This window comes from Janthinobacterium sp. (genome assembly GCF_031995485.1).
Taxonomy (GTDB): Bacteria; Pseudomonadota; Gammaproteobacteria; order Burkholderiales; family Burkholderiaceae_D; genus Janthinobacterium.
In genome coordinates this window covers 111805-227147 of record NZ_DAMAGB010000001.1, presented here as the reverse complement: position 1 = coordinate 227147, position 115343 = coordinate 111805, and the positions used below count along the sequence as shown (strand labels likewise).

The window sequence follows — 115343 nt, the reverse complement described above, 5'->3', positions numbered from 1 at the left end:
CTGAAGGTCAAGACCGACAGCAGCGCCTTTGGCGTGCATGCGGAATATGTGTCGGAAATGGCGCGCCAGCTGGTCTACGAGCAATTCAAGGAAGATACCTACACGCGCGGCCTGAACGTCTACACGACGATTACCAAGGCCGACCAGGATGCCGCCTATCTCGCCTTGCGCAAGGGCGTGATGGATTACGAGAAACGCCACGGCTACCGCGGTCCGGAAGCATATATCGACATTCCGAAAACCAAGGCCGAAGCCGATGACGCGATCGAGACGGAGCTGGCCGACCATCCGGACAGCGACGACATCATCGCCGCCATGGTGCTGCAGGCCTCGCCCAAGTCCTTGCAGGCGGTCACCTCGGCCGGCGAGGAAATCAATATCACCGGTTCCGGCCTGACGTTTGGCGCGGCCTGGCTGTCGGAAAAAGCGGCAGCGAACCGCCGCATCCGCCGTGGTGCCGTGATCCGCGTCATGCGCGAAGGCGACACCTGGGTGCTGACGCAGATGCCGGAAGTGCAGTCGGCGTTTGTCTCGGCCAGCACCACCGACGGCGCCATCCGTGCCATGGTTGGCGGCTTCGACTACAACCGCAACAAGTTCAACCACGTGACGCAAGCCTGGCGCCAGCCCGGTTCGGCCTTCAAGCCCTTCATCTACTCGGCCTCGCTGGAACGCGGCCTGTCGCCGGCCACCATCATCAACGACGCGCCGATCTCGTTCGACGCGGGCCAGACGGGCGGCCAGGCGTGGGAACCGAAGAACTACGACAGCAAATACGACGGTCCGATGACCATGCGCAAGGGCCTGATGAAATCGAAAAACATGATTTCGATCCGCATCCTGCACAAGATCGGCGCCAAGTACGGCCAGGAATACGCGACGCGTTTCGGCTTTGACGCCGACAAGAACCCGCCCTACCTGACCCTGGCCCTCGGTGCCGGCAACGTCACGCCGCTGCAGATGGCCGGCGCCTACGCCGTGTTTGCCAATGGCGGCTACAAGATCAACCCTTACCTGATCGCCAAAGTCACCGACAGCGACGGCAAGGTGTTGTCGGAAGCGAACCCCGACAAGGCCGGCGACGACCGCAACCGCGTGATCGACGAGCGCAATGCCTTCATGATGAACAGCATGCTCAACGACGTGGTGCGCTTCGGCACGGCCAACAAGGCGATGGCCCTGAAACGTCCTGACCTGGCCGGCAAGACGGGCACCACCAACGATTCGATCGACGCCTGGTTCGCCGGCTACCAGGCCAAGCTGGTCGGCATCGCCTGGATCGGCTACGACCAGCCGCGCAACCTGGGCAACCGCGAAACGGGCGGCGGCCTGGCATTGCCGATCTGGATCAGCTACATGGCCAAAGCGCTGAAAAGCATCCCGGTCGAAGAACGCGCGGTACCGGAAGGCCTGATCCATGTGGGCGACGAGTACTACTATGCGGAAAATCCGCCGGGTACGGGCGTGGGCAGCCTGGAAGGCGCGGCAAGGGGGACGCCGGAGGAAGAGAAGGCGAAAGAAGCGGTGAAGAACGAGTTGTTTTAAACACGCAGGTCGGGTAGGTCGGATTAGCGCGCAGGCGCGTAATCCGACAACATTGTTGACATTGGCGCCGGTGGTGGTGTCGGGTTACGGCCTGCGGCCTAACCCGACCTACCCGACCTACCCGGCACCACAAAAAAAATGGGCAGCCCGCAAAGGCTGCCCATTTTTCATACGCGACTTCAAGCAGTTACTTCAACACCACCACCGCCCCCGCCTGCTCGCTGGCCATGGTGGACAGCGCCGCAAACAGCTCCGAGCCGTCGCGCGTATTGACCCACTGCCCGTCGACGCGCTTGTAGTGAAAGCCGCCCGAACGGGCCGCAACCCACATCTCGCGCATCGGCGCCTGGCTGTTGACGATGATTTTCGTGCCGTTGTCGATGAATTCGATTTCCAGCACGTTGCCGCTGCGGCTGCATTCGACGTCCAGCACGTCCTCGTCGTTCAAACGGTCCAGCGCCGCCTCGATCTGGTTCAGGGTGGCTTCGGCCAGGGCCAGGAATTCCGATTCGCTCATGCTACACTCCAAAGATCTTAATCAAACCGTGATTCTAATCGTGAAGTCATCCTCAGCGTTTTATATCGGCACTGCCATTGTGGTTTCCAGCATCCTGGCAGGCTGCGGCCAGCCCGGCGCCCTGTACCTGCCCAAGCCGCCGGCAGCCAAGCCGGCCCCCAAAGGCCCGCTTGAGCCGGCCCTGGTGCCGCCGCCACCGACCATCGTGCCGGCGACCTGATCAGCGAGCCAGCCTGGCGTCCTGGCGGCGCCTGTCCCAGGCGTAGTAGACGCGTATGGCCAGCAATAGCGCGACGATGCTGCCAAACAGGATGGGCTGGGCAAAGTTGTTCTTGCCCGCCTTCATCCACCAGTAGTGCAGGATGCCCAGTGGCGCGATCACATAGATCAGCCGGTGCAGCCACTGCCAGCGCTTGCCGCCGAGGCGCCTGACCATGCCGTTGGTGCTGGTCACGGCCAGCGGGATCAACAATACAAACGCGATGAAACCGACCGTAATGAACGGGCGCTTGAGCACATCCTTCCACATCTCGCCCAGATCGAAGAAATGATCGAACCATAAGAAGGTCGTGAAGTGCAGTGTTGCGTAGAAAAACGCGAACAGGCCCAGCATGCGGCGCAGCTTGAGCAGCCAGTTCCACTTCGTCAATCGCCGCACGGGCGTGACGGCCAGGCCGATGCACAGGAAATACAGGGTCCAGTCGCCGGTGCCGCGCGTGATGAATTCAAGCGGCTCGACCAGCTGGCCGCTATAGGTCAGCCACACCATGCGGCCGAACGGCACCAGCGCCAGCAGGAAGATGACGGCCTTGATCAGCGACAGCTGCTTCGGCGTGGGTTGAAAAGCCATGCTTGCCGTTCCTTAAAAGAACTTCTTCAGATCCATGCCCGCATACAGCGAGGCCACATCGTTATAACCGTTGTACATCAGCGTCTTGCGCTTGCGGGTCAGGAAGCCGTCTTCGCCGATGCGGCGCTCGCTGGCCTGCGACCAGCGCGGATGGTCGACATTCGGGTTCACGTTCGAATAAAAACCGTATTCGGACGGTGCCGACAGGTTCCACGAGGTACGCGGCTGCTCCTTGACGAAGCGGATCTTGACGATGGACTTGGCCGATTTGAAGCCGTATTTCCATGGCAACACCATGCGCACGGGCGCGCCATTCTGGTTCGGCAGGGTTTCGCCATACATGCCCAAGGTCAGCAGCGCCAGCGGGTGATTGGCTTCATCAATGCGCAGGCCTTCCGTGTACGGCCACTGCAGCACGCGGCTGCCCACGCCCGGCATCTGCTTGTTGTCGGCCAGCGAGATGAATTCCACGTATTTGGCGTTGCCGGTCGGCTCGACCTTCTTGATGATTTCCGAGAACGAATAACCGATCCATGGAATGACCATTGACCAGCCTTCCACGCAGCGCAGCCGGTACACGCGCTCTTCCAGCGGCGCGAGTTTGAGCAGCGCGTCGAGGTCCAGCGTCATCGGCTTCTTGACTTCGCCTTCGATCGTGACGGTCCACGGGCGCGTGCGCAGGGTGCCCGCGTTTTGCGCCGGATCGCTCTTGTCGGTGCCGAACTCGTAGAAATTGTTGTAGGTGGTGGCATCCTTGTACGCGGTCTGCTTGTCCAGCGCCGAGTAGGCGGGATTGAGCTTGGCGGCCAGCTTGGGATGGCTGCCTTGCGCGTGGGCTTCGCGGCCCAGCATTTCCAGCAGCGCCGCGCTGGAGACGGCGCCGACCGCCGCCTGGCGGATAAAGCTGCGGCGCGCTTCGAATACGGCGCGCGGCGTGATTTCGGATGAAAACGGCAGTTCAATGCCGTTGGGACTGCGCTTGATCAACATGGCGGCTCCGGAAAAGTGGTGGTTAGCTACACAGTACACCAGTTTCCGGAGCCGTTCATGACGCTTGCGTCATGTAGAGAACCGTTTATAACTTCCCGTACGAATGCAGTCCCGACAGGAACATATTGACACCTAAAAATGCAAACGTCGTCACCAGCAAGCCTACCAGCGCCCACCAGGCGGCGACACGGCCGCGCAGGCCCGTCATCAGGCGCATGTGCAGCCAGGCCGCATAGTTGAGCCAGACGATCAGCGCCCAGGTTTCCTTCGGATCCCACGACCAGTAGCCGCCCCACGCTTCGGCCGCCCACAGCGCGCCGAGGATGGTCGCTACCGTAAAGAAAGCAAAGCCGACGGAAATGGCCTTGTACATCACATCGTCCAGCACGTCCAGCGACGGCAGGCGGTCAACCAGGTAGCCGCTCGATTTGAGCAAATAGGCCGAGGCCACCATGGCCGACAGCGAGAAAGTGCCATAGCCGATGAAGTTGGCCGGCACGTGGATCTTCATCCACCAGCTCTGCAGGGCCGGCACCAGCGGCTGGATATCGGCCGCGTCGCGCGTCACCGTGTACCACAGCAAAAACACCACGGCAGCCGAGATCACCAGCATGACAAAGGCGCCCAGCTGGCGCGTCGCATAGTGCTGTTCGTAGTACAGGTAGAACATGGCCGTGATCAGCGAAAACAGGATGAACACTTCATACAGGTTCGACACGGGGATATGGCCCACGTCGGCGCCGATCAGGTAGGACTCGTACCAGCGCACCAGCATGCCCGTCAGGCCCAGCACCACGCCGGCCCAGCACAGCAGGGAGCCGACCGACGAGCCGAAGTCCGAGCGCGCCACCAGGCCGATCCAGTAGAACAGGGTCGACAGCACGAACAGCGTGCCCATCCACAAAATCGCGGACTGGCTCGACAGCATATATTTCAGGAAAAATTTCTTGTCCGCCAAGGCCAATTGGCCCGCGTACAGTTCGATGGCAAACAGCGCCAGCACGGCCGCCACCGGGATCAGCCAGCGCACTGGTTTCCAGTGCCAGCCCAGCCAGGCAAACACGGGAGCAGCCGCCAGCAGGATGACCTTTTCATAGATGTCCATGAAGGCGCCGAAGTGCACCAGGCCGTACAGCGAAGCGGCCAGCAGGCCCGCGCCATACAGCCAGTCGATCAGTCCCAGGCGCTTGAAAAAGCCCGGTTCCTGCGCGTAAATTTGTTTGTTTGCCAATTCCATATTTTCTCCATTCCCGGCTCAACCATGGTGCGCCGGACAAGCGCAGCTTACGCCGATTGCGGCAATTTTGCCTTCAGGTTGTCAAATTCTTTTTCAAAGTCCAGCGTCTTGCGCTGCGTGCTCATGGCCATCAGCGCGGTGCTGTCGCCCGGACGCTCGGCATCGTCCTTGATCCAGACCCACAGGCGGCGCTCGCGGATATAGAACATGGAAAACACGCCGATCACCAGGAACAGGCAGCCCAGGTAGACCACGCCCTTGCCGGGCGAACGCGTCACTTGCAGGACGGAAGCCTTGACCTCGGTGAATTCATCGAGCTGCAAATACACCGGCGCGCCATAGAAGAAACTGTCGGACAGCGCATTGGTGGCCAGTTGCAGGAAGCGGCCATGCTTCTCGTCCGCCTCGATGGGCGTCAAGCCGGCCTTGTTGCGCGCCGCCTGCCACAGGTCCCACAGGCTGCCGTTGAGAATCTTCATGAAGATATCGGCGGCCTTTTCCTGCTCGGCCTTCGGCACTTTTTCCAGGAAGCGCGAAATGGCCAGGAAACCGCCCTCCTGCCCGTTGCCGGCAAAGATGGCCAGGCTTTTCGCGGCCGACTCCTGCAGCTGGGCGCGCAAGGCTTCGGCGTTGTCGTTCGGCATGGCGCGCTGGGCGTAGCGGGCGGCGGCCTGCTCGCGCAGTTCCGGGTCCTGCAGCGCGGCGCGCAGGCGCATCCACTCTTTTACCGTGTAATTGTCGTCCGCCGGAATGCGCAGATAGCTGAAGGCGTCGCTCGGATTGACGCGCATGCCGGCCAAAAAGACCAGTGCGCCGTCGACCGTCACCGGCTGCATGTAGTTCTGGTACTCGCGCGCCTGGCCCGTCTTGTCGCGCAACTTGTACAGCACGCTCGGGCCGACGTTTTTCAGGTCCTTGTTATTGGCGTTCTTGCCGGCCGAACCCAGGCGCTTGTCGAGGCCGACGGCAAACTTCTCGTTGAAGCTCTCGGCCTTGCTCACCGCCCGCACATCCTGGCCCGAGCTCATGTTTTCCACATTGAACGGACGGAAACCCGACCATTCGACCGTATACGAGTTGCCGTCGCTGCGTTCGAGCGGGGTGCTGGCGCCCACTTCGCCGCCGATATCGAAGCGTTTGTCGGTCTTGCCGGCCATCGGGAAACCTGTCAGCTTGAGCTTGCTGCCGCCGTCTTCAAAGCTGGACTGGTACAGCGCCAGGCCCTTGTACAGCAGCGGCTGGTTGACCTTGATGGTGGCAGGGAAACTCTTGCCCGTTTCATGGTCGGTAATCACCACGTCGCTGGCGAACAGCTTGGGCATGCCGGTGCTGTAGAAATCGATATGGAATTTTTTCAGCAGGATGGTGATCGGCAGGTCCTGGATCAGCACGCCGTCGGCTTGCGGAATGATGGCCGTGCTGCTGGTCGAGCCTTCCGGAATCATGGTGTTGCCGCGGAAGGTCGGGTTCGCCAGGCTCAGGCGGTGCTGGGCGGGAATCTCGGCGATCACGCCGCTGCCGGCAAACGGCGTCTTGCCGAAAAACCATTGTTGCACGCGTATCGGCATTTCCGAATCGAGCAAGCCACCCACGCAAATAATGACGATGGCGCCGTGGGCGAAGATATAGCCCCATTTGTTGGCCGCGCCGCGCTTGGCCGCCACCAAGGTGGCGTTGTCCTTTTCCACCACCTTGGCCTGGTAGCCGGCGTCCTTCAGGCGCATCACCATCTGCTGCGCCAGCACGCCGCGCGGCAGCGGCGCCTGCCATTCGGCCTTGTGGTGGAAGTTGCGCAAGGACTGCTCGCGCACGGTTTCGCGCCAGCTGCGCATGTCCTTGAGCATTTTCGGCGCATTGCGCACGATGCACAGCGAGGTCGAGGCGACCAGGAAACCCATGATCAGCAAGAACCACCAGGCCGAGTAGACCGAATACAGGCTCAGCTTGTCGAACACGGAAAACCAGAACGGGCCGAACTGGTTGATATAGTTGGGCATCGGCTCGTTCTGCTTGAGCACGGTGCCGATCACGGACGCCACGGCGATCAGGGTCAAGAGGCTGATGGCAAAGCGCATCGACGAAATCAGCTCGACGAATTCGGCGACACTGCGGCGCTGGGTTTTCAGTTCGATTCCGGTGGTGCTGGTACTCATGCGTTGTTACTCATACTATATGGCAATCAAAAAAAGCGGGAAGGGTTTCATCTGCGCAAGGCGGCAGCATAACCCAGTTTGGCCGGGGCCATAAAAAAAGGGCAGCCCTTGCCGCGGCCGCCCTTCTTCATCCACACCACAGTGTCCGGCAAGTGATTGCCGCTATGGAAATTTATTTCAGGCCGGCGATGTAGTCGGCAACGGCCGCAATTTCATCGTCCGACATGCGGGCAGCGATGGTGTGCATCTCCGCGCTGTTCTTGCGCGCGTCGGCCTTGGTGCTGCGGAACTGGGTCAGCTGGGCGATCGTGTAATCCTGGTGCTGGCCGGCGATGCGCGGATACTGGACGGGAATGCCATTGCCCGCCGCGCCATGACAGCTGGCACAGGCCGCGACCTGCTTGCCGGCGATGCCGCCGCGGTAGATCTTCTTGCCCAGATCGATGGTGTCCTTGTTCTTGGCGGCGCCCGGCGCGGATTTCTGTGCGCCCAGGTAGGCGGCGACATTCTTCTTGTCGGCGTCGCTGAGCATCTTGGCGTAGGTCGTCATCACGGGCTGGTTGCGCTGCGGCGTGGTGAAATCGACCAGTTGCTTGTAGATATAGTTTTCATGCTGGCCGGCCAGCTTGGGATTGGCCGAAATGGTCGAATTGCCGGCCGCGCCGTGGCACGAGACGCAGGCAGGCAGGCCGCGCGCGGCGTCGCCATCGGCGTACAGGGTGGCGCCCTTGCTGGCGTCGGCTTTAACGGCTGCCTTCGGTGCTTCGACGGCCGACACGGTTGCCGAAAAGGCTAGCGCGGCGAGCAACATGGATTTGAACAACGGTGAAAAAGCACGATTCATTCAGGCACCCTGAGACAGTGAGAAATTAGTGGTGGACATTGCCGAACGCCTGGTATTTTTGCTTATTTTCAGGGCCGCAAGCCGCATCGCTGCTACGCCGGCAACAATTAACAACGCCTTATTGTACAATAGCTTCTTGGCGTTATTGCTCTCTTATCGCTCCCTCTTGCTCTCTTTTCTCGCTTTACTACTCCCATGTCAAAACTCTGGCAAGCCCGTTTCTTTACGACCGTCAATCAACTGCGCGACCTGCCCGATACCACGGTGCCGGAAATCGCTTTTGCCGGCCGCTCCAATGCCGGTAAATCGACCGCCATCAATATTTTGTGCAATCAGAAAGGCTTGGCGTTCGCCTCCAAGACGCCTGGCCGTACCCAGCACATCAATTATTTCTCGATCGGCGGCGCCCACGTGGGCCAGCACCGCAAGGATGCGACCATCGTCGAAGAAATCGAATGCCTGCTGGTCGACTTGCCCGGTTATGGCTATGCGGAAGTATCGGGCTCGGCAAAATTGCACTGGCAGCGTTTGCTGGGCGACTATGTGCAGCGCCGCGAACAGCTGGCCGGCCTGATCCTGATCATGGATTCGCGCCGTCCGTTTACCGACCTCGACATCCAGATGCTGGAATGGTTCGCGCCGACCGGCAAACCGATCCACTGCATCCTGACCAAGGTCGACAAGCTCAACCGCAACGAATCGGTCAACGCGCTGCGCCAGGCCAAGGCCAAGCTCGACAGCTACGTCGACGAAGATGGTGTCGGCTTCCCGTTCACGGTGCAGCTGTTCTCGGCCCTGAAACGCGTGGGCATCGACGAAGCCAATGACAAGATCATGGAACTGGCCGGCATCAGCGAAGACGGCGCCGCGCAGATGGTGGAACTGATCGAGATGGAAGACGACGTGGAACCGGAAACCGGCGCCGAAGGCGACAAACCGGCCTGATCGTTGCATCGGCGGCACATAAAAAAGGCGGCTCACTGTTCGGTGAGCCGCCTTTTTTTATGGCAGGAACTTAGCGCCGTCCGGGGCGCTGCTTCTCGGAAAAGAATTCCTGGCGCAAAAAGGCCGTCAGCTCGGCTGTATCCTCGACGCGGGCGCTGAGGTTGACGTTGCGGCCCAGGCGGCGCGATTCCCACACGAAGTCGCCCGGCTTTTCGGCACGGATCAGCTGGATCATCTTCTTGATGATGGCCGATTCGATATCGGGTTCATTGCCGATCTCGACTTTTTCCTGCTTCAGCCAGTTGCGCTTGAAGTTGCCGTTCCAGCCCTTGAACTTGACTTCGGCGCTGAACGAGGTCTGGTTAACGATGGAAAACACGCCGCCCGAATCCTCGCGGTCGCTGCCCGAGTTCTTGCCCTGGGCGCCGGCGATATTGGCCTTGGCCACGCGCATGGCGCGGTCGTTTTCGCTTTCCTCGGCCGGCTGCGCCGGCTGCTGCGCCTGGCGCTGCTGGCGGCGCTGCTCGACCATGGCGCCCATGTCTTCGGCTGGTGGCGGCGGCAACGGCACTTTCGACACCAGTGGCGGCGTAAACGTTTCCAGCTTCGGCTTCTCGGTCTGCGCGCCCTTGCTGACCTCCACCGGCTTTCTTGGCGTCGGCGGCGGCTTGACCTTGGCGACCTTGGTTTCCTTGGGCTTTGGCGTGGGCTTGGGCGTCGGCTTGGGCTGCGGCTTCGGCTGCGGCTTGTCCTTCATCGGCGCGATATACACCATCGCGCTTTCCTTCTTGACCGGCGGAATCTTCTGGATGGTTTCGGTATGCAGCAAGGCATACGCGGCAATCAGCACGTGCAGCAGGACAGACACGCCCAGCACCACCTTGCGGCGGTTGCTGGTCTTCGCGCCGTAGGCCAGTGGCGGCTGGATCAATTGCCCGCAGGTGGGGCAATAGCCGGTATCGGCAGCCATCGGGTGGGTCGTGTCATGCAAAATAAATCGTGCTTTCTTTATAGCAGTGATCTTACAGGCAGTCATAGTGCCAGAGCGGCGCGCGTTTGGGAACACTTGCAGCGTCATCCCACCCGAAGCCTACAGGATAGCGGCATTCCTTGCACCGCCATGCAGAGTAGCCGAAGCGGCTCTTGATGGTTGTTACCGTATGTATCACGGTTCTTACAGCCAGGTAATATAAAAACGGCGCGCCGTTCATGAAGAAAAGCGCGCCGGCTGACGGAAAGCCTCCGAGTCAGGCCTTGTTGTCGAGCGCTACCAGTTGTTCATCCGTCATCGGCCCCGTGCCGCTGTATTTATCGAGGAACAGGTAGATCACCGGCGTGATGAACAGCGTGATCACTTGCGAGAAGATCAGCCCGCCCACTACCGCCAGGCCCAGTGGCTGGCGCAGCTCGGCGCCGGCACCGAGGCCCAGCGCGATCGGCAAGGCGCCCATCAGCGCCGCCGCCGAGGTCATCATGATCGGGCGGAAGCGCAGGATGCAGGCCTGGCGGATCGCGTCAAACGGCGCCAGGCCTTCGTTGCGCTGCGCATGCAGGGCAAAGTCGATCATCATGATGGCGTTTTTCTTGACGATGCCGATCAGCATCAGGATACCGATAATCGCGATCATGGTCAGGTCCATGCCGAACAGGCGCAGGGTCAACAGCGCGCCGACCGCCGCCGATGGCAGGCCGGCCAGGATGGTCAGCGGGTGGATATAGCTTTCGTACAATACCCCCAGCAGCACATAGATGACGGCCAGCGCGGCGATGATCAGGATGATCTGGCTCGATTGCGAATCCTGGAACACGGCCGCATCGCCGCCATAGCGGGTGATGATGGAGGCCGGCAGGTTCATGTCCTTGCTCATCACGTCGATCTTGCCGGTGGCAATCCCCAGCGGCACATCTGGCGCCAGGTTGAAGGCAATGGTGACGGCCTGCAGCTGGCCCTGGTGGTTGACGGAAGTCGGGCCGATGGTGCGTTCGACGCGGGCAATGCTCGACAGTTTCACCAGTTCGCCCGTCTTGCTGCGCACCGACACGCGCGTGAGCGCATCGTCGTACTGGCGGTCCGGCGTGGCCGCTTCCAGGATCACATAGTAGCTGGCGGCCGAGGAATAGATGGTCGATACCTGGCGCTCGCCAAACGCGCTGTACAGCGCCGTGCGGATATCGGACATCTGCACGCCCAGCATATTGGCCTTGTCGCGGTCGATTTTCAGTGACGCCTGCAAGCCCTTGATCTGCGAGTCGCTGGTGACATCGCGGAAGGCCGGATCGGCGCGCATGCCGGCCAGGAATTTTTCGGCCCAGTCATTGAGGGCGTCGGGGCTGACGCTTTGCAGGGTGTATTGATAGCGGCTTTTACTTTGACGCCCGCCCAGCTGCAAGTTCTGCACGGGGCGGAAATACACGGCCATGCCGGGCACGGCGCTGGTCGCCCGGCGCAGGTTTTCCAGCACCACCGGCATTTTCGGCCGCTGGTCGCGCGGCTTCAGGACCATGAACATGCGGCCCGTATTGCCGCCGCCGACAAACGAGGTCACGTCCTGCACGCTGGGGTCGGCCTTGATCACGGCCGCCATGCGCGCCTGCAGGGCCTGCAAGGCTTCGGACGAGATATCTTCCGACGCTTCCGTATTGACCTGGATCTGGCCCAGGTCTTCTTCGGGGAAGAAACCCTTCGGTATGGTGGCATACAGCAGCACCGTCAGCGCGAACGTGCAGACGGCGATCAGCAGCACCACCGTGCGGTGCGCCAGCGCCTTGTCGAGCACATGCACATAGCCATTGCGCAGGCGCGTGAAACCGGCCTCGAAGTGGCGTCCGATAAAGGTTTTTTCCTGGGCGTGGTCATGCCCTTGCGCGCCGGCCGGCAGGAAGCGGCTGGCCAGCATCGGCACCAGCGTCAAGGATACGATGGCCGACACCAGGATCGACAGCGAGACCACCACGGCAAATTCATGGAACAGCAGGCCGATCACGCCCGGCATGAAGAAGATCGGAATGAACACGGCCACCAGCGAGACGGAAATCGAGATAATGGTAAAGCCCATCTCTTTCGCGCCTGTCAGCGCCGCCTGGATCGGCTTCTTGCCCATCTCGATATGGCGCACGATGTTTTCCAGCACCACGATGGCGTCATCGACCACCAGGCCGACAGCCAGCGTAATGCCCAGCAGCGAGATATTGTCCAGGCTGTAGCCGAGCCAGTACAGCAGAGCCAAGGCGCCCAGCAGCGAAATCGGCATGGTGACGGCGGGAATAAAGGTGGCGGCCGCGCGGTGCAGGAACAGGAAGATCACCAGCACCACCAGCACCACCGTCAAGGCCAGGGTCAGGTTGACGTCGTGGATCGCTTCGCGGATCGACAGCGAGCGGTCGTTGACCAGGCTGATCTGGATCGATTGGGGCAGCTGCTCCTTGAAACCCGGCAGCAGGCGGCGCACGCCATCGACCACCTGCACCGTGTTGGCGTCGGGCTGGCGCTGCACCATCAGGCTGATCGAGCGCTCGCCGTTGAAACTGCCGACCGCCTTGATCGACTGGAAGCTGTCCTCGACTTCGGCCACGTCCTTCAGGCGCACCGGCTGGCCATTGCGGCTGGCAACGATCAGCTCGGAAAAATCGGCCGCTTTCATCATCTGCGGATTGCCCTGGATGGTCAGGGTCTGGCTCGGACCATCGAGGATGCCCAGCGGCGAATTGGTGTTCGAGGTGCGCAGCGCCGTGGCCAGCTCGTCCATCGTCAGGTCGCGCGCATTCATCAGGTCGGCACGCGCCCGCACGCGCACGGCAAAGCGCTTCTGGCCGTTGACCACCACCTGCGCCACGCCCGGCAGGGTTGACAGGCTCGGCGCGATCAGGTTTTCCGCGTAGTCGTTCAGGTCCGACAGGTTCAGCGATGGCGAAGTCATCTGGATGAACAGCACCGGCGCGTCAGCCGGGTTGACCTTGCGGTAGGACGGCAGGTCCGTCATTTCGGTCGGCAACTGGCGCTGCGCGCGCAGCAGCGCCGCCTGCACGTCGACCGCCGCTTCATTGACGTTGATGCTGGAATCGAACTCCAGCGTCAGCGACGTATTGCCCAGCGTGCTGGTGGAGGTGATCAGGCTCAGGCCCGAAATCGTGGAAAACTGCTTTTCCAGCGGCAAGGCCACCGACGAGGCCATGGTCTCGGGACTGGCGCCGGCCAGGTCCGCGCTGACGTTGATGACGGGCGTGTTATAGCTCGGCAAGGCTGCCACGGGGATGTGCAGATAGGCCAGTACACCGGCCAGGATAATGCTGATGGACAACAGCACCACCATCACGGGGCGGCGAATGCTCAGTTCGGACAGGTTCATGCTGGCTTGTCCGACGGGGTGGCTGGCATGGCGGGCGCGGCGGCCGGCGCATCAGGGCGTTTTTCTGCCAGGCGCACCTTGCTGCCGGGCCGCAGGTTCTGCTTGCCATCGACAATCACCTGCTCATCGCCGTTGAGACCCGTCACCACGGCATTGAGGCCGAACGCATGCACGCGCGTGACCTTGTTGGCCTTGGCGGTATTGTCGGCCTGCATCGTATACACCAGCGTGCCGCTGGTGCTGGTGATGATGGCGTTTTGCGGAATCACCAGCGCATCCTTGAGCGTCCTGACGGTCAGCTGGGTGTTGATGTACTGGCCTGGCCACAGGTCAGTCTGCGTATTGCCGAAACGGGCCTTGACCTTGATCATGCCCGAGGTCGGATCGACCGCGTTGTCGATGAAGTTGAGCTTGCCGCTGACCTGTTTGCCGCCGGCATCTGCCAGCAGCGCCGTGACGGCCACCTCGCCCGCCTTTTGCGCCGACAGCAGGGACGACAAACTGCTTTCCGGCAAGGTGAACACCACGTCGATCGGATCGAGCTGGGTAATGCTGGTCAGCGACACGGTCGGCTGCACCAGGCTGCCCGGATACACGCCGATGGCGCCCACGCGTCCGCTCAAGGGCGCGCGCAACACGGTATAACTGGAATCGACCTGCGCCGCGCGCAAGGCGGCCTGGTCGGCGGCCAGCAAGGCGCGCGCCGCGTCGAGCTGGCTTTGCAGGGTATCGACGGCGCCCTGGGCGATGAAATTCTTGCTCAGCAAATCGTTGCTGCGCTTGAGCTGGCGCTCGAAATCCTGCACCGAGGCGCGGTCGCGCAGCACCTGCGCCTGGGCCTTGTCGACATTCGCGCTTTCGGTGCGCGCGTCGAGCGTGAACATCAGCTCGCCCTGCTTGACGTACTGGCCTTCCTTGATATGGACCTTGGCAATCGTGCTGGTGGTTTGCGGATGCAGTTCGACGCTGCTGATCGGCGTCACGCTGCCATTGGCCTGCAGCACGATGGGCACGTCCTGGCGCACGGGCTTGACCACGCTGACGCTGGTGGGCGCCTGGCCCCCGCTCTTGCCTGCCGCCCCCGCCCTGGCCTTGTCGGCAGGCTGATGATTGAAATACCAGATGCCGCCACCGATACACAGGGCGGCACCGACCAGGATTGCCAGGCTAGTTTTTTTCATTATTCGTCACGCTGTCTCGGCGCGGATTTGCAGGTTGAATTTAATTGCCTTAAGGCATTAAGGGCGATATTGTCTCATGAAAATGTCACGTAAAAACGCTCACTTTCCGGCGTAATATTGGGGCACCACCAGCGTCACTTCCAACCCGCCTTCCGCATGGTTGGACAACAAAACCGTGGCGCCGTGCTGCTCGGCGATATTGCGCGCGATCGTCAGGCCCAGGCCCGTGCCGCCCGATTCGCGCGAACGCGAGGTCTCGATGCGGTAGAACGGTTCGAACACCTTGGCCAGCTGGTCGGGAGCTATGCCGGGGCCGCCGTCGCGGATACGGATGCGCGCCGACCCCGTCAGCCGCTCGACCGTCACTTGCGCGTACTGGCCATATTTGACGGCGTTGTCGATCAGGTTGACCAGGCAGCGCCGCATGGCGATCGGCCGCCCCATCAGGGCCATGCCGGCATGGCCGTCCAGGGTCACGTTCTGGCCGGCGTCGGTGGCGTCCGACACCACGCTGTCGAGCAGCGAGTCGAGGTCGAGCGCCTGCATCGCTTCGGTGCTGTCCATCGAACGGGCCAGGTCCAGCCCTTCCTTGACCATGCTCTGCATGGCCGACAAATCCCCCACCAGGCGCTCGTACAGTTCCGAATCGGCCACTTTTTCCAGCCGCAGCCGCAATCGCGTGAGCGGCGTCTGCAGGTCATGCGTGATGGCGGCCAGCATCTGCGTGCGCTGGAAGATATGCTGGCGGATACGCGCCTGCATGGCGTTGAAAGCCGCGCTGGCCTGGCGGATTTCACTGGCGCCCGTCAGCGTCAACGGCGGATGGTTGATGTCGTTGCCCAGGTCCTTGGCCGCCTGCGCCAGCTGCTTCAGCGGCCGCATGGTCATGCGGGTGACGAGGAACGCGATGATGGCGATGCTGATCAGGAAAGGCAGCAGCGTCATCCAGTCGTTGTGTTCGTTGAATGGCGGCTGCTGGCGCGGCGGCAACACCAGCAGGCGCAGCATGTGGCCGTCCTGCATGCGCACGTCCAGGCTTTCGCAGGTGCCGCCCCACGGCTTGGGCGCAAACAGGCCGGGCGACGTGCGCGGCTTGACGCAGGCCTCGGGCAACTGCGCCAGCGCGGTCACCTTGAACGCCTCGCCCAGCTTGGCCTGCAGCGCGCTGGAAAACTCGGTCGGCGCACCGGCCCTGTGCTCGGCATCGGGGCGCAATTCGAGCCGCACGCTGCCCTTGTTGGCCACCTTCAAATAGGCCGCGCGCGAGGCCAGCGGCACCATGTCGGTCGACATCACCAGCTGCTCGGCCCGTTCGACGGCGTGATAGTCGCGGTACTGCTCGATGGCGCGCTGGCGTTCGCCCACGGCCAGCCACTGCGTCAGCGCGGCCGAGGCCACCACGCCCAGCAACAGGAACATGAAGACGCGCCCGGTCATCGAGCCGAGAAAGGCCTTCACGCGTGCGGCTCCACATTGACCTGGCCGGCCAGCACATAGCCGCCGTTGCGCACGGTCTTGATGATCTGAGGCAGGCGCGCGTCTTCGCCGAGTTTCTGGCGCAGGCGGCTGATCTGGATGTCGATCGAGCGGTCGAACGGATCGGCGTCGCGCCCCTGCGTCAGGTTCAGCAGCTGGTCGCGGTTGAGCACGCGGTTCGGATGCTCGAGGAACACGCGCAGCAAACGGAACTCGGCGCCCGACAGCATGATCACCACGCCGGTCGGATTGAGCAGGTGGCGCGCCGTCAGGTCCAGCGTCCAGCCGGAAAAACGGATCTGCTGGGCCTTGTCGGACGGCGCATTCGACGGCATCGCATGGCTGCGGCGCAGCACGCTGCGGATGCGCGCCAGCAGCTCGCGCGGCTCGAACGGTTTCGGCAGGTAATCGTCGGCGCCCATCTCCAGGCCCAGGATGCGGTCCAGCGGTTCGTTGCGGGCCGTCAGCATGATCACCGGCACGGTCGACTGTGCGCGCAGCTTGCGGCACAGGGTCAGGCCGTCGTCGCCGGGCAGGTTCAGGTCCAGCACGATCAGGTCGGGCCGGGTTTCGTCGAGCACCTTCCACATGGCCGTGCCATCGGCCGCGCCGAGCGTGCGGTAGGCATTGGTTTCCAGGTAATCCGCCAGCAGGCTGCGGATATCGCGGTCGTCGTCGACGATGAGTATTGTAGAAGTGGGTTCCATGACTGAATTATCCCCACTTCAGAGGGGTGTGCACAGCGTATTTGTATCGTCTTGTATATAGACCATGTGACGAAACATACGGATACAAACTGTCGGACAGCGGACACTTCGGAGAAACATGGCGCGCCCACACTGGATTCATGTGCACAGACATGTACATGTCCTCATCACTCATAAAGGAATCCAGATGAACACCTCATTTCACACCGTACGCAAACACCTGATCGTCGCCATGAGCGTACTCGGCATGGGTGCCGCCTCGCTGACCGTCCACGCCCAGCAAGCCGCCGCCAGCGCCCCGGCAGCGAGCACACCCGCCAACGCCAGGGTGGTGCCGGAAGGTCACCGCGGCGGCCCGCGTGGTGAACACCGCGGCGAGCGCGGCAATCATGGCGAACGCATGGCGAAATACCAGGCCCGCCTGCACGACAAGCTGAAGCTGACGGCCGCCCAGGAACCGGCCTGGACCGCTTTCAAGGCCGCCAATGCGCCGAAAAAGCCGAATGGCGACTGGAAGGCCAAGCGCGAGGCATTTGCCCGGCTGTCGGCGCCAGAGCGCATGGAGCAGTGGATCGCCATGTCGAAGGAACGCATCGCCGGCCAGGAAAGCCGCCTGGCATCGCTGAAGACGTTTTATGCGGTGCTGACGCCGGAGCAGAAGAAAGTGTTTGATGACAGCGTGCCGGGTGGCAAGCATGGTGGGATGCGCGGCCATCATGGCCACCGTGGCGGCCCGGACCACAAGCCGGCATAGGTCGGATTAGCGCGCAAGCGCGTAATCCGACAACCGCCGGTGCCAACAATGGTGTCGGATTACGGCCTGCGGCCTGATCCGACCTGCTTGTCCAGCTTGGAGAGCGACGCCAAAAACGTCTCCGCATTCTGGAACCCGATCACGCGCGAATGGGGGATCTCCCGGCCCTGCGGGTCGAACATGATGATGCCCGGCGGGCCGAACAGCTGGAAGCGTTTCAGCATGGCCTTGTCGTCCGCGTCATTGGCCGTGACATCGACCTGCAGCAGCACCGACATGCCCATCTTGTCGCGCACGGCAGGCGCGACGAACGTCAGCTTTTCCATTTCCTTGCACGACACGCACCAGTCGGCATAAAAATCGAGCAGCGCCGTCTTGCCGTTCAATTGCGCCAGCGCCGCGTCCAGCTGCGCCACGGTTTTCACGCGCACGAAGGGCTGTGCGTGAACCTGTCCGCCCCCGAGATGCGCCAAGGGTGCCAGCGGATCGCGGCCACCGCTGGCCACGCCCACCAGCTGCACCACGCCCAGCACGGCAAATACCAGGCCGAAGGCTTTCGCGATCCAGGCGTTTTTCGACGAACTTTTGCCCACCAGCAAATACATGCCGTAGCCGACGAACAGCGCCGTCCAGCCCAGCATCTGCAGCGCGCCCGGCAGCACCGGCGACACCAGCCACCAGGCCACGCCCAGCAGCAGGACGCCAAAGAAACGTTTCACGGCATCCATCCAGGCGCCGGCGCGCGGCAGCAAGGCGCCGGCCGAGACGCCGACCAGGATCAGCGGCACGCTCATGCCGACCGCCATCGCGAACAGCGCGCTGCCGCCGATGACCACATCGCGCGTCTGGCTGATGTACAGCAAGGCGCCGGCCAGCGGAGCGGCCACGCATGGCCCCACGATCAGGGCCGAAATCGCGCCCATCACGAACACGCCGGCCAGGCGGCCCGACGATTGCTGGTTCGACACGGACGTCAGCTTGCCCTGCAAGAAGGCCGGTACCTGCAGTTCATAAAAACCGAACATCGACAGCGACAGGCCCGCCATCAGCAGCGCAAAAAAACCCAGCACCCACGGGTTCTGCAGCTTGGCCGCCAGGCCTTCGCCGGCCAGGCCCGCCGCCACGCCCAGCGCCGTGTAGACAATCGCCATGCCCAGCGCATACGTCAGCGACAGCAGCAGGCCGCGCGAACGGCTGACCTTGCCGCCGTCGCCGACGATAATCGACGACAGGATCGGCACCATCGGCAGCACGCACGGGGTAAATGCCAGGCCCAGGCCCAGCAGCATGAACAGCGGCACGATCACCAGCAGCTTGCCGCCTTTCAGCGCCGATTCGATGCTGCCCATTTCCGTTGCCACGGGCGCCGCAGCGGTACTGGCCACCGGCGCGGCCGGAACGGCCACGGGATCGGGCGTACTGGTGATATCGGCCTGCGGAATGCTCATCACCGACACGCCCGGCGAGGCCTGCGCCTGCGGGCCGTTAATGGCCTTGGTATCCACGGCGGGCATGTCGACGGCGGGCGCGGACGGCAGCGCGAACTTCGAGGCGACGGCACCGGGCGCCATGCTCTGGCCGCCTGCGCCGACCAGCCTGATGGTGGCGTCCTGCGGCGCATAGCACAGGCCCTTGTCGGAACAGCCCTGGCCGGTCGACTTGAGCGTGAAGGCGCCGGCGGCCTGCACGGGGATCGTGATGGTCAGCGTATGGCGGAAGGTCTCGACGTTCTTCTGGAACGTTTCATCGAACTTGACCTTGCCTTTCGGGAAAACGGGCGTGCCCAAGGTGGCGCCGCTGGCCTCGAACTTGAAGCGCTCGTGGTACATATAGTAGCCATCGGCGATCACGTAGGTCACGGCAATGGTGGCCGGGTCCTGCATGCGCGCGGAAAACTTGAATGCCAGTTCGGGATCGAGGAATTCATCGTCGGCGCGCGCGTGGCTGGCGCCAAACACGGCGATCAGCAGCAGCAGGCATGCAGCAAACCAGTGGGACAAGGAGTAACGCGAGGGCAAGCGCGCAGCGGCGCTGTAGGAAAAACGAGACATGAACTACCTTTTTGACCATTCGACTGGGAGTCGCGCGGGGCATCGGGGCCGGCGCGAAAGAAGAATAGTACACCGCAGCAAGGATAGCTGCAGCAGAAAGCAAAAAAGCCAGGCTAGGCCTGGCTTTTTCAGATGCAGCAGCCGGGATTACTCGCCAGCGACTTCAACTGCTTCGGTCGTATCTGGACGATCCATCAGTTCAACGAATGCCATAGGAGCATTGTCGCCGACGCGGAAGCCCATTTTCAGGATACGCACGTAACCACCGTTACGGTTGGCAAAACGTGGGCCCAGTTCGGCGAACAGCTTGACGACCATTTCACGGTCGCGCAGGCGGTTGAAGGCCAGACGCTTGTTTGCCAGGGAATCGGTTTTGCCCAGGGTCAGAATTGGCTCGACAACGCGGCGCAGTTCTTTTGCTTTTGGCAGGGTGGTTTTGATCGCTTCGTGACGCAGCAGCGATACTGTCATGTTGCGCAGCATAGCCAGACGGTGGGACGAGGTACGATTCAGTTTACGGAGGCCGTGACCGTGACGCATGGTAAATCCTTTCGGTAGTGAGTTTAAATCCAGCTCTTCGATCGATGCTGCCTGAGGCGTCATCGCGGGCCGGTTTGGTACTTCAAAAATAAAAGCCTGGGACACCTGTCCCAGGCAGTTTGCTACAACTTCAAATTACTTTTCCAGGCCGGCAGGCGGCCAGTTTTCCAGCTTCATGCCCAAGGTCAGGCCGCGCGATGCCAGCACTTCCTTGATTTCGTTGAGCGATTTGCGGCCCAGGTTAGGCGTTTTCAGCAGCTCGTTTTCCGAACGCTGGATCAGGTCGCCGATGTAGTAGATGTTTTCCGCTTTCAGGCAGTTCGCCGAACGCACGGTCAACTCCAGGTCATCGACTGGACGCAACAGGATAGGATCGACCAGCGGAGCGCGCGATGGTGCTTCTGCGGCGGCTTCCGTGCCTTCCAGGGCAGCGAACACATTCAACTGGTCCACCAGGACGCGGGCCGACTGGCGGATCGCTTCTTCCGGCGAGATCACGCCGTTGGTTTCGATGTTGATGATCAGCTTGTCCAGGTCGGTACGCTGTTCGACGCGAGCCGATTCAACGAAGTACGACACGCGGCGCACTGGCGAGAACGACGCGTCCAGGATGATGCGGCCGATGGTCTTGTTGGTGTCTTCCGACAGGCGACGCACGTTGCCAGGAACGTAGCCGCGGCCTTTTTCAACCTTGATCTGCATGTCCAGCTTGCCACCGGCGGTCAGGTGGGCGATCACGTGGTCAGGGTTGATCAGTTCGACGTCATGCGGCAGGTCGATGTCGGAGGCCAGGATCGCGCCTTCGCCTTCTTTTTTCAGGGTCAGGGTTACCGAATCGCGGTTGTGGACTTTGAAAACCACACCCTTCAGGTTCAGCAACAGATCGACGACGTCTTCCTGCACGCCATCGAGGGAGGAATATTCGTGGACGACGCCGGCGATCGTCACTTCGGTCGGCGCGTAGCCCACCATCGACGACAGCAGAACGCGGCGCAACGCGTTACCCAATGTGTGGCCATAGCCGCGCTCGAACGGTTCCATCACGACCTTGGCGTGACCTGCACCGAGAGCTTCAACATCGATAATACGTGGCTTCAACAAACTGTTTTGCATGAAATGTCCTTTTCAATACCCTCGGCTCATTACACCGATAAGGCTGATGGCATATTGGTAAAACGCCCACTCAAATTGAGTGGGCGGTGGTGGTGCTAACTACAATTAACGCGAGTACAGCTCGACGATCAGCGATTCGTTGACGTCGTTGGCGATTTCGTTACGCTCTGGCAGGGACTTGAAGGTACCTTCCATTTTCTTGGCATCAACCGAAACCCAGCTAGGCATACCAACTTGTTCGGCCAGCGACAGTGCTTCAACGATACGCACTTGCTTTTTCGATTTTTCACGAACAGCGATGATGTCGCCGACTTTGACCGAGTACGAAGCGATGTTCACAACGATACCGTTCACGGTGAACGCTTTGTGGCTGACCAGTTGACGCGCTTCAGCGCGGGTCGAGCCAAAGCCCATGCGGTAGCAAACGTTGTCCAGACGCGTTTCCAGCAACTTCAACAGCGTTTCGCCGGTGTTGCCTTTACGACGGTCTGCTTCAGCGAAGTAGCGGCGGAATTGACGTTCCAGCACGCCGTACATGCGTTTGACTTTTTGCTTTTCGCGCAGTTGGTTACCGTAGTCCGAGGTGCGGGCGCCGGATTTGACACCGTGCTGGCCTGGCTTGACGTCCAGTTTGCACTTGCTGTCCAGCGAGCGGCGTGCGCTCTTCAGGAACAGGTCTGTACCTTCACGGCGGGAGAGTTTTGCTTTAGGTCCGATATAACGTGCCACGATACTTCCTTTTTTTAAATGATAACGCCCCAGCCACATGCATGATCAAACACACTGATGCGGTTAGGCGCTAGTCTGATTCACTTGCGATCAGACGGTGGCTGAAAACGAAAAACCCGTCAAATACAATTTGACAGGCAAGAACAGCCGGGCAGTATAACCGTTTCCGGCTCCCTGCTCCAGCGTTTTCACACAACTGTACTCAATACAACAGACGAGAGAGCAGCTGGCGCCGTAGCGCCTACTGCAATACTGTCTTAGATACGACGACGTTTCGGTGGACGGCAACCGTTGTGCGGTACCGGCGTCACGTCCTGGATCTCGGTGATCTTGATGCCCAGGTTGTTCAGCGCGCGAACGGCGGATTCACGACCAGGACCTGGGCCCTTGATACGTACTTCCAGGTTCTTTACGCCACACTCAACTGCCACTTTACCAGCGGCTTCCGCGGCGACCTGCGCTGCGAATGGGGTCGATTTACGCGAACCCTTGAAGCCTGCACCGCCGGAGGTAGCCCACGACAAGGCATTGCCTTGACGATCGGTGATGGTAATGATGGTGTTATTGAACGATGCGTGGACATGTGCGATGCCTTCAGCGACGTTCTTTTTAACTTTTTTACGCACGCGTGCTGATGCGGCGTTATTTTGCGACTTGGCCATAATTATTCCCTAGCGGATTATTTTTTCAGCGATTGAGCGGCTTTACGCGGTCCCTTGCGGGTACGTGCGTTCGTACGCGTACGCTGGCCACGGCAAGGCAGACCCTTGCGATGACGCATGCCGCGGTAGCAACCCAGATCCATCAAACGCTTGATGTTCATGGACAGTTCACGACGCAGATCGCCTTCGACGATGAATTTACCTACTTCATCGCGCAGTTTTTCCAGTTCGCTGTCATCCAGATCTTTGATCTTTTTGTTGGTTGCTACACCGGTCGATGCACAGATTTTCTCTGCGCGTGGACGGCCAACACCGTAGATGGCTGTCAGGCCGATAACGGTATGCTGATGATTTGGGATATTAACCCCTGCAATACGTGCCATTTGTTATTCCTCGATTAACCTTGACGCTGCTTGTGACGTGGTTCCACGCAGATTACGCGGACTACGCCTTTGCGCTTGATGATCTTGCAGTTGCGGCAGATCCGCTTGACTGATGCGAGAACTTTCATTTTTGGGCTCTTTCTTTCGCTTCTTTGGTTTGATTCAGTGTGTTACTTGGTACGGAACACAATGCGGGCTCGGCTCAGGTCGTACGGCGTCAACTCCACCGTCACCTTGTCTCCAGGGAGAATGCGAATATAGTTCATCCGCATTTTACCTGAAATATGCCCGAGCACCACGTGTCCGTTCTCCAGCTTCACTCGAAATGTTGCATTTGGGAGATTCTCAAGAATCTCGCCCTGCATCTGTATGACGTCGTCTTTTGCCATTCGGTATGTTTACCGCGCTTAACGCGTCGGAATTCCGCCCTTGAAATTTGCTTTGCGCAGCAGTGAATCATATTGCTGCGACATCACGTAGTTCTGTACTTGCGCCATGAAATCCATGGTGACAACTACAATAATCAATAAAGAAGTACCGCCGAAATAGAATGGTACCTTCCACTGGGCCTGCATAAATTCCGGCAATAAACACACCAGGGTGATGTAGACTGCGCCGGCAAGTGTCAAGCGTGTCAGGATCTTGTCGATATAACGGGCTGTCTGTTCGCCTGGACGGATCCCGGGAATGAACGCACCGCTCTTCTTCAAGTTATCCGCTGTTTCCTTGCTGTTAAACACCAGCGCGGTATAGAAGAAACAGAAAAACACGATCGCCACTGCGTACAACAGCGCATGGATAGGCTCACCAGGCCCCATCGATGCTGCCAAATCTTTCAAGAACCGCACCGCAGGGTTAGCGTTGTCGGCGCCCTTTGAAAACCAGTCCACGATAGTGGCCGGAAACAAGATGATCGAAGAAGCAAAGATCGGCGGGATCACGCCGGCCATGTTCAGCTTCAACGGCAAATGGCTGGTTTGACCGCCATAAATCTTGTTGCCTACCTGGCGCTTCGCGTAATTGACCAATATTTTGCGCTGACCGCGTTCGACAAACACCACGAAGAACGTGACCAGGGCTACCAGCAGCACGATAAAGATCGCGCCCAAGCTGCCGATCGAACCATTCGATACCAGGCTGAACAAACCACCCAGTGCGGAAGGCAGACCTGCTGCAATACCGGCAAAAATGATGATCGAGATGCCGTTACCCAAGCCACGCTCGGTAATCTGCTCACCCAACCACATCAAAAACATTGTTCCGGTCAACAAAGTGACGACCGTCACGAAGCGGAATGCAAGACCAGGTTCCAACACCAGACCAGCTTGCGACTCCAGTGCGACTGCAATACCCAACGCCTGAAACAGCGCCAGTGCAACCGTGAAATACCGGGTGTACTGGGTGATCTTGCGACGGCCTGCTTCGCCTTCTTTTTTCAACGCTTCCATCTGCGGTGACACGATCGACAGCAGTTGCATGATGATCGAGGCCGAGATATAAGGCATGATACCCAGCGCAAACACTGTAAAACGAGACAAGGCACCGCCCGAGAACATGTTGAACATGCCCAGGACGCCGCCTTCGTGCTCCTTGAACAGCGAGGCTAATTGTGTCGGGTCAATCCCGGGAACCGGGACGTGAGCACCGATACGATAAACCACCAATGCGCCAAGCAAAAACCAGAGCCGTCCCCAGGGGAAACCGGCCGCTGCACTTTTAGCAAGTTGTGGATTAGTCGCCAATTTTCGCTCCGATCAAGCTGTTAGCGGTCAACTCAGGCTACCGAGCCGCCGGCTGCTTCGATGGCGGCTTTCGCGCCAGCGGACACTTTCAAGCCCTTCAAATTCACCGCTTTGGTGATTTCGCCGGACAAGATCACGCGCACGTCACGGGCCAACACGCCCAGAACGCCAGCTTGCTTCAAGACCAGAATGTCGACATCGCCAACAGCCAGGTTGTTCAGATCGGACAGGCGCACTTCAGCTTTGAAGGTTGCGTGCATCGATTTGAAACCGCGCTTAGGCAGACGGCGTTGCAGAGGCATCTGACCGCCTTCGAAACCAACTTTATGAAAGCCGCCCGAACGCGATTTCTGACCCTTGTGACCACGACCCGAGGTTTTACCCAGGCCGGAGCCGATACCGCGACCGACGCGACGCTTGTAGTGCTTGGCGCCTTCGGCTGGTGCAATAGTATTCAATTCCATGATTTGCTCCGTTCGTGTAAGCCCGAAGGCTTACCCGACAACTTTAACGAGATACGATACTTTATTGATCATGCCGCGTACGGATGGGGTGTCTTGCAGTTCGGAAACCGAATTTACACGACGCAGACCCAGACCGCGCACGGTAGCGCGATGCGATTCGCGCGTACCGATCAAGCCCTTGACCAATTGCACTTTGACTGTGTTTGTCATTTTGTCCACCTTAAGCCAGAATGTCTTCAACCGACTTGCCGCGTTTGGCAGCGATATCGGATGCAGTGCTCATTTTCGACAGGCCGTCCAGCGTAGCGCGTACCAGGTTGTAAGGGTTGTTCGAACCGGTGGATTTCGCCACCACGTCCGTCACGCCCATTACTTCGAAGATAGCGCGCATTGCGCCACCAGCGATCACGCCGGTACCAGGCTTGGCCGGGTTCATCAGGACCTTGGAGGCGCCATGACGACCAACAACCGTGTGATGCAGAGTACCGTTTTTGAGTGGCACTTTGATCAGGTTGCGACGGGCTTCTTCCATTGCCTTCTGCACGCCCACTGGCACTTCTTTCGATTTGCCCTTGCCCATGCCGACGCGGCCATCGCCATCACCAACTACGGTCAGCGCGGCGAAACCCATGATACGACCACCCTTGACCACTTTGGTCACGCGGTTGATCGCGATCATTTTTTCGCGCATGCCATCATCCGGCTTGTCGCTTTGCATTTTTGCTTGCATTTTTGCCATGATTGATCCTTAGAACTTCAGACCGGCTTCGCGTGCGGCTTCTGCCAACGCTTTCACACGGCCGTGGTAACGGAAACCGGAGCGGTCAAACGCAACTTCGGTAATCCCTGCTTTCAACGCTTTTTCAGCGACGCGCTTGCCGATCAAGGCTGCAGCAGCGGCATTGCCGCCTTTGCCGGATTGGCCTGCCAGTTCAGCGCGAACTTCCGCTTCAGCCGTCGAGGCCGAAACCAGGACTTTAGCGTCCGGGCTGATCAGGTTGGCGTAAATGTGCAGGTTGGTGCGATGCACCGACAAGCGATTTACTTTCAATTCCGCAATCTTGATGCGGGTTTGGCGTCCGCGGCGAAGCCGTGATTCTTTCTTATCCATCGTCAGCCCCTAATTACTTCTTCTTGGTTTCTTTAAGCTTGACCACTTCGTCCGCATAGCGAACGCCCTTGCCTTTATAAGGCTCAGGGGAGCGGTAAGCACGAACTTCAGCGGCTACCTGGCCAACCTGTTGACGGTCGATACCCTTGATCAGGATCTCGGTCGGGGTTGGTGTTGCGCAGGTAACGCCGGCTGGCATGTCATGCACTACAGGGTGCGAGAAACCCAGGGACAGATTCAGCTTGTCGCCTTGAGCTTGCGCCTTGTAACCCACGCCAACCAGGTTCAGCTTTTTCTCGAAACCCTTGGTGACGCCGACGACCATGTTGTTGACCAGTGCGCGCAGCGTGCCGGACATGGCATTGGCTTCGCGGCTGTCGTTCGCCACGTCGAAACTCAGGGTTCCGTCATTGTTTTCCACTTTGACCTGGCCGGTGAGGACCTGGGAAAGTACGCCCAGCGGGCCTTTTACGGTGATCGCTTGTGCGGAGATGGCGACTTCGGCGCCAGCTGGCACTACGATAGGCATTTTAGCTACTCGAGACATGTGTAACTCCTTAAGCCACGTAGCAAATAACTTCGCCGCCGACACCGGTAGCGCGTGCTTTGCGGTCAGTCATGACGCCTTGCGGAGTCGACACGATCGCCACACCCAAGCCATTCATCACTACAGGGATGTCATCTTTGCCTTTGTAGACGCGCAGGCCCGGACGGGACACGCGCTCGAGGCGCTCGATGACGGGACGGCCAACATAATACTTCAAACCGATCTTCAGTTCCGCCTTGCCACCAGCTTCGGCAACAGCGAAATCTTCAATGTAACCCTCGTCCTTCAGGACGTTGGCAATCGCAATTTTGACTTTCGACGATGGCATGGCCACTGTCGTTTTTTGCACGCCCTGGGCGTTACGAATGCGGGTCAGCATATCGGCGATAGGATCGCTCATACTCATTGCATATTCTCCTATTACCAGCTTGCTTTAGTCATACCCGGAATTTCACCACGCATGGCGAATTCACGGAGCTTGATACGACCCAGACCGAATTTACGGAATGTGCCGCGCGGACGACCAGTGATGGCGCAACGGTTGCGTTGACGCGTCGGGTTCGAGTTACGTGGCAGCGCCTGCAGTTTCAGGCGAGCTTCGTAGCGCTCTTCTTCCGATTTCGATTGGTCATCGACGATGGCCTTGAGAGCTTCGCGCTTAGGGGCGAATTTCGCCACCAGGTCAGCACGCTTGATCTCACGATTAATCAGTGACAGTTTGGCCATGATCAGTTCCTGAAAGGGAATTTAAAGGCGGCGAGCAAAGCTTTGGCTTCGTCATCGGTCTTAGCAGTTGTCGTGATGCTGATATTCATACCGCGCAACGCGTCAATCTTGTCGTATTCGATTTCAGGGAAAATGATCTGTTCCTTGACACCGATGTTGTAGTTGCCACGACCGTCGAATGCACGACCGTTCACACCACGGAAATCGCGTACGCGCGGCAGAGCCACGGTAATGAAGCGATCCAGGAACTCGTACATGCGAGCGCCGCGCAGGGTGACCATCGTACCGATCGGGTAACCTTCACGGATTTTGAAGCCTGCGATCGCTTTGCGGGACTTGGTGGTCACTGGCTTCTGGCCGGCGATCTTGGTCAAGTCGGCAACTGCGTGCTCGAGAACTTTTTTATCCGCGATAGCCTCACCAACACCCATGTTCAGGGTGATCTTGGTCAGGCGTGGAACTTCCATCACCGACTTGTAACCAAACTTGCTGGTCAGGTCGGCAACGACTTTTTCTTTATAGAATTCTTGGAGACGTGCCATGATTTCTTAAGCCTTCACTACTTCGCCGGAGGATTTAAAGACGCGGACTTTTTTACCGTCCACTTCTTTGAAACCCACGCGATCTGCCTTGCCAGTCGCTGCATTGAACAATGCAACGTTGGACACGTGAATTGGCATGGTCTTATCGACGATACCACCAGTTACGCCAGTCATCGGGTTTGGCTTGGTCGCTTTTTTAGCGACGTTGATGCCATCAACCACGATATGTTCAGCATCGATACGCTGCTGCACCACACCACGTTTGCCCTTGTCTTTCCCGGTCAGAACGATGACTTCGTCGTTTTTACGAATCTTATCCATTACGACTCCTTACAGGACTTCCGGTGCCAGGGACACGATTTTCATGAACTTCTCAGTACGCAGTTCGCGTGTGACAGGTCCAAAAATACGGGTACCGATCGGTTCCAGCTTGGCGTTCAACAGAACGGCGGCGTTGCCGTCGAACTTCACCAGGGAACCGTCTTGGCGGCGAACACCTTTAGCGGTGCGCACAACCACGGCGTTATAAATTTCACCTTTTTTGACACGGCCACGTGGCGCAGCAACCTTGACGGTTACTTTGATCACATCGCCAATGCCAGCATAACGGCGCTTGGAGCCACCCAATACCTTGATGCACATAACTTCCTTGGCACCGGTATTGTCAGCCACTTCGAGCCGGCTTTCAGTTTGAATCATAGTATTCTCTTTCCCAACTTAAGCCGAAGAATCCACACAATGTAGACCCGCGGTCAGTCTTGGTCCCGCCAGAGCCGCCCTGCTGGGCTTCACTGTTTGGGTGCATGACCTTCATACATCAACTGACCGCGGAGCTATGTCTGTGGCCAGACACTTTGCGGCGTTACATGAACGAAGCCCGCAAGTATTACATACAATTTGCGGGCCTGCAAGTACTAATTAAAAGCCACCGCCGAAACGGTGGTTTTTATTTAAACGATGGGTGCGGCTTGAACCACACGTGTCACCGTCCATGCCTTCGTTTTGGAGATCGGACGACCTTCCTGGATCTCTACCGTGTCACCGGCTTTGACCTGGTTGGTCTCGTCATGCGCGTGATACTTGTTCGAACGCATGATGATCTTGCCATACAAAGGATGTTTTACGTGGCGCTCGATCAGAACGGTAACGGTCTTGTCCATCTTGTCGGATACCACTTTACCGATCAGCGTGCGCTTGAGCGACTGTTTCACTGGTTCGTTCATTTGGCTTCCTTCAGATTCATTACCGTCTTCACACGCGCGATATCGCGGCGTACCTTCTTGAGCTGCGAAGTGTTGCTCAGCTGTTGCGTAGCGATTTGCATACGCAGGCCGAACTGTGCCTTCAACAAGTCATTCAGCTCTTTTTGCAGAGCTGGCTGGTCTTTGCCGCGGAGTTCAGTTGCTTTCATATCCAACTCCAATTATTGGCCAACTTGGCGGATGACAAACGTCGTCGCCAGTGGCAGTTTAGCGGCGGCAAGACGGAAAGCTTCCCGTGCCAGCGCTTCATCAACGCCATCCATTTCGTACAGTACTTTACCTGGCTGAATTTCAGCGACGTAGTACTCAGGATTACCTTTACCGTTACCCATACGGACTTCAGCCGGTTTGTTCGAAATCGGTTTGTCCGGGAAAATACGGATCCAGATACGGCCACCGCGCTTGATGTGACGCGTCATTGCACGACGCGCCGCTTCAATTTGACGCGCAGTGATACGACCGCGCGCAACGGCTTTCAGACCGAATTCGCCAAACGACACGGCGGTGCCGCGGCTGTGCGAAATACCGGTGTTACGGCCTTTCTGCTCTTTACGATACTTTCTGCGTGCTGGTTGCAGCATGATTATTCTCCTGCTTTCTCAGCGGGTGCTGCTGCGGCGGCCGGTTTAGCGGCGGTACGCACACGTGCACCTGGTGCTGTGGATGGTTTCGCACCGGCACCGGCTGGACGCGGGCGGCCAGCTGGCTTGCCATCGTCACGGCGTGGACCGCGGCTCTTCTTCTCGTCAGCTGGGGTATCGATGACTGGTGCATCGCCGTTAGGCGCGCGGTCACCTTTGTATACCCACACCTTGACGCCGATAATGCCGTACGTGGTCGATGCTTCGCTGGTACCGTAGTCGATATCGGCGCGCAGGGTATGCAGAGGCACGCGGCCTTCGCGGTACCACTCTTTACGTGCGATTTCGATACCGTTCAGACGGCCGGACGACATGATCTTGATACCGAGTGCACCCAGGCGCATTGCATTTTGCATTGCACGCTTCATGGCGCGGCGGAACATGATCCGTTTTTCCAGCTGCTGCGAGATCGAATCGGCGATCAGTTGCGAATCGATTTCCGGCTTGCGGATTTCTTCGATGTTCACGTGAACAGGCACGCCCATGATCTTGGTCAGCGCCGACTTCAGTACTTCGATGTCTTCGCCTTTTTTACCAATGACCACGCCTGGACGCGAGCTGTAGATCGTGAAGCGCGCGTTCTTGGCAGGACGCTCGATAACGATGCGGCCAACCGAAGCGTTCTTCAGTTTCTTTTTCAGGTAAGCACGTGCTTTCAAGTCTTCGTTCAGCATGGCAGCGAAATTGCCGTTGCCTGCATACCAGCGCGAAGCCCAGTTACGGGTGACCGCCAGACGGAAACCGGTTGGATGAATTTTCTGACCCATCGTGGCTCCTTAGTTACCGACAGTCACGTAAACGTGACAGGATTGTTTCGAAATACGGTCGCCACGGCCTTTTGCACGCGCGGTGAAGCGCTTCAGGACCGGGCCCTTTTCGACGTAGATCGTTTTCACGAACAGTTCGTCGATGTCCGCGCCGTCATTGTGTTCCGCATTGGCGATTGCCGATTCCAGAACACGCTTGATGATCGCAGCACCTTTTTTCGGGCTGAATTGCAAGATGTTGAGTGCAGCGTCAACTTTCTTGCCACGGATCAGGTCAGCAACCAGGCGACCTTTTTGGTCGGACAGGCGCACACCTTTGAGGATAGCTTTGGTTTCCATTATTTCTTAGCCTTTTTGTCAGCTGCATGGCCCTTGAACGTACGGGTCAGTGCGAATTCGCCGAGCTTGTGACCAACCATGTTTTCGGAAACATAAACCGGCACGTGCAGCTTGCCGTTATGAACCGCGATCGTCAGGCCGATAAAGTCAGGCATGATTGTCGAACGACGCGACCAGGTTTTGATTGGCTTTTTGTCTTTGGCAGCTTGCGCGGCTTCAACTTTTTTCACCAGGTGGGCGTCACAGAACGGCCCTTTTTTCAATGAACGTGTCATGTGCTACCCCTTATTTCTTGCCGCGGCGCGAGACGATCATGGAAGTAGTACGCTTGTTGCTGCGTGTCTTCTTACCTTTAGTCTGTTGGCCCCAAGGCGAAACTGGATGACGACCAGCTGCTGTTTTACCTTCACCACCACCGTGCGGGTGATCGACCGGGTTCATGACCACACCGCGAACGGTAGGACGAACACCGCGCCAGCGCATCGCACCAGCTTTACCGATTTTACGCAGGCTGTGTTCGGCATTGCCGACTTCACCCACGGTTGCACGGCACTCGATGTGCACGCGACGGACTTCACCCGAGCGCAGGCGCACTTGAGCGTAGGTACCTTCACGGGCCATCAGCACGACGCCGGCGCCGGCGGTACGGGCCATCTGGGCACCTTTACCTGGCAGCATTTCGACGCAATGCATCACGGTACCGACTGGGATGTTACGGATTGGCAAGCAGTTACCCGATTTGATCGGTGCTTCCGAACCGTTCATCACGCTGTCGCCAACGGACATGCCTTTGGTTGCGATGATGTAGTGACGTTCGCCGTCGGCGTAGCACAGCAGAGCGATATTCGCGGTGCGGTTTGGATCGTATTCGATACGTTCCACTTTCGCTGGAATACCATCTTTGGTGCGCTTGAAGTCGATCAGGCGATAGTGTTGCTTGTGACCACCACCGATATGACGGGTGGTGATGTGACCGTTGTTGTTACGACCAGCGGTCTTGGATTTCTTTTCAACCAGGGCAGCGAACGGACGACCTTTGTACAGGTCCGGGTTCACCACCTTTACCATGCCGCGACGGCCTGGCGAGGTTGGTTTCATCTTAACGAGTGCCATTATGCAGCCTCCTCGGAGAAGTTGATTTCCTGGCCAGGTTTCAGGCACACGAAAGCACGCTTGGTATGGTTACGACGGCCGTTGAACTTGCCGGTGCGCTTCTGCTTGCCTTCGCGGTTTGCAGTTTGCACGGACAGGACTTCGACCTTGAACAGCAGTTCGACTGCTGCCTTGATTTCAGGCTTGGTTGCATCCGGCAGTACGCGGAATACAATTTGCTCGTTCTTTTCCGCGACCATGGTGGCCTTTTCGGAAATCACGGGCGCCAACAGCACCTTCATCAAGCGTTCTTCGCTATGTTTCAAAATCGCGCTCATGCCAGCATCTCCTCAATCTTGGCCAGTGCAGCTTTGGTGACCAGGATCTTCTTGTAGAACACCAGGGACATCGGGTCTGCGTGACGTGGCTCGACGACGAGTACGTTCGGCAGGTTGCGCGATGCCAGTTCCAGGTTTTCGTTCAGAACGTCGGTGATGATCAGAACCGAATCAAAGCCCAGGCCGTTCAATTTTTGCGACAGCAGCTTGGTTTTTGGCGCGTCGATCGTCAGATCGTCGATGACGACCAGGCGCTCTTCGCGAGCCAGCTGCGACAGGATCGAGCAGACACCTGCGCGATACATTTTTTTGTTCACTTTGTGGGTGAAGTTTTCGTCAGGCGAGTTCGGGAAAATCCGACCACCGCCGCGCCACAGTGGCGACGACGACATACCAGCACGAGCGCGGCCGGTACCTTTTTGGCGCCATGGCTTTTTGGTCGTGTGGTGAACTTCTTCACGGTCTTTTTGCTTGCGGTTACCGCTACGTGCATTCGCCTGATAAGCGATCACGACTTGGTGGATCAGCGCTTCATTGTAATCACGGCCGAAAATTTCATCAGCAGCGACGACGTTGGAGCCGGCTTGACCTTGCGCATTCAGAAGCTTGAGTTCCATCGTTTAAGCTCCCTTCTTGGCTTTGGTTTTGATGGCTGGCGAGACAACTACCTGGCCATTTTTCGCGCCTGGAATCGCGCCTTTGACCAGCAGCAGCTGACGGTCGGCATCGATACGGGCGATCACGAGGTTCTGGATCGTACGGTTAACGTCACCCAGATGACCGGTCATGCGCTTACCAGGGAAAACACGACCTGGATCTTGCGCCATACCGATGGAACCTGGAACGTTGTGCGAACGCGAGTTACCGTGCGTTGCACGGCCAGAAGCGAAGTGGTAACGTTTGATAACGCCTGCATAGCCTTTACCGATGGTAACGCCTTGCACGTCGATCTTTTGACCGACTTCGAACAGGGAAGCAGCGACAACATCGCCAGCTTTCAATTCGGCGGCTTTAGCAGCATCAACACGGAACTCTTTCAACAGAGTACCGGCTTCAACGCCAGCTTTAGCATGATGACCAGCAACAGCTTTGGTCACGCGGGAAGCGCGACGTTGACCGAATGCGACCTGAACAGCGGAGTAACCATCTGTTTCAGGGGTTTTGATTTGCGCAACACGGTTGTTCGATACGTCCAGCACGGTGACAGGAATCGAATCCCCTTCGTCCGTGAAAATGCGCATCATACCAACCTTGCGACCGAGAAGGCCTAGGCTCATTTTTTCTCCATTCCCACCTGCGATTGGGCGGGGCTTGTTTAACTACAAATAACGTAGGACTCAAAAAGGACGAATCCATACCGAAGCCGGCTAGTATATAGCACAAAAACCCTTGACGCAACAAGTTAACACGAGGTATGTCAAAGTGTTGTTGTGCGCCTCGCGGCAAGTTGCCGGCATTGCCGCGAGGGAGCGCTAAAGTACCATAAATCCTCTAGTCATGCGCCTTTGCGGGCGATACAGCAACACCTTTTCCCACCTGATACCAGTCGACCTTGCGCGTCACCACCATCACGGCGGCCAGCACGGCAAACAGCAGGATGCTGCCCATGATGAGCGCATTGTTTTCCGAGTTCAGCAGGCCATACAGCGCGCCGTACAACGCCGTCAGGGCCACGCCAAAGCCGATCGCCCGCCCCGCGCTGCGCAGCACGTAGGTCAGGTAAAAGCTGGTCAGCACGATACAGGCGGCACTGGCAATCACATATGCCATCCAGAAGGCGATATGTTCGGCCAGGCTGACCAGCAGCAGGAAGAAGATCACCAGTGCCAGGCCCACCAGCAGATACTGCACCGGGTGGATCGGCAGGCTTTTCAGGATTTCAAAGATGAAAAAGGCGGCAAATGTCAGCGCCACGAACAGCAGGCCGTATTTGGTGGCGCGGTCCGACTGCGAATACACGTTGACGGGCTCGATGAAGCCCACGCTGAAGCGGTCGACCTGGCCCAGCGGCGCGCTGTCGGGCACCTTGAATTCGCCTTCGATGCTCGAGAGCTGGGTTTGCGCATTCGAGGCCAGCGACGAGATGTCCCACTCGACCTGGAAACCCTGGGCATTGATCTGGCGATATTTCGGCGATGGCAGGAAGCGCCCGCCAAACTGCGGATGCGGCCAGTTCGACTTCATGCTGACCTGGTTGTTCTTGGCCACCGGCACGAAATGCTGGCGTTCGATACCGCTCAGGCCCAAGTCGAAGCTGAACTTGACCTGCTGCGCGGCCACCAGCGGCATGGCGCCTAGCGGCGCGTGCAGGCCGCTGCGGAAGGCAAACAGGTTGGTGCCCTGCTCGAATTCGATCTGGCGCCCGCCCCAGTCGATTTTCGGGATATTGCGGATGCCGCGCACGTCCTCGATCGACAGCGCAATGAAGGGCTGGCCGACGGCGATGCGCGCCTCCGGCGTCTTGCGCGGCAACTGCTCCAGGCCTGGCACCGTGAAGTCGCCCTTGAACGCATGCTGGCCGCTGTAGACCAGCACCTGGTGGATGCCGCGGTAGCGGCGGTCCGTGTCGATGGTGCCCGTCTGCAGCAGGTTGTTCGGGTACACCAGCAGGCGGCGCTGCATCACGCGCCGCTGCACTTCGGTGCGCGCCGGCACGCTGCTTTTCTGGTCCTTGTCGGCGGCGATCTCGACCCGCTCGTCATACTGTTCCACATAGGGAATCACGAGGATGGGGCCGATGATGGTTTGCTCGCGCACGGAATCGGCGGCAATGCTGTCGACCGCTTCCTGGCGGAACTGCATGCGTTCCTTGATGGTCTCCTGGATCATCAGCAGTGGCAGGCCGATCAGCAGCATCAGGCCGAACACGATCAGTGCCTTGATCAATAACGTTTTTTGCATGGCGCATTCCTTATGGGTAAGGCGGCCAGTCTAAAAAATCCATGTGCGCTGATGATGCGTTCTGTGTGAAGCCGGCAAATTTCAGGCGATGGGCAGGCGCAGGCGCGCCATGGCGCCGCCTTCCGCATGGTTGCCGACTGTCACCGTGCCGCCGTGCAAGGAGGCCACTTCGCGCACGAACGGCAGGCCCAGGCCCGTGCTCTTGCCGGCATGGGGGCGCGGCAGCGAATAGAAGCGCTCGAATACGCGCTCCCGGGCGTAGGCGGGAATGCCCTCGCCACGGTCGCGCACGCTGATCTCCACGCCCTCCCCCTGCTGGCGCGCCTGCAGGTCGATGCGGCTGCCCGGCGGCGCAAAGCCGATCGCGTTGTCGAGCAGATTGCCCAGCGCCTGGCGCAGCAGCAAGGCGTCGCCGGCGAGCGCCGCGTCGATGCACTGCACATCGAGCACAACGCCGCGCGCGGCCAGGCTGGCGGCCGCATCCTGCGCCACCTGTGCCAGCAGCGGCGCCAGCGCGATGCGTTCGGGCTGGTCGAGCCGCTGCTGCTTTTCCACCCGCACCAGGGCCAGCAGCTTGTCGATCAGCTGCCGCTGGCGCGCATTCTGCTCCAGGATATTGCCCAGAAAGCGTTCCCGCTCGTCGGCCGGCATGTCTTCCTGCAGCAGCTCGGCCGAGGCCTGGATGGCGGCGATCGGGCTTTTCAGTTCATGCGTCAGCGTATGCATCAGCTGCTCGACGTATTCCTTGCCCTCCAGGCGTGTGCGCATGGCGTCCAGCGCGCGGCCCAGGATGCCGATCTCGCTGTTGCCCAGGGCCGGCAGCGCCACCTTCCTGCCCGCCTCCACCGCGCTGATATAGTCCATCAGCTTGCCCAGCGCATGGTGCAGCCACCACGCAAACGCCAGCCCGATCAGGAGCGACAGCAGCAGCAGCACGGCGCCGCGCTGCAGGATGATGCGCTGGCTGCGCTCGACAAACGCCTGCACGCTGGCATTCGGCTTGGCCACCGTCAGCACGCCGATGATGGCGTCGCCGTCGCGGATCGGCGCGGCCACATGCATCACCGTCGACATATCCTCATCGGGAATCGAACGCGTGCTGCGCGCGCCGTATTTTCCCTGCAGGGTCAGGTACACATCGTTCCAGCGCGAGTAATCCTTGCCCACGTCGCGCCCGCTGGTATCGAACAGCACCATCCCATGGCGGTCGGTGATGTAGATGCGGTAGTCGAGCGTTTTCTTGCGCACGCCATTGATATTGACGTCGATGGCGCGCTGCGCGTAATGCTGCATGCGCTGCAGCACCACGGAATCGTCCAGCCTGCCGTCGCGCAGGTCGGCGGCCACCAGCGCGGCCAGCAGCTGCGAGGTGTCGACCAGCGTGTCTTCCAGCGTCGAGCGCACGCCGGGCTTGACCTGCTCCATGAAGACATTGAGCAGGAACCAGGCGGCCAGTCCCACCACCAGGAAGTAGCCGCACAGGATGCGCAGGCCGATCTTCATGCGTTCACGCGCCTGCCAGGCTGTAGCCGAGCCCGCGGTGCGTCTGGATCGGCTCCTCCTGCGCATCGATGGCGCGCAGCTTGGCGCGCAGGGACTTCACGTGCGCGTCCACCGTGCGTTCGAGCGTGTCGGACGCACCGCTCCAGACGCGCTCCATCAGCTGCGTGCGCGACAGCACGTGGCCGGGCGATTCCAGCAGGGTTTTCAGCAGCAGGTATTCGTAGCGCGTGAGGTCCAGCGGCTGGCCGTGGAACAGCACGCGCGCTTCCAGGGCGCGCAATTCAAACTTGGGGGTGCCGGCGACTATCGGCTTGCCAGCGTCGGCAGGCGGCTGGGGCGGCATGGTCGCCGCTCGGGCGCGGCGCAGGATGACGCGAATGCGGGCTACCAGCTCGCGCGGGGAGAACGGCTTGGTAACATAATCGTCGGCGCCGATTTCCAGGCCGACGATGCGGTCGATTTCATCGCTGCGGGCGGTCAGGAAAATCACCGGCACGTCCGAAAACTGGCGCAGCTGGCGGCACGCTTCCAGGCCGCTCATGTCGGGCAGGCCGATATCGAGCACCACCAGTTGCGGCGCAGCGCCCGCTTCGCTGCTGCGCATGACAGCCAGCGCCTGCTCGCCGAGCGTCACATGGCGCGGCACAAAGCCATCGGTGCGCAGGGCGTAGGCGATGCTGTCGGCAATCGCCTGTTCATCTTCGACGATCAGGATGGTTCTGGACATGACAAGGCCATAGCAAAGAATAAAGACGGAGTATCACTGACGCCGGCAGGCAGCGTCAATCTGGCAGCCGGTGGCGTACGTGCGATGGGCCGTGTGGGCCAGCTCGCACAAGCTTGCAAATAAATGCTCACAGTAAATTAGTTATAGTATATTCATCAGAGGCTTCCCAAGAGATACACCCTGTGTCCACCGCCCGTACGAGGAAATCATGAAGACAACCACCATCAGCCTGTTCTGCGCCGCCAGCCTGCTCGCCGCCTGCACCACCACCACTCCTGATCCATCGCCGGCGATTGCCGCATCCAGCGTGCAGCACGACGCCTGCAATGCCGCCGAACTGAAGGGCCAGCTGGCCGAAGCCGAACTGGCCTGCAAGCAGGCGCTCGACAGCGCCATCAAGGCTGGCGCGAAAGACGAGTTGTTGTCGCAGCGCCAGTACAACCTGGGCCGCATCAAGCGCCTGCAGGGCAAGCATGTGGAAGCCGAAGCACTGTACAAGCAGGCGCTGGCGACCGAAGAAGCGGCCCTGCCGCGCAGCGATGCGCGTATCGGCCGGCGCCTGGTGGAACTGGCCTCGGCCTTGTCGGCACAAGGCAAATGGCAGGAAGGTTCCGTCTACCTGGAACGCGCGCTGCCGCTGCTGCATAAATTGTCCGACACCTCGCGCACCTATTCGGCCGAAGTCTTGGGCCAGTATGCGAAACAGCTGCAGGGCGGCCCGCAGGCAGCGCTGGGCCGGCGCTTCCAGGAAACCATCGTTACACTGAAATAAGCAGCGGCAGCACGTCGCCGGCCTAGGCGCGGGCGACGTGGATGCTGTGCTTGATGTGTTTCAGCTGCGCGACGATGGTAAACGTCATCACCACCAGCAGCGACCACGAGCTCCATTTGCTGACATGCACGGCCGACCACGCACCGAGCTGGTTCGGATAGCGCCACACGCCCCAGAACGTGCTGATGTTCTCGGCCAGCCAGATAAAAAAACCGATCAGCACGAACGCCAGCAGCAACGGCATGCCGCGGTCGCGGTCGAGCGGACGGAACACCACCGTGGTGCGCGCATACAGTCCCAGCGCGCAGGCCGCCAGGTACCAGCGGTAGTCGCCGATGTAATGGTGCGTGAAGAAATTGGCATAGATCAGCACCGCAATCAGCACCCCCATCCAGTACGGCGGATGGTGGCGGACGCGCAGGTCGAACAGGCGCCAGGCCTGGATGATGTAGCTGCCGACGGCCGCGTACATGAAGCCGGAAAACAGCGGCACGCCGAACACCTTGGTGTAGGCAAAATCAGGATAGCTCCAGGACTGGATGCTGCCCGACACCTTGAACACTTCCAGCGCAAAGCCGACCAGATGGAACAGGCTGATTGCCTTGAGCTCATCCCAGGTTTCCAGCTTGCTCCAGACCATGGCAGCCTGGATCGCCAGCGCCGCCACCAGCAGCACGTCGTAGCGCGGCAGGCCCAGCAGCCCTGCGCGCGGCACTAGGAACACGGCGGAAAAGAACAGCGCGACGAACAGGCAGGCCCTGGCCTCCTTGACGCCGAAATACGCGAATTCGATAAGGAAACGCGGCCAGCCGCGCAGGCCGCCGCGTGGTGCCGCATTGAGCAGGTGGGTGTCGAGTGTGTTAAGCATGCGGCAACTTTAGCGTCCGTCCTGCGCACTGTACAGCGTTATTGCCATGAAAAGACGGCCATAAAAAAACCGGGCCAGTTCGATCACGAACAGGCCCGGCTCTTAGTCAGCTGGCGGCCCGGATACCCTGGCCACCGCTTTAAAATCGATTATTGCAGTTTGATTTCAACATCAACACCAGCTGGCAGGTCCAGCTTCATCAGTGCGTCAACGGTTTTGTCCGTTGGGTCAACGATGTCCATCAGGCGTTGGTGCGTACGGATCTCGAACTGATCGCGCGAAGTCTTGTTGACGTGCGGGGAACGCAGCACATCGAAACGCTGAATACGGGTAGGCAGTGGTACTGGGCCTTTGACGACAGCGCCGGTGCGCTTCGCGGTTTCAACGATTTCCAGAGCGGACTGGTCGATCAGTTTGTAATCGAAAGCCTTCAGGCGGATACGGATTTTCTGGTTTGGTGCCGACATGATATTTCCTTAAAAGAACGAACCGCACAATGTGCACGGCAATGAGGTAATACGGGAATTTTTGACATAACAACCGTCAGGGTCGACATGATAGCACCAAAATGCTTGCCTACCCCGGCAGTTGATTAAAAAGAAGGGCGCCGGGCGACGACGCGTCTTCTTCTTATATAGGCTTAAGAATTAAGCCAGGATTTTTGCAACAACACCAGCGCCGACGGTACGGCCGCCTTCGCGGATAGCGAAGCGCAGACCTTCTTCCATCGCGATCGGGTTGATCAGCTTGACGGTGATCGACACGTTATCGCCTGGCATAACCATTTCTTTGTCTGCTGGCAACTCGATCGAACCGGTCACGTCCGTGGTACGGAAGTAGAACTGTGGACGATAGTTGTTGAAGAATGGCGTGTGACGGCCGCCTTCGTCTTTCGACAGGACATAGATCTCGCCGGTGAAGTGGTTGTGCGGCTTGATCGAGCCTGGTTTTGCCAGAACTTGACCACGTTGCACGTCTTCACGCTTGGTGCCGCGCAGCAGCAGACCAACGTTGTCGCCTGCCTGACCTTGATCCAGCAGCTTGCGGAACATTTCCACGCCGGTGCAAGTCGTTTTGACGGTATCGGTGATGCCGACGATTTCGATCTCTTCGCCGACCTTGATGATGCCGCGTTCGATACGACCGGTCACAACGGTACCGCGACCCGAGATCGAGAACACGTCTTCCACTGGCATCAGGAATGCACCGTCAACAGCGCGCTCTGGCGTCGGGATGTAAGCATCGAGTGCATCGGCCAGACGCAGCACTGCGTCAACGCCCATTTCGCCTTCTTTGCCTTCCAGCGCCATACGTGCCGAACCTTTGATGATAGGCAGGTCGTCGCCTGGGAATTCGTACTTCGACAACAGCTCGCGCACTTCCATTTCGACCAGTTCCAGCAGTTCTGCGTCGTCGACCAGGTCGCACTTGTTCAGGAACACGATGATGTATGGAACGCCAACCTGGCGGGCCAGCAGGATGTGTTCGCGGGTCTGTGGCATTGGGCCATCAGCTGCCGAGCAAACCAGGATCGCGCCGTCCATCTGTGCTGCACCGGTAATCATGTTCTTGATGTAATCGGCGTGGCCTGGGCAGTCAACGTGAGCGTAGTGACGGGTAGCCGTTTCGTACTCGACGTGAGCGGTGTTGATGGTAATGCCGCGTGCTTTTTCTTCTGGAGCCGCATCGATCTGGTCGTATGCTTTGGCTTCGCCGCCGAATTTCTTCGACAGAACCGTTGCGATTGCAGCGGTCAGCGTGGTTTTACCGTGGTCGACGTGGCCGATGGTGCCGACGTTGACGTGCGGCTTGGTCCGTTCGAATTTACCTTTTGCCATTTTATTCTTCCTTAGAACAATGATTTAAATGTAGGGACCGGCATTCTCGTGAAAGCCGGTCCGGCACAACAATTACTTAGCTTTCGAGCTTACGATTGCTTCAGTCACGTGTTTCGGAGCTTCCGAATAGTGCTTGAATTCCATCGAGTAAGTCGCACGGCCTTGCGTTGCGGAGCGCAGCGAGGTCGAGTAACCGAACATTTCCGACAGTGGTACTTCGGCCTTGATGATCTTGCCGCCACCGCCAGCAATCTCGTCCATACCTTGCACCATGCCGCGACGCGACGACAGATCGCCCATCACGGTACCGGCGTAATCTTCCGGCGTTTCCACTTCCACCGACATCATCGGCTCCAGGATGACTGGCGATGCTTTGCGGCAGCCATCTTTGAATGCCATCGAAGCGGCCATGCGGAATGCATTTTCGTTCGAGTCGACATCATGGTAGGAACCGAAGAACAGCGTGACCTTGACGTCAACGACTGGGTAGCCAGCCATCACGCCCGAAGTCAGCGTGTCGCGCACACCTTTTTCAACTGCAGGGATGTATTCGCGAGGAACGGTACCGCCCTTGATCGCGTCAACGAATTCGAAACCCTTGCCTGGTTCTTGCGGTTCGATCTTCAGAACCACGTGACCGTATTGACCACGACCACCCGATTGCTTGACGAATTTGCCTTCCGACTCTTCGCAAGTTTTGCGGATCGTTTCGCGGTAAGCCACTTGTGGCTTGCCGACGGTCGCTTCAACGTTGAATTCACGTTTCATGCGGTCAACGATAATTTCCAGGTGCAACTCGCCCATACCACCGATGATGGTCTGGCCCGATTCTTCATCGGTTTTCACGCGGAACGAAGGATCTTCCTGTGCCAGGCGGTTCAGCGCCAGGCCCATTTTTTCCTGGTCAGCCTTGGTCTTAGGCTCGACAGCCTGCGAGATCACTGGCTCAGGGAAAACCATTTTTTCCAGGGTGATGATGGCCGAAGGATCGCACAGGGTTTCGCCCGTGGTGGCATCTTTCAGACCAACGGCAGCGGCGATATCGCCGGCGCGCACTTCCTTGATTTCTTCGCGCTGATTCGCGTGCATCTGCAGAATACGACCCAGGCGTTCTTTCTTGCCCTTGATCGGATTGTAGACGGTGTCGCCCGAATTGATCATGCCCGAATAGACGCGGAAGAAGATCAGCTGGCCCACGAATGGGTCGGTCATGATCTTGAATGCCAGCGCGGCGAATTTCTCGTCGTCCGACGCTTTACGCGACGTCGGCTGGTCATCTTCGTCCATGCCTTCGACCGGCTTGATGTCGATTGGCGATGGCAGGTATTCGATCACGCCGTCCAGCATGGCTTGAACGCCCTTGTTCTTGAACGCCGTACCGCACATCATCGGCACGATTTCCGATGCCAGCGTACGAGCGCGCAGAGCCGCCTTGATTTCAGCTTCCGTCAGGTCGCCTTCTTCCAGGTACTTGTTCATCAGCTCTTCCGACGCTTCGGCAGCCGCTTCGACCATCTTCTCGCGCCACTCGGCGGCTTGATCAGCCAGCTCTGCAGGGATATCACGGTAGTCGAACTTCATGCCTTGCGACGCGTCGTCCCAATACACGGCCTTCATCTTGACCAGATCGACCACGCCCAGGAAGTTCTCTTCGGCGCCGATAGGAATCTGCAGCGGAATCGGGTTCGCTTTCAGGCGAGCACGCATCTGCTCGTAGACCTTGAAGAAGTTGGCGCCGGTACGGTCCATCTTGTTCACGAAGGCCAGACGTGGCACTTTGTACTTGTTAGCCTGACGCCATACCGTTTCCGATTGTGGCTGCACGCCGCCGACTGCACAGTAAACCATGCAGGCGCCATCCAACACGCGCATCGAGCGTTCAACTTCAATGGTGAAGTCAACGTGGCCCGGGGTGTCGATGATGTTGATGTGGTGCTCAGGGAAGTTACCTGCCATGCCCTTCCAGAAGCATGTGGTCGCTGCCGAGGTAATCGTGATACCGCGTTCCTGCTCTTGCTCCATCCAGTCCATGGTGGCGGCGCCATCATGCACTTCACCAATCTTGTGATTGATACCGGTGTAGAACAGTACGCGTTCGGTGGTGGTCGTCTTACCTGCATCGATGTGAGCGGAGATACCGATATTGCGGTAGCGCTCAATGGGGGTCTTGCGGGCCATAATTAATCCTAAATGAATGGACAAAACCGAGCAGCATTTTTTTGCAAAAATGAGCCCGGCCTCGAACAACAGATACTTGACAGCCGCCTTGCGGAAGCTGGCTTTTTATTAGAAGCGGAAATGCGAGAACGCTTTGTTCGCTTCAGCCATGCGATGGACTTCGTCGCGTTTTTTCATCGCGCCGCCGCGGCTTTCAGCCGCTTCCATCAGCTCACCGCCGAGGCGTTGTGGCATCGATTTTTCGCTGCGCTTGTTAGCAGCTTCGCGCAACCAACGCATGGACAGGGCCATACGACGCACTGGGCGAACTTCGACCGGCACCTGGTAGTTTGCACCACCGACGCGACGGGATTTCACCTCAACGAGCGGCTTGGCGTTGTTGATTGCGGTAACAAAAACTTCGAGTGGATCTTTACCCGATTTCGCTGCGATGTGCTCGAAAGCACCGTAGATGATGTTTTCTGCAACCGATTTTTTACCGGACAGCATCAGCACGTTTACGAATTTGGCGACATCAGTGTTGCCGAATTTTGGATCTGGCAAAATTTCGCGCTTGGGTACTTCACGACGACGTGGCATATCAATTCCTTTCAATCTTCAGTTGAGCGCGCGTTCTTCGCACACTCGCGGACGACCATCATAGTCACCCACTTACTCGACCAGATGCGGTCGACTACATTCACTTAGTTAGTTGCCACTGAGCGAAACTTGGGTTTGCTGCTACAACTATTACTTCTTGCCTGCTTTAGCGCGCTTGGTACCGTATTTCGAACGCGATTGCTTACGGTCTTTGACGCCTTGGGTATCCAGAGCACCGCGAACCATGTGGTAACGAACACCTGGCAAATCTTTTACACGACCGCCGCGCAGCAGAACAACGCTGTGCTCTTGCAGGTTGTGGCCTTCACCGCCGATGTACGAAATGACTTCGAAACCGTTGGTCAGACGTACTTTGGCGACTTTACGCAGAGCCGAGTTAGGCTTCTTTGGAGTCGTGGTGTAAACACGTGTGCAAACGCCACGTTTTTGCGGGCTGTTTTCCAGCGCCGGCGATTTGCTCTTCACGGTCAAGGCGACGCGTGGATTGCGAATCAATTGATTGATGGTTGGCATCGTTATAAATCCAACAAAAAACTACGATTAATAACCCGGGCATGACTGCCCGGCGACTGAAACCTCGTCCCGTTTTATCGTTCCACACCGGAGGCGCCCGCAGCCACTCGACGAGGAGCGGCCAACAAATGCCAGGTAACACGTAAACGATGTGCAGAATAAAATCGAGAACTCGCTAGTTTAGACCTTGTGTTACAGGGGGTCAATCAGTTTACGGCTTTTTGCTATAAAAAAAGGCAAAGTAAACGCACGTTCGTGGCATTTACGCCAATCTTTCCCGCATGCGCACCGATCGAGCCACGCCCGAAGATGACAAAAGGAATGATAATGGCGGACGTTTTTTTGCGATCCTCCCTTATGCGCTCCCTGTTTCGCCCTGGCAGTACCAGTCTTGCCACCGCCTTCGTGCTGCTGACCTATATGCTGCTCACCGCCGTGCCGTTCCTGCCGGTGCTGCTGGGCCGCACCCCCGAGCATCCATGGCAACTGCTGACCTTTGAGCTGCTGGCCTGGCTGGCCGTGTGGAGCATTTTCCAGCGCCCCGCGTACTTCCACTGGCTGCTGCTGCCCGCCTTCCTGGCGCTGCCGACCGAGCTGTACCTGTTCGTCTTCTACGGCCAGGGCATCTCCACCCACCACCTGGGCATCATCTTCGAGACCAGCCCCAAGGAGGCGATGGAGTTCCTGGGCCAGAAAGTGTGGCTGATGGGCGCGGTGATGCTGGGCGTGCTCGCCTGGTGCGCCCTGAGCTGGTATGCGGCCACGCGCACGCGCAGCCTGGACTGGCGCGGCAGGACGCGGCCGATTGCCGTTGCCCTGTTGCTGCTGCTGGGCGCTTCCTGGTGGTATGGCCATGAATTCGGCGTGGCCGCCGGCGCGCCAGTCCCCCAGTCGTCCGCCAGCCATGACGACGCCAGCATCGAAGGTGCCGGCGACACCGAGCTGGACTGGCCCGCCCTGCCGCGCTGGCTGCGCCTGCCGTACGGCTTTGACACCGTCAGCGGCGCCTGGCCGTTCGGCCTGGTCGCGCGCGGCTACGATTTCTACAAGGAACGCCGCTACCTGGCCGAGCTGGGCGACAAGAGCAGCCGCTTTACCTTCGGCGCGCACCAGCAGGATCCCGACACGCAGCCCGAAGTGGTGGTGATGGTGATCGGCGAATCGTCGCGCTACGACCGCTGGAGCCTGAACGGCTATGCGCGCGACACCAATCCGCTGCTGAAACAGGAAGACAACCTGGTGCCGCTGGCCGACGTGATCACGGCCGTCTCGGCCACGCGATTGTCGGTGCCGGTCATTATTTCGCGCAAAAAGGCCACCGAAAGTCTGAAGGCCGGCTTTTCGGAAAAATCGTTCCTGTCGGCCTACAAGGAAGCGGGCTTCAAGACCTACTGGCTGTCGAACCAGATCTCGTTCGGCAAGTTCGACACGCCCGTGTCGGTGTTTGCCAAGGAAGCGGACGTGGTGCAGTTCCTGAACCTGGGCGGCTTTACCAACAGCTCGAACTTCGACCAGGTGCTGCTCGATCCGTTCAAGAACGCGCTGGCCGACCCGGCGCCGAAAAAGCTGATCGTGCTGCACACGCTGGGCAGCCACTGGAACTACAGCCAGCGCTACCCGAAGGAGTTCGACAAATGGCAGCCGTCGCTGTTCGGCGTCGACAAGCCGGTCTACACGGATACCGCCATCAAGCCGCAGCTGAGCAACAGCTATGACAGTTCGATCCTGTACACCGACTGGTTCTTGTCGCACGTAATCGGCACGCTGAAAGATGACGGCGAGCGCACGGCGCTGCGCAGCTCGCTCGTCTACGTGGCCGACCATGGCCAGACCCTGTACGACGGCAGCTGCCGCCTGGCCTTCCACGGCCACAATACGCAGTTCGAATTCCACGTGCCCGCCTTTGTCTGGTACTCGCCGCAATTCCAGCAGCGCTATCCCGACAAGGTGAAACAGGTGCTGCGCCATCGCAAGTCAAAACTGACGACCGAAAACATGTTTCATACCCTGCTCGACCTGGGCGACGTCCGCTATGCCGGCGAACAGCCCGAGTGGAGCATCGCCAGTCCCCGCTTCAAGCAGCACACGCGCTATGTCGACAGCTACGGCTGGGCCAACTACGACAACGCCACCCTGCGCGGCGACTGCCGCGAAGTGATCGACAAGGGTTCGACGAAGAAACAGGAAAAGTAGCGGCTGGAGAAACCGGCCGTTTTCAGGCGGTATGCAGCACGCCGCTGCAATCGCTCGGTTGCGCCATATGGCTGCTGAGCCAGTCGAACACCCTGCCCGCCTTGTCCTCGATCCGGCTGCCGAAGCCGCGCTCGGCCAGCAAGGCGATGCCGTTGGTGGCCTGCAGCACGCCGGGCGCCAGCAGCAGGCGCCCTTGCGCGTCGCGCTGCACGCACCACGGCGCCAGGCAGTCCGCCAGCAGTGGCGCCAGCACCAGGTTGTGCGAGGAGACGATCACCAGGTGGTGCTGGCACAGGGTATGGAGCACGGCGGCGGCGGCCGAAATCGATTCGAGGTGATTGGTGCCGCGAAAAATCTCGTCGATAATGAACAGCGCAGGCGCTTCGCTGCCGGCCAGCGCCAGCAGCTCGCGCGCGCGGCGCAGCTCGGCCAGGTACAGGCTTTCGCCGCCAGCGAGCGAGTCTTCGCTCTGCATGCTGGAATACACGGCCAGGCGCGGCACGCTGGCCGACTGCGCATGGCAGAAACCGAACGCGCGCGCGCAGACCAGGTTCAGGCCCACGCTGCGCAGCAGGGTGCTCTTGCCGATGCCGTTCTGGCCCGAGATAAAGCCGCCCTTGCCGTGCAAGTGGAACGACAGCGGCGCGGCCTGCGCCAGCAGCGGATGGGTCATGTCCTGCAGCGCCAGCGCGCGCGGGGCGGCATCGCCAGCCCAGCAGAATACCGACACCGTGCGCAGGTGGCGCGCCAGCGCCAGGTCCGCTTCCAGCGCCGCGATCGCGTCAAAGCTGTCGCGCAGGAAGTCCAGCTGCGCGGCCACCAGCTGGCGCGTGCGGAAGTAGCGCTTGATGTTTTTCAACAGCAGCCAGTCGCCGTATTCGGCCACCACCGTATCGACCATCGGCAGATAGCGCAGCAGCGAGCGTTCGATGCCGCGCACGATTTTTCTGGCCTGGCCAAGCGTGTCCTGGAAGGCTGCCGTTTGCGGCAGGTCGAGACGCGCCAGCGCGCCATGCGCCCTGAGCAGATGGCGCAGCGTGTCGAGCGAGCGCTCCCACTGCTTGCTGACCTCGTAATGGCGCGACTGGATCGCCATCAGCGCCACGCACGCGGCCAGCACGCCCAGCAGCGCCGGCCAGCCCACCAGCCAGGCGGCGGCGATCGACAGCAGCAGCGCCAGCGGCACCAGCCCCAGCCAGGCGCTCCACCATGGCGCAGGGGCGATTGGCGCGCCGTACAGCGTGTCGCTCACTTGCGTATCGGCCTGGCGCAAACCATGGCAGGCGCGCTGCAGGCTGGCCGCCAGCGGCGCGTCGTCCATCAGCAAGCTCACGCGTTCAATCGACGCCGCGCCGGCATGGCCGCTGCACAGGCGGCGATGCAGTTCCTGCTGGCCAAAGATGCTGGTGCCTTGCGCCAGCATATCGCCGTAGCGGTCGAGCAGCAGGTCGTCCCAGGTCTGCCGGTCGATCTGCGGCGTGCCGCCGGCCAGTGTCTGCAGCATGGCCACGTCGCTGCGCGCAAAGGGATAGTCGAGCACCGGCGCGAGCACGCCGGCCGGAAACAAACGCTGGAAAAAGCTGAACATGGCGCCTTGAGCAAGATGGAGGGATGAACGCCATCTACATGATTCCAATTAGTAACTTATCAAGTCCCCGCCAGAAAATTCAGGGCAGTGCCCGCAACGGACAGCGCGGACACGCGCGGACAGCGGACAGCGGCGCAACACCTTATATAAATCAATCACTTAGCGACTGGCACGGTTTGTGCAATGCCGTCATTATTCCATTCTCTGTGATTGCCATGATCCGCGACACTTCCCATCAAGATGCCGTTATCGCCGCCCCCAAAGGCCAGCTCGGCAAACGCCGCCTGTTCATCGCCGTGGGCGCCCTGGCCGTGCTCGCAGGCGCCTATGCCGTGTTCCACAGCTGGCGCGGCAGCGAACACTCCGTCAATGCCAGCCGGCTGCGCATTGCCGAAGTCACGCGCGGCACGCTGGTCCGCGACGCCGCCGTCACGGGGCGCGTGGTCGCCGCCATCAGCCCGACGCTGTATTCGACCACGGTGGCCACCGTTACCCTGAAAGCCAAGGCGGGCGACACGGTGAAAAAGGGCGACATCCTGGCCGTGCTCGAATCCCCGGACCTGTCCGACGCGCTCAAGCGCGAACAGTCGAGCGTGCAGCAGCTGGAAGCGGAAGTGGCGCGCCAGCAGATCCTGGCCAAGAAACAGAAGCTGCTGGCGCGGCGCGAAGCCGATACGGCCGAAATCGACCGGCTGTCGGCGCAGCGCACGCTGGAGCGCTATGAAAGCGTGGCGCAGGTGGGCATCATCGCCAAGATCGATTACCAGAAAGCCAAGGACGCCCTGAATTCGGCCGATATCCGCAGCCGCCACGCCTCGCAGGCGGCCGGGCTGGAAAGCGAAGACGTGACGCTGGCCCTGAAGACCAGGGTGAACGAACTGGAACGCCAGCGCCTGAGCCGCGACAACGCCCAGCGCCGCGTCGACGAGCTGACCGTGCGCGCGCCCGTCAACGGCTTTATCGGCACCCTGTCGGTGGCCAACCGCAGCGTGGTGCAGGCCAATACGGCGCTGATGACGCTGGTCGACCTGTCGCAGCTGGAAGTGGAACTCGAGGTGCCGGAAACCTATGTGGCCGACATGGGCCTGGGCATGCGCGCCGAAATCGAAACGGGCGTCATCAAGGCGACCGGCAAGCTGTCGGCGCTGTCGCCCGAGGTGGTGAAAAACCAGGTGCTGGCGCGCGTGCGTTTCGACGGTGCACAACCGGCCGGGCTGCGCCAGAACCAGCGCGTCTCGGCGCGCTTGCTGATCGACGAAAAACCGAACGTGCTGATGCTGGCGCGCGGCTCGTTCGTCGAAGCCGATGGCGGCCGCTTTGCCTATGTGGTGCGCGACGGCGTGGCGATCCGCACGCCGATCAAACTGGGCGCGACCAGCGTGTCGGCGGTGGAAATCAGGGATGGCCTGAAGCTGGGCGACAAGGTGGTGGTCGCCGGCACGGAAAACTTCGAGAACGCCGCGCGCGTCTCGCTCAACTGACACTTATTCATTTCACTTTTACCGGAGGTTCCCCATGCTGCGCATGCAAAACCTGAGCAAAGTCTATCGCACCCACATGATCGAAACGCATGCCCTGCGCGGCTTCGAAATCCACGTGCAGCAAGGCGAATTCGTCACCGTCACCGGCCCTTCCGGCTCGGGCAAGACGAGTTTTCTCAATATCGCCGGCCTGCTCGAAGAATTCACCGACGGCCAGTACATCCTTGACGGCGTCAACGTGAAGGGTATGGATGACAACGCCCGCTCGCGCCTGCGCAATGAAAAACTCGGTTTCATCTTCCAGGGCTTCAATCTGATTCCCGACCTGTCGCTGTTCGACAATGTCGACGTGCCGCTGCGCTACCGGGGCTTCAACCGCGCCGAACGCAAGGAACGCATCGAGGACGCGCTGGCCAAGGTGGGCCTGGCGTCGCGCATGAAACACTATCCGGCCGAACTGTCGGGCGGGCAGCAGCAGCGCGTGGCGATCGCGCGCGCACTGGCCGGCTCGCCCAAGCTGCTGCTGGCCGATGAACCGACCGGCAATCTCGACACGCAGATGGCACGCGGCGTGATGGAGCTGCTGGAAGACATCAACGCCCAGGGCACCACCATCCTGATGGTCACCCACGATCCGGAACTGGCGCTGCGCAGCCAGCGCAATGTGCACATCATCGACGGCCAGGTGTCGGACCTGGTGCAGCACGGCGCCTCGCTGGCCGGCGCACGCCAACCCGCCACCGCCTGAGGAGCCAGCATGTTCGACTACTATTTCAAGCTGGGCCTGCGCAGCCTGCTGCGCAACCGCGCGCTGACCGCGCTGATGATACTGACGCTGGCCGTCGGCGTGGCCGCCAGCGTGTCCACCGTCACCATCCTGCATGCCATGTCGGGCGATCCGCTGCCGCACAAGAGCGACCGCCTGTTTGTGCCGCTGATCGACATCCTGCCCGTGAAAGGCTATGTACCCGGTGAAAAGCCGGGCTTTTCGCAATCGCAGATGAGCTATATCGACGCGCAGAATTTCATGCGCAGCAAAATCGGCGTGCGCCGCACCGTGCTGTATGGCGTGGCCGGCCAGGTGGAACCGGCGCGCAAGGATATCGGCTCGTTCTTCGCCCAGGGCATGGCGCCCACGCGCGACTTCTTCACCATGTTCGAACCGCCGTTCCTGCATGGCCAGCCATGGAGCGAAGCCGATGACGCCAGCGGCGCCGACGTGATCGTGCTCAGCCGCGCGCTGTCCGAGAAGCTGGTCGGCAACGCCAATCCGGTCGGCCAGCGCGTGATGGTGCTGGGCCATGCTTACCTGGTGACGGGCGTGCTGAAGACCTGGGATGTGGTGCCGCGCGCCCACCACATTATCGGCAGCAAGGGAGCGTTCGGCCCGGAAGACGAATTCTTCATCCCGTTTGCCAGCGCGATCCGCCACGAGGCCGTGCACGATGGCGGCATGAGCTGCAACGGCGACAATATCTTGCCGGGCTACCAGGGCATGCTGGCGTCAGGCTGCACCTGGCTGCAGTTCTGGTTCGAGATGGCCAGCAGCGGCGACCGTGGCCAGCTGCAGCAGTACCTGGACGCCTATGCGGGCGAGCAGCGCAAGCTGGGACGCATGATGCGCAATGCGCCGAACCGGCTGTACGACCTGAACGAATGGATGGGGTTTTTGCAGGTAGTCGACAACGACAACAAACTGGCAGCCTGGCTGGCGTTCGGCTTCTTGCTGCTATGTTTGGTCAACACCATCGGCCTCCTGCTGGCGAAGTTTTCCGTGCGCGCTTCCGAAGTGGGCATCCGCCGCGCGCTGGGCGCGACGCGGCGCGACATCTTCCGCCAGTTCCTGATCGAGACAGGCGTAATCGGCCTGGCTGGCGGCATACTGGGCCTGCTGCTGGCATTCGGCGCGCTGGCCGTGGTCAGCCAGCAGTCGGAGGAGCTGGGCACCGTGGCGCACATGGACATCCCGATGCTGCTGCTGACATTTGCCATGTCGGTTGCCGCCGCCCTGCTGGCCGGTCTGTTGCCCACCTGGCGCGCCTGCCAGGTCACCCCGGCGATCCAGCTCAAATCCCAATGAACCCGATCCACACTCTTTATCCACGATGAGGTCCAGCATGGAAATCCGTCCCATCCTGTCGGCGCTGATGCGCAGCAAAACCGGCGCCATCCTGGTGGCCGTGCAGGTCGCGATCAGCCTGGCCATCCTGGCCAACGCGCTGTATATCGTCAATGTGCGCCAGGCCGTGGCCGCGCGCCCCAGCGGCGTGGCCGCCGAAAACGATATTTTTTATGTCAATATCCAGAACATGGATCGCGGCGGCCACCAGCGCCAGCTGGCCGAACAGCAGCGCCAGACCGCCCTGCTGCGCGCGCTGCCCGGCGTGCTGTCGGTGGCGCAAACCTCGCAGGCCGTGCTGTCACGCTCGGGCAACTTCACCAGCGTGTCGGCCAAGCGCAGCCAGGTCACGCCCAGCGCTGAAGTGTCTACCTATTTCAGTCCCGATTCGCTGGTAAAAACCTATGGCTTGCAACTGATCGAGGGACGCGATTTCCGGCCCGAGGAAATCCCTGAAATCAACGACGACGTCGACGACATCTATCCCAAGGTGGTGATCCTGACCCGCCTGGTGGCGCAGCAGATCTGGCCCGGCGAAACCAGCTTTGTTGGCAAGACCCTGTTCAAGGGTACCGGCGACAACGACCCGGAACTGCGCGTGGTCGGCATCGTCGAACGGCTGCAGACGCAGAGCGCCCAGGTCAAGCCGCGCGGCGAATATTCGGCGCTGCTGCCGGCGCGCATGACCGGCGGGCGCGATACGCTGCTGTATGCCGTGCGCGCCGAACCGGGCCAGCGCGACCGCCTGATGCAGGAGGCAGCCCAGGCGATCCGCAGCTCCACCACGGACCGCATCCTGGTGCGTATCGACACGCTGGAGCAGCACCGTCATGAACGGTACCGGGCCGACCGCGGCCTGTCGTGGATGCTGATTGCCGTGTCGACCCTGCTGCTGCTGGTGACCGCCAGCGGCATCGTCGGCATCGCCAGTTTGTGGGTCACGCAGCGCAGGAAACAGATCGGCGTGCGGCGCGCCCTCGGTGCGCGGCGCATCGATATCCTGCGCTATTTCCTGACCGAGAATTTCATGATCACCAGCGTGGGCGTCGCTGCCGGCGTGCTGCTGGCGCTGGGCCTGAACCAGCTGCTGGTCAGCCAGCTGGAAATGGCGCGCCTGCCGCCCGGCTACCTGCTGGCCGGTGCGCTCGTGTTCTGGCTGCTGGGCGTGGGCGCCGTGTACGGCCCGGCCTGGCGCGCGGCCAGCATTTCGCCGGCCACCGCCACCCGCAGTACCTGACAATGAGGTCGATGACAATGTTATGCTGCTCGCATGCCTACCGTACTGATTATTGACGACAATGCCGCCGTGGCGATCGCGCTCGACGTGCTGTTTTCCCTGCACGAGATCGACGCCGTGCGCGCCGCCTCGCCCGCCGAAGGACTGGCGCTGCTGGAGCGCCATCCCATCGACCTGGTGCTGCAGGACATGAACTTCACGGCCGACACCACCTCGGGCGAGGAAGGCGTGGCGCTGTTCCATGCGATCCGCGCGCGCCACCCCGACCTGCCGGTGATACTGCTCACGGCCTGGACCCAGCTCGATGCGGCCGTCGACCTGATTAAATCGGGCGCGGCCGACTACCTGGCCAAGCCCTGGGACGACCGGCGCCTGGTGGCCAGCGTGCAGAACCTGCTGGAACTGGGCCAGGCCAGCCGCGCGCTGCGCGAACGCGTGGTGGCCGAGCAGCGCCAGCGCCATGCGCTGGAAGACGCCTACGACCTGCGCGGCATGGTGTGGCAGGATGCAGCCACCGAGCGCGTGGTGCACCTGGCCTGCCAGGTGGCGCGCGCCGACGTGCCGGTGCTGATCTCCGGTCCCAACGGCAGCGGCAAGGAGCGCATCGCCGCCATCGTGCAGGCCAACTCGCAGGTAGCCAGCGGCCCGTTCGTGGTGCTCAATTGCGGCGCCGTGCCGGTCGACCTGATCGAGGCCGAACTGTTCGGCGCCGAGGCGGGGGCGTACACGGGATCGACGCGCGCGCGCGACGGCAAGTTCGACGCGGCCGACGGCGGCACGCTGTTCCTCGACGAGATCGGCAACCTGCCGCTGGCCGGCCAGATGAAGCTGCTGCGCGTGCTGGAAACGGGCCGTTTCGAGCGGCTCGGCTCGAACCGCGAACGCCAGGTCAGGGTGCGCGTGATCAGCGCCAGCAATGCCGACCTGCCGGCCATGATACGCGCCGGCACCTTCCGTGAAGACCTGTTTTACCGCCTGAACGTGATCGAGCTGCGCCTGCCGGCACTGGCCCAGCGCCCGGCGGACATCCTGCTGCTGGCGCGGCATTTCCTGGGCCCTGAAAAAACCCTGGACGCGCAAGCGCAGGCGGCGCTGATGGCGCACGGCTGGCCCGGCAATGTGCGCGAACTGAAGAATGTGATGCAGCGCGCCAGCCTGCTCACGGCGGGCAAGGTGATTCACGCCCAGGAACTGGGCCTGCCCCCTGCCCCGCCAGCGGCGCGCGGCACGCTTGATGCGCCAGGCAGCGCCGAGCCGGACCGCGACAGCGTGGTCGCGGCGCTGGCGCGCGCGCATGGCGTGGTGGCGCAGGCGGCGCAGGAGCTGGGACTGTCGCGCCAGGCGCTGTACCGGCGCATGGAGCGGCTCGGCATCGCGCGCAGCTGATGGCGATGAAGCCGAACGCCATGCGCCTGTCCTTGCTGACGCGCTGGACCGCGCTGGTCGCCACCGTGCTGGTGCTGGGCGTTGCCATCGCGCTGCTGCTGGCGCACTATTTCCCGGATCAGCCGCTGCTGGTGCTGGGCACCACCCTGCTGTGCGTGCTGCCGGTAGCCATCATCACTATCCGCGCGCAGCTGCAATCGATGCTGTCGCTGTTTCGCGCCTTGAGTGGCACGGTGGCCAGCTACCAGGACGGCGACTTCGGCTTCAGCCTGCGCTGGCCGCAGAACGATGAACTGGCCGACCTGGTGGCGGCCCACAATGCGCTGGGCGACGTGCTGCGCAAGCAGCGGCTGGATCTGGTGCAGCGCGAACTGCTGCTCGACACCATGGTGCAGAACACGCCTGTCGCCATGCTGCTGGTGGCCGAGGGCGATGTTATTGTCTACGCCAACCTGGCCGCGCGCCAGCTGCTGCACCACGGCCGCCGGCTCGAAGGCCGCCACCTGGCCGATATCGTGCGCGAGGCGGCGCCGGCCCTGGCCGAAGCGCTGGCGCGCCGCACCGACGGCCGGGTTGATACCCTGTTCTCCAGCGGCGAAGGCGAACAGGAAGAGGTGTATCACCTGGCGCGGCGCAGCTTCAGCCTGAACGGACGCCGGCACGAACTGCTGCTGCTGCGCCAGCTGACGCTGGAACTGCGGCGCCAGGAAGTGCAGACCTGGAAAAAAGTCATCCGCGTCATCAGCCATGAACTGAACAACTCGCTGGCGCCGCTGGCCTCGCTGGCCCATTCGGGCGCGGAGCTGGTGCGGCGCGGCCAGACCGAACGGCTGCCGCAAATCCTGGCCACCATCGAAGAGCGCACGCGGCACCTGGAAAGCTTCATCCTCGGCTACGCGCGCTTTGCCAAGCTGCCCACGCCGCGCCTGGCCAGTTGCCCCTGGCCGCCGTTTCTCGACAGCCTGGCCGCGCAAGCTGTCTTCACGCTCGATGGCGAAGCGCCCGCGCAGCCGGCCGTGTTCGACGCGGCGCAGATGCAGCAGGCGCTGCTCAACCTGCTCAAGAATGCGCTCGAATCGGGTTCGCCGCCAGACAGGATCACCGTGCATGTGAGCTGCGCCCAGGGCCAGCTGCGCATCGAAGTGCGCGACCGGGGGCCCGGCATGAGCGGCGCCGTGCTGGAAAATGCGCTGGTGCCGTTCTATTCCACCAAGCGCAGCGGCACCGGCCTGGGGCTGGCGCTGGCGCGCGAAATCGCCGAGGCGCATGGCGGCAGGATCACCTTGTCGAACCGCGACGGCGGCGGCCTGGCCGTGATCATGGTGCTGCCCGTGCTGGAGCCGGGCTGAACGCGGCAGTTTTCTTTTGCACGGCGGCTGCTACACTGGCGCCATGAACATCGAATTTACCTCCAACACCAACGCCGCCTTCAGCCATCCCGGCCATCCGCCGGCCACCATCACGCAGCACCGCGGCATCCGCTACATGCACCTGGGGACCAAGTGGGTGCAGGGCGCCATGCGGCTCGACAAACCGGACGCCATCGAACTCGAATACGTGCAGATGATGATGATGTGGATGCTGTTCAAGCCGGAGCCGAAACGCATCGTGCAGCTGGGCCTGGGCAGCGCCGCGCTGACCAAGTTCAGCTACCGCCGCTTTCCCGACGCCAGCGTGACGGCGGTCGAACTGAACCCGAACGTGATCGCCATCTGCGGCGCCCAGTTCGCGCTGCCGCCGAACGACGCGCGGCTCGACGTGCGCGAAATGAACGCGCTTGACTTCGTGCTCGATGCGGCCAACCACGGCACCGTGGACGTGCTGCAGGTCGACCTGTACGACGAAGAGGCGCGCGGCCCCGTGCTCGACACCCCCGAGTTCTACCAGGCCTGCTTCGATTGCCTGACGGACGACGGCATCATGTGCACCAATGTATTCGGCGACTTCCCCAACTACGACAAGAACCTGCAGGCGATGGAACTGGTGTTCGACGCCGTGGTGTGGGTGCCGGAAGTCGAAGACGAAAACATCGTGGTGGTAGCCTTCAAGAAGTCGCCCCTGCTCGACTTCAGCGAGCTGTACGAGCGCGCCGCCACCATCAGGAAGCAATACAACCTGCCGGCCAAGAACTGGGTCAACGGCCTGAAACAATGGATGCTGGACCAGCAATAAAATCTTTTTCCTTAACAAGCATGGAGCACAAGATGACGATCAAGCGAGTATTCCTGGCCGCGGCCCTGGGCGCGGCAATGGCCCTGGGCGGCAGTGCCGCCGCGGCGGACAACACGGGCGACGCGGCCCTGAAGGCGGCAATTGCAGGCAGCGCACGCACGCCTGCCAACGTGGTGCGCGATGGTGCACGCCACCCGTATGAAACCCTGAGCTTTTTCGGCATCAAGCCGACCATGACGGTGGTGGAATTGTCGCCCGGCGCCGGCTGGTACACCGAGATCCTGGCGCCCTATCTGCGCGAGCAAGGCAAGCTGATTGCCGCCGGCAGCGACCCGCAGGGCAGCGAAGGCGCACGCCGCAGCGCGGCCCGCTTCCAGCAGAAACTCGACACCAATCCGGCCGCCTTCGACAAGGTGGAAATCGGCGCCTTTTCGCCACCTTCCACCTACCGTATCGCACCGAAAGGCACGGCCGACATGGTGCTGACCTTCCGCAATATCCACAACTGGATACCGGTCGGCGAAGACGGCCTGAAGGTCTTGTTCGGCCAGGTCTACGACAGCCTGAAACCCGGCGGCGTGTTCGGCGTCGTCGAACATCGCCTGCCGGCGAACAAGCCGCAGGACGCCACCGCCAGCAGCGGCTACCTGCATGAAGCGTATGTGATCAGGCTGGCCGAAAACGCCGGCTTCAGGCTGGCGGGCAAGTCGGAAATCAATGCCAATCCGAAGGATACGGCCGACCACCAGGGCGGCGTATGGGCGCTGCCGCCCACCTACGCCAACAAGGATGTCGACCGCGCAAAATATGAAGCGATCGGCGAGAGCGACCGCATGACGCTGAAGTTCGTCAAACCCTGATGCAGTGCAGGTCGGGTTGGCGCCAAGCGCGTAACCCGACAGCATTGTTGGCATGTCCATATTCACCGCAACACCAGTTTTCGCTGGCGCCATCGTTTCCTGGCGCTGGCAGAGACGGGTTCGATGGCATGGAGCCAAATCGTTTATTCTTTTTTGGCAGTCTTCTTGACCGGCACCAGGGTCAGGTCCTGGAAGTCATAGCTGAAGTCCGTCTCGGACGATACCGGCTCCATTTTCACCTGGTCGATGCTGCCATCGGGCTTGAGCGAAAACGTCACATAGGCGTCGGCGTTGAAGTTGCGTTCCTTCCAGCGCACGATGAAGGTATCGTGCTGCCAGTGTTCGAGTTCGCCCGTCAGGTCCGGCGTACGCGTGAAGGTGAGGATGTGCTTCTTGCCCTGCGGCGCGATCACCACCTTGCCATACCAGGCGTCTTCGTATTCGCCGTCATACGCTGCCAGCGGCAGCGAAGGCTGCGATTTGGCGGCGCGTGCGGCCGAGGCCTTGCCCTGCTTTTTCACTTCCTCCGCATGCATGTCCTGCTCCACCTTGGACACGATGCCGATCCAGTCCGACGGCGCGACATTGAGGTAGTGGTCGACAATGCGCCACTGCAGCGCCGTCATCGAGCCGCCGTTTTCCGCATTCGTCAGTATCGCCACGCCCAGTTTCGCCTGCGGCACCATCACCACGCGCGAGTAAAAACCCTGCAGCGCGCCGCCATGCATCGCCACCTTCATGCCCTGGTAGTCGCGCAGCTGGAAGCCCAGGCCATAGGCGCTGAAGTTCGGCTTGGTGGCGGCCAGCGCCGGCTTCGGTTCGCCGATCTTGATCGGGGTCTGCGCCGTCCACAGCTCATTGGCCTGCTTTGCGCTGATCAGGCGCGCGTCCTTGCCGTCCTGGTCCTGCACGCCGGCGATCTTGCCGCCATCGAGCAGCACCATCATCCACCTGGCGATATCTTCCGCATTGGTGTTGATGCCGACCGCGCCGACGGCATTCGGTACCGGCATCGATTTGACGGCGGCGATCTTGCCGTTGATCTTGCTGTGCGCATTGGCCACGTCGGGATTGCCCGCGTTTTCCGCCAGGCTGGTGGTGGTGCCGGTCATGCCCAATGGCGCGAGGATGCGTTCGTGCATGGCCTCGCCCCAGCTCTTGCCGGTCTTCTCGGCGATGATCTTGCCGGCCACGATATACAGCAGGTTGTCGTAGGCGTAGCTGGCGCGAAAACTGGTGGCCGGACGGATATAGCGCAGCTTCTCGATGATCTCGTCGGTGGTAAACGTGGTGGTCGGCCACCACAGCAGGTCGCCCGCGCCCAGGCCCAGGCCACTCCTGTGCGTGAGCAGGTCGCGGATGGTCATCTCGCCCGTCACGTACGAGTCGTGCATCTGGAAGCCGGGCAGGTGCTTGGTGACCGGATCGTCCCAGGCCAGCTTGCCTTCGTCGACCAGCATGGCCAGCGCGGCGGCCGTGAAGCCCTTCGAGTTCGAGGCCACTTCGAACAGCGTCTTGCTGTCTACCGGTGCCGGCTCGCCCAGCTTGCGCACGCCGAAACCGCGCGTGGCGATGACCTTGCCGTCCTTGACGATGGCGATCGCGATGCCGGGCACGTCAAAGGTTTTCAAGGCGCTGTTGACATCGCGCTCGAGGTCGAATGCCGGCGCAGGCACCTGCGCTGCAAGCGGTGCGCCGGAGACCGGATCGGCGGCCATTGCCGGCAAGGCGGCGGTTGAAAAAGCCAGTACGACGGCGGCGGCAAGCGTCTGAAGCGGATGCATGTAGGTCATGTGTCAGGTTTCCTGGAAGTGGATCAATGTACTTGTGCAGCCATCAGCTTGTCGACGCTTTCCTGCGTCACCGGATGGTAGCGTTCGCGCGCCTTGGCATAGACGTCTTTCGCCCATTGCTGGCCTTGCGGCGTCTTCATCAGCGCGCCGTACAGCGGCACCACGAACTTCTGGCGGCCCACGCTCATCAGGAAAGTCTGCAGCGGCGCGCTGACGTCGTAGCCGGCGTTGACGGACGCCAGATAGAAGCGGTACGCCACTTCATTGTTGCCGCTCTTGCCCACGCCATAGGCGGCGTCCAGCTCGCGCAGCTGCGCGGCGCTGGCGCGGCCGTTAATGTCGTTCAGGAAGTGCATCGATTCGATGGCGATCCACTTGTCCATGCCCAGCTCCCTGGTCGGCAGCGTACCCTTGAGCCAGGCGTCGCGGTGCTGGTCCAGCAGCGCCAGGCGCGGCGACACCACGTGTTTGGCGCCGGCCGGCACGCCGGTGCCGTACAGCCATTCGTTCAGTTCCGCTTCCGGCATCACCGCGGGATGCTGCGCCAGCAGGTTCTTGCGCAGGTAGGCGATGAACTGGTCGGTCGTCACGCTCTGGAACGCGTGCTGGTCGAACCAGCCGCGCAGGAACGCATCGAACACCTTGCGGCCCGCGCGCTGCTCCATGGTGGCCAAAAACCAGGCGCCCTTCGGATAGATGATGCCGTCGTCGGTATAGGTCTCGGCAGGATTGGCGTCCGCGTCGCGCGTGAGCAGCGCCGTTTTCGCGGCCGGCAGTTGCTTGATCGAGGCGGCCAGTTCTTCCTGGTCGACCTGCACACCCATCTGCGCCACCTCGCTGCCGTACAGCTGCTCGACGATGCGGGTGGTGACGTAGGTGGTAAAGCCCTCGTTGAGCCACATGTGCTTCCACGAGGCGTTGGTGACCAGGTTGCCCGACCACGAATGCGCCAGTTCATGCGCGATCAGGTCGACCAGGCTGCGGTCGCCCGCGATCATGGTCGGCGTCAAAAAGGTCAGGCGCGGGTTTTCCATGCCGCCGTAGGGAAACGATGGCGGCAGCACGATCATGTCGTAGCGCCCCCAGCGATAAGCGCCATACAGCGACTCGGCCGCCTTGATCATTTTCTCGGTATCGGCCAGCTCGTATTCGGCGGCCTTGATGCGCGGCGGTTCGGCATACACGGCCGAACGCGGACCGAGCTTCCTTACTTCCAGCTCGCCGATGGCGATCGCCAGCAGGTAGGACGGAATCGGCTGCGGCATGCGGAAGGTCCAGCCACCCTTGCCGGTCGCTTTCTCATCGTTCTCGGCGCTCATTACCACGCGCATGCCGGCTGGCGCCTCGATGCGGGCGCTGTAGGTAAAACGCACGGCCGGGGTATCCTGCGACGGCACCCACGAGCGGGCGTTGATGCTTTGCGACTGGCTGAACATGAACGGCAGCTTGCCCGACATGGTCTGCTGCGGCGTGAGCCACTGCAGCGCGATGGCGCCCGGCGCCGTGTGGTAGTACACGCGCACTTTTTCAGGCTGGCCGGTGGTGGTGATACGCAGCGCCTGGCCCTTTTCGGCGTCGAGCGCGTCGAGCTGGAACGGCGCCATCTGCCACGCGCCGCGCTTGTCCTGCACCTGCACCCTGGCGATCGCCAGGTCGCGCGTGTCGAGCACCAGGGTGCGCGCAGCGGGGTCGATCCACTTGAGGGTCAGCTCGGCATAGCCGGACAGGGTCTTTTGCGTGAAGTCCGCCTTCAGGTCCAGCTGCAGGTCGCGCGTGCGCACCTGGTCATAGCGCGCATAACTGAGGGGATCGGCGTGCGCGGCCAGGCTGGCCTGGCACAGCAGCGCGCAACCGAGGGCGCGCAGGAAAGTCATCGTTTGCATGGCCGTCTTTTGAATGATTTGCGAAAGCCCTGGCACATGTAGGCCGGGGCGTCGCGCAGAATAGCACTTCCGCGCCAGGCAGGCAGAAAAAAGCGCCGGGCAGGCCGTGATGGCGTCCGCGCAGCGCCCCTGCGCCAGCAGCACACCGGCAAAACTGATTACCCCCCCCAGTCGCCCGCACAGGCCAACCGGGCCAAGCGGGCCTGAAAAATGCCGAGGGCAAGGCGCAGCGACGCAGGCAGTACGCATGTACGACAAGGAGCTGCAACGCGGCCATCGGCATTTTCTCAGGCTCGCGTCTTCGGCCCGCCGTTTTTACGTTTTTATGCTTTTCAATGCGTCGAAGAAGCCGCCTGAAACAGGCCTTACTTCCCGCCCTGCTTCGCTTCAGGCGCCTTCTCGGCCGGTTTTAAAGGCGTACCGAAATCCTTCATCAGATTGTCCTTGTCGCGGTCCTGCTTGAACAGCTCCAGGCGCGACGGCGTGATGCGGCGCGGCCAGGCATTGTTGCTGGTATCGATGTCGGCCGTCTCCCAGTACGGGTCCTGCACCAGGCTCACCATCGGCTCGTCGGTGACAATCACCTTGCTGATTTTCGCCGGCGAATAGCGCCACACTTCGGCCGGCACGCGCTCGATGATCTTCTTGCCGCTTTTCAGTTCGATTTCCAGGATCAGCGGCATCACCAGTCCGCCGAGATTGGAAAAGTCGACCAGGTACAGGTGCTTGCCGGCGTTGCGCTGCTCCAGCAGTTTTCGCTCCCACGGCTCCAGCCCTTCCAGTTCTTCGGCATAGCTGTTGCGGTCCTTGTTGGTGACGGTGTAGTCGCCGTGCTGGTTGTAGAAATCCTTCAGCGACGGATCGAGGTCGACCTTCTTCGGCATGGCCTTGTTGCGCTGGTCCGAGATCGAGACCGGCTGCGCGTCCTTCTGGGCTTTTTTCCAGGCCTTTTCCACCTCGGGGTTCCTGGTGCTGACGCCATATTCGCTGATGCCGTCGATGCTGATGTCGACCGCGTCGGTGCCATAGAACCAGCCGCGCCAGAACCAGTCGAGATCGGTGCCCGAGGCATCTTCCATGGTGCGGAAAAAATCGGCTGGCGTAGGCCGCTTGAACTTCCAGCGCTGCGCATACTGTTTGAAGGCGAAGTCGAACAGCTCGCGCCCGAGGATGGTCTCGCGCAGGATATTGAGCGCGGTGGCCGGCTTGTCGTAGGCATTGGCGGTGAACTGCAGCAGCGACTCCGAGTTGGTCATGATCGGCACCTGGTGCTCGCTGCGCATGTAGTCGACGATCTTGCGCGGCTCGCCATTCCATGACGGGAAATGCTCTTCCCACGCCTGCTCGGCCAGGTACTGCACGAACGAATTGAGGCCCTCGTCCATCCAGGTCCACTGGCGCTCGTCCGAGTTGACGATCATCGGAAAATAATTGTGGCCCACCTCGTGGATGATCACCCCGATCAGGTCGTATTTGGTTTTTTTCGAATACGTCAGTTCGCCCGTCTTCTTGTCCTTCACGGGACGCCCGCCGTTAAAGGCGATCATCGGATACTCCATGCCGCCGACGGCGCCGTTGACCGACAGCGCATTCGGATACGGATAGTCGAAACTGTATTTGTTGTATTGCTCGATGGTGTGCGCGATGGCGCGGGTGCTGTATTGCTGCCACAGCGGATTGCCTTCGTTCGGGTAGTAGGACATGGCCATCACGCGCTTGCCGCCGCTGTTCAGACCCTGCGCATCCCAGATGAACTTGCGGCTCGACGCCCACGCCACGTCGCGCACATTGGCCGCCTTGTAGTGCCAGGTTTTCATGGCCGTGCTGCGGCCCTTTTCCGCCGCCAGCGCTTCGGCCGGCGTGACTACCATCACCGGCGTGTTGCTGCCCCTGGCTTTTGCCAGGCGCTCGCGCTGCGCGCCCGAGAGCACCTCCTGCGGGTTTTGCAGTTCGCCCGTGGCGGCCACCACATGGTCGCCGGGTACCGTCAGGTACAGCTCGTAGTCGCCGAATTCCAGCGTGAATTCGCCGCCACCGAGGAACTGCTTGTTCTGCCAGCCCACCGCATCATAGTAGGCGGCCATGCGCGGAAACCACTGCGCCACCTGGAAGATCGTGTTCTTGTCCTCTTCAAAATACTCGTAGCCGGAACGCTCGACCAGCACCTTCTGGTCGTTGATCAGGTACGACCAGGCGAGATTGAAAGTGATGCTCTGGCCGGGTGCCAGCGCCACCGGCAGGTCGATGCGCAGCATGGTCTGGTTGACCACGTGCGCCAGCGGCTGGCCATTGGCCGACGTAATGGCGCCCAGCTTGAAGCCGCCATCGAAGTCGCGTCCCGCGTGAATCGCGCGCAGGTCCTCGAACTTCAGGGCCTGCTCTTCGTCGCCACCCAGCCACGCCTGGCGCGACGGCGCGCTCAGCACGCGGCGCTGGTCGGCGTCCTTGCGCAGGCCGTTCTGGTCCAGCTGCAGCCACAGGTAGGCCAGGCTGTCGGGCGAGTGGTTGTGATAGGTGATCTGCTCGCTGGCGGTGATCTCGCGGCGCTCTTCATCGAGCCTGGCGCGGATCACGTAATCGGCGCGCTGCTGCCAGTAGGCGTGGCCCGGTGCGCCGGAGGCGGTGCGGTAGCTGTTCGGCGTGGGCAGCAGTTCTTCGAGCTGGCGGAATTTGTCGTCGAACGGCGCGGCCGGGCCGCAGAAGGCGGGCAAGGCGACAAACAGGGGCAGACACAGGGCAAGCAAGCGGACCAGGACCGGCATGGCATTCCATCGGAAGTTGGGGGACAGTCAGGCATTTTAAGTCCAGACGGTTGGCAGAATACTGATTGTTGTGCCATGCCCACAAGGGTATCGGACAGCGCAACGGCCGCTGGCGCCGGCTGCGGCATTGGCGTATGATGCGCCTCGAACATTGGGGAGTAGTCGTCCCGCGCCAGCCAGCTACCTGGCTACGCGGGAACCTGTATCAACATGATTGGCCCGCAGGCCATGGTGCAGGTGGTCGAAGAACTTGACGAGACCATTGATCCGGGGCGGCCGCACAGGGCCGGAGTCGCCCGTGGATCATTGGTTATCGTCCGGCCCGCGTACCTTGAGTCACTCCCATGGAAGCCTTCCTGATCTCCACCGGCATCGTCGGTCTCGCCGAAATCGGCGACAAAACCCAGCTCCTCGCCTTTGTGCTGGCCGCGAAATTCCGCCGGCCGCTGCCCATCGTGCTGGCCATTTTTGTCGCCACCATCGTCAACCACGCGTTTGCCGCCGCCATCGGCGCCTGGGTCACCAGCCTGCTGGGGCCGGACGTCTTGCGCTGGGTGCTGGGCGTATCGTTCCTGGCGATGGCCGCCTGGACGCTGATCCCCGACAAGCTCGACGAGGAAGACACGAAGCTGGCCAAATACGGCGTATTCCTGACCACCCTGCTGGCTTTTTTCATGGCCGAAATGGGCGACAAGACGCAGGTTGCCACGGTGGCGCTGGCGGCCCGCTACCACGATGTTTATGCCGTGGTATTGGGCACCACGCTGGGCATGATGCTGGCCAATGTGCCGGCCGTCTACCTGGGTGACAGGATCGCCGGGCGCGTCTCGCTGCGCCTGGTGCACGGCATCGCCGCGCTGGTGTTTGCCGGGCTGGGCGCCGCCACCCTGCTGGGCGCCGGCGCCGCACTGGGCTTTTGAGGCGTCAGACCCGCAATGTCACCTGATACTCGCGGCTTTCGTCGCGCAGCGCGATGGTGTCGCCGGCAACAGCCACGCCGTCGACCGACAGGCCGGCGGCCTGTCCCTGCGCTTTTTCCACCGTGATGGCGTAGCTGCTGGCGCCGAAGCGGTAATGCAGCTTGAAGGTCTTCCACTCGGCCGGCATGACTGGCGCCAGGCGCAGCTGGTTCGCTTCGCGCGACACGCCCAGCAGGGATTCCACGATCAGGCGGTACAGCCAGCCCGACGATCCCGTGTACCAGCTCCAGCCACCGCGCCCGACGTGCGGCGAGACGGCATACACGTCGGCCGTCACCACATACGGTTCGACCTTGTAGCGCGCCACCGACTCGGCGTCTTCGGCATGGCGCACGGGGTTAATCATGCGCATCAGCTCCCACGCTTTTTCGCTGTCGCCCATGTGCGCGAACGCCATCGCGGTCCAGATCGCCGCATGCGTGTACTGGCCGCCGTTTTCACGCACGCCCGGCACATAGCCGCGGATGTAGCCCGGGTTCAGGTCGGCCTTGTCGAACGGCGGATCGAGCAGCTGGATCACGCCCGAATCGCGCCGCACCAGGCGCGCATCGACCTGGCGCATGGCGCCGGTGACGCGTTCCTGGTTGGCCGCGCCCGACAGCACGCCCCAGCTTTGCGAAATCGAATCGATCTGGCATTCCTCGTTGGTGTGCGAGCCGAGCGGGGTACCGTCGTCGAAATAAGCGCGGCGGTACCACTCGCCATCCCAGGCATGCTCTTCGACATTGGCCGACAATTTGGCCGCTTCGTCGCGGCAGAACTGGGCAAACGCCTCGTCGCCGCGCAGCACCGCCACCTCGGCAAAGCGCTGCAGCACTTCATACAGGAAGAAGGCCAGCCACACGCTCTCGCCCTTGCCGTGTTCACCCACCTTGTCCATGCCGTCGTTCCAGTCGCACGAACCCATCAGCGGCAAGCCGTGCACGCCCATGCGCAGGCCGTGGCGTATCGCCCGCACGCAGTGTTCGTACAGGTCGGCCGATTCGTTCGAGCGCACCGGCAGGTCGTAATACGAATCCTCCTCCGGCTTGACGGCGCGCCCTTCGATGAAGTGCACCACTTCCGACATCACATTGAGGTCGCCGGTCGCCTTGACATAGCGGCAGGCGGCCAGCGGCAGCCACAGATAATCGTCCGAGCAGTGCGTGCGCACGCCGCGGTCGGCTGGCGGATGCCACCAGTGCATCACGTCGCCTTCGAGGAACTGGTGCGCGGCGCTGACCAGCAGGTGGCCGCGCAGCAGCTCCGGCTTGGTATGAATCATCGCCATCGCATCCTGCAGCTGGTCGCGGAAGCCGTAGGCGCCGCCGGACTGGTAGTAGCCGCTGCGCGCCCACATGCGGCAGGCGATGGTCTGGTACATCAGCCAGCCGTTGGCGATCACGTCCAGCGTCGGCTCCGGCGTTTCGATGCGCACGGCGCCCAGCGTGGTTTCCCAGTGCGCGTGCACATTGGCCAGCGCCGCGCGGGCCGCATCCTTGCCCATGTGGCGCTGCACCATGGTGCTGGCGTCGGCATTGCGGCGTCCGCCCACGCCGAGGATGAAGACGATTTCGCGCTCCTGCCCCGGCTGCAGTTCGAACGGTACCTGGATCGCGGCGCAGGCGTCGAGTCCCGTGCCGGCCTTGCCCGACAAACGCACGCGGCGCAAGGCGGCCGGCTGCGCCAGGCTGCCGTTGCGGCCGATGAATTCATTGCGGTCGCAGGTGATCGAGCGGATGCTGGCGTCGGTATTGAAGAAGCCCACGCGGCCCGAAAACTCCGTGTTGTAGTTATTGCGCGCAAACAGCGCGCCACTGATGGTGTCCACTTCGGTCACCACATGCATGCCCGACTTGGCGCGCAGGTCGGCCATCACCCATTCCACGTAGCCGGTGACGGACAGGCGGCGCGCCACGCCGCTGTTGTTGCGCAGCTTGACGACCGAATATTTCACGGGAGCATCCAGCGCCACATAGGTACACAGTTCGCTGGCAATGCCGCTTTCCGTATGCTCGAACACGCTGAAGCCGAAGCCGTGGCGTGTCACGTAGTCGCCGGTACCGCGCGCCGGCAGGGCCGAGGGCGACCAGAACTGGCCGCTGTCTTCGTCGCGGATATAGAACGCTTCGCCGGACAGATCGGACACCGGATCGTTATGCCATGGCGTGAGGCGGAATTCATGCGCGTTTTCGCTCCAGGTATAGGCCTGGCCGCTTTCCGAAATCACGGTGCCGAACTGCGCGTTGGCCAGCACGTTCGACCATGGCGCCGGCGTGCGCTGGTCGCCGCCGGTGGTGATCACGTATTCGCGCCCGTCCGGCGTAAAGCCACCGAGGCCGTTTTCCAGGATCAGTTCACGCTTCGGTGCCTTGTGCGGCGCCAGCACCAGCTCGCGGCCGCCTTCCAGCATCAGTGGCGGCATGCGCAGCACGGGGCTCGGCGGACGCTTGACCTGTTCGGCCAGGGTGCCGCGCGTGTCGCTGATGATGGCGCGCGCCACCGATTGCAGCAGGATGCGGTCTTCGTTGGCGATCTGGTCGGCCAGGCGCACGAAGATGCCGCCCGGACGGTCGATCGCCTGCGCGTCGATGCCGGAGGCGATCAGGCCCATGATCTGTTCCTGCAGCAGCTGGCGGTAGCCCGACTGGTCCTCGTACCAGATCACCAGGTCGACCACCAGCCCTTTCAGGCGCCAGTAGGCATGCGCCTGCACCATCTGGCGCGCCAGTTCGATATTGGCCGGGTCGCGGATCTGCAGCAGCACGATCGGCAGGTCGCCGGAAATGGCGTACGCCCACAGGCCGGACTGGCCGCGATGGTTCTTGATCAGGATGCTGGCATCCGCGCGCAGCGAAGCGTTCGGATAAATGATGGCATTGGCCAGGCGCGCATACAGCTGCGCATCGGCTTCGCTGGCGTTCAGTTGGCGCAGCACCACCTGGCTGTGCGTCCAGGCCAGTTCGAACACGCGGTCGGCCAGATGACGGTCCTGGTACTTGTCGATCAGGTGCAGCGCCGCATCGCGCTGCTCGGCCATGCCGGTCACGCTGTCGATGGTGATGGCCTGGTCGGGCGCCAGCGTGATGACATAGCGGATCGCCACTACCGGATCGAGCACCGAGCCCTGGCCGCCGCTCAACGGCCCGTCCTGCTGCAGCGCCAGCGGCAGCTGCGCCGTGTTGCCGCGGCCGATAAAACGCGAGCGGTCGGTCTCGAACGACACTTCATAGTTTTCGGCGTCGTGCACCGTCATCACGTGCAGCATCCACGGCATCTGCTCGTCTTTCGAGCGCGGACGGCGCGTGCACAGAATCGCGTTTTCCTGCTGCAGGATTTCGGTCTGCACGAACAGTTTGCTGAATGCCGGGTGGGCCGCGTCGGCGGCCGCCGGCGCCATCACCACTTCGGCAAAGCTGGTGATCTCGATGCGCCGCTGGCGGTTCGAGTTGTTGCTGATGCGGGTGCGGCGGATCTCGATATCGTCCTCGGGCGAAACGACGATTTCCGTGTACAGGTCCAGCTCATTGTCGGCGCGGCGGAATTCGGCGCGCCCTTCCGAAAAGATCACTTCATATTTCTTCGGCTCGACCAGCGTCGGCTGGTAGGTGGTGGACCATACTTCGCCATCATCAAGGTCGCGCAGGTAACAGAAATTGCCCCAGTTGTCGCGCGTGCTGTCTTCGCGCCAGCGCGTCACGGACAGGTCTTTCCAGCGGCTGTAGCTGCCGCCGGCGTTGCTGACCATGACGTGGTAGCGGCCATTCGACAGCAGCTGCGTTTCCGGCACGGCGCTGTTGGCCTGCGTGAGGATGCGCATCGGCATGGTCTGCTCAGTGGCGCCGCTGCGCAGCACCGCCAGTTCGGCCGTGTTCGAGTAGAAGGCGCCGGCCTGCGGCGTGCGTTCCTGCAGCACCAGCAGCGCCGATTGCAGCAGCGGATCGGATTCGAAACGGCGCTGCATCGGACGGTCGTGCAGCAGGTAGCTGAGGGCCAGGAAACCCATGCCCTGGTGGTGCACCATGTACGAACGGATCACGGCGCTGGTCTGGCCGCGCGGCAGGCGCGCCGCCGTGAAATCGATCGCTTCGAAGAAGCCATAGCGTCCCATGTAGCCGGCCGCCTGCATGCGCTGCAGGTTCTGGCACGACTCTTCCGGTTTGACCATCAGCCCCATCATGCTGGCATACGGCGCGATCACCAGGTCGTCGGCCAGGCCGCGTTTCAGGCCCAGGCCCGGCACGCCGAACGCGCGGTACTGGTAATTGAGGCTGGCGTCGACCGTGTTGTAGCCGGACTCCGATACGCCCCACGGCACGTCGCGCTGGCGGCCATAGTCGATCTGCGCTTCGATCACCGAGTGATAGGTCTGGTCAAGCAGGGTATTCGGGTAGTTCGGCATCACCAGGAGCGGCATCAGGTACTCGAACATCGAGCCGCTCCATGACAGCAAGACAGGCTGGCCGGCCACCATGCACAGCTGGCGGCCCAGCGCAAACCAGTGCTCCTGCGGCAGCTGGCCCTGGGCGATGGCGATAAAGCTGGCCAGGCGCACTTCGGAAGCGAGCAAGTCGTAATAGCTGGCGTCGAGGCGGCGTTCGCTGACGTTGTAGCCGATGGCCAGCAGCTTGGTCGACGGGTTGTACAGGAAGCCATATTCGATCTGCGCGAAGTCGCGCGCCTGGCCTGCGGCCTGGGCGATATCGCGCACATTGCGGATCGCCTGCTCGCGTCCTTGCGCCAGCAGGCCGGCCAGCTCGGGCAGGATGCCGGCCGGCGCTTCCAGCGTGGCCAGTTCGCGCAGGGTCGGCACGCGCGCCAGCGAGCCATCGAGGCCCGCATGGGCAGCCCATGGCGCCAGCTGCAGCAGTTCGGCCAGCGCCGCGCGGCACTGGCGCGCCAGCGCATCGCCCCACATCGCCAGTTCGGTGTCGCTGTCATGCAGCGACAGCGTCAGCAGCGCGTCGGCGGCGCTGTTGGCCGCACCCAGGTAGGCGTGCCACTCCGAGAGGCTGGCTGGCGCCGCGTCGGCCAGCAGCAGCGCCAGCGCGTCGCGCGCGCCCTTGCCGTCACTGTCCGAGGTAATGAATTCCTGCAGCACCTGCGCCGTGGTGCGGATGCCGTCGACGATCTGCTTGCCGATAATCGGCGCGTCATACAGCTCGACCAGGCCAGGTTGCAATGTCAGCAGGTGGCCGGCCAGGTTGCCGCTGTCGACCGTCGAGATATACATCGGCTGCAGCGGTTTGCGCGTCTGCGTGTCGTACCAGTTGTAGAAATGGCCCTGGAAGCGTTCCAGTTCGCCCATGCTGTGCAAGGTGGCGCGGCTGCGCTCGATCAGCTGGCCCATGGTGATATAGCCGAAATCGTAGGCGGTCAGGTTCGACAGCAGCGCCAGGCCGATATTGGTCGGCGAGGTACGGTGCGCCACCACCAGGCTCGGATGCTCCTGCACGTTATCGGGCGGCAGCCAGTTGTCGTCCGGGCCGACGAAGGTGTCGTAATAGGCCCAGGTCTTGCGGGCCACGCCATGCAGGAACTGGCCCTGCTCGGCCGACAGGCGCGCCACGGCGCGTTCGATCGGACGGCTGATGCGCCAGGCGATGACGGGTGCGACCAGCCACAGCAGCAAGATGATGGCGGCCGCCGGCAAGGCTTCCGCACGCCAGGCCAGCAAGGCGGCAAACGTAGCTACTGCCAGCAGCGGCGAAATCCACATGGCGCGCCAGCTGTCGCCCAGGCCGCCATTCGAGCTGTGCAGATTGGAAGCGCGCCAGTCGAGCAGATGCTTGTGCGAAAAGTTCAGGCGCCACAGCGTGCGCACGATGGCGTCCAGGCTGATGAAGGCTTCATAAGGCAGGAACACGAGGGTCAGCATGGCGTGCGAAAACTGCACCCCGCAGCGGCGTTCGAAGGCGGCCAGATGCTGGCGCCACAGGGTGTCGCGCGGCTTGCGCAGCAGGTCGTACAGCGCCGAAACGACGGGTGGCAGGAAGATAATGGCCAGCACGGCCGCGCTCCAGAACGCCACCTGCGGCAAAAAGCCCCAGGTCAGCAGCAAGGACGCGGTGGTGGCCGGCGCGACCACGCTGCGGCGCAGGTTGTCGAACAGCTTCCAGCGCGACAGCATCGACAGCGGATTGCGTTCGCGCTTGCCGCCGCGGCCGGGCACGCGGCCCAGCAGCCAGCCGATCAGCTGCCAGTCGCCGCGGATCCAGCGCTGGCGGCGGCTGACGTCGGCGTCATAGCGGGCCGGATATTCTTCATACAGCTGCGAGTCGCTCAGCAGGCCGGCGCGCAGGTAGCAGCCTTCCAGCAGATCGTGGCTGAGGATTTTATTGTCGGGCAGGCGCTGGCCCAGCACGCGCTCGAACATGTCGAGGTCGTAGATGCCCTTGCCGATGAACGAGCCTTCATAGAACACGTCCTGGTACAGGTCGGACACGGTACGCGTGTACGGGTCGATGCCCGGCTCGCCGCCGCACAGCAGCTCGTAGCGCGAGGCGTTCGCGCTGGGCAGCGCCACCGCCACGCGCGGCTGCAGGATGCCGTAGCCGGCGATCACGCGCGAGCCGGCCGCGTCGAGCACGGGGCGGTTCAGCGGATGCATCATGGTGGCGATGAAGTGGCGCGCCGCGTCGCGCGGCAGCTGCGTGTCGGTGTCGAGCGTGATCACGTATTTGATGGTGCGCAGGCCGCGCAATTCGCCTTCGACCAGCGAGAATTTGTCGCGCGCGCCGCCGCGCAGGAACAGGTTCAGGTCGGACAACTTGCCGCGCTTGCGCTCCTGGCCCATCCAGGCGTTCTGCTGCGAATTGAACAGGCGCGGACGGTGCAGCAGCAGGAAGGGGCCGACCTGGCCCAGGTCTTCCGGATCGGCCGGATCGCCGTTTTCCTTGAACTGCTCGCCTTCGACGCAGTATTTTTCATTCAGGCCGCGGATCAGCGATTGCGCCAGGCGCAGCAGCGGCTCGTCGCCGGGCAGCGTCTGCGTGGGCGCATCGACAAAATCGGTCAGCAGGCAAAAGCGCAGGTTCGGATCGCGGTTCGACAGATAGCGCACTTCCAGCGCCTCGCACAGTTCCTTGACATTCGCTTCGCTGTAGATCAGCGTCGGCACCACCACGATGCCGCGCGCATCCGACGGGATGCCGGCCTTGTAGTCCATGCGCGGCAGCGGGTGCGGCACGGTCATCAGGGTGGCGATCCAGTTGACCAGGGCGACGGCCAGCTGGCTGCTGCCCAGCAGCGCCAGCACGCCGAGGGCCAGCAACGGCCAGCCGGTGACGCCGTAGCGCACGGCGCGTTCCAGCAGCAGCGCGCTGGCAGCCAGCGTCAGGAACGAGATCGCGCCCAGGTAGACGGCCAGCGGCGCCGCGCGCGCCGTGTGTTCCAGCGCCTCGCGCAATGGCAGCTTGGCGCCGGCCTGTTTTTCCAGGATCAGCACGCCGCGGCCGACCAGGTAGAAGCCGATATGGCCTTTGCGCGTGTCGTTGCCACCGCCATGCGTCTGCGCCAGCTGCACCGCCATTTCGGCCACTTCCAGTTCACTGCGCTCGCTGCGCTTGGCGATGCGTTCGATCGCATGGCGGTAGCTGTCGCGCGTGGAAAAGTCCATCAGGCCATAGGTGCCGGCAGGGTCCAGGCGCAAGGTCTGTTCGACCACGCTCATGGTCTCGACGAATTCCTGCCAGTCCATGGTACCGAGGAAACGCAGGCTGCCGATACTGTTGGCGATCGACACCTGGTCGGCCGCCTGCTGGCCGATTTCGGCCTGCACCTGCTGGTCGATGGTCAGGCCCGATTCGGCCAGTTTGTGGGTCAGCCACGACAGCGCCAGCGTCAGCGACGGGCTTTGTCCCTGCAGGCGGCGCGACAGTTCGGCGACAAACGCGCTGGTGGTGGGCGGGTTCGAGCGCGCCATGTCGGCCACCAGCAAAATCAGGCCGCTGGGGTTGCTGTCGGCGATCTCCATCATCTGGTCGGCCCAGCTGTTGGCCAGGTCGCGCTGCATGCGGTCGTCGGCCACGCGCGCGGCCACGCGGCGCAGGTTTTCGATCAGCGCCAGGCGCAGCATGATGGGCACGGCCCACAGTTCGCCCAGGGTCAGGGTGGCGACATCCTGGTAGGCCTCGACGAAGTGGCACAGGTTTTCCAGGTCCAGGTGGCCATCGCCATGCGAGATGATTTCCAGCGCAATTTTATACACGCGCGGGCAGCCAGCATCAACGCCGGTGGCCAGGCGCGGCAGTTCCTTGCTGTAGTTTTTCGGCAGGTGGCGCCGCGTGGTGCGAATCTGTTCTTCGATCAGGTAGAAATTATCGAGCAGCCATTCCGAGGCGGGCGTGACCTGGCGACCGCTTTTGACGGTCTCCGTCAGTTCATTGACGGTGGCGGTGATCAGCGCGGCATTATCGGCCAGGCGCGCCAGCAGGCGGTCGCGGCCGTGACGCTTGCCGACCGCATGGCCGGTGGCGATATTCTTGCCGTGCGCGGCCATCTGCATGGCGCTGAACAATTCCGAACGCAAGGGCAAGGCGTCGTCGCGTGCCGCGTCGAAGGTATCCCCCCCTCGGCCCGCATGGGGATCGCCCTGGAAAATGTCCTTGAGTCGGGAGAATTTTTCCTTGACTACTGCTGTGTACTCTTTCAACTTGGCCTCGCTAGGTGCGCGCATGAAGCGACGGCACCCGCCGCCATGCCAGGGCCGGTTTGCAGGAGCAAAGCAGAGACTGGCGAAGACGGAAAGCAAAGTACCGGAGCGTTGCGACGAATCTCAACATCAGAGAGATTTTCTGAACTTCATCGTAGGTGCGCGTGCGGTATGGCACCGTGCGCTAGCGAACATACGCGGGGCTTTGGCAGGGGTGCGGACCCAGAAAGTGTCCGCAAGGCAGGAAGAATGATTCTATTCGGTAAGAAAGCCATCCTGCAGAGTGGCTTTCTCACCACTCTGCAGGAGGAACAGGAACATTGCTGGATCAGGCGGCAAACGCCAGCGAGGGGCGCGTGGCAAGCGTGGCCATGGCCAGGCCGCCATTCAATTGCCAGGCGGCCTGGTGGCCGAGACGGTGCAGACAGGCGGCGGCCCGCGCGCTGCGGTTGCCGCTGCGGCAGACAAATACCAGCGCACGCTGCGGCTCCTGCAGCCAGCCGGCCACTTCACTGGCCAGGCGGCTCAGCGGCACGCTGTGCACGGCAAAGCCGTCGAACACGTTCGTGGCGCAGGCCGCATGCTCATACGCCTCGCGCACATCGATCACCATGGCGTGCGCATGCGTGCGCAAAAAGGCCGCCAGGCCAGCCGCATCGAGCTGCGGCGCGCCCGTCGTCACCTCGTGCTGTGCCGCGCGCACGGTAGTGCAGACGCTGCCATCGTCGCGCGAGGCGCACAGCACCGTATCAGGATGCACGGCATCGCCGCACGCGGCGATCGCCGCCTGCGGCGCCAGCGCGCCGACAAACGCAAAATCCCGGCCCAGTACATAAGCGGCTGCATCGCCACAGGCAACCCGGCGCAGGCCGGCGCCAAACGCCAGCCGGTCCTGCGCGTCGAACGCGTCCAGCTGCGTGATATCGAGTGCGGCAGCCAAGGCCTGGCGGGCCGCGTCGCCTTCCTGCGAGGTTGCAGTCTGCACGATGGCGCGCAGCCTGTAATCCTGGCAACGAATGAACGAGGCGATGCGCGGCACCAGCGCCGCCAGCGGATCGATCACGACACAGCTGGCACTGGCTGCGTCCGTCAGCAGCCAGGCGGTGCGCCCGTCGACGCTCAGCTCCGTCACGCCATCGCGCAGGGCCGCCAAGGGGGCCAGCGCGGATGGCAGCAGACAGCTGCTGCGCAGCGCCTCGCCACAGCGCTCGATGCGCTCGCAGGCGGTGGCGATCATCGCCTCGTCGCTCAAGGGGCCGAACGACAGGCGGATGGCCGAACTGGCGCGCCACTGCGGCACCTGCATCGCTTCGAGCACATAGCTGGGCAAGGCCTTTGAAGCGGAGCAGGCGCTGCCCGAGCTGACGCGCACGCCGGCCGCATCGAACAGGTCCAGCAACTCTTTCGACGACAGGCCCGGCACGGAAAAATTCAGGGTAGTCGGCAGCGACAGATCGAACGGCATATTGAACACGATGCCGGGCAAGGCCTGCTCCAGGCTGGCGGCGAGGCGTGTGCGGAACTGCGCCAGTTCGGCATGACTGCGGAAGGTGGTGCCGTCGCCCAGCGCTGCCAGCACCGCGCCCAGCGCGGCGATGCCGGCCATGTTTTCGGTGCCCGAGCGCTGGCCCGTTTCCTGGCCGCCGCCCATCATCAGCGGCGTAAACGGCGCGCCGGCGCGCACGTACAGCATGCCGATGCCTTTCGGCGCATACAGCTTGTGGCCGGAAAACGGCGCATAGTCGATGCGCGTGGCCGCCAGGTTCAGCTGCAGCTTGCCCAGCGCCTGCACGCAGTCGACCATCCAGTACGCATCCGCGCCGCGCTGGTGCAGCAGCTGCGCGATCGACGTCAGGTCGCTGATCACGCCCGTTTCATTGTTGGCCGCCATGGTGCACAGCATGGCGGTGTCGCCGATCAATTCACCCAATGCACCCAGGTCGTGGCGGCCATCGGTATCGACCGGCAGCTGGCGCAAGGTCAGGTTCAGGCCCAGCAAGCGGTTCCAGTGCGCCAGGCTTTCCGGCACCGCCTTGTGCTCGGTCGCGCCGTACAGCAGCAGGCTGCCGATGCGCTGGCCCGCATCGCGCCGCTCGCGCAGCGCGCACAGCGCCGACAGCACGGCCGTCTGGATGCCTTCGGTGGCGCCGCTGTTGAACATCAATCGCCCTTCCCCCGTGCCCAGCAGGCGGCGTGCCAGCTTGCGTACGCCGTCCATCATGGCTTTCGCCTGCAGGCCGGTGGCGTGCGTGCTGCTGGGGTTGCCATAACCCTGCGCCATGGCCGCGCTGGCGGCAGTGACGGCGGCAGGCAGGACGCTGGTGGTGGCATTGCAATCGAGGTAGATGTCTTTCATGTTCGTCGCTTCGGTCAAGGTACAAGGTGGGCAGACAATCAGTCTACCAAGCGCTGCCCGTGAAGATATGCCAAAATACTCTGCATATCACCCTTTAAATAGCATGTACATGCTACTAAACCTTTAAAATAAAAATGAACTCACCTGCCGCCCCCCTCGACAAATTCGATTGCGCCATCCTGGCCGCGCTGCAAAGCGACGGCACGCTGTCGATCGCCGCGCTGAGCGAGCGCATCGGCCTGTCCGGCACGCCCTGCTGGAAACGCGTCAAGCGGCTGGAAGAAGAGGGCTATATCGAGAGCCGCGTGGCCATCGTCAACCGGCAGAAAGTGGGCCTGCCGGTTACCGTGTTCGTCAGCGTGCGCACCGGCCAGCATGATGAAAAATGGCTGCGCCGCTTTGCCGCCGCCGTCATCGTGATGCCGGAAGTGCAGGAATTTCACCGCATGAGCGGCGATATCGACTACCTGCTGAAGGTGGTCACCACCGATATCAAGGGCTATGACCTGTTCTACAAAAAACTGATCAAGGCGGCCCAGCTGCTGGGCGTGTCGTCGGCGTTTTCGATGGAACAGATCAAATACAGCACGGAGCTTCCTCTGGAACTGATCGCGCATGGCTTGCCGGCCTGAGATTGATTATTTGATCTGCATGATTGCACTTTCACCACGTTGCTGCATCGCAACATAAACTGATCCAAAGACAGGCTTTTATGCCGTGCCGCCACTGACAGTCGGTATACTTCGGTGCTTGCCTGCACTATTGCGCGGGCCTACGCACAAGGCTTTCCATGCACCTCCTCCGCCGTCTCTCGATCCAGAAAAAACTGATGTTCAGCATGGGCTTTTGCCTGCTGCTGTTCATGGCGATTTCGTCCTTCCTCAGCGTGCGCATGAGCAGCGACTATGTACGCGAGCGCGTGGTCAGCCAGGAGCTGCCGGCCCAGGTGGGCGAGATTCGCAACGATGTGCTGCGCCAGATCAGCCAGCCGCTGGCGGTGGTGCAGACCATGGCCAACGATACCTATCTGCAGGACTGGGAAGACGCCGGCCTGCCCGACGAGGGCATCGCCAGTTTCCAGCGCTACGCCACCGCCATCAAGACAAAAAACAAGGCGGCCTCGATCAACTGGGCTTCGGGCAATACCGGCAAATACTTCACCACCGACGGCCTGCTGCGCACCTTGGACAAGAACGCCGCGTCGGACCAGTGGTTCTACGGCCTGCTGGCCAGCGGCAAGGCCTATACGCTCGATATCGACAAGGCCGTCGATTCGGACAGCGTGATGTTGTACCTGAATGCGCGCGGCCAGACGGCCGGCGGCAAGCCGTACGCGGCCGGCCTGGGCCTGGCTATCAATGCGCTGGCCGAAACCATCCGCAGCTACCGGATCGGCCAGACCGGCTATGTGTATCTGGTGCGCGCCAATGGCACCGTGCTGATCCATCGCGATGCGGCGCTGGCCGATGGCAAGCACCTGATGAAAGACTTGCCGGGTTTTAACGAACAACTGAGCGCCAGCCTGCTGACGGGTAAAAAATACGCCTCCAGCATCTACAGCGCGCCGGGCGGCAAACGTTTTGTTGCCGCTTCGTTTGTGCCGGAACTCAATTTGTACGTGGTGGCCGAAGTACCGGAAGCGGAAGTGCTGGGCAATGTGATGCGTTCGGCGCTGATCGCCGCGCTGGTGGCCGGCCTGGTCGGTGGCGGCGTGGCCCTGCTGATCATCTACGTGATCAGCCGCGCGATTGCCGCGCCGGTGGCGCGCGCGGCCGACATGCTGGGCGATATCGCCAGCGGCAATGGCGACCTGAGCCGCCGCATGGTGGTCGAGTCCAGCGATGAAGTCGGCGCGCTGGCCTCGGCCTTCAACCGCTTTGTCGCTTCGCTCAACATGACGATACGCGAAGTTCGCGACAGTACCGTGGCGATTGCAGCCGCTTCCAGCGAGATCGCCACAGGCAACCTGGATCTGTCGGCCCGCACGGAAAGCCAGGCGTCGAGCCTGGAGGAAACAGCGGCCGCCATGGAAGAGCTGACCTCGACCGTGAAGCAGAATGCCGACAATGCGCGCCAGGCCAACCAGCTGGTGGTATCGGCCTCGTCACACGCCATCAAGGGCGGCGATGTGGTGGGCCAGGTGGTGCAGACGATGAGTGCGATCACGGACAGTTCACGCAAGATCGCCGATATTATCGGCGTGATCGACGGGATTGCCTTCCAGACCAATATCCTCGCGCTCAATGCCGCGGTGGAAGCGGCGCGTGCCGGCGAACAGGGGCGCGGCTTTGCCGTGGTGGCCACCGAAGTGCGCAACCTGGCCCATCGCTCGGCGGCGGCGGCCAAGGAAATCAAGGACCTGATCGTCGACTCGGGCAGCAAGGTTGAGGCCGGCAGCAAGCTGGTCGATGCGGCCGGCGCCACCATGCAGGACATCGTCGTGTCGGTGCAGCAGGTGGCCGACCTGATGGGTGAAATCGCTTCGGCCAGCCAGGAACAAAGCCAGGGCATTGCGCAAGTGAACGCGACGGTGACGCAGATGGATGATGCGACCCAGCAAAATGCGGCGCTGGTGGAAGAAGCGGCAGCGGCCGCCCAGTCACTGCAGGATCAGGCGGCGCGCCTGGCGCAGGTGGTCAGCGTATTCACACTCGAGGAAGCTGGCCACCAGCCAGGTCAACACCTGATGCTCAGATAGCTGGCTGCTTGAGCGTGGCGGCGTGCTTGAAAAAGTCGTAGATGCCGCTTTCGCTCATGCGGCGCGCGTTTGCCAGTTCGCCGCCCTTGGTGGCGTACAGCACCTGGTTGTCGCTGCTGGAGACCAGCACGGCGGCCGGAATGCCCTTTTTCAGCGGATTGCCATACGCATTCGCCACATCGAGGTTATGGTCGAAGTTGCCCACGTCGACTTTGACGACCTTGAATTCCTGCTTCATCAGTTCCGCATTTTTGCCTTCCTTCAAGGCCTTGTCGAGCGCGCGGCAGTCTTCGCACCAGTTGGCGCCAAAGATCAGCAGCACCGGCACATGGGCGGCCCTGGCGTCGGCCAGCGCGCGGGCTACCTCAGCCTTGGCATCGGCGGCGGCGTTGTACGGCAGATGCTGGGCGGCGGCCGGAGCAGTGGCGGGCGTGGGCGCGGCAGCCAGGGCGGCGCCGGACATCATGAGGCTGGCAAGGATAAGGGCAAGACGCATGCGGACTCCTGGTAAGAAAAACATGGGGCAGGCTGCACGGTGACAGCGAGCGCGACTGTATAGAATATGCCTGCAGCACAGAAATATCTACAACTGATTCGCACTGTGCTTATGCGTAAAACATATAAGCGCGCCGGCAACAAATGGTAACGCATGGGATAATGACAGGCTGATACCGCGCAGCGCGAAGTACAACGCGCCTTCCAACCATGTCCACTTCCCTATTCTCCCGCTGGCTGCCGCAACCGAACAATGGCAGCCGCCGCGAACAATTGCGCGCCTGTGCCGGCGCCATCTGCGGCCTGCTGCTGACAGGCCTGACCTGCCATTTCCTGCTGGCCCCCGACAGCGCCAGTGTCTACCTGATCGCGCCGATGGGCGCCTCCGCCGTATTGCTGTTCTGCCTGCCCGCCAGCCCGCTGGCCCAGCCGTGGTCGGTAGTGGGCGGCAATGTGGTGTCCGGCCTGGTCGGCGTCGCCTGCGTCAGGTGGCTGGGGCCAAGTGTGGGCGTGGCGGCGCTGGCCGCCTGCCTGGCGATTGCCGCCATGTTTGCCTTGCGCTGCCTGCATCCGCCCGGCGGCGCGGTGGCGTTGACCACTGTCGTCGGCGGCGCCAGCGTGCAGGCAGCCGGCTTCGAATTCGTGTTCGTGACGGTGCTGTTCAATTCGGCCATCCTGGTCGCCTGCGCCGTGCTGTACAACAACCTGACAGGACGCCGCTATCCGCACACGCAGCAACTGGCGCCCGCCCATCCGCACGCGACCAGCGACGAGGCGCCGAGCGCGCGCCTGGGCTTTACAGCCGATGACCTGGATGCGGTACTGCGCCAGCACGGCGAGGTGCTCGACATCAGCCGCGACGACCTGCAGGCGATCTTTTTGCAAACCGAATTGCGCGCCTACCAGCGCCGTTTCGGCGTCGTCACCTGTGCCGACATCATGTCGAAGGATGTGCTCAGCGTGGAATTCGGCACGCCGCTCGACGACGCCTGGCGCATGATGCGCACGCACGATATCGGCGCCCTGCCCGTGCTGAACCGCGCACGCCGCGTGACCGGCATCATCACGCAGACGGACTTTTTGCGCCACGGCGGCCTCGACGACTACCAGGGCATGCGCCACCGCCTGCGCGCCATCCTGCAGCGCAGCGGCCTGTCGCATACGGATCGCCCGGAAGTGGTGGGCCAGCTGATGACGGCACGGCCACGCACGGCGCGCCTGGGCACACCCATCATCGACCTGGTGCCGCTGATGGCCGACGCCGGCTACCACCATATTCCCATCGTCGACGACGAAGACCGGCTGGCCGGCATTATCAGCCAGTCCGACCTGATGGCGGCACTTTATGAAACGCGATTTGCCGAGGCGGCCGCATGAAGACCTTCGCTGCCCTGCTGTCCGGCCCCGCCGGCACCACCTCCGTTACCGCCCATTTCTTCGGCAAGCAGCTGGTGCTGCACGACCTGGGCATCAGCGTGGAGATCGACCAACTCATCGTCAGCGTGGGCGGCATGGAGCAGCCCGAACTGTTCCTGAACTGGCTCGACACGCAGGGGCGGCAGGCGACGCTCCAGCCGCTGGGTGCGGAGGCCATCGCCACCGTGCTGCAGGACGCGCCGGCTTCCTTGCAGCCGCCGCTGCACAAGCTGTGGCGCGAACGCAAGCACAACCGGCGGCAGGTGTCCGGCTGGCTGGCCGGACTGACGAGCGCGGCGGTGCTGGCCGGCGCACTGTTCTGGTGGCAAGGCAGCAACGCCATCGGCGCGCTGGCCGGCCTGATTCCCCTGTCGACGGAAAAACAGCTGGGCGAGCTGGCGCTGGCGCAAGTGCGCGCGCAGGGCCAGCTTGCCGGCAGCGGCGCCGCACAGCAGGCGGTGCATGAAATCGGCCAGCGCCTGACGCAGGGCTCGCGCTACCAGTACCGCTGGTTCGTCAAGCAGGATGACAGCGTCAATGCGTTCGCCATGCCGGGCGGCATTATCGTCGTGCATACGGGACTGCTGCGCCAGGCGAGCAGCCCCGGTGAAGTGGCCGGCGTGCTGGCGCATGAAGTGCAGCACGTGGAACAGCGCCATTCCTTGCGCCAGATGATTACCAGCCTGGGCTGGGGCGCGCTGGTGGCGGTGACCATCGGCGATATCAGCGCCGTGGCCGCCATGCTGGCGCACCAGGCCGGCGCCATGTATTTCAGCCGCGACATGGAGGAAGAAGCGGACCGGCTCGGCGTACAAGCCTTGCAGCGTGCGCGCATCCGTCCGGACGGCATGCTGACGTTTTTCCAGAAGATGCGCGACGAAGACAGCGGCAAGACGGCCGCACCGGGCTGGATCTCGTCGCATCCGCAAACGGCGGCGCGCGTGCAGCGCGTGACGGCACTGATCGCTGGTACGCCCTGCCCGAACTGCCTGCCACTGGCCAGCAGTTCCTGGCAGGCGATGAAGGCGGCGCTGCCTGCGGCAGGCAAGCGGTAGGGAGCGCAATATTTCCTGCAAGCGAGTTGGGTGATGGCGTATGCTTACGCCCCGGCCGCTGTCCATCCCGACAGCGCCTCCCGTTCATTCTCCTTACCAAGGACATCGCGCATGAAGCATCGTTTTGTACTCGGCACCGTCGCCGCCTCCCTGTTGCTGGCCTTTGCACCACTGTCGCACGCGGTCCGGCCTGCCGCCACGACGGCAGCCAAGCCTGTCGCCGTCAGTTCGCCGCAAGCAAAGCAGCAATTGCAGGTCGTGGCCGACCAGTACTACGATGCGCTGGCCCGTTTCGAGCCGATCAACGCCACCGAGAGCGGCGACAACCGTTTTGACGACCAGCTGGGCTCGGCCATCGTGCCGGCCGCGCGCGCGAAACAGTTTGCCCTGTACCGCCAGTACCAGAAAACGCTGCGCGCGATTTCGCGCCAGCAGCTGTCGCAGCAGGACCAGATCAACTACGACATCCTCGACTATGAACTGGCGAGCGCCCTGTCGTTCGAGCGCTTTCCGGAATACCTGCTGCCCTTGAACCAGATGGACAGCATGCCGGTCACGCTGGCCAACTACGCCGGTGGCGAAGCCTCGCAGCCGCTGGTCACCGTCAGGCAGTACGACGCCTACCTGAGCCGGCTCGATCAATTGCCCGGCTGGATCGACCAGGCGATTGCCAACATGCGCACCGGCATGCAGAAGAACATCGTGCTGCCGAAGGCGCTGATCGAGTCCGCCCTGCCGCAATTCAAAAAGCTGGTCAGCGCCACGCCGCAGGACAGCGTGTATTACACGCCAGTCAAGAATCTGCCGGCCGCCTTCAGCGATGCAGACAAGGCGCGCCTGACGCAGGCATATACTGGCGTCATCAGCACCAGGCTGATGCCGGCCCTGCAGCGCCTGGCCACCTTCATGGAAACCGAATATCTGCCGGCCGGCCGCACCACCAGCGGCTGGAGCGCCCTGCCCGACGGCGCCGCCTGGTACCAGGCACGCGTGGCGGCCAGCACCACCACCGACATGAAGCCGGAGCAGATTCATGCGATCGGCCTGAAGGAAGTGGCGCGCATCCAGGGCCAGTACGCGATCGTCGGGCCGAAAATGGGCTATACGGGTCCGGCCGCCGGCCTGCCCGTGTGGGTCTCGGAGCAGGCGAAATTCCGCCCGTTCAAGACCGACCAGGAAGTGCTCGATGTCTACCGCAAGCTCAACGTGCTGTTGGACACCAAGCTGCCGGCCCTGTTTACCCTGGTGCCGAAAGCGCCGCTGGACCTGCGCCTGGAACCTGAACTGAGCCGCGACACGGCCGCCGACCACTATACGGCACCGGCCGCCGACGGCTCGCGCCCGGGCGTGTTCTGGTCGGTAGTGACCGACCCGAAACTGTATGGCGACACGGGCATGACCACCCTGTTCCTGCACGAAGGCAAGCCGGGCCACCATTTCCACCTGGCGCTGGTGCAGGAAATGGACCTGCCGAACTTCCGCCGTTTTGGCGGCAACAACGCGTTTACGGAAGGCTGGGCGCTGTATGCGGAAACGCTGGGCAAGGAAATGGGCCTGTTCGACGATCCGGCGCAATATTTTGGCCACCTGAACGACGAAATGCTGCGCGCCGTGCGCCTGGTGGTCGACACTGGCCTGCATACCAAGGGCTGGACGCGCGAGCAGACCATCAAGTACATGCGCGACACGCTCGGTTACGACGCCGTGGCGCGCAGCGAAACGGAACGCTATATGGCGTGGCCCGGGCAGGCGCTGGGCTACAAGATCGGCGCCCTGAAAATCATCGAACTGCGCCAGCGCGCGCAGGCCGCTCTCGGTGACAAGTTCAGCCTGCCGAAGTTCCATGAAGTGGTGCTCGGCGACGGCACCCTGCCCCTGAAACTGCTGGAAGCCAAGGTAGACCGCTGGATCGCCCAGCAATTGTAGGTCGGATCAGCGAGGCGCAGCCTCGCGTAATCCGACAACATTGTTGGCGTGCTGGTGCCGGGCCAGTTTTATACCATCAGAGGTAGAACGCCTGACAAAACCGTAGCGAGCGGCAGTGAGTTGCGGCTGAGAAGCGGAACTGTGCTTGAGCACAGTGAGCATCGGAGGCCGCAAATCGCGACGCGCAGTAGGTTATGTCAGGTGTTCTCACACCAGAAGGGCGGCGCTCATTGAGCGCACCTCTTCCTGAGACTCGGCCAGGATGCTTTGCAAAGTCTCGTTATCGATAATGAAGTCGATCACGGAGTCCGACGGCGTCAGCATTTCGATAAAGGTCGTCTGCAGCGGCGACGGCACCGGCGACAGTTGTTTCGCCAGCAGCAAGGTGTCGAGCAGGGAATCGGGAGGAATCGCCAGCAGGCCATCGCGCAGGCCTTCGATCGCGTCGCTGACGGGCGGCGGGATCAGCAGCTTCTTCATCACTTCGCGTGAAATGATTTCCTCGGCCGATTCCATCCAGTGTTCGCCATCTTCATCGAGCAGGCCGGGAAACTCGTCGGCGCGCGACAGCAGGTAAAAGCCGCCCACCTCGTGCACGATGCCGGCAAACAGCGCCGTGTCGGGGTCGACATGCGTGACGCGGCGCGCCAGCACATGCGCCAGCGCGGCCACATTGGCCGTATGCTCCCACAGCTGGGCCGCCTTCTGGCGCAGCAGCGGGTCGACGATCCTGCTGCCGAACTGGCGCACCACCATCGCCGCCACCAGCGCATACAGATTGCGGTAGCCCATGCGCATGACGGCCGCGCGCACGCTGGTCACGGGCGGCGCATCGCCGCGGCTGTAGACGGCCGAGTTGGCCAGCGCGACGGTACGCGCCGCCAGCAGGGGTTCGGCCAGCACCAGTTTGATCGCGTGATCGATATGGCAATCGGGTTCCGCCAGGGCCAGCTGCAACTGCAACGCGGAGTTGACACTGGTGGGAAACACCAGTTCACCACGTACCGCCTGCGACACAATCAATCCGAATGCCTGTAGTTTATTCATCGCGCTATCAATCCGTCCCGGATATTGTTTTAGTGTGGCACCACTTTATATCAGAAACTTCGCCATCCTCCAGCGCGATTACTATCTGCTGACCTCAGGCAAGGAAATCGACTTTAACGCCAGTTCGTCACCGATCACGAACAGCTTGGGCTGCTGCAGGACCTGCAGCAAGAAGGGCTGGCCCTCGCGCAGGCGCCGCTGGTAGTCGGCCAGCGTATACAGATTGGGATTGATTTTGCGGCGCAAGGTTCGCTCGGCCGGCGCGAGGCGGGTCAGCAAATCGCCATAATTGGCCTCGTCGGCCACCAGCAGCAGGTCGATCTCGCCACCCGGCAAATCCTGGCCACTGCCCGTGGCGCCATACACGAAGGCCAGTTGCAGCTGCATGCGCAACGAACCCAGAGTGCTGCTCAGCACGCCCACCAAACCAAACGTCTTCTGCACCAGCCCGCTCAGTTCGGGATACACCAGGCTTTCCTTGTTGGCCCAGAAGCGCCGCACATTGCCGATGCGCTCCGACGTGATCAGCCCCGCATCATGCAGCCGCCGCAATTCGCGCTGTGCCGACGCGCTGCCCAGCCCTGTCAGCCGCATGATCTCGTTCAGGTGAAAGCCTTCGTTGACGCGGACAAACAGCAGTGCCAGCAGCTTCTGCTGGGCGGGAGAGAACAGGGCTTGGGCAATCATGCGCCAGATCTTAGCACGAGCACGCTGGAAACTGGCGCGGCAGGCGCATGAGCCCATGCGTCAACGGAGTCGGGCGGCAAGAGGACATCGTGCATAATCGCCTGTGTTTGCGCGGTCCACGGTTGGCCGCAACGCCGCACTCCATTCCAACTTGGTGGACCAGCCACCGTCTTCAAAGGAGCATTGACATGTCTTCTGCCACCAGCAGCGTGGTCGGTTTTGTCTCGGGCCAGCTCGATACGGCGGCCTTTGAACAACTTCTTTATACCGACGCAGACACCGAGCATTGGTTGTCGGCGCAGCCGGCGCCAAGATATGCGCATACGGGCCACACGCTGTATCACTACCTGATCTCGCTCGACCTGCGCAATCCGGCAGATGCGCTCAATGCACAGGGCGCGCTGCACGACTTCCTGCAGGCCGCCGGCATTGCGGTCGCCGTTTCCGACAAGCCTGCCGAGCTGCACGCGCTGTTGCTGGCGGCGCAGCCGAAGTGGCTCGATGTGGAGCCGGCCTATGTGGCGGCGCTGCTGGACACCGCGCCGCAGCACGCGAAAAAAAGCGAACGCACGCAGTGGCTGCGGGCAAAACTGCTGGAGCTGTTTTGTTATGCAAAGAAGCCGCCCCGCTGGCTGCAGGCGCCCGCCTGGCCCATCGGGCCGCACGGCCCGCTGGTGTTCCTGGGACAGCTCGCGGTGGACGGCTATTTTCATGACGAGGCCGCCGTCTATGTGTTTCACGACGCGCACACAAACGCGTGCCGCTCGATACTGCAGACTTGCTGATACCGTTGTTCCCATAAAAAAAACGGCACCCGAAGGTGCCGTTTCTTGTCAGCCAGTCGCGTAAATTACGCTTCGTCGCCGTGGTGATGCTGGGCTTGCGTTTCGATGTCCTGCAACGCTTCGGCAGCTTCGCCAGCCATCGAGGCCTTTTCTGCCAGCAGCAGTGCCTGGCGCTCTTCCACTTCCCACGCTTCTTTCTCTTTGCGTGCGCGGTGGAAGGCCAGACCCGTACCGCCAGGGATCAGGCGGCCGACGATGACGTTCTCTTTCAGGCCGCGCAGACCGTCGCGCTTGCCCATGATCGCCGCTTCCGTCAGCACGCGGGTGGTTTCCTGGAACGATGCGGCCGAGATGAACGAATCGGTCGACAGCGATGCCTTGGTAATACCCAGCAGGACGTTTTCGTACGTCGCAGGAATCTTGTTCTCTGCGGTGACGCGGTCGTTCTCGTCCAGCAGTTCCGAACGTTCCACCTGCTCGCCAACGATGTAGTTGGTGTCGCCGGCATTGACGATCTGAACACGGCGCAGCATCTGGCGCACGATCACTTCGATGTGCTTGTCATTGATCTTCACGCCTTGCAGACGGTACACGTCCTGCACTTCGTCAACGATGTAACGCGCCAGCGCTTCGATACCCAGCAAACGCAGGATGTCTTGCGGATCGGCCGGGCCGTCCACGATCATCTCGCCCTTGTTCACGACCTGGCCGTCGTGTACCAGCACTTGCTTGTCCTTGGTAATCAGGAACTCGTGCTTGTTGCCGTCCATGTCCGTGATTTCCAGACGCTGCTTGCCCTTGGTTTCTTTACCGAACGCAACCGTACCCGTGACTTCCGCCAGCATGCCGGCGTCTTTCGGGGAACGGGCTTCGAACAGCTCGGCCACGCGTGGCAGACCACCGGTAATATCGCGCGTCTTCTGCGATTCGGTCGGGATACGTGCCAGCACTTCACCGACCGATACCTGTTGACCGTCCTTCACCATGATCAGCGCGCCGACCTGGAAGCCGATCGCCACCGAGTGTTCGGTGCCGGCGATCTTGACTTCTTCGTTCGCGTCGTTGATCAGCTTGACTTGCGGACGCAACGTTTTGGTCAGCGAACCGCGGCGTTTCGCATCGATCGCCACCAGGGTGGACAGACCGGTCACTTCGTCGACCTGGCGGGCAACCGTGACGCCTTCTTCGACGTTCTCGAAACGCACTTGACCGGCGTATTCGGTAATGATCGGACGGGTCAGCGGATCCCACGTTGCCAGCGCCGTACCGGCCTTGATGACCATGCCGTCCTTGACGATCAGGGTCGCACCGTACGGTACTTTATGACGCTCGCGCTCACGGCCATGGTCGTCGGTAATCAGCACTTCGCCGGAACGGGAAATGACGATTTGCGCGCCCTTGCCATTCGTCACGTAACGCATGGTTGCCGTGAAGCGGATGGTACCGTTCGACTTGGCTTCCACCGACGATGCCACTGCCGCACGCGACGCCGCACCACCAATGTGGAAGGTACGCATGGTCAGCTGGGTACCTGGCTCACCAATCGACTGCGCAGCGACCACACCGACGGCTTCGCCGGCGTTGACCAGCATGCCACGGCCCAGATCGCGGCCATAGCACTTGGCGCACAGGCCGAAGCGCGTGTCGCAAGTCAGTGGCGTACGGACCTTGACTTCGTCGATCGACAGACGTTCGATCTCTTCGACCATGTCTTCGTCCATCAGCGTGCCGGCTTCGTACAGCGTTTCCTGCGATTCAGGATTGACGACATCGTGCACCGTCACGCGGCCGAGGATACGGTCACGCAATGGCTCGATGACTTCACCGCCTTCGACCAGCGCTTTCATCAGGGCGCCGTTCATGGTGCCGCAATCATCTTCGATCACCACCAGATCCTGCGTCACGTCGACCAGACGGCGCGTCAGGTAACCGGAGTTAGCCGTTTTCAGTGCCGTATCGGCCAGACCTTTACGAGCGCCGTGGGTCGAAATGAAGTACTGCAACACGTTCAGGCCTTCGCGGAAGTTCGCGGTAATCGGCGTTTCGATAATCGAACCATCCGGTTTCGCCATCAGACCACGCATACCGGCCAACTGGCGAATCTGGGCTGCGGAACCGCGCGCGCCGGAGTCGGCCATCATGTAAATGGCGTTGAACGATTCCTGCGTCGACTTGGTACCGTCGCGCTTGATCACGTCTTCGACCTTGAGCTGGTCCATCATGGCCTTGCCGACTTCATCGGAGGTCTTGCCCCAGATATCGACCACCTTGTTGTAACGCTCGCCGGCGGTCACCAGACCCGAAGCGTACTGCTGCTCGATCTGCTTGACTTCCGATTCGGCCGTCGCGATCAGGGTGACTTTTTGTGGCGGTACCAGCATGTCGTCGACGCAGATCGAGATACCGGCGCGTGTCGCCAGGCGGAAACCCGATTGCATCAGTTTGTCTGCGAACACCACGGTGGCGCGCAGGCCGCACTTGCGGAACGACGTGTTGATCAGCTTGGAAATCTCTTTCTTTTTCAGTGCGCGATTGAGCACCGAGAAAGGCAGGCCTTTTGGCAGGATTTCCGACAGGATCGCACGGCCGATCGTCGTTTCGTAGCGGGTCACCGTTTTCTCGAATTCGCCGGTTTCGGCGTTTTTCGGGTATTCGGTAATACGCACGGTGACGCGGGTCGTCAGTTCGACTTCCTTGTTGTCGTAGGCGCGGATCACTTCCGACACGTCAGGGAACATCATCCCTTCGTTCTTCGCGTTGATCGCTTCGCGGGTCGCGTAGTACAGACCGAGCACGATATCCTGCGACGGCACGATCGACGGTTCGCCGTTCGACGGGAACAGGATGTTGTTCGACGCCAGCATCAGCGTACGCGCTTCCATCTGTGCTTCGATCGACAGGGGAACGTGGACCGCCATCTGGTCACCGTCAAAGTCGGCATTGAACGCCGCGCAGACGAGTGGGTGCAGCTGGATGGCCTTGCCTTCGATCAGGACTGGCTCGAACGCCTGGATACCCAGGCGGTGCAGCGTTGGCGCACGGTTCAACATGATCGGGTGTTCACGGATCACGTCTTCCAGGATGTCCCACACCACCGGCTCCTGAATTTCAACCAGTTTCTTGGCTGCCTTGATCGTGGTTGCCAGGCCCATCAGTTCCAGTTTATTGAAAATGAATGGCTTGAACAGTTCCAGCGCCATCAGTTTCGGCAAGCCGCACTGATGCAGTTTCAGTTGCGGGCCCACGACGATGACCGAACGACCGGAGTAATCGACGCGTTTGCCCAGCAAGTTCTGACGGAAACGGCCGCCCTTGCCCTTGATCATCTCGGCCAGCGACTTCAGCGGACGCTTGTTGGCGCCGGTCATCGCTTTGCCGCGACGGCCGTTGTCCAGCAGCGAATCGACCGCTTCCTGCAGCATGCGCTTTTCGTTGCGCGTGATGATCTCCGGAGCGCGCAGCTCCATCAGGCGTTTCAGGCGGTTGTTACGGTTGATCACGCGGCGATACAGATCGTTCAGATCCGAGGTCGCGAAACGGCCACCGTCCAGCGGTACCAGCGGACGCAGTTCCGGCGGCAGCACCGGCAGCACTTCCATGATCATCCAGTCAGGCTTGATGCCCGAACGCTGGAATGCCTCGAGCACTTTCAGGCGCTTGGCGTATTTCTTGATCTTCGCTTCGGATTTCGATTCCTTCAGTTCCACGCGCAGCGTTTCGGCATCGCGGTGGATGTCGATCGAGCGCAGCAGTTCACGGATACCTTCGGCGCCCATGAAGGCGGTGAAGTCGTCGCCGTACTCTTCGTACTTGGCGGCGTAATCGTCTTCCGACATGATCTGGCACTTTTTCAGCGGGGTCATGCCAGGATCGGTCACGACATATGCTTCGAAGTACAGCACGCGTTCGATGTCCCGCAGCGTCATGTCCAGCACCATGCCCAGGCGCGACGGCAGCGACTTCAGGAACCAGATGTGCGCGGTAGGCGAGGCCAGTTCGATGTGGCCCATGCGCTCGCGGCGCACCTTGGCCAGCGTGACTTCGACGCCGCATTTTTCGCAGATCACGCCGCGGTGTTTCAGGCGTTTGTACTTGCCGCACAGGCACTCGTAGTCCTTGACCGGGCCAAAGATCTTGGCGCAGAACAGGCCATCGCGTTCAGGCTTGAAGGTACGGTAGTTAATGGTTTCCGGCTTTTTGACTTCGCCGTAGGACCACGAACGGATTTTCTCAGGCGAAGCGAGACCGATCTTGATTGCATCGAAGGTCTCGTTGGTCTGTACTTGCTTGAATAGATCGAGCAGTGCTTTCATGTATCACTCCAGAGGTGATTAAATTTCTATATTCCTGAGACTACATTGCCCGGCATGGTTTCCCAGCCGGGCTTTGTGTTTCCCAAACCAAATGACGCTTATTGGGTCAATAAGCCTGCCGTTTAGTTGCGTTCGAGGTCGATATCGATACCCAGCGAACGGATTTCCTTGACCAGCACGTTGAACGATTCAGGCATGCCGGCGTCGATCACGTGGTCGCCCTTGACCAGGTTTTCGTACACTTTGGTACGGCCATTCACGTCATCGGACTTGACGGTCAACATCTCTTGCAAGACATACGACGCGCCGTACGCTTCCAGTGCCCACACTTCCATCTCACCGAAGCGCTGACCACCGAACTGGGCTTTACCACCCAGCGGCTGTTGCGTCACCAGCGAGTAAGGACCGGTCGAACGTGCATGCATCTTGTCATCAACCAGGTGATGCAGTTTCAGCATGTGCATCACGCCAACCGTGACCTTGCGCTCGAACGCTTCACCAGTGCGACCGTCATACATGGTCACCTGGTTTTTCGACGCGGTCATGCCCAAGTTCTTGGCGATGTCGTCCGGATACGCCAGGTCCAGCATGCGGCGGATCTCGTCTTCATTGGCACCGTCAAACACTGGCGTGGCGAACGGCACACCTTTTTTCAGGTTTTCGGCCAGCTTCATGATTTCTTCATCATCGAAGTTGTCCAGCTCTTCCGCACGGCCGTTGTCGTTGTAGATCGTGGTCAGGTACTTGCGTACTTGCTCGACCTTGGTTTGCGCCTTCAGCATTTCGCCGATGCGGATACCCAGACCCTTGGCAGCCCAGCCCAGGTGAGTCTCGAGAATCTGACCAACGTTCATCCGCGAAGGAACGCCCAGCGGGTTCAGCACCACGTCGGCTGGCGTGCCGTCGGCCATGTATGGCATATCTTCCACAGGAACAATACGGGAAACCACACCCTTGTTACCGTGGCGACCTGCCATCTTGTCGCCCGACTGCAGGCGGCGTTTCACGGCCAGGTACACCTTGACCATTTTTTGCACGCCTGGTTGCAGCTCATCGCCTTGCGTCAGTTTCTTGCGCTTCTCTTCGAAGGCCAGATCGAACTGGTGACGCTTCTCGTTGATCGATTCCTTGATCGCTTCGAGCGCTACCGCGGCATCGTCGTCCGCCGGGCGGATGTCGAACCAGTGGTATTTGTCCAGATCGTCCAGGTATTCCTTGGTGATCTTGGCGCCTTTGGCCAGCTTTTTAGGGCCGCCGTTGACAACTTTGCCGATCAGCATTTTTTCCAGACGCTGGAAGGCATCGCCTTCAACGATACGCATCTGGTCGTTCAGGTCCAGACGGAAGCGTTTCAGTTCGTCATCGATAATCTGCTGGGCGCGTTTGTCGCGCACGATGCCTTCACGGGTGAAGACTTGCACGTCGATCACGGTACCGATCATGCCCGAAGGCACGCGCAGCGAGGTGTCTTTCACGTCCGACGCTTTTTCGCCGAAAATCGCGCGCAGCAGCTTCTCTTCCGGGGTCAGCTGGGTTTCGCCTTTCGGCGTCACTTTGCCGACCAGGGTATCACCGGCTTGCACTTCGGCGCCGATGTAGACGATACCGGACTCATCCAGACGAGCCAGCTGGTTCTCGGCCAGGTTCGAGATGTCGCGCGTGATTTCTTCCGCGCCCAGTTTCGTGTCACGGGCCACCACCGACAGCTCTTCGATGTGAATCGAGGTGTAGCGGTCGTCCTTGACGACGTTTTCCGAGATCAGGATCGAATCTTCGAAGTTCAGACCATTCCATGGCATGAAGGCCACGGTCATGTTCTGGCCCAGAGCCAATTCCCCCAGGTCGGTCGATGCGCCGTCGGCGATCACGTCGCGCTTGGCAACACGGTCGCCCACTTGCACGATCGGACGCTGGTTGATGTTGGTGTTCTGGTTCGAACGGGTGTACTTGATCAGGTTGTAGATGTCGACGCCGACTTCACCAGCTTGCGCTTCGTCATCGTTCACGCGAATCACGACACGGCCCGCATCGATGTAATCGACGATACCGCCACGCAGCGCCTGCACGGTGGTGCCCGAGTCAACCGCGACAGTGCGTTCGATACCGGTACCGACCAGCGCTTTTTCAGGACGCAGGCAAGGCACGGCCTGGCGTTGCATGTTGGCGCCCATCAATGCACGGTTCGCATCATCGTGTTCGAGGAACGGAATCAGCGAGGCAGCGACGGAAACGATCTGGCCTGGCGCCACGTCCATGTACTGGATGCGCTCCGGGGAGACCAGGATGGTTTCGCCAGCTTCACGGGCCGACACCAGTTCATCGGACAGCATGCCGGCGTCGTTGATGGTCGCATTCGCCTGGGCGATGATGTAGCGGCCTTCTTCGATGGCGGACAGGTAGTCGATCTGGTCGGTGATCTTGGAGCCTTCGACCTTGCGGTACGGGGTTTCCAGGAAGCCGTATTCATTCAGGCGGGCGTACAACGCCAGCGAGTTGATCAGACCAATGTTCGGACCTTCCGGTGTCTCGATCGGGCAGACGCGGCCGTAGTGGGTCGGATGCACGTCGCGCACTTCAAAGCCGGCGCGTTCGCGTGTCAGACCGCCGGGTCCCAGAGCCGATACGCGGCGCTTGTGGGTAATTTCCGACAGAGGATTGGTTTGGTCCATAAACTGCGACAACTGGGACGAACCGAAGAACTCGCGAATCGCGGCCGAAATCGGCTTCGAGTTGATCAGGTCGTGCGGCATCAGGTTGTCCGCTTCGGCCTGGCCGAGGCGTTCCTTGACGGCGCGCTCAACACGCACCAGGCCGGCGCGGAATTGATTCTCGGCCAGTTCGCCCACGCAACGTACGCGACGGTTACCCAGGTGATCGATATCGTCGACTTCGCCGCGGCCATTGCGCAGTTCCACCAGGATCTTGATCACGGCCAGCACGTCGTCGTTCGACAGCGTCATGGCGCCGGTCAGTTCATCGCGGCCAATGCGGCGGTTGAACTTCATGCGGCCCACGGCCGACAGGTCGTAGCGGTCCGAGTTGTAGAACAGGCCGTTGAACAGCGCTTCGACGGAATCTTCCGTTGGCGGCTCGCCTGGACGCATCATGCGGTAGATCGCCACTTTCGCAGCCATCTGGTCGGCGGTGTCGTCGATACGCAGCGTTTGCGAGATGTAGGCGCCCTGATCCAGGTCGTTGGTGTACAGGGTCTGGATTTCGGAGATGTTGGCGTCGCGCAGGCGGCCCAGCAGGTCTTCGGTCAGCTCGTCGTTCGCGGACGCGACCACTTCGCCGGTGTCGCCATCGACGATGTTCTTCGCCAATACGCGGCCCAGCAGGTAGTCTTCCGGTACGGAAATGTGCTTGATGCCGGCAGCTTCGATATCACGCACGTGTTTCGCGTTGATACGCTTGTCTTTCAGCACCAGGGTCTTGCCCGACTTGTCGACGATGTCGAAGCGCGCCACTTCGCCGCGCAGACGCTCGGAGACGAATTCCATTTCCGCGCCTTCGGAGCGCAGGTTGAAATTGTCGAAGACAAAGAAATTGGCCAGGATCTGCTCGTGCGACATGCCGATGGCTTTCAGCAGGATCGTCACAGGCATCTTGCGGCGGCGGTCGACGCGGAAGAACAGGATGTCTTTCGGGTCGAACTCGAAGTCCAGCCACGAACCGCGGTAAGGAATAATACGCGCGGAGAACAGCAGCTTGCCCGACGAGTGGGTCTTGCCGCGGTCGTGTTCGAAGAACACGCCTGGCGAGCGGTGCAGCTGGGAAACGATAACCCGCTCAGTGCCGTTGATCACGAACGAACCGGTGGTCGTCATGAGCGGCAATTCGCCCATGTAGACTTCCTGTTCCTTCATTTCCTTGACGACTGGCTTGGTTGGCGATTCCTTGTCCAGGATCACCAGACGCACTTTCGCGCGCAGCGGCGACGCGAACGTCAGGCCACGTTGTTGACATTCTTTGACGTCAAAGGCAGGATCGCCCAGGACGTACGACAAGAATTCGAGACGCGCAAAACCATTGTGCGACACGATAGGGAAAATCGAAGTGAAGGCCGACTGCAGGCCATCATTCTTGCGGCCGGACGGTGCTATGTCCTCTTGCAAGAAGCTATGATAAGACTCGAGCTGGGTCGCCAGCAGGAACGGAACGTGGTGAACGTTGGCGCGCTTCGCGAATGATTTGCGAATGCGTTTCTTCTCAGTAAATGAGTAGTGCATGGACACTCCGTGAGTGACAGAAAGGATAGAAAATTCAGGTTTTGCAAGTGCTCGTTTGCAACATTCGCGGCTGCGTGTGACACAGACGAAACCTCAAGGCTCTGCTTTCCGGCTTGAATCGAATAAAAACTGCGGCTACAACGACGTTACTACTATGTACAAATACGATACAGACGACAAAGGAGCCAAAGTCGGATTTCCCCCCTTGCGAGGGGAAACCTCAGACTTTGACTCGGGCGCTAACTGACGCCAGTACAGATATTACTTGATCGAAGCGGTTGCGCCGGCTTCTACCAGTTTCTTCTGTGCAGCTTCAGCGTCAGCTTTCGACACTGCTTCTTTCACAGTTTTTGGTGCGCCATCGACCAGGTCTTTAGCTTCTTTCAAGCCCAGGCCGGTGATTTCGCGAACTGCTTTAATGACGCCAACTTTGTTTGCGCCGAAGCTGTCCAGGATGACGTTGAATTCGGTTTGCTCTTCAGCAGCTGCTGCTGGGCCTGCTGCAGGACCGGCCGAAGCCATTGCTGCTGCGGATACACCGAATTTTTCTTCGAATGCTTTCACCAGGTCGTTCAGGTCCATTACGGACATGGCGCTAACTGCTTCCAGGATGTCGTCTTTGCTAATTGCCATTTTGAAACTCCTAAATTTATTACGTTAGTTACATCAGATTGGTACTGAGAGAAAAAAGCGCGCGCAATTAAGCGGCTGCTGGGGCTTCTTCTGCTGCTGCTTCTTCTGCAGGAGCTTCGGCGCCTTCGCCTTTTTTCGCTGCCAGGGCAGCCAGACCACGTGCAAAGCCCGAAACCGGAGCCAGCATAACGCCCAACAACTGCGAGATGAGGACTTCACGGCTAGGAATGCTCGCCAACGCGGTGACAGCAGCTGTATCCAGCGGCTTGCCTGCGTAGTTACCTGCTTTGATAACCAGTTTGTCGTTGGTTTTAGCGAAGTCAGCGATGACTTTAGCTGCTGCAACGGCATCGGCCGAGATCGAGTAGATCAACGGGCCGGTCATGGCATCTGCCAGGCTGGCGAATGCGGTACCTTCAACGGAGCGACGAGCCAGAGTGTTTTTCAACACACGCAGGTACACGCCTTGGGCACGCGCTTTAGCACGCAGTTGCGTCAAGTGACCAACCTGGATGCCACGATATTCGGCCACGACGATCGTTTGCGCATTTGCTACTTGTGCGGAAACTTCGGCGACAACGGCCTTTTTGTCATTCAGATTGAGACTCACGGTCAACCTCCTTAAATGATGTTCAGCGATCACAACCGAGTGGTTGAGCGCCTTGCATCGGTTCGAACACGGCGTCCGAAGTCAAGAAGTACTAAACTGAGCGGATGGATTCACGCAGCATGAGGACTACAAAACTTGTTCGGGTACACCATCTGCGTTGGGCACCGGCCGTTGCCGGCCAGTCTATTAACCTTCTGCATATGCGATCGCAGTCGGCCCAACGGTCTTTGATTGTCTGCCGGCACGGTGAGAACACCATGCCGACAGCCCAAAGATGCGCCCGCAGCGCCCGAAGGCGCGCGGGACTTGATTCTTTGCTTAAGCTGCCAGGCTTGCCTGGTCAACACGGACGCCAGCGCCCATGGTCGACGACAGCGAAACTTTGCGCAGGTACACGCCTTTGCTCGATGCTGGCTTGGCTTTGTTCAGCGCGTCGATCAGTGCGACCAGATTCGATTTCAGATCTGCGTCAGCGAACGATTTGCGGCCGATGGTAGCGTGGATGATACCGGATTTGTCGGTACGGTACTGAACTTGACCGGCTTTCGCGTTTTTCACGGCGGTAGCGACGTCAGGCGTAACAGTGCCGACTTTCGGGTTAGGCATCAGGCCGCGTGGGCCCAGGATCTGACCCAGGGTACCAACGATACGCATGGTATCTGGCGAAGCGATGACGATATCGAAAGGCATGTCGCCGGCTTTGATCTGCTCGGCCAGGTCTTCCATACCAACGATGTCGGCGCCAGCAGCCTTGGCTGCTTCTGCTTTTTCGCCCGACGCGAAGACAGCCACGCGTACGGTTTTGCCGGTGCCAGCTGGCAGCACGACGGAACCGCGCACAACCTGGTCGGATTTCTTAGGATCAACACCCAGTTGTACCGATACGTCGATCGATTCGTTGAACTTGGCGGTTGCGCACTCTTTGATCAGAGCGACAGCGTTGTCGAACTCGTACGCTTTGGTACGGTCAACTTTGGCTTTGAAAGCCTTGATACGTTTGGATAACTTAGCCATTATACAACACCTTCCACCGTGATACCAATCGAACGTGCGGAACCAGCGATGGTGCGTACAGCAGCATCCATGTCGGCAGCGGTCAGATCAGGGGTTTTCAATTTAGCGATTTCTTCAGCTTGTGCGCGGGTCAGCGTACCGACTTTGTCGGTATGTGGCTTCGGCGAACCCTTGGTGATCGCAGCAGCTTTTTTGATCAGGTAGGTTGCTGGTGGCGTCTTCATCACGAACGTGAAGGACTTGTCAGCAAACGCGGTGATCACGACAGGAATCGGCATGCCTGGCTCCAGACCCTGGGTCTGTGCATTGAAGGCTTTGCAGAATTCCATGATGTTCAGGCCACGTTGACCCAGAGCTGGACCGATTGGTGGGGATGGGTTTGCTTTACCAGCTGGCACTTGCAGCTTGATAAAACCAATGATTTTCTTTGCCATGATGGCTCCTATCTTGGATTGAGTAGTAGCGCCCCGCCGATCCTACCCTGGCGGGGCTCCTCTGACCGGATTTCGCAGTAACTCTTGCGACGCTCCTGGTGGCGCTTGATACAGACTTAAACTTTTTCGACCTGGCCGAATTCGAGTTCCACCGGAGTCGCGCGGCCGAAAATCGTGACCGAGACGCGTACCTTGGATTTCTCGTAGTTGACTTCTTCGACGTTGCCGTTGAAGTCGGTAAACGGACCATCCTTGATGCGGACTTGCTCGCCCACTTCGTACAAGGTTTTCGGACGGGGCTTTTCAACACCTTCCTGCATCTGGCGCATGATGGCATCGATCTCGCGCGCGGAAATCGGCGTCGGCTTGTTCGATTTGCCACCAATGAAACCGGTAACCTTGCTGGTGTTTTTTACCAGGTGCCAGCTCTCGTCCGTCATTTCCATTTCAACCAGCACATACCCTGGGTAGAAACGACGTTCGGTGACCGACTTCACACCATTCTTGACTTCGACTACTTCTTCGATCGGCACCAGGATCTGGCCGAACTGGTCTTGCATGCCGGCGCGTTCGATGCGCTCGGTCAGTGCACGCATGACGCTTTTTTCCATGCCGGAATAAGCATGCACGACGTACCAGCGCTTGCTGCTGACCGGTACGCTCAGCGCTGCGCCAGATTCCGTTGCCGGAACGTCGCCAGCTGCGGGTGCCGCGTCATCTTGCACATTTTCGCTCATTATTTTTTCCAACCCAGAATTACGTCATACAACAGAAACTCAAGCAATTTATCCGTGCCCCACAGGAAAATCGCCATCACCAGCACAAAGGCAAACACGATCGCAGTAATCTGCGTGGCTTCTTTGCGGGTGGGCCAAACGACTTTCTTGGTCTCGCGTACTGATTCTTTGGCGAAATTCAGGAATTCACGGCCGGTCGTCGAGACATACAAGAGCGCAACAGCAATAACCAAACCAGCCACAAGCGCGCTTGCACGCACCAGAGCTGGTTGGCCTGCCAGGTAATAAAACCCGACTACTCCTGCGATCGCAGCCACTATTGCCAGCGCGACTTTTATCTTGTCACTCGACGTGCTAACGGTTTGCACGGATTGATTTGACATTTTTCTACTTTCGGTGCCCTGCACCTTGACGGTGGCAGGGACGGAGGGCATCGAACCCCCAACCTTCGGTTTTGGAGACCGACGCTCTGCCAATTGAGCTACGTCCCTACGTAAAACTTTTGTGGAGTGCTATTCTACCACCTGAGACGCCCCAGGTGGAAGCATAACGTTTCCTTATGCGAGGATTTTTGCAACCACGCCGGCGCCGACGGTACGGCCGCCTTCGCGGATAGCGAAGCGCAGACCTTCTTCCATCGCGATCGGGTTGATCAGCTTGACGGTGATCGACACGTTATCGCCTGGCATAACCATTTCTTTGTCTGCTGGCAACTCGATCGAACCGGTCACGTCCGTGGTACGGAAGTAGAACTGTGGACGATAGTTGTTGAAGAATGGCGTGTGACGGCCGCCTTCGTCTTTCGACAGGACATAGATCTCGCCGGTGAAGTGGTTGTGCGGCTTGATCGAGCCTGGTTTTGCCAGAACTTGACCACGTTGCACGTCTTCACGCTTGGTGCCGCGCAGCAGCAGACCAACGTTGTCGCCTGCCTGACCTTGATCCAGCAGCTTGCGGAACATTTCCACGCCGGTGCAAGTCGTTTTGACGGTATCGGTGATGCCGACGATTTCGATCTCTTCGCCGACCTTGATGATGCCGCGTTCGATACGACCGGTCACAACGGTACCGCGACCCGAGATCGAGAACACGTCTTCCACTGGCATCAGGAATGCACCGTCAACAGCGCGCTCTGGCGTCGGGATGTAAGCATCGAGTGCATCGGCCAGACGCAGCACTGCGTCAACGCCCATTTCGCCTTCTTTGCCTTCCAGCGCCATACGTGCCGAACCTTTGATGATAGGCAGGTCGTCGCCTGGGAATTCGTACTTCGACAACAGCTCGCGCACTTCCATTTCGACCAGTTCCAGCAGTTCTGCGTCGTCGACCAGGTCGCACTTGTTCAGGAACACGATGATGTATGGAACGCCAACCTGGCGGGCCAGCAGGATGTGTTCGCGGGTCTGTGGCATTGGGCCATCAGCTGCCGAGCAAACCAGGATCGCGCCGTCCATCTGTGCTGCACCGGTAATCATGTTCTTGATGTAATCGGCGTGGCCTGGGCAGTCAACGTGAGCGTAGTGACGGGTAGCCGTTTCGTACTCGACGTGAGCGGTGTTGATGGTAATGCCGCGTGCTTTTTCTTCTGGAGCCGCATCGATCTGGTCGTATGCTTTGGCTTCGCCGCCGAATTTCTTCGACAGAACCGTTGCGATTGCAGCGGTCAGCGTGGTTTTACCGTGGTCGACGTGGCCGATGGTGCCGACGTTGACGTGCGGCTTGGTCCGTTCGAATTTACCTTTTGCCATTTTGAACTCCTAATGATTTGATTAGATTGCTCAGGCACACGCCCGACGGTCTGGTTTGAATTGCTTCTGTGTTGCCTGCTGCGAATTCTGGTGCCCTTGACGTGGATCGAACACGTGGCCTCTCCCTTACCAAGGGAGTGCTCTACCACTGAGCTACAAGGGCTGTAATTTTGCTGCATGGATGCATCAGCATCTGAACGGGAACTGGAGCGGGTGAAGGGAATCGAACCCTCGTCGTAAGCTTGGAAGGCTTCTGCTCTACCATTGAGCTACACCCGCGAGGTATCGTTCACTTGTCTTCACTTGCTTTACCCAGTTTTCTTGCAAAAACTTGGTGGAGGGGGCTGGATTCGAACCAGCGTACTCGAAAGAACAGATTTACAGTCTGTCGCCTTTAACCACTCGGCCACCCCTCCGCGGGAACCGCAGAGTATGAAGCATCTACTCACAACTGTCAACCTTATTTCGCATCGCTTGCTGCTGCATTTGCTTATAAAGAAGAAGTTGGCTGCTTCGGGGCGTGATTATAAGACGCCAAATTGAGAATGTGCAAGGGTTTGAGAAAAAAATGTGGAATTTTTTTGTGTCCGTGCCTGGCGAGCCGTATTTTCCCGTTATGGAGCACGATTTTTGCCCGTTCAACGGGCGTCAGGGGCATGCATCCAGGCCGGGCCGGCCGGCTTGTATTTGCGCAATAACTGCTGGTGCAGGCCCGACAGCACCGGCAATTTGGGGTTGCGCGGGTCCAGCCTGCGCACGCCGGCGATAAATACCAGCACCTGCTGCCCCAGCCGTTCGTCCCAGCCTTCATGCTCCAGGCATTTCAACGCCGCCACGGCCGCGTTGAACACCACCTGCGGATTGTCGGGCAGGCGCGTGACCGCTTCGCTCATCATCTCGACGGCGCCGCGGAAGTCGCCCTGCCCCGCCTTGGCGGCACCCGCGGCCACCATGTCGGCCACTTCCTGGCGGCTCTGGCGCGCCAGCGCCTTGGCCAGTTCGTCGCGGCCCGCCTGTTCAAACACGGCCATGGCGCGCGTCATGGCCGCACTGTCCGGGGCGTTGCGCATCACCTCGCGCATCACCTCGGCCGCGCCATCCTCGCGCCCGTGGGCCAGGCAATAGCGCGCCAGTTCCGTCTTGACGGCGTTCGAGGCGCCGCCGCTGTGGCGGTTGGCAGCGAGCGCGGCGTCGAGCGACTCGGCCAGCCGCACCTGGTTGCCGGTCTGGCCATGCAGCATGGCGCTGCACAGCGCGCTGCACAGCTCCGTGTTCGGCTGGCCGCCCATGGTGCGGTCGAGCTCGCGGATCACGGCGCCGGCCTGCAGCGGATCGTTCTTGCGCACCAGCGTCTGCACCAGCCGCACATGGTCTTCCGGATCGCGAAATTCCGAATACTTGGCCTTGCTGACCACCAGTTTGAGGACTTTCTCGGCCATGTCGACGTCGTCCGCCGCCAGCGCGGCTTCGCCCAGGCGGCGCAAACGGCGCACCGCATGCGGCGACAGCGCCACCGCTTCGGCCAGCGCATGCTGCGCTTCCCGGGTGCGGCCCTGCGCCTGGTGCGTGCGCGCCAGCCAGTCATAGGCGTCGAGAAAACGCCTGTTGTGCTCCAGCAGTCCTTCCAGCATGGTTTGCGCAGCCGGATAGTCGCCCAACTGGAACAGCGTCTTGGCCTGCCCCAGGCGCGCCCAGCCGATGGCTTTCGCGTCGTACAGCGAGGCATAGATCGGTTCGGCCTCGGCCGCCTCCCCCAGCAGCAGGTGCAATTCGGCGCGCAGGCGCAGGAAATCGGTGGCGTAGCGCGGATACAGCGTGGCGCCGTCGCCACAGGCGGCGATCGCCGCGCGCTCGTTGCCGACATCGATCAGCTCGTGCACCGGCATGAAGGCGGCGCGCTTGTCGACGGCGCGGCCGATGCGCTCAAGCATATTGTCGGCGGTGAACGGTTTCAGGATGTAATCGGTGGGCAGCAGCTCGACCGCGCTGACCACCCTGGCAAAGCTGCCTTCGCCGGTGACCATGAAGAACATGGTCGAGGCGTGGATCAGCTTGTGATGGCGCAGGTCTTCCAGCATCTGCTGGCCGTCCTGCCCGCCTTCGAGATCGTATTCGCACAGGATCAGGTCATAGCTGCGGTTGCCCAGCATGCGGATGGCCTGGCTGGAACTGGCCGCGTCATCGATCTTGGCCAGGCCGCACAGGTTGAGCATGTTGTGCAGGCTCGAACGCATGCCGCCGTGCGGCTCGATGATCAGGGCCGACAGCCCCTTGAAGTCTTTCATCTCCTGCATCAGGCGGCCGGATCGGCGGCGGACTGCTCCGGGTGCCACAGCTGCGGTTCATTGTCGATCAGGTCGAGCAGCGCGGCCACCACTTCCGGATCGAACTGGCTGCCGCTACGCTGTTCGATATAGTCGCGCACCTGCGGATACGGCCACGGCTCCTTGTAGGGCCGCTCATGCAGCAGCGCATCGAACACATCGACCACCGCCACGATGCGCGCGGCCAGCGGGATCGCGCGGCCCTTGAGGCCATTCGGATAGCCGGCGCCGTCGAAATGCTCATGGTGGCCGCCGGCGATCTGCGCGCCGTAGGTCAGGTAGCTGACGCCATCGACCATGTTCGCGGCGCGCTCCAGGATGGTGCGCCCGACGCTGGCGTGCAGCTGCATCTGCGCCCGCTCTTCGTCGGTATGGCGGCCTGGCTTGAGCAGCACCGCGTCGGGCGTGGCCACCTTGCCGACGTCGTGCAGGATGCTGGCCAGGCCGATCATGTCGAGCAATTGCGGCGTCAGCTCGTCCGGATAGACGCCGCGCTGCTGCATGCGCCGGGCGATGGCGTCGGTCAGCTGCTGCACCCGCCGCACATGGCCGCCCGTGTCGCTGTCGCGAAATTCGGCCAGGTCGGCCAGCGCCACCACGGTTGCTTCCTGCGCCTTGCGCAGCTGGCCGAACATGTACAGATTGTCGAAAGCGGCGGCGATGCGCTCGCAGAATACTTCCAGCAGGTCGCGCTGGATCGGCGCCAGAGGCCACGGCGGCGTGATCGAAATGGCCAGCTCGCGCTTGCTTTCGGTATGGATGAACAGCACGTTGGCGGGATGCTCGAACTGGCTGCGCTTTTCCGCGAACGCCTTGTCGATGGCCTGCGTCAGGGCGTGTTCCTGCGGCATCGCGGCCGATTCGGCCAGCGCCGCGTAGGTGCCGGTGGCCGCCACCACCTCGGGCCGGCCGGTGCCGCCCTGCATCAGGCACAGCACGCCATCGGCGCCCACGTCGAGGATGGCGCTGACCTGGTTCAGCACGCCGGAGGCGAATTCGCGCAGCGAATGGATCTGGTACAGATTGGTGGCGCCCGCCAGGATCTTGCCCAGGCCGATGCGGCTGCGTTCGAGCATCATCAGGCTTTCATAGGCGCGCAGGGCCGAAATCACGGTGGTAAACAGCTTTTGCGTGGTCAGCTCGGTCTTGGCCTTGTAGTCGTTGATGTCGTACTCGACGATCACGCGCTGTTCGGGCGCCTGGCCCGGCTGGCCGGTGCGCAGGACCACGCGCACGATATGGTTGTTCAGGTCGGCACGGATGCGCTTGGCCAGGATCAGGCCCGCATCGTCCGTTTCCATCACCACATCGAGCAGCACCAGGGCGATATCGGGCGTGTCGCGCAATATCTCGAACGCTTCGCGGCCGCTGTAGGCGGAAAACAGTTCCAGTTCGCGGCCCTTGAAATTGACATTGCGCAGCGCCAGCCGCGTCACCGCATGCACATCGACATCATCGTCGACGATCAGCACGCGCCACAGGCGCTGGTCAGGCGCCGCCAGTCCACCCGGGGCTGCCACGGGCTCATCCTCGTCGAGCAGCCAGTTATCGTCTGCATCGGCTGTGAGGTCAGTCATGGATACTCCTAAGGATGAAGAACAGGAAAGGCTGCTTGATGCCTGTCAAGGATAATCAGATTAGATGCTGCTTACAACAGGATTCTTCGCCTCATCCTGTGCCCGGGAGGGGCTGGCGGACGGCGGGGAGGATGGCGTAACGGCGCCGCTGGCGTGGCCACAGCCTTCGCCACCGGGTTCGACCGCCTGGTAGCGCACCTCGTACTTGCCGGCGCCCAGCTGCTCGACGGTCAGCTTGTCATGCGCCAGCACGAACAGATAGCGCACATTCGAGCGGCGCTCGAGGTCATACAGCTTGACGAACACGGGCGTGGCATTGGCGCTGTTATCGAGCGTGACAGCCAGTTCCTCGCCCTTGTTACCGATCGGGAAACCCGTCACATAGCCGGACTGCGGCGGCCACGGCTCGCCATTGGGCGCCACCAGCGCCTGTGCCGCGCCATCGCAGTTCGGCAAGCCCGCTTTCAGGCTCAGCTGCGATACGGCCAGCACCTTGATCTCGGGAATTTTCGGCTGTGCCGGTTCGGGCGCATACGGCTTGCCCACCGCCCAGCTGTCGATGGCGACGGCCTCCCCCTTGGGGTCCGCCCTGGCGTCAGGCTTGCTGTCCGGTTTCGCCTCCGGCCGTGCGTCCAGCTTGCCATCGCGCGCCAGCCCGTTCCACGCCAACGCCAGCGCGGCCGGCACCTGCGGTGCGCTGCCCTGCACCAGCACGGCGCCCAGCCAGCCCAGCAGCAGGCAGGCTAGCAGGCTCAGCCACCAGCGCCAGTTGCGCCACATCGGCACGGCGCGCCGCGATCTGGCCGGCGGCACATCCTTTGCCCACGCCTGATCGTGCTGCTGTGGCTGCTGGCGGCCGTCCTTCGGCCGCCCCTCTTCCTGGTGCGTGCTTTCCAGCCACTCGATCTCCCATTCCTCGGCGGCGATCCACTCGTCGTGCTCCTTGCGGCGCTGCGGATCGGACAGGGTGCCGTAGGCGCTGTTCAGGATGGCCATGATGCGGGCCGCCTTTTCGTCGCCGGGATTCTTGTCGGGATGGTATTTCTGGCTGAGGGCCTTGTACGCGGCACGTATGACTTCCTGCGGCGCCAGGCGCGCCACTTTCAGGTTGTCATAGTGTGTATGTATCTTTCCCATCGTTCTATCTTGAAGTCCGTGCGCGGCGACGGGTTTTTGCTGGCTGGAAGCCAGCGCTATCGGTCATCATATACGATTTGACAAGACGAACCATCGCCGGCGGCGAAAAAATCCCGCCAGCGATGCCGCGCACGATCGCAGCGGAGTTACAGCCGATGGCTGCGGTCGGCCGACAACAGCGCATCGGGCAAGTCCACGCCATGGCCCACGGCCAGCACCTTGAACAATTCGCCCATCTCGGCCGGCGAGACCAGCTTTTGCAGCGCGATCGATTGCGGCAAGAAGGTTTTCGCCTGCTCCGGGTCGCTGCGCATCAGCAGCTCGCCGATGCCGGCCCCCAGCAGAAAACTGGCCTGGTTCATGTAGGCCAGCACATCGAGGCCGGCGTCCTGCGCCGCCAGCGCCATGGCCGTGAAATCCACGTGAGCCGTGATGTCCTGCAGGCCCGGCAAGTAAAACGGATCGGCATGCGCATGGTGGCGGTAATGGCACATCAGCGTGCCGGTGGCGCGCAGGCCCAGGTAATACTCGTGCGCCGGAAAGCCGTAGTCGAACAGGAAGGCCGCGCCGCCGCCCGCCGTCAGCATGCGCGCCAGCGAGCGCATGAAGCCGCAGGCCACGCCGTGGATTTCCGTCACATAGCCGACCGGCAATTGATCGGCCTCCGGCACCTGCGCGGCAATCTGCGCGGCGATTTCGGTACCGGCGGCGCGCTCGACATACACGAACCTGCCCTCATCGATGCCGACATCGAGCTCGCACCAGCCGGCGGGCGTTTTGCTCACCAGGCTGACGGGCATGGCGTCGAGCACCTCATTGCCGAACACGGCGCCTTGAAAGGCATCGGGAAAGCCGTCCAGCCACACCACCTGCGGAAACGCGGCCAGGGCCGCCTCCTGGCGCGCACGCAATTCGCCCGACAATTCGACGATCGCATACTGTTCGACGTGGATGCCGGCGCTGGCCGCCTCGGTCAGGATATCGAACGCCAGCTTGCCGGTGCCGGCGCCAAATTCCAGGATGCGGGGGGCCGTTTGCGCCATAATAGCGGCTGCCACATGGGCCAGCGTGGCGCCGAACAGGGGCGAGATCTCGGGCGCGGTTGTAAAATCGCCATGTTCGCCCAGCTTGGCGGCGCCGCCACTGTAATAGCCCAGGTCGGGCGCATACAGCGCCAGCTCCATGAAACGGACAAACGGAATGGCGCCGTCATGGCGCGCGATTTCGGCGGCAATCAGGTTCTGCAGGGCATGGGACGCGGCCAGCGCGTCGCTATCGGGTTCGGGTAGGGACATTCCCGCATTGTAGCGAATCGGCGGCGCATGCCGCCAGTACGCCACCTCCATACGACACGTAAAAGTACATGAATTACACTTCGACAGATACAACAGACACACCACCGCGGGTCGCTCTCGTCACGGGCGCGGCGCGCCGCCTCGGCCGCGCCATCGCGCTGGGCCTGGCGCGCGACGGCTGGGACATTGCCGTGCACTACCGCGACTCGCGCGACGACGCCTTGAGCCTGGTAACGGAAATCGCAGCGCTGGGCCGGCGCGCCCATGCCTTCCCGTGCGACCTGGCGCAGGAAGCCCAGGTGCGCCAGCTGCTGCCGCAGGCGCAAGCGCAACTGGGACCGATTACTTGTGTGGTGAACAACGCATCGTTGTTTGAATACGACAATGCCGGCAATTTTTCGTTCACGGCGCTCGACGCCCACATGCATGCCAACCTGGCCGCGCCCGTGCTGCTGGCGCAGGCGCTGTACCAGGCCACGCCAGCCGGCGGACAGGCGGTGGTGATCAACTTGCTGGACCAAAAACTGTACAATCTCAATCCTGATTTTTTGTCGTATACCCTGTCCAAGGCTGCGCTGCTGTCGGCGACCACCATGCTGGCCCAGGCGCTGGCGCCGAAGGTGCGCGTGGTCGGCATCGCGCCCGGCATCACCATGGTGTCCGGCGACCAGAGCGAAGCGAACTTTGTGAAGGCCCATGAAAACACGCCGCTGGGGCGCTCCAGCACGCCGCAGGATGTGGCCGACAGTGTCTGCTATGTGGCCGGCGCGCGTGCGCTGACCGGCACCACGCTGCTGGTCGATGGCGGCCAGCACCTGATCGGCCTGCCGCGCGACGTGATGTTCCTGGCCAAGTAACTGTCAGCAAATTAGTCAGCAGATCCACCGCATACCCTCTCTATACAAGCATCACTAAAAGGTAAAACCATGTCATCCGCCCTGTTCCACCCGCGCCTGCTTGACTGCCGCCGCCTGTTCCTGCGCAACTACGAAGTCCTGATCAATATCGGCGTCTACGACTTCGAGAAAAAGGCCGAGCAGCGCGTCCTGATCAATGTCGACCTGTATATCCCGCTGGCCCTGTCGACGCCGAAGGATGACCAGCTCGACGAAGTGGTCGACTACGATTTCATGCGCGAAACCATCGCCAAGCGCATGGCGCAAGGCCATGTGCAGCTGCAGGAAACGCTGGTCGACGACGTGCTGGACGCCATGCTGGCCCATCCGCGCGTGCGCGCCGCGCGCGTGTCGTCGATGAAACCGGATGTGTACCCCGACTGCGAAGGCGTGGGCGTGGAAGTCTTCAAGATCAAGGATGCAGCATGAACGACCTGAACGCAGTCATGGAAACGGCAGTGGAAATTCCGGCCAATATCGAGGCGCTGCAGTTGTCGCGCAAGAAGGCGGAAAAGATCGCGCTGGAGAACAACAAGCTGCACAAGCGCTTGTGCCGCCTGGTGGGCCAGGCGATCGGCGACTTCAACATGATCGAAGACGGCGACAAGGTAATGGTCTGCCTGTCCGGCGGCAAGGACAGCTACGCCCTGCTCGACATCCTGATGACCTTGCGCGACCGCGCGCCGATCCACTTCGATATCGTGGTAGTCAACCTGGACCAGAAGCAGCCGAACTTCCCGCCAGAAATTTTGCCGGCCTACCTGACGGAACTGGGCGTGGCCTTCCATATTGAAAACCAGGACACCTACAGCATCGTCAAGCGCCTGATCCCGGAAGGCAAGACCACCTGCTCGCTGTGCTCGCGCCTGCGCCGCGGCATTTTGTACCGCGTGGCCGACGAACTGGGTGCCACCAAGATCGCGCTGGGCCATCACCGCGACGATATCCTGGAAACCTTCTTCCTGAACATGTTCTTCGGCGGCAAACTCAAAGGCATGCCGGCCAAGCTGGTGTCGGACGACGGCAAGCACATGGTGATCCGCCCGATGGCGTACGTAAAGGAAGAAGACACCGAGCGCTACGCCGAAGTCAAAGGCTTCCCGATCATTCCATGCGACCTGTGCGGCTCGCAGGAAAACCTGCAGCGCAAGCAGATCAAGGCCATGATGCGCGACTGGGACAAGAAATTCCCGGGCCGCGTGGAAAGCATCTTCTCGTCGCTGGCCAACGTGGCGCCGTCGCACCTGATGGACCCGAAACTGTTCGGCTTCCAGGATCTGAAAACGGACGGCGTGGCCAATCCGCAGGGCGATATCGCGTTTGACGACGAACCGTGCTCGACGCCGACGACATTCGGCGCGACGATTCCGCTGCAGGCCGTGTAATGCAAAGCGGCGCCATCGCGATGATGGCGCCGCCGTTTCGCTTCAGGGATTAAAAGCGGGAATTAAAACTCTTCCCAGTCGTCATTTGCCAGCGCTTTCGCCGCTGGCAATTTTTTTTGCGGCACGGCTGCGCTGCGGGGCGCCACGCGCGCCGCCGGCGCCGCAGGGCGCGCGGCGGCAGCTGCCGGCCGGCGCAGCAGGCCCGCCTGTTCGTTCAGCTTGAACACGCTCACCACCTGCGCCAGGCCATGGGCCTGGTCCTGCAGCGAGCCGGCGGCGGCCGCCGCTTCTTCCACCAGCGCCGCATTTTGCTGGGTCACCTGGTCCATCTGCACAATTGCCTGGTTGACCTGCTCGATGCCGTGCGTCTGCTCGGTGCTGGCGCTCGAGATCTCGCCGATGATGTCGGTCACGCGCTTGACGCTGGCAACCACTTCATCCATCGTCGCGCCGGCCTGGTCGACCAGTTTGGCGCCGATATCGACCTTGCTGACGGAGTCGTCGATCAGGCCCTTGATTTCCTTCGCCGCCTGGCTAGACCGCTGCGCCAGGTTGCGTACTTCAGAAGCCACCACCGCAAAGCCGCGGCCCTGCTCGCCGGCGCGCGCCGCTTCCACCGCCGCGTTGAGGGCCAGGATATTGGTCTGGAAGGCGATACCGTCGATCACGCTGATGATGTCGACGATCTTGCGCGAGGAGGCGTTGATCGAACCCATGGTGGCCACCACTTCGGCCACCACCGCGCCGCCACGGCTGGCGATGCCGGCCGCCGTGATCGCCAGCTGATTGGCCTGGCGCGCATTGTCGGCATTCTGCTTGACGGTGCCGGTCAGCTCTTCCATCGACGATGCCGTTTCTTCCAGCGAGCCGGCCTGCTGCTCGGTGCGCGAGGACAGGTCCAGGTTGCCGGCCGCGATTTCACTCGAGGCGGTGGCGATGCTGTCGGTGCCGCTGCGCACCTGGCTGACGATGCTGACCAGGTTGTTGTTCATGTTGCCCAGAGCGGTCAGCAGCGCGCCCGTCTCGTCTTTGGCCGAGGTGGTAACGGTGTGCGTCAGGTCGCCGGCGGCCACGGTTTCGGCCAGCGCCAGCGCCTGGCGCAGCGGACGCGTGATGCCGGTCGTCAGCAGCCAGGAACACAGCACGCCAAAGGCCACCGCAAACACGGTCAGCATGCTGATGACGCTGGTGTCGCGCACGGCCGAGGCGTCGATCTGTTTGGCGGTGGCGTCAATGCTGGTGCGCTGCATGGTCACCAGTTCCTGCAGCAGGTCCTGGTAGACCTTGGCGGCCGGCGTAAACGCGCCGTCGAGGATTTTTGCCGCGCCTTCCACGTCGCCATCGGCCTTGGCCTTGACGGCGCCATCGCGCGAGGCGCTGTACAGCTTGCGCTGTTCGAGGATTTTCGCAAACAGCGCTTTTTCCTGCTCGCCCGAGATCAAGGGCTCGATCTGCTTCAGCAGTTCCGCGGCCCGCTTGACGGAGGCGGCCGAGTCTTCCTTGAAGTACGGTCCCAGCGCCGGATCGCTGCTTTTCACGATGGCGGCGGTACGGCGGATCGAGGCGAAATTCAGGCCGTACCAGTCGGTAATCAGGCGTTCCTTGGTCAGCGGTTCTGCCATCATGGCGCGCGTCGAGGTGGCCACGTCATTGAGGCGCCAGACGCCCACCGTGGCGATCACCACGGTCATGGCCAAAATCAGCACAAAGCCGATGCCCAGGCGTTTGCCGATCTTGATATTTGCGATAAAACTTGTCATGTCTTTTCTTTTCAGGATTAGTGCAATGGGGATATTTTTAATTCTATATGGAACTTTTTATATTGCAGATTATACATTGTCGAAATATATTCAGCCAAATTATTGATTTTGAGAAATGTTTCTGATAAGTTAAAAAACCACCTCAGTCACAGCGGGCGCATGGCGTCCGCAATTCAAAAGAAACTTATGAAATTTCCCGTAGCACAAATCACCAAAATCGCTCTTGCCACCGCGCTTGTTTCGGCTGGCGCCGCCCACGCCGCCGCCCTGCCACCGGCGATGGCCGCCCAGCTCAACGCCAACTACCCGGCCATCGAAAGCCTGTACCTGGACCTGCACCGCAACCCGGAACTGGCGTTCCAGGAAGTGGAAACGGCCAAGAAGCTGGCTGAAAAAGTCAAGGCCTTGGGCTTTGACGTGACCACCGGCGTCGGCGGCACCGGCGTGGTCGCCATTTTGCGCAACGGCCCCGGCCCGGTCGTCATGCTGCGCACCGAAATCGACGCCCTGCCCGTGCTGGAAAAAACCGGCCTGCCGTTTGCCAGCAGCGTGGTGACCAAAAACGCGGCCGGCGAGACCGTGCCCGTGATGCACGCCTGCGGCCACGACGTGCACATGTCGGCCTGGTACGGCAGCGCCAAGCTGATGGCGGACAACCGCCAGAACTGGAGCGGCACCCTGATGCTGGTCGGCCAGCCGGCCGAAGAGCCGCTGCTGGGCGCCGCCGCCATGCTGAAGGACGGCCTGTTTACGCGCTTCCCGAAACCGGACTACGCGCTGTCCTTCCATGACGAAGCGACGCTGCCATCGGGCACGGTGGGCTACCACGCCGGCTACTTCCGCGCCGCCGCCGACACCATCACCATCACCGTCTACGGCCAGGGCGGCCATGGCGCCGCGCCGCACGACACGCGCGACCCGGTCGTGATGGCCGCGCGCATCGTGCTGGCGCTGCAGACGCTGGTCTCGCGCGAAAACAATCCGATGGACCCGGTCGTCATTACCGTGGGCAGCATCCATGGCGGCACCCAGGCCAATATCGTGCCCGACCAGGTCACCATGCAGCTGACCGTGCGCACCTTCAAGGACGCCGTGCGCAAGCGCGTGCTGGCCAGCATCGAGCGCGAAGTGAAAGGCGAAGCATTTGCCGCCGGCGCGCCGAAAGAACCGCTGGTACAGGTGCGCCCGGGCACGGATGCCGTCTACAACGACCCGGAGCTGACCATGCGCATGGTGGGCACCTTGCAAAAGTCGCTGGGCGCGGCGCAGGTGGTGGAAATGCCGGCCAAGATGACCTCGGAAGACTTCGCCAATTACGGCCAGGCCGGTGCCAAGGCCGTGCTGCTGCATATCGGCGCGGTGGAGCCAAGCAAGCTGGCGGCGGCCAAGGCCAGCGGCAAGCCACTGGCCGGTCCGCACTCGCCGCAATGGGCGCCTGAGTACCAGCCGACCATCAAGGCGGCGATCACGGCGGAAACGTCGATCCTGCTTGATTTGCTGGGCAAGAAAAAATAAGCAATCCGCTTTATCCGGGGGAGCTCCCTCCCCCGGCTCCCGGTCTGTTTTCCATCTTGCTGTAAAGTAGGCGCGCTGCATGCCGCCCTCTTGAAACCAGAATATGGAATGGATAGTATGACGACCTTCAAACGCCCTGCACTGACCGTGCTGGCCCTCGGTTTTGCCCTCGCCACCGCTTTCGGCACGCCTGCCATGGCGCAGGCCGACAACCAGCTTGATCGCTGGGACCTGACGTCGCTGTACCAGGACGATGCCGCCTTTGATGCCGATGCCGGCAAGCTCACGGCGCAACTGCAGCAGCTGGCCGCCTGCAAGGGCCAACTGGGCGCCTCGCCGGCCCGCCTGAAAAGCTGCCTGGACCTGTATGCCGAAGCGCGCAAGCGCGTCAACCGCTTGAGTACCTATGCGTCGCAGTACTACGACCAGGATACGGGCGACAGCAAGGGTAACCAGCTGAGCCAGCGCGCCGCGCTGCTGGGCAACAGCTTTACGCAGGCCACCACCTTTCTGCAGCCCGAGATCCTGGCGCTGGGCGGCAAGCGTGTCGACGCCCTGCTGGCAAAAGACAAGGGCTTGCAGCTGTACCGTTTTCAACTGAGCACCATGCTGCGCAATGCGCCGCATACGCTCGATGGCGCGGGTGAGCAGCTGGTGTCGCAGTTTGGCCTGGCCACCAGCTCGGCCGCCTCGATCTACCGCACGCTGGCCAATTCGGAAGTGCCGTGGCCGACCGTCAAGCTGTCGACCGGCAAGGAAGTGCGCCTCGACCAGGCGGCCTACACCAAATATCGCGGCGACGACAACCGCACCGACCGCAAGCTGGTGTTCGACGACTTTTTCGGCAAGTGGAAGGAATACGAGCGCACGTTTGGCGAGACCCTGTACGGCCAGCTGAAGACCGACGCGGCGTATGCGAAAGTGCGCCGCTATACCAACTCGCAGGAAGCGGCGCTGGACGCCGACCATCTGCCGCCCGCCGTCTACCAGACCCTGATCGCGCAGACCAACGCCAACCTGCCTACCCTGCACCGCTACTTCAAGCTGCGCGCGCGCATGCTGGGCGTGACGGACCTGGCCTACTACGACATATATGCGCCGCTGCTCAAAAGCGAGCGCAGCTTCCCGCTGGCCGAAGGCAAGCAGATGATGCTGGCGTCCGCCGCGCCGCTGGGCGCCGACTATGTCAAGGCCCTGACGGCGGCGGCCAGCGCGCGCTGGATGGACGTGTATCCGCGCCCGCGCAAGGCGGCCGGCGCCTACATGAATGGCGACGCATATGACGTGCATCCATTCGTGCTGCTCAACTACACGGACAACTACGAAGCCGTCAGCACGCTGACCCACGAATGGGGCCATGCCATGCACTCGGTGCTGGCCAACAAGGCGCAGCCGTCGATCTATGCGCCGTACAGCATCTTTGTCGCGGAAATCGCCTCGACCACCAACGAAGCGCTGCTGCTCGACCATCAGTTGAAGGTGGCGAAGGACGACGATGAGCGACTGCTGTACCTGGGCGCGGCGCTGGAGGGATTGCGCGGCACCTTCTTCCGCCAGGCCATGTTCGCCGAATTCGAGGCGGCCATCCACGGCAAGGTCGACCAGGGCGAGTCGCTGACGGGCGAGCAGATGACGGCCATCTATGCCGGCATCCTGAAACGCTACCACGGCGAAACGCAGGGCGTGATGAAGATCGACCCGGCCTATGCGCTGGAATGGGCGTATGTGCCGCACTTCTACCACGGCTTCTATGTATTCCAGTACGCCACTTCGATCGCCGCGGCGCAGGCGTTTTCGCAGCGCATCGTGGCAAAAGAACCGGGCGCGCTGCAGGCCTACCTGAAGATGCTCGGCTCGGGCGGTTCCAGCGATCCGTACGAGCTGGTCAAGGCGGCCGGGGTGGATCTGGCCACGCCGCAGCCCTACCAGGCGCTGGTGGCGCGCATGAATGGCATCATGGACCAGATCGAGGCGATCGAGAGCAAGCGGGGGAAGTGACCCGATAACATTATCGGGAGGCGTAGGTCGGCTTAGCGCGCAAGTGCGCAAGCCGACAACACCAGCGACGCCAACAATGTTGTCGGATGACGGCCTTTGGCCTCGGCGGCGCCGCCTAATCCGACCTGCCGTTTTCTCCTTCTGCCGCAAACGCCGCCGCATCCCCCTCGAACATGTCTTCCAGCTCCTCGCGCGCCTTGCGCGTGAGGGACATGACTTTCTGCTGGTCCTGGAAATGCGGCGCCACTTCGAGCAGGGTTTTCAGGTTATGCGTGCGGAAGACAGTGGCCGCGTGCTGGGCGCGCTCGGCGGAAAATCCCGCCTGCCGCAAAGTCTGCTCGCCCAGCAGCAGGGCGGCGGCAAACGTCTCGCGCTCGATCAGGGTCACGCCCCGGTTCATCAGTTCATAGTAGTGCGTGACATTGCGTGCGCGCGCCAGGATGGTCAGGTGCGGCAGGCGCAGGCGCACGGCGTCAACCAGCGCCAGGCTGTCGTCCACGTCGTCGATGGCGATCACCAGCGCTTTCGCTTTTTCAATGCCGGCCGCCACCAGCAGGTCCACGCGCGTGGCATCGCCATAAAACACCTTGAAGCCGAATTTGCGCAGCAGGTCGATCTGGTCCGGGTCGTGGTCGAGCACCGTCACGCCGACCTTGTTGGCGGCCAGCAGGCGGCCGATGATCTGGCCGAAGCGGCCAAAGCCGGCGATCATGATCGGGTTGTCCTGCGCTTGCATGGTGTCGTCGGGACGGCGCTTCTTGTCGGTGCGCAGGCGCGGCGCCACCAGCTTGTCGTGCAACAGCAGCAGCAAGGGCGTGGCCACCATCGACACCGTCACCACCACCACCAGCACGGCGCTGGTTTCGGGCGTGAACACGTGGGCTGCCAGCGCGGTGGCGAACACCACGAAGGCAAACTCGCCGCCCTGCGACAGCAGCAGCGCAAAGAACAGCTGCTGGCCGCGCGGAATATCGAACAGCTTGGAAAGGCCGTACAGCAGCGCGATCTTGATCGCCAGCAGGCCCGCCACCAGCGCCAGGATCAGCATCGGCTGCGCGCGCAGCACGCCGAAGTCGACCGACATGCCGACCGCGATAAAGAACAGCCCCAGCAGCAGGCCCTTGAACGGCTCCAGGTCGCTGATCAGCTCATGCCGGTATTCGGAGTCGGCCAGCAGCACGCCGGCGACAAAGGTGCCCAGCGCCATCGACAGGCCCACCGACTCCATCAGCACGCAGATGGCGATCACCAGCATCAGCGCAAAGGCCGTGAAAATTTCGCGCAGTTCGGTCTTGGCGATAAAGCGCAGGATCGGGTTGACCAGGAAGCGTCCGGCCACCACCAGCGCGCCCAGCACGGCTACCAGTTTCACCACGCGCAGCCAGCCCGGCGCATCGCTGTGGGTGGCCAGGCCGCCCAGCAGGGGCACCAGCGCGATCATGGGAATGGCGGCAATATCCTGGAACAGCAAAATCGAAAAACCGGCCGAGCCGGCCGGCGTGGACATCAATTTCCTTTCGCCGAGGGTGGCCAGCACGATGGCGGTCGACGACAGCGACAGGCCCAGCGCGCCCACCAGCGCCGTGCGCCAGTCCACGCCGAACGCCATCGCGCCGGCGCACAGGCCGGCGCTGACCACCGCCACCTGCGCCCCGCCCCAGCCGAAGATGGGCCGGCGCAGCAGCCACAGACG

General features: G+C 61.5%; 99 protein-coding genes, 4 tRNA genes and 1 riboswitch (2 of these 104 only partly in view). Of the genes, 26 read left to right on the top strand and 77 right to left on the bottom strand.

The window, feature by feature from the left end:
- Positions 1-1545, top strand: the 3' portion of a protein-coding gene (locus RTQ46_RS01080; protein WP_312434027.1) for a penicillin-binding protein 1A. The gene continues 801 nt to the left of window position 1, outside the view; the window shows 1545 of its 2346 coding nt (coding positions 802-2346); its start codon lies beyond the left edge, outside the window; its stop codon occupies positions 1543-1545.
- A gap of 187 nt (positions 1546-1732) precedes the next feature.
- Here the strand turns inward: RTQ46_RS01080 and cyaY are convergent, their stop codons facing one another.
- Positions 1733-2062 (bottom strand): iron donor protein CyaY, encoded by a 330-nt coding sequence (cyaY, locus tag RTQ46_RS01075; RefSeq protein WP_312434026.1) that lies wholly within the window; start codon positions 2060-2062, stop codon positions 1733-1735.
- A gap of 40 nt (positions 2063-2102) precedes the next feature.
- On the opposite strand from cyaY, the gene lptM reads away from it, so the two are divergent.
- Positions 2103-2282: an LPS translocon maturation chaperone LptM gene (gene lptM, locus RTQ46_RS01070; protein WP_312434025.1), complete on the top strand. Its 180-nt coding sequence runs from the start codon at positions 2103-2105 to the stop codon at positions 2280-2282.
- On the opposite strand, the gene RTQ46_RS01065 is transcribed toward lptM, so the two are convergent.
- The 5 genes from RTQ46_RS01065 to RTQ46_RS01045 form a co-directional block, all read right to left on the bottom strand.
- Positions 2283-2912: a protein-methionine-sulfoxide reductase heme-binding subunit MsrQ gene (locus RTQ46_RS01065; RefSeq protein ID WP_312434024.1), complete on the bottom strand. Its 630-nt coding sequence runs from the start codon at positions 2910-2912 to the stop codon at positions 2283-2285.
- Positions 2913-2924: 12 nt separating this feature from the next.
- Positions 2925-3902, bottom strand: coding sequence for a protein-methionine-sulfoxide reductase catalytic subunit MsrP (gene msrP, locus RTQ46_RS01060; RefSeq protein WP_312434023.1), 978 nt, complete (start codon positions 3900-3902; stop codon positions 2925-2927).
- Between the two features lie 85 nt (positions 3903-3987).
- Complete coding sequence (gene ccsB, locus RTQ46_RS01055) at positions 3988-5139, bottom strand: c-type cytochrome biogenesis protein CcsB (protein WP_312434021.1); 1152 nt, start codon at positions 5137-5139, stop codon at positions 3988-3990.
- A 47-nt stretch (positions 5140-5186) separates the two neighbouring features.
- Complete coding sequence (locus RTQ46_RS01050; protein ID WP_312434019.1) at positions 5187-7292, bottom strand: cytochrome c biogenesis protein ResB; 2106 nt, start codon at positions 7290-7292, stop codon at positions 5187-5189.
- A 172-nt stretch (positions 7293-7464) separates the two neighbouring features.
- The gene (locus RTQ46_RS01045) at positions 7465-8136 is read right to left on the bottom strand and encodes a c-type cytochrome (RefSeq protein ID WP_312434018.1); all 672 of its coding nucleotides are present in this window, start codon (positions 8134-8136) and stop codon (positions 7465-7467) included.
- A gap of 195 nt (positions 8137-8331) precedes the next feature.
- Between RTQ46_RS01045 and yihA the strand changes: the two genes are divergently transcribed.
- The gene (gene yihA / locus RTQ46_RS01040) at positions 8332-9081 is read left to right on the top strand and encodes a ribosome biogenesis GTP-binding protein YihA/YsxC (protein WP_312434016.1); all 750 of its coding nucleotides are present in this window, start codon (positions 8332-8334) and stop codon (positions 9079-9081) included.
- A 70-nt stretch (positions 9082-9151) separates the two neighbouring features.
- Here the strand turns inward: yihA and RTQ46_RS01035 are convergent, their stop codons facing one another.
- The 5 genes from RTQ46_RS01035 to RTQ46_RS01015 all read right to left on the bottom strand — a co-directional run bounded on the left by RTQ46_RS01035 (position 9152) and on the right by RTQ46_RS01015 (position 16791).
- On the bottom strand, positions 9152-10072 hold the full coding sequence (locus RTQ46_RS01035) for a hypothetical protein (protein ID WP_312434015.1): 921 nt from the start codon (positions 10070-10072) through the stop codon (positions 9152-9154).
- A 256-nt stretch (positions 10073-10328) separates the two neighbouring features.
- On the bottom strand, positions 10329-13427 hold the full coding sequence (locus RTQ46_RS01030; protein ID WP_312434014.1) for an efflux RND transporter permease subunit: 3099 nt from the start codon (positions 13425-13427) through the stop codon (positions 10329-10331).
- Positions 13424-14608 carry an efflux RND transporter periplasmic adaptor subunit gene (locus tag RTQ46_RS01025; protein WP_312434013.1) on the bottom strand — a complete coding sequence of 395 codons (1185 nt, stop codon included), beginning with the start codon at positions 14606-14608 and terminating at the stop codon, positions 13424-13426. Before RTQ46_RS01025 ends, RTQ46_RS01030 begins: the two co-directional genes overlap by 4 nt.
- A gap of 99 nt (positions 14609-14707) precedes the next feature.
- On the bottom strand, positions 14708-16066 hold the full coding sequence (locus RTQ46_RS01020) for an ATP-binding protein (protein WP_312434011.1): 1359 nt from the start codon (positions 16064-16066) through the stop codon (positions 14708-14710).
- Positions 16063-16791, bottom strand: coding sequence for a response regulator (locus RTQ46_RS01015; protein ID WP_312434009.1), 729 nt, complete (start codon positions 16789-16791; stop codon positions 16063-16065). The genes RTQ46_RS01020 and RTQ46_RS01015 overlap by 4 nt, the downstream gene beginning before the upstream one ends.
- A 187-nt stretch (positions 16792-16978) precedes the next feature.
- Here RTQ46_RS01015 and RTQ46_RS01010 point away from each other — a divergent pair, with 187 nt between their 5' ends.
- A complete protein-coding gene (locus RTQ46_RS01010; RefSeq protein WP_312434008.1) occupies positions 16979-17545 on the top strand; it encodes a Spy/CpxP family protein refolding chaperone in 567 nt (188 codons plus the stop codon).
- A gap of 59 nt (positions 17546-17604) precedes the next feature.
- On the opposite strand, the gene dsbD is transcribed toward RTQ46_RS01010, so the two are convergent.
- The 32 genes from dsbD to creB all read right to left on the bottom strand — a co-directional run bounded on the left by dsbD (position 17605) and on the right by creB (position 37725).
- A complete protein-coding gene (dsbD, locus tag RTQ46_RS01005; RefSeq protein ID WP_312434007.1) occupies positions 17605-19596 on the bottom strand; it encodes a protein-disulfide reductase DsbD in 1992 nt (663 codons plus the stop codon).
- A gap of 147 nt (positions 19597-19743) precedes the next feature.
- Positions 19744-20136, bottom strand: coding sequence for a 50S ribosomal protein L17 (rplQ, locus tag RTQ46_RS01000; RefSeq protein WP_034753219.1), 393 nt, complete (start codon positions 20134-20136; stop codon positions 19744-19746).
- 135 nt (positions 20137-20271) lie between these two features.
- Positions 20272-21249 carry a DNA-directed RNA polymerase subunit alpha gene (locus RTQ46_RS00995; RefSeq protein ID WP_008444343.1) on the bottom strand — a complete coding sequence of 326 codons (978 nt, stop codon included), beginning with the start codon at positions 21247-21249 and terminating at the stop codon, positions 20272-20274.
- A 105-nt stretch (positions 21250-21354) separates the two neighbouring features.
- Positions 21355-21978: a 30S ribosomal protein S4 gene (rpsD, locus tag RTQ46_RS00990; RefSeq protein WP_038496998.1), complete on the bottom strand. Its 624-nt coding sequence runs from the start codon at positions 21976-21978 to the stop codon at positions 21355-21357.
- Positions 21979-22235: 257 nt separating this feature from the next.
- The gene (gene rpsK, locus RTQ46_RS00985; protein ID WP_010394475.1) at positions 22236-22640 is read right to left on the bottom strand and encodes a 30S ribosomal protein S11; all 405 of its coding nucleotides are present in this window, start codon (positions 22638-22640) and stop codon (positions 22236-22238) included.
- Positions 22641-22657: 17 nt separating this feature from the next.
- Positions 22658-23023 carry a 30S ribosomal protein S13 gene (gene rpsM, locus RTQ46_RS00980; RefSeq protein WP_046681666.1) on the bottom strand — a complete coding sequence of 122 codons (366 nt, stop codon included), beginning with the start codon at positions 23021-23023 and terminating at the stop codon, positions 22658-22660.
- Positions 23024-23037: 14 nt separating this feature from the next.
- A complete protein-coding gene (rpmJ, locus tag RTQ46_RS00975) occupies positions 23038-23151 on the bottom strand; it encodes a 50S ribosomal protein L36 (RefSeq protein ID WP_010394471.1) in 114 nt (37 codons plus the stop codon).
- A 42-nt stretch (positions 23152-23193) separates the two neighbouring features.
- On the bottom strand, positions 23194-23412 hold the full coding sequence (gene infA / locus RTQ46_RS00970; protein ID WP_005663428.1) for a translation initiation factor IF-1: 219 nt from the start codon (positions 23410-23412) through the stop codon (positions 23194-23196).
- An 18-nt stretch (positions 23413-23430) separates the two neighbouring features.
- Entirely contained in the window at positions 23431-24765 is a 1335-nt protein-coding gene (gene secY, locus RTQ46_RS00965; protein ID WP_094442958.1) for a preprotein translocase subunit SecY, read from the bottom strand.
- Between the two features lie 32 nt (positions 24766-24797).
- Positions 24798-25229 carry a 50S ribosomal protein L15 gene (gene rplO / locus RTQ46_RS00960; protein WP_034753211.1) on the bottom strand — a complete coding sequence of 144 codons (432 nt, stop codon included), beginning with the start codon at positions 25227-25229 and terminating at the stop codon, positions 24798-24800.
- Between the two features lie 30 nt (positions 25230-25259).
- A complete protein-coding gene (gene rpmD / locus RTQ46_RS00955) occupies positions 25260-25439 on the bottom strand; it encodes a 50S ribosomal protein L30 (RefSeq protein WP_010394435.1) in 180 nt (59 codons plus the stop codon).
- Between the two features lie 10 nt (positions 25440-25449).
- Positions 25450-25968, bottom strand: coding sequence for a 30S ribosomal protein S5 (gene rpsE / locus RTQ46_RS00950; RefSeq protein WP_010394433.1), 519 nt, complete (start codon positions 25966-25968; stop codon positions 25450-25452).
- A 9-nt stretch (positions 25969-25977) separates the two neighbouring features.
- On the bottom strand, positions 25978-26340 hold the full coding sequence (gene rplR, locus RTQ46_RS00945) for a 50S ribosomal protein L18 (RefSeq protein ID WP_010394431.1): 363 nt from the start codon (positions 26338-26340) through the stop codon (positions 25978-25980).
- A 13-nt stretch (positions 26341-26353) separates the two neighbouring features.
- The gene (rplF, locus tag RTQ46_RS00940; RefSeq protein ID WP_312434006.1) at positions 26354-26887 is read right to left on the bottom strand and encodes a 50S ribosomal protein L6; all 534 of its coding nucleotides are present in this window, start codon (positions 26885-26887) and stop codon (positions 26354-26356) included.
- A 10-nt stretch (positions 26888-26897) separates the two neighbouring features.
- Positions 26898-27293 (bottom strand): 30S ribosomal protein S8, encoded by a 396-nt coding sequence (rpsH, locus tag RTQ46_RS00935; protein ID WP_065310146.1) that lies wholly within the window; start codon positions 27291-27293, stop codon positions 26898-26900.
- Between the two features lie 14 nt (positions 27294-27307).
- Entirely contained in the window at positions 27308-27613 is a 306-nt protein-coding gene (gene rpsN, locus RTQ46_RS00930; protein WP_010394423.1) for a 30S ribosomal protein S14, read from the bottom strand.
- Between the two features lie 2 nt (positions 27614-27615).
- On the bottom strand, positions 27616-28155 hold the full coding sequence (gene rplE / locus RTQ46_RS00925; protein WP_010394421.1) for a 50S ribosomal protein L5: 540 nt from the start codon (positions 28153-28155) through the stop codon (positions 27616-27618).
- A 6-nt stretch (positions 28156-28161) separates the two neighbouring features.
- The gene (rplX, locus tag RTQ46_RS00920) at positions 28162-28476 is read right to left on the bottom strand and encodes a 50S ribosomal protein L24 (protein WP_038497027.1); all 315 of its coding nucleotides are present in this window, start codon (positions 28474-28476) and stop codon (positions 28162-28164) included.
- A 9-nt stretch (positions 28477-28485) separates the two neighbouring features.
- Positions 28486-28854: a 50S ribosomal protein L14 gene (rplN, locus tag RTQ46_RS00915; RefSeq protein WP_008444317.1), complete on the bottom strand. Its 369-nt coding sequence runs from the start codon at positions 28852-28854 to the stop codon at positions 28486-28488.
- A gap of 251 nt (positions 28855-29105) precedes the next feature.
- The gene (gene rpsQ / locus RTQ46_RS00910) at positions 29106-29378 is read right to left on the bottom strand and encodes a 30S ribosomal protein S17 (protein WP_065310148.1); all 273 of its coding nucleotides are present in this window, start codon (positions 29376-29378) and stop codon (positions 29106-29108) included.
- The gene (rpmC, locus tag RTQ46_RS00905) at positions 29375-29566 is read right to left on the bottom strand and encodes a 50S ribosomal protein L29 (protein ID WP_071079768.1); all 192 of its coding nucleotides are present in this window, start codon (positions 29564-29566) and stop codon (positions 29375-29377) included. Before rpmC ends, rpsQ begins: the two co-directional genes overlap by 4 nt.
- 12 nt (positions 29567-29578) lie before the next feature.
- Positions 29579-29998, bottom strand: a complete 420-nt coding sequence (rplP, locus tag RTQ46_RS00900) for a 50S ribosomal protein L16 (protein WP_034753201.1) — start codon at positions 29996-29998, stop codon at positions 29579-29581.
- A 2-nt stretch (positions 29999-30000) separates the two neighbouring features.
- Positions 30001-30825: a 30S ribosomal protein S3 gene (rpsC, locus tag RTQ46_RS00895; RefSeq protein WP_092718261.1), complete on the bottom strand. Its 825-nt coding sequence runs from the start codon at positions 30823-30825 to the stop codon at positions 30001-30003.
- A 9-nt stretch (positions 30826-30834) separates the two neighbouring features.
- Positions 30835-31167, bottom strand: a complete 333-nt coding sequence (gene rplV / locus RTQ46_RS00890) for a 50S ribosomal protein L22 (protein WP_170840583.1) — start codon at positions 31165-31167, stop codon at positions 30835-30837.
- The gene (rpsS, locus tag RTQ46_RS00885; RefSeq protein WP_008444295.1) at positions 31164-31439 is read right to left on the bottom strand and encodes a 30S ribosomal protein S19; all 276 of its coding nucleotides are present in this window, start codon (positions 31437-31439) and stop codon (positions 31164-31166) included. Before rpsS ends, rplV begins: the two co-directional genes overlap by 4 nt.
- Positions 31440-31449: 10 nt before the next feature.
- Positions 31450-32277 (bottom strand): 50S ribosomal protein L2, encoded by an 828-nt coding sequence (rplB, locus tag RTQ46_RS00880; RefSeq protein WP_065310150.1) that lies wholly within the window; start codon positions 32275-32277, stop codon positions 31450-31452.
- Positions 32277-32594, bottom strand: coding sequence for a 50S ribosomal protein L23 (gene rplW, locus RTQ46_RS00875; RefSeq protein WP_010394398.1), 318 nt, complete (start codon positions 32592-32594; stop codon positions 32277-32279). Before rplW ends, rplB begins: the two co-directional genes overlap by 1 nt.
- The gene (rplD, locus tag RTQ46_RS00870; protein WP_312434005.1) at positions 32591-33211 is read right to left on the bottom strand and encodes a 50S ribosomal protein L4; all 621 of its coding nucleotides are present in this window, start codon (positions 33209-33211) and stop codon (positions 32591-32593) included. Before rplD ends, rplW begins: the two co-directional genes overlap by 4 nt.
- A gap of 3 nt (positions 33212-33214) precedes the next feature.
- Complete coding sequence (gene rplC / locus RTQ46_RS00865; protein ID WP_010394393.1) at positions 33215-33871, bottom strand: 50S ribosomal protein L3; 657 nt, start codon at positions 33869-33871, stop codon at positions 33215-33217.
- A gap of 214 nt (positions 33872-34085) precedes the next feature.
- Positions 34086-35495, bottom strand: coding sequence for a cell envelope integrity protein CreD (gene creD / locus RTQ46_RS00860; protein ID WP_312434004.1), 1410 nt, complete (start codon positions 35493-35495; stop codon positions 34086-34088).
- An 81-nt stretch (positions 35496-35576) separates the two neighbouring features.
- Positions 35577-36998, bottom strand: a complete 1422-nt coding sequence (gene creC, locus RTQ46_RS00855; protein ID WP_312434003.1) for a two-component system sensor histidine kinase CreC — start codon at positions 36996-36998, stop codon at positions 35577-35579.
- Positions 36999-37002: 4 nt separating this feature from the next.
- Positions 37003-37725, bottom strand: a complete 723-nt coding sequence (gene creB, locus RTQ46_RS00850) for a two-component system response regulator CreB (protein WP_312434002.1) — start codon at positions 37723-37725, stop codon at positions 37003-37005.
- A gap of 208 nt (positions 37726-37933) precedes the next feature.
- On the opposite strand from creB, the gene RTQ46_RS00845 reads away from it, so the two are divergent.
- Entirely contained in the window at positions 37934-38497 is a 564-nt protein-coding gene (locus tag RTQ46_RS00845; protein ID WP_312434001.1) for a tetratricopeptide repeat protein, read from the top strand.
- A gap of 22 nt (positions 38498-38519) precedes the next feature.
- Here RTQ46_RS00845 and RTQ46_RS00840 read toward each other — a convergent pair whose 3' ends face one another.
- From RTQ46_RS00840 to rpsL, 6 genes are all read right to left on the bottom strand, one after another.
- Positions 38520-39365 carry a DUF817 domain-containing protein gene (locus RTQ46_RS00840; RefSeq protein WP_312434000.1) on the bottom strand — a complete coding sequence of 282 codons (846 nt, stop codon included), beginning with the start codon at positions 39363-39365 and terminating at the stop codon, positions 38520-38522.
- A 149-nt stretch (positions 39366-39514) separates the two neighbouring features.
- On the bottom strand, positions 39515-39832 hold the full coding sequence (gene rpsJ / locus RTQ46_RS00835; RefSeq protein WP_010394389.1) for a 30S ribosomal protein S10: 318 nt from the start codon (positions 39830-39832) through the stop codon (positions 39515-39517).
- Positions 39833-40012: 180 nt separating this feature from the next.
- Positions 40013-41203 carry an elongation factor Tu gene (gene tuf / locus RTQ46_RS00830; protein ID WP_308923540.1) on the bottom strand — a complete coding sequence of 397 codons (1191 nt, stop codon included), beginning with the start codon at positions 41201-41203 and terminating at the stop codon, positions 40013-40015.
- A 72-nt stretch (positions 41204-41275) separates the two neighbouring features.
- Positions 41276-43381 (bottom strand): elongation factor G, encoded by a 2106-nt coding sequence (fusA, locus tag RTQ46_RS00825; RefSeq protein ID WP_312433999.1) that lies wholly within the window; start codon positions 43379-43381, stop codon positions 41276-41278.
- 108 nt (positions 43382-43489) lie between these two features.
- Positions 43490-43960: a 30S ribosomal protein S7 gene (gene rpsG, locus RTQ46_RS00820; protein ID WP_065310159.1), complete on the bottom strand. Its 471-nt coding sequence runs from the start codon at positions 43958-43960 to the stop codon at positions 43490-43492.
- Between the two features lie 150 nt (positions 43961-44110).
- Positions 44111-44494, bottom strand: coding sequence for a 30S ribosomal protein S12 (gene rpsL / locus RTQ46_RS00815; protein WP_010394376.1), 384 nt, complete (start codon positions 44492-44494; stop codon positions 44111-44113).
- Positions 44495-44836: 342 nt separating this feature from the next.
- Between rpsL and RTQ46_RS00810 the strand changes: the two genes are divergently transcribed.
- Positions 44837-46687 carry a phosphoethanolamine transferase gene (locus RTQ46_RS00810; protein WP_409518282.1) on the top strand — a complete coding sequence of 617 codons (1851 nt, stop codon included), beginning with the start codon at positions 44837-44839 and terminating at the stop codon, positions 46685-46687.
- Positions 46688-46709: 22 nt separating this feature from the next.
- Here the strand turns inward: RTQ46_RS00810 and RTQ46_RS00805 are convergent, their stop codons facing one another.
- Complete coding sequence (locus tag RTQ46_RS00805) at positions 46710-48275, bottom strand: MutS-related protein (protein WP_312433998.1); 1566 nt, start codon at positions 48273-48275, stop codon at positions 46710-46712.
- 215 nt (positions 48276-48490) lie between these two features.
- On the opposite strand from RTQ46_RS00805, the gene RTQ46_RS00800 reads away from it, so the two are divergent.
- From RTQ46_RS00800 to RTQ46_RS00765, 8 genes are read left to right on the top strand one after another with little or no spacing between them, the layout of a single operon-like run.
- Positions 48491-49756, top strand: a complete 1266-nt coding sequence (locus RTQ46_RS00800; protein ID WP_312433997.1) for an efflux RND transporter periplasmic adaptor subunit — start codon at positions 48491-48493, stop codon at positions 49754-49756.
- Between the two features lie 34 nt (positions 49757-49790).
- On the top strand, positions 49791-50504 hold the full coding sequence (locus RTQ46_RS00795) for an ABC transporter ATP-binding protein (RefSeq protein WP_312433996.1): 714 nt from the start codon (positions 49791-49793) through the stop codon (positions 50502-50504).
- Positions 50505-50513: 9 nt separating this feature from the next.
- Positions 50514-51836: an ABC transporter permease gene (locus tag RTQ46_RS00790; RefSeq protein ID WP_312433995.1), complete on the top strand. Its 1323-nt coding sequence runs from the start codon at positions 50514-50516 to the stop codon at positions 51834-51836.
- A 37-nt stretch (positions 51837-51873) separates the two neighbouring features.
- A complete protein-coding gene (locus tag RTQ46_RS00785; RefSeq protein ID WP_312433994.1) occupies positions 51874-53112 on the top strand; it encodes an ABC transporter permease in 1239 nt (412 codons plus the stop codon).
- Positions 53113-53145: 33 nt separating this feature from the next.
- Positions 53146-54498 (top strand): sigma-54 dependent transcriptional regulator, encoded by a 1353-nt coding sequence (locus RTQ46_RS00780; RefSeq protein WP_312433993.1) that lies wholly within the window; start codon positions 53146-53148, stop codon positions 54496-54498.
- 5 nt (positions 54499-54503) lie between these two features.
- Positions 54504-55847: a sensor histidine kinase gene (locus tag RTQ46_RS00775; protein ID WP_409518281.1), complete on the top strand. Its 1344-nt coding sequence runs from the start codon at positions 54504-54506 to the stop codon at positions 55845-55847.
- A gap of 43 nt (positions 55848-55890) precedes the next feature.
- Positions 55891-56670: a spermidine synthase gene (locus RTQ46_RS00770; protein ID WP_312433991.1), complete on the top strand. Its 780-nt coding sequence runs from the start codon at positions 55891-55893 to the stop codon at positions 56668-56670.
- 32 nt (positions 56671-56702) lie between these two features.
- Complete coding sequence (locus RTQ46_RS00765) at positions 56703-57530, top strand: methyltransferase (RefSeq protein WP_312433990.1); 828 nt, start codon at positions 56703-56705, stop codon at positions 57528-57530.
- Positions 57531-57673: 143 nt separating this feature from the next.
- Here RTQ46_RS00765 and RTQ46_RS00760 read toward each other — a convergent pair whose 3' ends face one another.
- The 3 genes from RTQ46_RS00760 to RTQ46_RS00750 all read right to left on the bottom strand — a co-directional run bounded on the left by RTQ46_RS00760 (position 57674) and on the right by RTQ46_RS00750 (position 63968).
- On the bottom strand, positions 57674-59314 hold the full coding sequence (locus tag RTQ46_RS00760) for a serine hydrolase (protein WP_312434174.1): 1641 nt from the start codon (positions 59312-59314) through the stop codon (positions 57674-57676).
- Positions 59315-59346: 32 nt separating this feature from the next.
- Complete coding sequence (locus RTQ46_RS00755) at positions 59347-61206, bottom strand: M1 family metallopeptidase (protein ID WP_312433989.1); 1860 nt, start codon at positions 61204-61206, stop codon at positions 59347-59349.
- Positions 61207-61571: 365 nt separating this feature from the next.
- Positions 61572-63968 (bottom strand): M1 family metallopeptidase, encoded by a 2397-nt coding sequence (locus tag RTQ46_RS00750; protein WP_312433988.1) that lies wholly within the window; start codon positions 63966-63968, stop codon positions 61572-61574.
- 141 nt (positions 63969-64109) lie between these two features.
- Positions 64110-64299, top strand: a riboswitch (yybP-ykoY riboswitch).
- A 13-nt stretch (positions 64300-64312) separates the two neighbouring features.
- On the opposite strand from RTQ46_RS00750, the gene RTQ46_RS00745 reads away from it, so the two are divergent.
- Positions 64313-64888 (top strand): TMEM165/GDT1 family protein, encoded by a 576-nt coding sequence (locus RTQ46_RS00745; RefSeq protein ID WP_312433987.1) that lies wholly within the window; start codon positions 64313-64315, stop codon positions 64886-64888.
- Between the two features lie 4 nt (positions 64889-64892).
- Here the strand turns inward: RTQ46_RS00745 and RTQ46_RS00740 are convergent, their stop codons facing one another.
- Positions 64893-73604, bottom strand: coding sequence for a GH36-type glycosyl hydrolase domain-containing protein (locus RTQ46_RS00740; protein WP_409518280.1), 8712 nt, complete (start codon positions 73602-73604; stop codon positions 64893-64895).
- Positions 73605-73908: 304 nt separating this feature from the next.
- Complete coding sequence (locus RTQ46_RS00735) at positions 73909-75936, bottom strand: aminotransferase class V-fold PLP-dependent enzyme (RefSeq protein ID WP_312433986.1); 2028 nt, start codon at positions 75934-75936, stop codon at positions 73909-73911.
- A gap of 134 nt (positions 75937-76070) precedes the next feature.
- Here RTQ46_RS00735 and RTQ46_RS00730 point away from each other — a divergent pair, with 134 nt between their 5' ends.
- Together RTQ46_RS00730 and RTQ46_RS00725 are read left to right on the top strand one after the other, a co-directional pair.
- Positions 76071-76568: an Lrp/AsnC family transcriptional regulator gene (locus tag RTQ46_RS00730; protein WP_312433985.1), complete on the top strand. Its 498-nt coding sequence runs from the start codon at positions 76071-76073 to the stop codon at positions 76566-76568.
- Between the two features lie 158 nt (positions 76569-76726).
- Positions 76727-78634 carry a methyl-accepting chemotaxis protein gene (locus tag RTQ46_RS00725; RefSeq protein ID WP_312433984.1) on the top strand — a complete coding sequence of 636 codons (1908 nt, stop codon included), beginning with the start codon at positions 76727-76729 and terminating at the stop codon, positions 78632-78634.
- Here RTQ46_RS00725 and RTQ46_RS00720 read toward each other — a convergent pair.
- Positions 78627-79130 carry a thioredoxin family protein gene (locus RTQ46_RS00720; protein ID WP_312433982.1) on the bottom strand — a complete coding sequence of 168 codons (504 nt, stop codon included), beginning with the start codon at positions 79128-79130 and terminating at the stop codon, positions 78627-78629. The genes RTQ46_RS00725 and RTQ46_RS00720 overlap by 8 nt on opposite strands.
- A gap of 209 nt (positions 79131-79339) precedes the next feature.
- On the opposite strand from RTQ46_RS00720, the gene RTQ46_RS00715 reads away from it, so the two are divergent.
- The 3 genes from RTQ46_RS00715 (at position 79340) to RTQ46_RS00705 (ending at position 83526) form a co-directional block, all read left to right on the top strand.
- Positions 79340-80506, top strand: coding sequence for an HPP family protein (locus tag RTQ46_RS00715; RefSeq protein WP_312433981.1), 1167 nt, complete (start codon positions 79340-79342; stop codon positions 80504-80506).
- A complete protein-coding gene (locus tag RTQ46_RS00710) occupies positions 80503-81600 on the top strand; it encodes a M48 family metallopeptidase (RefSeq protein WP_312433980.1) in 1098 nt (365 codons plus the stop codon). Before RTQ46_RS00715 ends, RTQ46_RS00710 begins: the two co-directional genes overlap by 4 nt.
- A gap of 111 nt (positions 81601-81711) precedes the next feature.
- Complete coding sequence (locus RTQ46_RS00705; RefSeq protein ID WP_312433978.1) at positions 81712-83526, top strand: DUF885 domain-containing protein; 1815 nt, start codon at positions 81712-81714, stop codon at positions 83524-83526.
- A 207-nt stretch (positions 83527-83733) separates the two neighbouring features.
- Here the strand turns inward: RTQ46_RS00705 and RTQ46_RS00700 are convergent, their stop codons facing one another.
- On the bottom strand, positions 83734-84573 hold the full coding sequence (locus RTQ46_RS00700) for an HDOD domain-containing protein (protein WP_312433977.1): 840 nt from the start codon (positions 84571-84573) through the stop codon (positions 83734-83736).
- 81 nt (positions 84574-84654) lie between these two features.
- On the bottom strand, positions 84655-85260 hold the full coding sequence (locus RTQ46_RS00695) for a helix-turn-helix domain-containing protein (RefSeq protein ID WP_312433975.1): 606 nt from the start codon (positions 85258-85260) through the stop codon (positions 84655-84657).
- Positions 85261-85448: 188 nt separating this feature from the next.
- On the opposite strand from RTQ46_RS00695, the gene RTQ46_RS00690 reads away from it, so the two are divergent.
- On the top strand, positions 85449-86045 hold the full coding sequence (locus RTQ46_RS00690; protein WP_312433974.1) for a hypothetical protein: 597 nt from the start codon (positions 85449-85451) through the stop codon (positions 86043-86045).
- Between the two features lie 65 nt (positions 86046-86110).
- Here the strand turns inward: RTQ46_RS00690 and rpoC are convergent, their stop codons facing one another.
- From rpoC to RTQ46_RS00605, 17 genes are all read right to left on the bottom strand, one after another.
- Positions 86111-90358 (bottom strand): DNA-directed RNA polymerase subunit beta', encoded by a 4248-nt coding sequence (rpoC, locus tag RTQ46_RS00685; protein WP_312433973.1) that lies wholly within the window; start codon positions 90356-90358, stop codon positions 86111-86113.
- A gap of 122 nt (positions 90359-90480) precedes the next feature.
- Positions 90481-94587: a DNA-directed RNA polymerase subunit beta gene (gene rpoB, locus RTQ46_RS00680; RefSeq protein WP_312433971.1), complete on the bottom strand. Its 4107-nt coding sequence runs from the start codon at positions 94585-94587 to the stop codon at positions 90481-90483.
- Between the two features lie 261 nt (positions 94588-94848).
- On the bottom strand, positions 94849-95220 hold the full coding sequence (gene rplL, locus RTQ46_RS00675) for a 50S ribosomal protein L7/L12 (protein ID WP_010394320.1): 372 nt from the start codon (positions 95218-95220) through the stop codon (positions 94849-94851).
- Between the two features lie 67 nt (positions 95221-95287).
- Complete coding sequence (gene rplJ / locus RTQ46_RS00670; protein ID WP_029496119.1) at positions 95288-95830, bottom strand: 50S ribosomal protein L10; 543 nt, start codon at positions 95828-95830, stop codon at positions 95288-95290.
- A gap of 318 nt (positions 95831-96148) precedes the next feature.
- A complete protein-coding gene (rplA, locus tag RTQ46_RS00665; protein WP_065310183.1) occupies positions 96149-96844 on the bottom strand; it encodes a 50S ribosomal protein L1 in 696 nt (231 codons plus the stop codon).
- The gene (gene rplK / locus RTQ46_RS00660) at positions 96844-97278 is read right to left on the bottom strand and encodes a 50S ribosomal protein L11 (protein WP_034753131.1); all 435 of its coding nucleotides are present in this window, start codon (positions 97276-97278) and stop codon (positions 96844-96846) included. The genes rplA and rplK overlap by 1 nt, the downstream gene beginning before the upstream one ends.
- 116 nt (positions 97279-97394) lie before the next feature.
- Positions 97395-98015, bottom strand: a complete 621-nt coding sequence (gene nusG / locus RTQ46_RS00655; protein WP_094442924.1) for a transcription termination/antitermination protein NusG — start codon at positions 98013-98015, stop codon at positions 97395-97397.
- Positions 98015-98398: a preprotein translocase subunit SecE gene (secE, locus tag RTQ46_RS00650; RefSeq protein ID WP_312434171.1), complete on the bottom strand. Its 384-nt coding sequence runs from the start codon at positions 98396-98398 to the stop codon at positions 98015-98017. The genes nusG and secE overlap by 1 nt, the downstream gene beginning before the upstream one ends.
- A 32-nt stretch (positions 98399-98430) precedes the next feature.
- A tRNA-Trp gene (locus RTQ46_RS00645) sits at positions 98431-98506 on the bottom strand.
- A 66-nt stretch (positions 98507-98572) separates the two neighbouring features.
- A complete protein-coding gene (gene tuf / locus RTQ46_RS00640) occupies positions 98573-99763 on the bottom strand; it encodes an elongation factor Tu (RefSeq protein ID WP_308923540.1) in 1191 nt (396 codons plus the stop codon).
- An 88-nt stretch (positions 99764-99851) separates the two neighbouring features.
- Positions 99852-99926: transfer RNA gene (locus RTQ46_RS00635), tRNA-Thr, on the bottom strand.
- 42 nt (positions 99927-99968) lie between these two features.
- A tRNA-Gly gene (locus tag RTQ46_RS00630) sits at positions 99969-100042 on the bottom strand.
- Positions 100043-100095: 53 nt separating this feature from the next.
- A tRNA-Tyr gene (locus RTQ46_RS00625) sits at positions 100096-100179 on the bottom strand.
- Positions 100180-100401: 222 nt separating this feature from the next.
- Positions 100402-102057 carry a response regulator gene (locus RTQ46_RS00620; protein WP_312433966.1) on the bottom strand — a complete coding sequence of 552 codons (1656 nt, stop codon included), beginning with the start codon at positions 102055-102057 and terminating at the stop codon, positions 100402-100404.
- On the bottom strand, positions 102057-103664 hold the full coding sequence (locus tag RTQ46_RS00615) for a DUF3369 domain-containing protein (protein WP_312433964.1): 1608 nt from the start codon (positions 103662-103664) through the stop codon (positions 102057-102059). The genes RTQ46_RS00620 and RTQ46_RS00615 overlap by 1 nt, the downstream gene beginning before the upstream one ends.
- Positions 103665-103724: 60 nt before the next feature.
- Positions 103725-104801 carry a J domain-containing protein gene (locus RTQ46_RS00610; protein ID WP_312433963.1) on the bottom strand — a complete coding sequence of 359 codons (1077 nt, stop codon included), beginning with the start codon at positions 104799-104801 and terminating at the stop codon, positions 103725-103727.
- Positions 104802-104947: 146 nt separating this feature from the next.
- Positions 104948-106096, bottom strand: a complete 1149-nt coding sequence (locus RTQ46_RS00605) for a class I SAM-dependent methyltransferase (protein ID WP_312433961.1) — start codon at positions 106094-106096, stop codon at positions 104948-104950.
- A 68-nt stretch (positions 106097-106164) separates the two neighbouring features.
- On the opposite strand from RTQ46_RS00605, the gene RTQ46_RS00600 reads away from it, so the two are divergent.
- The 3 genes from RTQ46_RS00600 to ttcA all read left to right on the top strand — a co-directional run bounded on the left by RTQ46_RS00600 (position 106165) and on the right by ttcA (position 108377).
- Positions 106165-106953, top strand: a complete 789-nt coding sequence (locus RTQ46_RS00600) for an SDR family oxidoreductase (protein ID WP_312433960.1) — start codon at positions 106165-106167, stop codon at positions 106951-106953.
- A 69-nt stretch (positions 106954-107022) separates the two neighbouring features.
- The gene (locus RTQ46_RS00595) at positions 107023-107421 is read left to right on the top strand and encodes a dihydroneopterin aldolase (RefSeq protein ID WP_312433958.1); all 399 of its coding nucleotides are present in this window, start codon (positions 107023-107025) and stop codon (positions 107419-107421) included.
- The gene (ttcA, locus tag RTQ46_RS00590) at positions 107418-108377 is read left to right on the top strand and encodes a tRNA 2-thiocytidine(32) synthetase TtcA (protein ID WP_409518279.1); all 960 of its coding nucleotides are present in this window, start codon (positions 107418-107420) and stop codon (positions 108375-108377) included. The genes RTQ46_RS00595 and ttcA overlap by 4 nt, the downstream gene beginning before the upstream one ends.
- A gap of 62 nt (positions 108378-108439) precedes the next feature.
- Here the strand turns inward: ttcA and RTQ46_RS00585 are convergent, their stop codons facing one another.
- Positions 108440-110137 (bottom strand): methyl-accepting chemotaxis protein, encoded by a 1698-nt coding sequence (locus RTQ46_RS00585; RefSeq protein ID WP_312433957.1) that lies wholly within the window; start codon positions 110135-110137, stop codon positions 108440-108442.
- A 186-nt stretch (positions 110138-110323) separates the two neighbouring features.
- On the opposite strand from RTQ46_RS00585, the gene RTQ46_RS00580 reads away from it, so the two are divergent.
- Together RTQ46_RS00580 and pepF are read left to right on the top strand one after the other, a co-directional pair.
- On the top strand, positions 110324-111652 hold the full coding sequence (locus tag RTQ46_RS00580; RefSeq protein WP_312433956.1) for an amidohydrolase: 1329 nt from the start codon (positions 110324-110326) through the stop codon (positions 111650-111652).
- A 117-nt stretch (positions 111653-111769) separates the two neighbouring features.
- Positions 111770-113650, top strand: a complete 1881-nt coding sequence (gene pepF, locus RTQ46_RS00575; protein ID WP_312433955.1) for an oligoendopeptidase F — start codon at positions 111770-111772, stop codon at positions 113648-113650.
- Between the two features lie 115 nt (positions 113651-113765).
- Here the strand turns inward: pepF and kefC are convergent, their stop codons facing one another.
- On the bottom strand, positions 113766-115343 hold the 3' portion of the coding sequence (kefC, locus tag RTQ46_RS00570) for a glutathione-regulated potassium-efflux system protein KefC (RefSeq protein ID WP_312433954.1). It continues 234 nt past the right edge of the window; the window shows 1578 of its 1812 coding nt (coding positions 235-1812); the start codon falls outside the window, past its right edge — the gene reads right to left on this strand; its stop codon occupies positions 113766-113768.

Bases quoted from the DNA above. Each gene is read 5' to 3' on its own strand.
- msrP (WP_312434023.1), bottom strand. From the start codon at position 3,902: ATGTTGATCAAGCGCAGTCCCAACGGCATTGAACTGCCGTTTTCATCC.
- RTQ46_RS00995 (WP_008444343.1), bottom strand. From the start codon at position 21,249: ATGCAAAACAGTTTGTTGAAGCCACGTATTATCGATGTTGAAGCTCTC.
- rpsG (WP_065310159.1), bottom strand. From the start codon at position 43,960: ATGCCACGTCGTCGTGAAGTACCCAAGCGCGAAATTTTGCCAGATCCA.
- RTQ46_RS00760 (WP_312434174.1), bottom strand. From the start codon at position 59,314: ATGCATCCGCTTCAGACGCTTGCCGCCGCCGTCGTACTGGCTTTTTCA.
- dsbD (WP_312434007.1), bottom strand. From the start codon at position 19,596: ATGTCTCGTTTTTCCTACAGCGCCGCTGCGCGCTTGCCCTCGCGTTAC.
- RTQ46_RS00710 (WP_312433980.1), top strand. From the start codon at position 80,503: ATGAAGACCTTCGCTGCCCTGCTGTCCGGCCCCGCCGGCACCACCTCC.
- rpsS (WP_008444295.1), bottom strand. From the start codon at position 31,439: ATGACACGTTCATTGAAAAAAGGGCCGTTCTGTGACGCCCACCTGGTG.
- RTQ46_RS00690 (WP_312433974.1), top strand. From the start codon at position 85,449: ATGTCTTCTGCCACCAGCAGCGTGGTCGGTTTTGTCTCGGGCCAGCTC.
- RTQ46_RS00845 (WP_312434001.1), top strand. From the start codon at position 37,934: ATGAAGACAACCACCATCAGCCTGTTCTGCGCCGCCAGCCTGCTCGCC.
- rpoB (WP_312433971.1), bottom strand. From the start codon at position 94,587: ATGCACTACTCATTTACTGAGAAGAAACGCATTCGCAAATCATTCGCG.
- RTQ46_RS00770 (WP_312433991.1), top strand. From the start codon at position 55,891: ATGAACATCGAATTTACCTCCAACACCAACGCCGCCTTCAGCCATCCC.
- rpsE (WP_010394433.1), bottom strand. From the start codon at position 25,968: ATGGCAAAAATGCAAGCAAAAATGCAAAGCGACAAGCCGGATGATGGC.
- cyaY (WP_312434026.1), bottom strand. From the start codon at position 2,062: ATGAGCGAATCGGAATTCCTGGCCCTGGCCGAAGCCACCCTGAACCAG.
- RTQ46_RS00610 (WP_312433963.1), bottom strand. From the start codon at position 104,801: ATGGGAAAGATACATACACACTATGACAACCTGAAAGTGGCGCGCCTG.
- RTQ46_RS01025 (WP_312434013.1), bottom strand. From the start codon at position 14,608: ATGAAAAAAACTAGCCTGGCAATCCTGGTCGGTGCCGCCCTGTGTATC.
- RTQ46_RS00740 (WP_409518280.1), bottom strand. From the start codon at position 73,604: ATGCGCGCACCTAGCGAGGCCAAGTTGAAAGAGTACACAGCAGTAGTC.
- RTQ46_RS00785 (WP_312433994.1), top strand. From the start codon at position 51,874: ATGGAAATCCGTCCCATCCTGTCGGCGCTGATGCGCAGCAAAACCGGC.
- RTQ46_RS01050 (WP_312434019.1), bottom strand. From the start codon at position 7,292: ATGAGTACCAGCACCACCGGAATCGAACTGAAAACCCAGCGCCGCAGT.
- rpmD (WP_010394435.1), bottom strand. From the start codon at position 25,439: ATGACAAACACAGTCAAAGTGCAATTGGTCAAGGGCTTGATCGGTACG.
- creC (WP_312434003.1), bottom strand. From the start codon at position 36,998: ATGAAGATCGGCCTGCGCATCCTGTGCGGCTACTTCCTGGTGGTGGGA.
- fusA (WP_312433999.1), bottom strand. From the start codon at position 43,381: ATGGCCCGCAAGACCCCCATTGAGCGCTACCGCAATATCGGTATCTCC.
- RTQ46_RS01065 (WP_312434024.1), bottom strand. From the start codon at position 2,912: ATGGCTTTTCAACCCACGCCGAAGCAGCTGTCGCTGATCAAGGCCGTC.
- RTQ46_RS00735 (WP_312433986.1), bottom strand. From the start codon at position 75,936: ATGAAAGACATCTACCTCGATTGCAATGCCACCACCAGCGTCCTGCCT.
- rpsM (WP_046681666.1), bottom strand. From the start codon at position 23,023: ATGGCACGTATTGCAGGGGTTAATATCCCAAATCATCAGCATACCGTT.
- RTQ46_RS00755 (WP_312433989.1), bottom strand. From the start codon at position 61,206: ATGCAAACGATGACTTTCCTGCGCGCCCTCGGTTGCGCGCTGCTGTGC.
- rplP (WP_034753201.1), bottom strand. From the start codon at position 29,998: ATGCTGCAACCAGCACGCAGAAAGTATCGTAAAGAGCAGAAAGGCCGT.
- rplA (WP_065310183.1), bottom strand. From the start codon at position 96,844: ATGGCTAAGTTATCCAAACGTATCAAGGCTTTCAAAGCCAAAGTTGAC.
- RTQ46_RS01030 (WP_312434014.1), bottom strand. From the start codon at position 13,427: ATGAACCTGTCCGAACTGAGCATTCGCCGCCCCGTGATGGTGGTGCTG.
- RTQ46_RS00790 (WP_312433995.1), top strand. From the start codon at position 50,514: ATGTTCGACTACTATTTCAAGCTGGGCCTGCGCAGCCTGCTGCGCAAC.
- RTQ46_RS00805 (WP_312433998.1), bottom strand. From the start codon at position 48,275: ATGTTCAGCTTTTTCCAGCGTTTGTTTCCGGCCGGCGTGCTCGCGCCG.
- nusG (WP_094442924.1), bottom strand. From the start codon at position 98,015: ATGAGCGAAAATGTGCAAGATGACGCGGCACCCGCAGCTGGCGACGTT.
- rplC (WP_010394393.1), bottom strand. From the start codon at position 33,871: ATGAGCCTAGGCCTTCTCGGTCGCAAGGTTGGTATGATGCGCATTTTC.
- rpsH (WP_065310146.1), bottom strand. From the start codon at position 27,293: ATGAGTATGAGCGATCCTATCGCCGATATGCTGACCCGCATTCGTAAC.
- yihA (WP_312434016.1), top strand. From the start codon at position 8,332: ATGTCAAAACTCTGGCAAGCCCGTTTCTTTACGACCGTCAATCAACTG.
- RTQ46_RS00705 (WP_312433978.1), top strand. From the start codon at position 81,712: ATGAAGCATCGTTTTGTACTCGGCACCGTCGCCGCCTCCCTGTTGCTG.
- rplQ (WP_034753219.1), bottom strand. From the start codon at position 20,136: ATGCGTCACGGTCACGGCCTCCGTAAACTGAATCGTACCTCGTCCCAC.
- RTQ46_RS00765 (WP_312433990.1), top strand. From the start codon at position 56,703: ATGACGATCAAGCGAGTATTCCTGGCCGCGGCCCTGGGCGCGGCAATG.
- rplF (WP_312434006.1), bottom strand. From the start codon at position 26,887: ATGTCTCGAGTAGCTAAAATGCCTATCGTAGTGCCAGCTGGCGCCGAA.
- rpmJ (WP_010394471.1), bottom strand. From the start codon at position 23,151: ATGAAAGTTCTCGCATCAGTCAAGCGGATCTGCCGCAACTGCAAGATC.
- rplN (WP_008444317.1), bottom strand. From the start codon at position 28,854: ATGATTCAAACTGAAAGCCGGCTCGAAGTGGCTGACAATACCGGTGCC.
- RTQ46_RS00720 (WP_312433982.1), bottom strand. From the start codon at position 79,130: ATGCGTCTTGCCCTTATCCTTGCCAGCCTCATGATGTCCGGCGCCGCC.
- ccsB (WP_312434021.1), bottom strand. From the start codon at position 5,139: ATGGAATTGGCAAACAAACAAATTTACGCGCAGGAACCGGGCTTTTTC.
- RTQ46_RS00600 (WP_312433960.1), top strand. From the start codon at position 106,165: ATGAATTACACTTCGACAGATACAACAGACACACCACCGCGGGTCGCT.
- RTQ46_RS00695 (WP_312433975.1), bottom strand. From the start codon at position 85,260: ATGATTGCCCAAGCCCTGTTCTCTCCCGCCCAGCAGAAGCTGCTGGCA.
- rpmC (WP_071079768.1), bottom strand. From the start codon at position 29,566: ATGAAAGCAACTGAACTCCGCGGCAAAGACCAGCCAGCTCTGCAAAAA.
- rplB (WP_065310150.1), bottom strand. From the start codon at position 32,277: ATGGCACTCGTTAAGATGAAACCAACCTCGCCAGGCCGTCGCGGCATG.
- rpsC (WP_092718261.1), bottom strand. From the start codon at position 30,825: ATGGGTCAGAAAATTCATCCAACCGGTTTCCGTCTGGCGGTCACCCGT.
- RTQ46_RS00725 (WP_312433984.1), top strand. From the start codon at position 76,727: ATGCACCTCCTCCGCCGTCTCTCGATCCAGAAAAAACTGATGTTCAGC.
- RTQ46_RS00715 (WP_312433981.1), top strand. From the start codon at position 79,340: ATGTCCACTTCCCTATTCTCCCGCTGGCTGCCGCAACCGAACAATGGC.
- RTQ46_RS00775 (WP_409518281.1), top strand. From the start codon at position 54,504: ATGAAGCCGAACGCCATGCGCCTGTCCTTGCTGACGCGCTGGACCGCG.
- rplR (WP_010394431.1), bottom strand. From the start codon at position 26,340: ATGGATAAGAAAGAATCACGGCTTCGCCGCGGACGCCAAACCCGCATC.
- ttcA (WP_409518279.1), top strand. From the start codon at position 107,418: ATGAACGACCTGAACGCAGTCATGGAAACGGCAGTGGAAATTCCGGCC.
- rpsL (WP_010394376.1), bottom strand. From the start codon at position 44,494: ATGCCAACCATCAATCAATTGATTCGCAATCCACGCGTCGCCTTGACC.
- RTQ46_RS00615 (WP_312433964.1), bottom strand. From the start codon at position 103,664: ATGACTGACCTCACAGCCGATGCAGACGATAACTGGCTGCTCGACGAG.
- creD (WP_312434004.1), bottom strand. From the start codon at position 35,495: ATGCAAAAAACGTTATTGATCAAGGCACTGATCGTGTTCGGCCTGATG.
- RTQ46_RS00730 (WP_312433985.1), top strand. From the start codon at position 76,071: ATGAACTCACCTGCCGCCCCCCTCGACAAATTCGATTGCGCCATCCTG.
- rpsN (WP_010394423.1), bottom strand. From the start codon at position 27,613: ATGGCCAAACTGTCACTGATTAATCGTGAGATCAAGCGTGCTGACCTG.
- RTQ46_RS00605 (WP_312433961.1), bottom strand. From the start codon at position 106,096: ATGTCCCTACCCGAACCCGATAGCGACGCGCTGGCCGCGTCCCATGCC.
- RTQ46_RS00840 (WP_312434000.1), bottom strand. From the start codon at position 39,365: ATGCTTAACACACTCGACACCCACCTGCTCAATGCGGCACCACGCGGC.
- RTQ46_RS01045 (WP_312434018.1), bottom strand. From the start codon at position 8,136: ATGAATCGTGCTTTTTCACCGTTGTTCAAATCCATGTTGCTCGCCGCG.
- rplO (WP_034753211.1), bottom strand. From the start codon at position 25,229: ATGGAATTGAATACTATTGCACCAGCCGAAGGCGCCAAGCACTACAAG.
- RTQ46_RS00745 (WP_312433987.1), top strand. From the start codon at position 64,313: ATGGAAGCCTTCCTGATCTCCACCGGCATCGTCGGTCTCGCCGAAATC.
- secE (WP_312434171.1), bottom strand. From the start codon at position 98,398: ATGTCAAATCAATCCGTGCAAACCGTTAGCACGTCGAGTGACAAGATA.
- RTQ46_RS00585 (WP_312433957.1), bottom strand. From the start codon at position 110,137: ATGACAAGTTTTATCGCAAATATCAAGATCGGCAAACGCCTGGGCATC.
- RTQ46_RS00620 (WP_312433966.1), bottom strand. From the start codon at position 102,057: ATGCAGGAGATGAAAGACTTCAAGGGGCTGTCGGCCCTGATCATCGAG.
- RTQ46_RS00750 (WP_312433988.1), bottom strand. From the start codon at position 63,968: ATGCCGGTCCTGGTCCGCTTGCTTGCCCTGTGTCTGCCCCTGTTTGTC.
- rplE (WP_010394421.1), bottom strand. From the start codon at position 28,155: ATGGCACGTCTCCAAGAATTCTATAAAGAAAAAGTCGTTGCCGACCTG.
- rpsK (WP_010394475.1), bottom strand. From the start codon at position 22,640: ATGGCCAAGTCGCAAAATAACGCCGCATCAGCACGCGTGCGTAAAAAA.
- RTQ46_RS00595 (WP_312433958.1), top strand. From the start codon at position 107,023: ATGTCATCCGCCCTGTTCCACCCGCGCCTGCTTGACTGCCGCCGCCTG.
- rpoC (WP_312433973.1), bottom strand. From the start codon at position 90,358: ATGAAAGCACTGCTCGATCTATTCAAGCAAGTACAGACCAACGAGACC.
- RTQ46_RS00800 (WP_312433997.1), top strand. From the start codon at position 48,491: ATGATCCGCGACACTTCCCATCAAGATGCCGTTATCGCCGCCCCCAAA.
- rplW (WP_010394398.1), bottom strand. From the start codon at position 32,594: ATGAGCGCGATTTTGAAACATAGCGAAGAACGCTTGATGAAGGTGCTG.
- rplX (WP_038497027.1), bottom strand. From the start codon at position 28,476: ATGGATAAGATTCGTAAAAACGACGAAGTCATCGTTCTGACCGGGAAA.
- infA (WP_005663428.1), bottom strand. From the start codon at position 23,412: ATGGCAAAAGACGACGTCATACAGATGCAGGGCGAGATTCTTGAGAAT.
- rplD (WP_312434005.1), bottom strand. From the start codon at position 33,211: ATGGAACTCAAGCTTCTGAATGCGCAAGGTCAAGCCGGCTCCAACGTC.
- creB (WP_312434002.1), bottom strand. From the start codon at position 37,725: ATGTCCAGAACCATCCTGATCGTCGAAGATGAACAGGCGATTGCCGAC.
- RTQ46_RS00780 (WP_312433993.1), top strand. From the start codon at position 53,146: ATGCCTACCGTACTGATTATTGACGACAATGCCGCCGTGGCGATCGCG.
- tuf (WP_308923540.1), bottom strand. From the start codon at position 41,203: ATGGCAAAAGGTAAATTCGAACGGACCAAGCCGCACGTCAACGTCGGC.
- RTQ46_RS01015 (WP_312434009.1), bottom strand. From the start codon at position 16,791: ATGGAACCCACTTCTACAATACTCATCGTCGACGACGACCGCGATATC.
- rplK (WP_034753131.1), bottom strand. From the start codon at position 97,278: ATGGCAAAGAAAATCATTGGTTTTATCAAGCTGCAAGTGCCAGCTGGT.
- RTQ46_RS00795 (WP_312433996.1), top strand. From the start codon at position 49,791: ATGCTGCGCATGCAAAACCTGAGCAAAGTCTATCGCACCCACATGATC.
- rplL (WP_010394320.1), bottom strand. From the start codon at position 95,220: ATGGCAATTAGCAAAGACGACATCCTGGAAGCAGTTAGCGCCATGTCC.
- RTQ46_RS00700 (WP_312433977.1), bottom strand. From the start codon at position 84,573: ATGAATAAACTACAGGCATTCGGATTGATTGTGTCGCAGGCGGTACGT.
- rpsJ (WP_010394389.1), bottom strand. From the start codon at position 39,832: ATGTCGGCACCAAACCAGAAAATCCGTATCCGCCTGAAGGCTTTCGAT.
- tuf (WP_308923540.1), bottom strand. From the start codon at position 99,763: ATGGCAAAAGGTAAATTCGAACGGACCAAGCCGCACGTCAACGTCGGC.
- RTQ46_RS00580 (WP_312433956.1), top strand. From the start codon at position 110,324: ATGAAATTTCCCGTAGCACAAATCACCAAAATCGCTCTTGCCACCGCG.
- rpsQ (WP_065310148.1), bottom strand. From the start codon at position 29,378: ATGAACGAACCAGTGAAACAGTCGCTCAAGCGCACGCTGATCGGTAAA.
- pepF (WP_312433955.1), top strand. From the start codon at position 111,770: ATGACGACCTTCAAACGCCCTGCACTGACCGTGCTGGCCCTCGGTTTT.
- RTQ46_RS01010 (WP_312434008.1), top strand. From the start codon at position 16,979: ATGAACACCTCATTTCACACCGTACGCAAACACCTGATCGTCGCCATG.